The 103,425-nt window shown below is 39.8% G+C and carries 109 protein-coding genes, 1 tRNA gene, 3 pseudogenes and 1 other annotated feature; of the genes and pseudogenes, 25 read left to right on the top strand and 88 right to left on the bottom strand.

Annotated features, from left to right (window positions below; translation table 11 throughout):
- The first annotated feature begins 599 nt into the window (after positions 1-599).
- Entirely contained in the window at positions 600-1,103 is a 504-nt protein-coding gene (locus tag JCM10596_RS08070) for a hypothetical protein (protein ID WP_025026684.1), read from the top strand.
- 157 nt (positions 1,104-1,260) lie between these two features.
- Here JCM10596_RS08070 and JCM10596_RS08065 read toward each other — a convergent pair whose 3' ends face one another.
- The 13 genes and pseudogenes from JCM10596_RS08065 to JCM10596_RS08000 all read right to left on the bottom strand — a co-directional run bounded on the left by JCM10596_RS08065 (position 1,261) and on the right by JCM10596_RS08000 (position 11,797).
- Positions 1,261-2,457, bottom strand: coding sequence for a hypothetical protein (locus JCM10596_RS08065; protein ID WP_148302539.1), 1,197 nt, complete (start codon positions 2,455-2,457; stop codon positions 1,261-1,263).
- A 32-nt stretch (positions 2,458-2,489) separates the two neighbouring features.
- Positions 2,490-2,690, bottom strand: a complete 201-nt coding sequence (locus tag JCM10596_RS29120) for a hypothetical protein (protein WP_148302538.1) — start codon at positions 2,688-2,690, stop codon at positions 2,490-2,492.
- Between the two features lie 63 nt (positions 2,691-2,753).
- Positions 2,754-4,457: a phage tail tape measure protein gene (locus tag JCM10596_RS24520; protein WP_025026682.1), complete on the bottom strand. Its 1,704-nt coding sequence runs from the start codon at positions 4,455-4,457 to the stop codon at positions 2,754-2,756.
- A complete protein-coding gene (locus JCM10596_RS08055; RefSeq protein ID WP_025026681.1) occupies positions 4,454-4,657 on the bottom strand; it encodes a hypothetical protein in 204 nt (67 codons plus the stop codon). Before JCM10596_RS08055 ends, JCM10596_RS24520 begins: the two co-directional genes overlap by 4 nt.
- 571 nt (positions 4,658-5,228) lie before the next feature.
- Positions 5,229-5,837 carry a hypothetical protein gene (locus JCM10596_RS08045; RefSeq protein WP_025026679.1) on the bottom strand — a complete coding sequence of 203 codons (609 nt, stop codon included), beginning with the start codon at positions 5,835-5,837 and terminating at the stop codon, positions 5,229-5,231.
- Complete coding sequence (locus JCM10596_RS08040) at positions 5,837-6,442, bottom strand: hypothetical protein (protein WP_148302537.1); 606 nt, start codon at positions 6,440-6,442, stop codon at positions 5,837-5,839. The genes JCM10596_RS08045 and JCM10596_RS08040 overlap by 1 nt, the downstream gene beginning before the upstream one ends.
- Before the next feature lie 477 nt (positions 6,443-6,919).
- Entirely contained in the window at positions 6,920-7,162 is a 243-nt protein-coding gene (locus JCM10596_RS08030) for a hypothetical protein (protein ID WP_148302536.1), read from the bottom strand.
- A gap of 223 nt (positions 7,163-7,385) precedes the next feature.
- Positions 7,386-7,883, bottom strand: a complete 498-nt coding sequence (locus JCM10596_RS08025; RefSeq protein ID WP_025026675.1) for a cysteine-rich VLP protein — start codon at positions 7,881-7,883, stop codon at positions 7,386-7,388.
- Between the two features lie 80 nt (positions 7,884-7,963).
- The gene (locus tag JCM10596_RS08020) at positions 7,964-9,166 is read right to left on the bottom strand and encodes a YonV family putative phage-derived protein (protein ID WP_025026674.1); all 1,203 of its coding nucleotides are present in this window, start codon (positions 9,164-9,166) and stop codon (positions 7,964-7,966) included.
- 973 nt (positions 9,167-10,139) lie between these two features.
- Positions 10,140-10,511, bottom strand: a pseudogene (locus JCM10596_RS08015) (DUF3102 domain-containing protein); the annotation flags it as partial.
- A 464-nt stretch (positions 10,512-10,975) separates the two neighbouring features.
- The gene (locus JCM10596_RS08010; protein ID WP_025026672.1) at positions 10,976-11,284 is read right to left on the bottom strand and encodes a hypothetical protein; all 309 of its coding nucleotides are present in this window, start codon (positions 11,282-11,284) and stop codon (positions 10,976-10,978) included.
- Entirely contained in the window at positions 11,277-11,513 is a 237-nt protein-coding gene (locus JCM10596_RS08005) for a hypothetical protein (RefSeq protein WP_025026671.1), read from the bottom strand. The genes JCM10596_RS08010 and JCM10596_RS08005 overlap by 8 nt, the downstream gene beginning before the upstream one ends.
- Positions 11,510-11,797 carry a hypothetical protein gene (locus tag JCM10596_RS08000; protein WP_025026670.1) on the bottom strand — a complete coding sequence of 96 codons (288 nt, stop codon included), beginning with the start codon at positions 11,795-11,797 and terminating at the stop codon, positions 11,510-11,512. Before JCM10596_RS08000 ends, JCM10596_RS08005 begins: the two co-directional genes overlap by 4 nt.
- Positions 11,798-11,945: 148 nt before the next feature.
- Here JCM10596_RS08000 and JCM10596_RS07995 point away from each other — a divergent pair, with 148 nt between their 5' ends.
- Both JCM10596_RS07995 and JCM10596_RS07990 read left to right on the top strand, forming a co-directional pair.
- Positions 11,946-12,167 (top strand): helix-turn-helix domain-containing protein, encoded by a 222-nt coding sequence (locus tag JCM10596_RS07995; protein WP_025026669.1) that lies wholly within the window; start codon positions 11,946-11,948, stop codon positions 12,165-12,167.
- Between the two features lie 250 nt (positions 12,168-12,417).
- Positions 12,418-12,948, top strand: coding sequence for a hypothetical protein (locus JCM10596_RS07990; protein WP_025026668.1), 531 nt, complete (start codon positions 12,418-12,420; stop codon positions 12,946-12,948).
- A 756-nt stretch (positions 12,949-13,704) separates the two neighbouring features.
- On the opposite strand, the gene JCM10596_RS07985 is transcribed toward JCM10596_RS07990, so the two are convergent.
- The 3 genes from JCM10596_RS07985 to JCM10596_RS07975 form a co-directional block, all read right to left on the bottom strand.
- Positions 13,705-14,676: a tyrosine-type recombinase/integrase gene (locus JCM10596_RS07985; protein WP_025026667.1), complete on the bottom strand. Its 972-nt coding sequence runs from the start codon at positions 14,674-14,676 to the stop codon at positions 13,705-13,707.
- A gap of 15 nt (positions 14,677-14,691) precedes the next feature.
- Positions 14,692-15,744 carry a tyrosine-type recombinase/integrase gene (locus JCM10596_RS07980; protein ID WP_025026666.1) on the bottom strand — a complete coding sequence of 351 codons (1,053 nt, stop codon included), beginning with the start codon at positions 15,742-15,744 and terminating at the stop codon, positions 14,692-14,694.
- Positions 15,745-15,904: 160 nt separating this feature from the next.
- Positions 15,905-15,980 (bottom strand) — tRNA-Val (locus JCM10596_RS07975).
- A 101-nt stretch (positions 15,981-16,081) separates the two neighbouring features.
- Between JCM10596_RS07975 and JCM10596_RS07970 the strand changes: the two genes are divergently transcribed.
- Positions 16,082-16,537: an AAA family ATPase gene (locus JCM10596_RS07970; RefSeq protein WP_025026665.1), complete on the top strand. Its 456-nt coding sequence runs from the start codon at positions 16,082-16,084 to the stop codon at positions 16,535-16,537.
- Between the two features lie 39 nt (positions 16,538-16,576).
- On the opposite strand, the gene JCM10596_RS29730 is transcribed toward JCM10596_RS07970, so the two are convergent.
- Positions 16,577-16,747, bottom strand: coding sequence for a hypothetical protein (locus tag JCM10596_RS29730; protein WP_199900123.1), 171 nt, complete (start codon positions 16,745-16,747; stop codon positions 16,577-16,579).
- A gap of 85 nt (positions 16,748-16,832) precedes the next feature.
- Positions 16,833-17,372 (bottom strand): phosphatidylglycerophosphatase A family protein, encoded by a 540-nt coding sequence (locus tag JCM10596_RS07960; protein ID WP_025026664.1) that lies wholly within the window; start codon positions 17,370-17,372, stop codon positions 16,833-16,835.
- Between the two features lie 141 nt (positions 17,373-17,513).
- On the opposite strand from JCM10596_RS07960, the gene JCM10596_RS07955 reads away from it, so the two are divergent.
- Genes JCM10596_RS07955 through JCM10596_RS07945 form a run of 3 tightly spaced genes read left to right on the top strand, consistent with a single transcriptional unit; the run spans position 17,514 to position 19,257 of the window.
- Complete coding sequence (locus tag JCM10596_RS07955) at positions 17,514-18,245, top strand: alpha/beta hydrolase (RefSeq protein ID WP_081791956.1); 732 nt, start codon at positions 17,514-17,516, stop codon at positions 18,243-18,245.
- Positions 18,246-18,287: 42 nt separating this feature from the next.
- Positions 18,288-18,800: a 2'-5' RNA ligase family protein gene (locus tag JCM10596_RS07950; RefSeq protein WP_025026662.1), complete on the top strand. Its 513-nt coding sequence runs from the start codon at positions 18,288-18,290 to the stop codon at positions 18,798-18,800.
- Between the two features lie 7 nt (positions 18,801-18,807).
- A complete protein-coding gene (locus tag JCM10596_RS07945; protein WP_034680864.1) occupies positions 18,808-19,257 on the top strand; it encodes a GNAT family N-acetyltransferase in 450 nt (149 codons plus the stop codon).
- Here JCM10596_RS07945 and JCM10596_RS07940 read toward each other — a convergent pair whose 3' ends face one another.
- The 4 genes from JCM10596_RS07940 to fabI form a co-directional block, all read right to left on the bottom strand.
- On the bottom strand, positions 19,258-20,091 hold the full coding sequence (locus JCM10596_RS07940) for a PHP domain-containing protein (RefSeq protein ID WP_025026660.1): 834 nt from the start codon (positions 20,089-20,091) through the stop codon (positions 19,258-19,260).
- The gene (locus tag JCM10596_RS07935; RefSeq protein WP_025026659.1) at positions 20,078-21,049 is read right to left on the bottom strand and encodes a glycerophosphodiester phosphodiesterase family protein; all 972 of its coding nucleotides are present in this window, start codon (positions 21,047-21,049) and stop codon (positions 20,078-20,080) included. The genes JCM10596_RS07940 and JCM10596_RS07935 overlap by 14 nt, the downstream gene beginning before the upstream one ends.
- A gap of 85 nt (positions 21,050-21,134) precedes the next feature.
- Positions 21,135-21,347: a hypothetical protein gene (locus JCM10596_RS07930; protein ID WP_025026658.1), complete on the bottom strand. Its 213-nt coding sequence runs from the start codon at positions 21,345-21,347 to the stop codon at positions 21,135-21,137.
- A gap of 59 nt (positions 21,348-21,406) precedes the next feature.
- Positions 21,407-22,183 carry an enoyl-ACP reductase FabI gene (gene fabI, locus JCM10596_RS07925; protein WP_025026657.1) on the bottom strand — a complete coding sequence of 259 codons (777 nt, stop codon included), beginning with the start codon at positions 22,181-22,183 and terminating at the stop codon, positions 21,407-21,409.
- Between the two features lie 197 nt (positions 22,184-22,380).
- On the opposite strand from fabI, the gene rodA reads away from it, so the two are divergent.
- Positions 22,381-23,532, top strand: coding sequence for a rod shape-determining protein RodA (gene rodA / locus JCM10596_RS07920; RefSeq protein WP_025026656.1), 1,152 nt, complete (start codon positions 22,381-22,383; stop codon positions 23,530-23,532).
- 92 nt (positions 23,533-23,624) lie between these two features.
- Positions 23,625-24,374, top strand: a complete 750-nt coding sequence (prpE, locus tag JCM10596_RS07915; RefSeq protein WP_025026655.1) for a bis(5'-nucleosyl)-tetraphosphatase PrpE — start codon at positions 23,625-23,627, stop codon at positions 24,372-24,374.
- 47 nt (positions 24,375-24,421) lie between these two features.
- On the opposite strand, the gene JCM10596_RS07910 is transcribed toward prpE, so the two are convergent.
- The 4 genes from JCM10596_RS07910 to JCM10596_RS27635 form a co-directional block, all read right to left on the bottom strand.
- The gene (locus JCM10596_RS07910; protein WP_267879681.1) at positions 24,422-25,258 is read right to left on the bottom strand and encodes an RluA family pseudouridine synthase; all 837 of its coding nucleotides are present in this window, start codon (positions 25,256-25,258) and stop codon (positions 24,422-24,424) included.
- Positions 25,259-25,356: 98 nt separating this feature from the next.
- Positions 25,357-26,148, bottom strand: coding sequence for an NAD kinase (locus JCM10596_RS07905; protein ID WP_025026653.1), 792 nt, complete (start codon positions 26,146-26,148; stop codon positions 25,357-25,359).
- An 18-nt stretch (positions 26,149-26,166) separates the two neighbouring features.
- On the bottom strand, positions 26,167-26,799 hold the full coding sequence (gene yjbM, locus JCM10596_RS07900) for a GTP diphosphokinase (RefSeq protein WP_025026652.1): 633 nt from the start codon (positions 26,797-26,799) through the stop codon (positions 26,167-26,169).
- Positions 26,800-26,821: 22 nt separating this feature from the next.
- Complete coding sequence (locus JCM10596_RS27635; RefSeq protein ID WP_025026651.1) at positions 26,822-27,241, bottom strand: UPF0738 family protein; 420 nt, start codon at positions 27,239-27,241, stop codon at positions 26,822-26,824.
- A 132-nt stretch (positions 27,242-27,373) separates the two neighbouring features.
- Between JCM10596_RS27635 and JCM10596_RS07890 the strand changes: the two genes are divergently transcribed.
- A complete protein-coding gene (locus tag JCM10596_RS07890) occupies positions 27,374-27,763 on the top strand; it encodes a globin domain-containing protein (RefSeq protein WP_025026650.1) in 390 nt (129 codons plus the stop codon).
- Between the two features lie 122 nt (positions 27,764-27,885).
- Here JCM10596_RS07890 and JCM10596_RS07885 read toward each other — a convergent pair whose 3' ends face one another.
- Both JCM10596_RS07885 and JCM10596_RS07880 read right to left on the bottom strand, forming a co-directional pair.
- Positions 27,886-29,211: a S1 family peptidase gene (locus JCM10596_RS07885; protein ID WP_025026649.1), complete on the bottom strand. Its 1,326-nt coding sequence runs from the start codon at positions 29,209-29,211 to the stop codon at positions 27,886-27,888.
- 48 nt (positions 29,212-29,259) lie between these two features.
- The gene (locus tag JCM10596_RS07880; protein WP_025026648.1) at positions 29,260-29,691 is read right to left on the bottom strand and encodes a DUF3221 domain-containing protein; all 432 of its coding nucleotides are present in this window, start codon (positions 29,689-29,691) and stop codon (positions 29,260-29,262) included.
- Positions 29,692-29,951: 260 nt separating this feature from the next.
- On the opposite strand from JCM10596_RS07880, the gene JCM10596_RS07875 reads away from it, so the two are divergent.
- From JCM10596_RS07875 to JCM10596_RS30095, 3 genes are all read left to right on the top strand, one after another.
- A complete protein-coding gene (locus JCM10596_RS07875; RefSeq protein ID WP_025026647.1) occupies positions 29,952-30,260 on the top strand; it encodes an ArsR/SmtB family transcription factor in 309 nt (102 codons plus the stop codon).
- A gap of 170 nt (positions 30,261-30,430) precedes the next feature.
- Positions 30,431-30,844 (top strand): SDR family oxidoreductase, encoded by a 414-nt coding sequence (locus JCM10596_RS30100; RefSeq protein ID WP_234410438.1) that lies wholly within the window; start codon positions 30,431-30,433, stop codon positions 30,842-30,844.
- A gap of 10 nt (positions 30,845-30,854) precedes the next feature.
- On the top strand, positions 30,855-31,520 hold the full coding sequence (locus JCM10596_RS30095; protein ID WP_234410437.1) for a saccharopine dehydrogenase family protein: 666 nt from the start codon (positions 30,855-30,857) through the stop codon (positions 31,518-31,520).
- Positions 31,521-31,650: 130 nt separating this feature from the next.
- Here the strand turns inward: JCM10596_RS30095 and pepF are convergent, their stop codons facing one another.
- The 4 genes from pepF to JCM10596_RS07845 form a co-directional block, all read right to left on the bottom strand.
- Positions 31,651-33,477, bottom strand: coding sequence for an oligoendopeptidase F (pepF, locus tag JCM10596_RS07865; protein WP_025026646.1), 1,827 nt, complete (start codon positions 33,475-33,477; stop codon positions 31,651-31,653).
- Positions 33,478-33,743: 266 nt separating this feature from the next.
- Positions 33,744-34,283: an iron-containing alcohol dehydrogenase gene (locus JCM10596_RS07855; RefSeq protein WP_025026645.1), complete on the bottom strand. Its 540-nt coding sequence runs from the start codon at positions 34,281-34,283 to the stop codon at positions 33,744-33,746.
- A 204-nt stretch (positions 34,284-34,487) separates the two neighbouring features.
- Positions 34,488-37,166 (bottom strand): dynamin family protein, encoded by a 2,679-nt coding sequence (locus JCM10596_RS07850; RefSeq protein ID WP_025026644.1) that lies wholly within the window; start codon positions 37,164-37,166, stop codon positions 34,488-34,490.
- Between the two features lies 1 nt (position 37,167).
- Positions 37,168-38,094 carry a dynamin family protein gene (locus JCM10596_RS07845; RefSeq protein ID WP_025026643.1) on the bottom strand — a complete coding sequence of 309 codons (927 nt, stop codon included), beginning with the start codon at positions 38,092-38,094 and terminating at the stop codon, positions 37,168-37,170.
- Between the two features lie 166 nt (positions 38,095-38,260).
- Here JCM10596_RS07845 and JCM10596_RS07840 point away from each other — a divergent pair, with 166 nt between their 5' ends.
- Together JCM10596_RS07840 and JCM10596_RS07835 are read left to right on the top strand one after the other, a co-directional pair.
- Positions 38,261-40,318, top strand: a complete 2,058-nt coding sequence (locus JCM10596_RS07840; RefSeq protein WP_025026642.1) for a methyl-accepting chemotaxis protein — start codon at positions 38,261-38,263, stop codon at positions 40,316-40,318.
- A 151-nt stretch (positions 40,319-40,469) separates the two neighbouring features.
- Entirely contained in the window at positions 40,470-40,682 is a 213-nt protein-coding gene (locus tag JCM10596_RS07835; RefSeq protein WP_025026641.1) for a hypothetical protein, read from the top strand.
- A gap of 15 nt (positions 40,683-40,697) precedes the next feature.
- Here the strand turns inward: JCM10596_RS07835 and JCM10596_RS07830 are convergent, their stop codons facing one another.
- The 20 genes and pseudogenes from JCM10596_RS07830 to JCM10596_RS07740 form a co-directional block, all read right to left on the bottom strand.
- Complete coding sequence (locus JCM10596_RS07830; protein WP_025026640.1) at positions 40,698-41,396, bottom strand: adaptor protein MecA; 699 nt, start codon at positions 41,394-41,396, stop codon at positions 40,698-40,700.
- Positions 41,397-41,491: 95 nt separating this feature from the next.
- Entirely contained in the window at positions 41,492-42,775 is a 1,284-nt protein-coding gene (locus JCM10596_RS07825; RefSeq protein WP_025026639.1) for a hypothetical protein, read from the bottom strand.
- Positions 42,776-42,894: 119 nt separating this feature from the next.
- Complete coding sequence (locus JCM10596_RS07820; RefSeq protein ID WP_025026638.1) at positions 42,895-44,244, bottom strand: putative glycoside hydrolase; 1,350 nt, start codon at positions 44,242-44,244, stop codon at positions 42,895-42,897.
- 118 nt (positions 44,245-44,362) lie between these two features.
- Positions 44,363-44,874: pseudogene (locus tag JCM10596_RS24505) on the bottom strand (MogA/MoaB family molybdenum cofactor biosynthesis protein).
- Complete coding sequence (locus tag JCM10596_RS07810; RefSeq protein ID WP_304502747.1) at positions 44,855-45,313, bottom strand: EcsC family protein; 459 nt, start codon at positions 45,311-45,313, stop codon at positions 44,855-44,857. Before JCM10596_RS07810 ends, JCM10596_RS24505 begins: the two are co-directional and overlap by 20 nt.
- A gap of 14 nt (positions 45,314-45,327) precedes the next feature.
- Positions 45,328-45,645, bottom strand: a complete 318-nt coding sequence (locus JCM10596_RS07805; protein WP_025026636.1) for a hypothetical protein — start codon at positions 45,643-45,645, stop codon at positions 45,328-45,330.
- A gap of 2 nt (positions 45,646-45,647) precedes the next feature.
- On the bottom strand, positions 45,648-46,229 hold the full coding sequence (pduL, locus tag JCM10596_RS07800; RefSeq protein ID WP_034680856.1) for a phosphate propanoyltransferase: 582 nt from the start codon (positions 46,227-46,229) through the stop codon (positions 45,648-45,650).
- 39 nt (positions 46,230-46,268) lie between these two features.
- Complete coding sequence (locus tag JCM10596_RS07795) at positions 46,269-47,495, bottom strand: acetate kinase (protein ID WP_025026634.1); 1,227 nt, start codon at positions 47,493-47,495, stop codon at positions 46,269-46,271.
- The gene (locus JCM10596_RS07790) at positions 47,492-48,412 is read right to left on the bottom strand and encodes a class I SAM-dependent methyltransferase (RefSeq protein ID WP_025026633.1); all 921 of its coding nucleotides are present in this window, start codon (positions 48,410-48,412) and stop codon (positions 47,492-47,494) included. Before JCM10596_RS07790 ends, JCM10596_RS07795 begins: the two co-directional genes overlap by 4 nt.
- A 198-nt stretch (positions 48,413-48,610) precedes the next feature.
- The gene (gene ytfJ / locus JCM10596_RS07785; RefSeq protein WP_025026632.1) at positions 48,611-49,063 is read right to left on the bottom strand and encodes a GerW family sporulation protein; all 453 of its coding nucleotides are present in this window, start codon (positions 49,061-49,063) and stop codon (positions 48,611-48,613) included.
- Positions 49,036-49,398: a DUF2953 domain-containing protein gene (locus JCM10596_RS28630; protein ID WP_159102330.1), complete on the bottom strand. Its 363-nt coding sequence runs from the start codon at positions 49,396-49,398 to the stop codon at positions 49,036-49,038. Before JCM10596_RS28630 ends, ytfJ begins: the two co-directional genes overlap by 28 nt.
- Complete coding sequence (locus JCM10596_RS07780) at positions 49,361-49,705, bottom strand: hypothetical protein (RefSeq protein ID WP_025026631.1); 345 nt, start codon at positions 49,703-49,705, stop codon at positions 49,361-49,363. Before JCM10596_RS07780 ends, JCM10596_RS28630 begins: the two co-directional genes overlap by 38 nt.
- 56 nt (positions 49,706-49,761) lie before the next feature.
- A complete protein-coding gene (locus JCM10596_RS07775; protein WP_025026630.1) occupies positions 49,762-50,301 on the bottom strand; it encodes an RDD family protein in 540 nt (179 codons plus the stop codon).
- Positions 50,302-50,315: 14 nt separating this feature from the next.
- A complete protein-coding gene (sppA, locus tag JCM10596_RS07770) occupies positions 50,316-51,287 on the bottom strand; it encodes a signal peptide peptidase SppA (RefSeq protein WP_025026629.1) in 972 nt (323 codons plus the stop codon).
- A 108-nt stretch (positions 51,288-51,395) separates the two neighbouring features.
- Positions 51,396-52,154, bottom strand: a complete 759-nt coding sequence (locus tag JCM10596_RS27630; RefSeq protein WP_267879680.1) for a 3D domain-containing protein — start codon at positions 52,152-52,154, stop codon at positions 51,396-51,398.
- A gap of 11 nt (positions 52,155-52,165) precedes the next feature.
- Positions 52,166-52,426: a hypothetical protein gene (locus JCM10596_RS07760; RefSeq protein WP_025026627.1), complete on the bottom strand. Its 261-nt coding sequence runs from the start codon at positions 52,424-52,426 to the stop codon at positions 52,166-52,168.
- 234 nt (positions 52,427-52,660) lie between these two features.
- Positions 52,661-56,119 (bottom strand): collagen binding domain-containing protein, encoded by a 3,459-nt coding sequence (locus JCM10596_RS07755; protein ID WP_025026626.1) that lies wholly within the window; start codon positions 56,117-56,119, stop codon positions 52,661-52,663.
- Positions 56,116-56,805, bottom strand: a complete 690-nt coding sequence (locus tag JCM10596_RS07750) for a class D sortase (protein WP_025026625.1) — start codon at positions 56,803-56,805, stop codon at positions 56,116-56,118. The genes JCM10596_RS07755 and JCM10596_RS07750 overlap by 4 nt, the downstream gene beginning before the upstream one ends.
- A 269-nt stretch (positions 56,806-57,074) precedes the next feature.
- Positions 57,075-57,284, bottom strand: coding sequence for an alpha/beta-type small acid-soluble spore protein (locus tag JCM10596_RS07745; protein WP_025026624.1), 210 nt, complete (start codon positions 57,282-57,284; stop codon positions 57,075-57,077).
- A 103-nt stretch (positions 57,285-57,387) separates the two neighbouring features.
- The gene (locus tag JCM10596_RS07740; RefSeq protein WP_051541233.1) at positions 57,388-58,491 is read right to left on the bottom strand and encodes a M24 family metallopeptidase; all 1,104 of its coding nucleotides are present in this window, start codon (positions 58,489-58,491) and stop codon (positions 57,388-57,390) included.
- Positions 58,492-58,649: 158 nt separating this feature from the next.
- Here JCM10596_RS07740 and JCM10596_RS29485 point away from each other — a divergent pair, with 158 nt between their 5' ends.
- Together JCM10596_RS29485 and JCM10596_RS07730 are read left to right on the top strand one after the other, a co-directional pair.
- Positions 58,650-58,820, top strand: coding sequence for a hypothetical protein (locus JCM10596_RS29485; RefSeq protein ID WP_159102329.1), 171 nt, complete (start codon positions 58,650-58,652; stop codon positions 58,818-58,820).
- Positions 58,813-59,040, top strand: coding sequence for a hypothetical protein (locus JCM10596_RS07730; RefSeq protein ID WP_025026622.1), 228 nt, complete (start codon positions 58,813-58,815; stop codon positions 59,038-59,040). Before JCM10596_RS29485 ends, JCM10596_RS07730 begins: the two co-directional genes overlap by 8 nt.
- A gap of 64 nt (positions 59,041-59,104) precedes the next feature.
- On the opposite strand, the gene JCM10596_RS07725 is transcribed toward JCM10596_RS07730, so the two are convergent.
- The 5 genes and pseudogenes from JCM10596_RS07725 to JCM10596_RS30090 all read right to left on the bottom strand — a co-directional run bounded on the left by JCM10596_RS07725 (position 59,105) and on the right by JCM10596_RS30090 (position 64,040).
- Positions 59,105-60,181, bottom strand: coding sequence for an MGDG synthase family glycosyltransferase (locus tag JCM10596_RS07725; RefSeq protein WP_025026621.1), 1,077 nt, complete (start codon positions 60,179-60,181; stop codon positions 59,105-59,107).
- Between the two features lie 3 nt (positions 60,182-60,184).
- Positions 60,185-60,751, bottom strand: a complete 567-nt coding sequence (locus JCM10596_RS24495) for a YkoP family protein (RefSeq protein ID WP_025026620.1) — start codon at positions 60,749-60,751, stop codon at positions 60,185-60,187.
- Between the two features lie 115 nt (positions 60,752-60,866).
- Positions 60,867-62,110, bottom strand: a pseudogene (thiI, locus tag JCM10596_RS24490) (tRNA uracil 4-sulfurtransferase ThiI).
- 9 nt (positions 62,111-62,119) lie between these two features.
- Complete coding sequence (locus JCM10596_RS07710; protein WP_025026619.1) at positions 62,120-63,280, bottom strand: cysteine desulfurase family protein; 1,161 nt, start codon at positions 63,278-63,280, stop codon at positions 62,120-62,122.
- Between the two features lie 145 nt (positions 63,281-63,425).
- Positions 63,426-64,040, bottom strand: coding sequence for a DUF308 domain-containing protein (locus JCM10596_RS30090; protein WP_025026618.1), 615 nt, complete (start codon positions 64,038-64,040; stop codon positions 63,426-63,428).
- 137 nt (positions 64,041-64,177) lie between these two features.
- Between JCM10596_RS30090 and JCM10596_RS07700 the strand changes: the two genes are divergently transcribed.
- Positions 64,178-64,771, top strand: coding sequence for a 5' nucleotidase, NT5C type (locus tag JCM10596_RS07700; RefSeq protein ID WP_148302535.1), 594 nt, complete (start codon positions 64,178-64,180; stop codon positions 64,769-64,771).
- Between the two features lie 12 nt (positions 64,772-64,783).
- On the opposite strand, the gene JCM10596_RS07695 is transcribed toward JCM10596_RS07700, so the two are convergent.
- The 10 genes from JCM10596_RS07695 to JCM10596_RS07650 form a co-directional block, all read right to left on the bottom strand.
- Entirely contained in the window at positions 64,784-65,002 is a 219-nt protein-coding gene (locus JCM10596_RS07695) for a DUF1540 domain-containing protein (protein WP_025026616.1), read from the bottom strand.
- Between the two features lie 55 nt (positions 65,003-65,057).
- Positions 65,058-65,786 carry a class I SAM-dependent methyltransferase gene (locus JCM10596_RS07690; RefSeq protein WP_025026615.1) on the bottom strand — a complete coding sequence of 243 codons (729 nt, stop codon included), beginning with the start codon at positions 65,784-65,786 and terminating at the stop codon, positions 65,058-65,060.
- Positions 65,787-65,908: 122 nt separating this feature from the next.
- Entirely contained in the window at positions 65,909-66,757 is an 849-nt protein-coding gene (gene ablB, locus JCM10596_RS07685) for a putative beta-lysine N-acetyltransferase (protein ID WP_025026614.1), read from the bottom strand.
- A gap of 193 nt (positions 66,758-66,950) precedes the next feature.
- Positions 66,951-67,898, bottom strand: coding sequence for a TIGR03943 family putative permease subunit (locus JCM10596_RS07680; RefSeq protein ID WP_025026613.1), 948 nt, complete (start codon positions 67,896-67,898; stop codon positions 66,951-66,953).
- Between the two features lie 19 nt (positions 67,899-67,917).
- Complete coding sequence (locus JCM10596_RS07675) at positions 67,918-68,970, bottom strand: permease (RefSeq protein WP_081791949.1); 1,053 nt, start codon at positions 68,968-68,970, stop codon at positions 67,918-67,920.
- Positions 68,967-69,386 carry a Fur family transcriptional regulator gene (locus JCM10596_RS07670; RefSeq protein ID WP_025026611.1) on the bottom strand — a complete coding sequence of 140 codons (420 nt, stop codon included), beginning with the start codon at positions 69,384-69,386 and terminating at the stop codon, positions 68,967-68,969. Before JCM10596_RS07670 ends, JCM10596_RS07675 begins: the two co-directional genes overlap by 4 nt.
- Entirely contained in the window at positions 69,383-70,237 is an 855-nt protein-coding gene (locus JCM10596_RS07665) for a metal ABC transporter permease (RefSeq protein WP_025026610.1), read from the bottom strand. Before JCM10596_RS07665 ends, JCM10596_RS07670 begins: the two co-directional genes overlap by 4 nt.
- Before the next feature lie 121 nt (positions 70,238-70,358).
- The gene (locus JCM10596_RS07660; RefSeq protein ID WP_025026609.1) at positions 70,359-71,210 is read right to left on the bottom strand and encodes a metal ABC transporter permease; all 852 of its coding nucleotides are present in this window, start codon (positions 71,208-71,210) and stop codon (positions 70,359-70,361) included.
- Between the two features lie 10 nt (positions 71,211-71,220).
- Positions 71,221-71,991 carry a metal ABC transporter ATP-binding protein gene (locus JCM10596_RS07655; RefSeq protein ID WP_025026608.1) on the bottom strand — a complete coding sequence of 257 codons (771 nt, stop codon included), beginning with the start codon at positions 71,989-71,991 and terminating at the stop codon, positions 71,221-71,223.
- Positions 71,991-73,124, bottom strand: coding sequence for a metal ABC transporter solute-binding protein, Zn/Mn family (locus JCM10596_RS07650; RefSeq protein WP_025026607.1), 1,134 nt, complete (start codon positions 73,122-73,124; stop codon positions 71,991-71,993). Before JCM10596_RS07650 ends, JCM10596_RS07655 begins: the two co-directional genes overlap by 1 nt.
- A gap of 226 nt (positions 73,125-73,350) precedes the next feature.
- Here JCM10596_RS07650 and JCM10596_RS07645 point away from each other — a divergent pair, with 226 nt between their 5' ends.
- Both JCM10596_RS07645 and JCM10596_RS07640 read left to right on the top strand, forming a co-directional pair.
- On the top strand, positions 73,351-74,376 hold the full coding sequence (locus JCM10596_RS07645; RefSeq protein WP_025026606.1) for a CobW family GTP-binding protein: 1,026 nt from the start codon (positions 73,351-73,353) through the stop codon (positions 74,374-74,376).
- A gap of 22 nt (positions 74,377-74,398) precedes the next feature.
- Positions 74,399-75,190: an SDR family NAD(P)-dependent oxidoreductase gene (locus tag JCM10596_RS07640; protein WP_025026605.1), complete on the top strand. Its 792-nt coding sequence runs from the start codon at positions 74,399-74,401 to the stop codon at positions 75,188-75,190.
- Positions 75,191-75,240: 50 nt separating this feature from the next.
- Here the strand turns inward: JCM10596_RS07640 and JCM10596_RS07635 are convergent, their stop codons facing one another.
- Genes JCM10596_RS07635 through JCM10596_RS07605 form a run of 9 tightly spaced genes read right to left on the bottom strand, consistent with a single transcriptional unit; the run spans position 75,241 to position 82,726 of the window.
- Positions 75,241-76,707, bottom strand: coding sequence for a CDP-glycerol glycerophosphotransferase family protein (locus JCM10596_RS07635; protein ID WP_025026604.1), 1,467 nt, complete (start codon positions 76,705-76,707; stop codon positions 75,241-75,243).
- Positions 76,686-77,507 carry a Gfo/Idh/MocA family oxidoreductase gene (locus JCM10596_RS24480; RefSeq protein WP_051541232.1) on the bottom strand — a complete coding sequence of 274 codons (822 nt, stop codon included), beginning with the start codon at positions 77,505-77,507 and terminating at the stop codon, positions 76,686-76,688. The genes JCM10596_RS07635 and JCM10596_RS24480 overlap by 22 nt, the downstream gene beginning before the upstream one ends.
- Positions 77,444-77,686 (bottom strand): Rossmann-fold NAD(P)-binding domain-containing protein, encoded by a 243-nt coding sequence (locus JCM10596_RS29115; protein ID WP_148302534.1) that lies wholly within the window; start codon positions 77,684-77,686, stop codon positions 77,444-77,446. Before JCM10596_RS29115 ends, JCM10596_RS24480 begins: the two co-directional genes overlap by 64 nt.
- Positions 77,671-78,675: a Gfo/Idh/MocA family oxidoreductase gene (locus tag JCM10596_RS07625; RefSeq protein WP_025026603.1), complete on the bottom strand. Its 1,005-nt coding sequence runs from the start codon at positions 78,673-78,675 to the stop codon at positions 77,671-77,673. Before JCM10596_RS07625 ends, JCM10596_RS29115 begins: the two co-directional genes overlap by 16 nt.
- Positions 78,662-78,880, bottom strand: a complete 219-nt coding sequence (locus tag JCM10596_RS29725) for a glycosyltransferase family protein (RefSeq protein WP_199900122.1) — start codon at positions 78,878-78,880, stop codon at positions 78,662-78,664. Before JCM10596_RS29725 ends, JCM10596_RS07625 begins: the two co-directional genes overlap by 14 nt.
- The gene (locus tag JCM10596_RS24475) at positions 78,841-79,380 is read right to left on the bottom strand and encodes an acylneuraminate cytidylyltransferase family protein (RefSeq protein WP_199900121.1); all 540 of its coding nucleotides are present in this window, start codon (positions 79,378-79,380) and stop codon (positions 78,841-78,843) included. The genes JCM10596_RS29725 and JCM10596_RS24475 overlap by 40 nt, the downstream gene beginning before the upstream one ends.
- A complete protein-coding gene (locus JCM10596_RS07615; RefSeq protein WP_025026602.1) occupies positions 79,340-80,464 on the bottom strand; it encodes a YheC/YheD family protein in 1,125 nt (374 codons plus the stop codon). Before JCM10596_RS07615 ends, JCM10596_RS24475 begins: the two co-directional genes overlap by 41 nt.
- Before the next feature lie 38 nt (positions 80,465-80,502).
- Positions 80,503-81,693 (bottom strand): UDP-N-acetylglucosamine 2-epimerase, encoded by a 1,191-nt coding sequence (gene neuC / locus JCM10596_RS07610; RefSeq protein WP_025026601.1) that lies wholly within the window; start codon positions 81,691-81,693, stop codon positions 80,503-80,505.
- Positions 81,680-82,726, bottom strand: coding sequence for an N-acetylneuraminate synthase family protein (locus JCM10596_RS07605; protein ID WP_025026600.1), 1,047 nt, complete (start codon positions 82,724-82,726; stop codon positions 81,680-81,682). Before JCM10596_RS07605 ends, neuC begins: the two co-directional genes overlap by 14 nt.
- 197 nt (positions 82,727-82,923) lie before the next feature.
- On the opposite strand from JCM10596_RS07605, the gene JCM10596_RS07600 reads away from it, so the two are divergent.
- The 3 genes from JCM10596_RS07600 (at position 82,924) to JCM10596_RS07590 (ending at position 85,962) form a co-directional block, all read left to right on the top strand.
- The gene (locus JCM10596_RS07600; RefSeq protein ID WP_034680853.1) at positions 82,924-83,952 is read left to right on the top strand and encodes an SDR family NAD(P)-dependent oxidoreductase; all 1,029 of its coding nucleotides are present in this window, start codon (positions 82,924-82,926) and stop codon (positions 83,950-83,952) included.
- A 112-nt stretch (positions 83,953-84,064) separates the two neighbouring features.
- Positions 84,065-85,318, top strand: coding sequence for a CDP-glycerol glycerophosphotransferase family protein (locus JCM10596_RS07595; RefSeq protein ID WP_025026598.1), 1,254 nt, complete (start codon positions 84,065-84,067; stop codon positions 85,316-85,318).
- The gene (locus JCM10596_RS07590) at positions 85,315-85,962 is read left to right on the top strand and encodes an acetyltransferase (RefSeq protein ID WP_025026597.1); all 648 of its coding nucleotides are present in this window, start codon (positions 85,315-85,317) and stop codon (positions 85,960-85,962) included. Before JCM10596_RS07595 ends, JCM10596_RS07590 begins: the two co-directional genes overlap by 4 nt.
- Before the next feature lie 5 nt (positions 85,963-85,967).
- On the opposite strand, the gene JCM10596_RS07585 is transcribed toward JCM10596_RS07590, so the two are convergent.
- The 4 genes from JCM10596_RS07585 to JCM10596_RS07570 all read right to left on the bottom strand — a co-directional run bounded on the left by JCM10596_RS07585 (position 85,968) and on the right by JCM10596_RS07570 (position 92,395).
- A complete protein-coding gene (locus JCM10596_RS07585) occupies positions 85,968-87,617 on the bottom strand; it encodes a M20/M25/M40 family metallo-hydrolase (RefSeq protein WP_025026596.1) in 1,650 nt (549 codons plus the stop codon).
- A gap of 89 nt (positions 87,618-87,706) precedes the next feature.
- Entirely contained in the window at positions 87,707-88,399 is a 693-nt protein-coding gene (locus tag JCM10596_RS07580; protein WP_025026595.1) for an OmpA/MotB family protein, read from the bottom strand.
- A gap of 19 nt (positions 88,400-88,418) precedes the next feature.
- Complete coding sequence (locus tag JCM10596_RS07575) at positions 88,419-90,014, bottom strand: hypothetical protein (RefSeq protein WP_148302533.1); 1,596 nt, start codon at positions 90,012-90,014, stop codon at positions 88,419-88,421.
- Positions 90,015-90,142: 128 nt separating this feature from the next.
- The gene (locus JCM10596_RS07570; RefSeq protein ID WP_025026593.1) at positions 90,143-92,395 is read right to left on the bottom strand and encodes a septation ring formation regulator EzrA; all 2,253 of its coding nucleotides are present in this window, start codon (positions 92,393-92,395) and stop codon (positions 90,143-90,145) included.
- Between the two features lie 179 nt (positions 92,396-92,574).
- On the opposite strand from JCM10596_RS07570, the gene hisJ reads away from it, so the two are divergent.
- Entirely contained in the window at positions 92,575-93,384 is an 810-nt protein-coding gene (gene hisJ, locus JCM10596_RS07565) for a histidinol-phosphatase HisJ (protein ID WP_025026592.1), read from the top strand.
- On the opposite strand, the gene refZ is transcribed toward hisJ, so the two are convergent.
- The 6 genes from refZ to JCM10596_RS24460 all read right to left on the bottom strand — a co-directional run bounded on the left by refZ (position 93,368) and on the right by JCM10596_RS24460 (position 99,919).
- Complete coding sequence (gene refZ / locus JCM10596_RS07560) at positions 93,368-93,979, bottom strand: forespore capture DNA-binding protein RefZ (protein ID WP_025026591.1); 612 nt, start codon at positions 93,977-93,979, stop codon at positions 93,368-93,370. The genes hisJ and refZ overlap by 17 nt on opposite strands.
- Before the next feature lie 103 nt (positions 93,980-94,082).
- On the bottom strand, positions 94,083-94,952 hold the full coding sequence (locus tag JCM10596_RS27620; RefSeq protein ID WP_025026590.1) for a stalk domain-containing protein: 870 nt from the start codon (positions 94,950-94,952) through the stop codon (positions 94,083-94,085).
- Between the two features lie 98 nt (positions 94,953-95,050).
- On the bottom strand, positions 95,051-96,181 hold the full coding sequence (gene megL, locus JCM10596_RS24465; RefSeq protein WP_234410436.1) for a methionine gamma-lyase: 1,131 nt from the start codon (positions 96,179-96,181) through the stop codon (positions 95,051-95,053).
- 81 nt (positions 96,182-96,262) lie between these two features.
- Positions 96,263-96,622 (bottom strand): AtuA-related protein, encoded by a 360-nt coding sequence (locus JCM10596_RS07545; protein ID WP_025026589.1) that lies wholly within the window; start codon positions 96,620-96,622, stop codon positions 96,263-96,265.
- Between the two features lies 1 nt (position 96,623).
- A complete protein-coding gene (locus tag JCM10596_RS07540; protein WP_025026588.1) occupies positions 96,624-97,994 on the bottom strand; it encodes an acyclic terpene utilization AtuA family protein in 1,371 nt (456 codons plus the stop codon).
- A gap of 158 nt (positions 97,995-98,152) precedes the next feature.
- On the bottom strand, positions 98,153-99,919 hold the full coding sequence (locus tag JCM10596_RS24460) for a sensor domain-containing diguanylate cyclase (RefSeq protein WP_025026587.1): 1,767 nt from the start codon (positions 99,917-99,919) through the stop codon (positions 98,153-98,155).
- A gap of 388 nt (positions 99,920-100,307) precedes the next feature.
- Between JCM10596_RS24460 and rpsD the strand changes: the two genes are divergently transcribed.
- Complete coding sequence (gene rpsD, locus JCM10596_RS07530; RefSeq protein WP_025026586.1) at positions 100,308-100,910, top strand: 30S ribosomal protein S4; 603 nt, start codon at positions 100,308-100,310, stop codon at positions 100,908-100,910.
- A gap of 108 nt (positions 100,911-101,018) precedes the next feature.
- On the opposite strand, the gene JCM10596_RS07525 is transcribed toward rpsD, so the two are convergent.
- Positions 101,019-101,519, bottom strand: coding sequence for a metallophosphoesterase family protein (locus tag JCM10596_RS07525; protein ID WP_025026585.1), 501 nt, complete (start codon positions 101,517-101,519; stop codon positions 101,019-101,021).
- A gap of 156 nt (positions 101,520-101,675) precedes the next feature.
- Positions 101,676-102,914 (bottom strand): tyrosine--tRNA ligase, encoded by a 1,239-nt coding sequence (gene tyrS / locus JCM10596_RS07520; protein WP_025026584.1) that lies wholly within the window; start codon positions 102,912-102,914, stop codon positions 101,676-101,678.
- 75 nt (positions 102,915-102,989) lie between these two features.
- Positions 102,990-103,206: a binding site (T-box leader), on the bottom strand.
- Between the last annotated feature and the right edge of the window lie 219 nt (positions 103,207-103,425).

Here is a 103,425-nt window from a genome sequence, read left to right as displayed (position 1 = left end):
TTATTTTTTAATCTGTCTACCTAAAGGGGAGCATATCACACACCTTAGGACATTCCAGAAAACCAACCTCAGGAAATAATTTATTTCCAATTCACCTAACTAAAAAGTTAAGATACTACGACACAGGTACACAGTACATCACCATATTAAGTCGAGTTAAATAATTCCGTCCCCAATTCGTCCCCAAACACGACTTTGGCAGGTTTTCCTACGATGATCCAAATATGAACAAAAAATAAAAACCCTTATATCACAAGGGTTTCGATGAATTATGTATGGTGACTCGGACTAGGTTCGAACCAGCGACCCCCACCCTGTCAATTGTCGGTAAGAGAACCTTGTTAATACGATAGTCCATAAACGCTAGTCTATCGCTATTTTTAGACGTTCATTCCATTCTGAATATCGCTATTATAACTTATAGCACCTTCACCTTGCAACTCTGATACGCAGACTACTGTGACTTCTTTTTTGCTACGATTAACGGTAATTACAGTTAAAGCATCGCACTACAAAGAATATAATTTTAATATTCTTTTAAATTTACAAGTTCCAAATTAAGGGTTATAATGGAAATTGTTGAGAGGATGTGAAAATATATGAAAATGAAAGTTGCTATTTTTGCTCTAGTTTTAAGTCTACTAATTGGATCAGTGGTTATGGCGAACTCATCTGCGGTAAATGATCCTTCTGTAGAAGGTCCTTTAAAATTTGAACCATCTACTGACATTAAACCCGGTGATTCTATTGAAGTACCTTCATCTAGCGATCCAGAAATCACGCCTTTTAACGTTACTCTAATTGATAATGTTAAACATTCAGGTAAAACTGCCTATGAAAAAACATTTGAACTTTCTCCGGGTAACGGTAAAGAACTGAATATTTATGTAAAAAACAACCACAGTTCAAAGAAAGTTAAGTTCAAAGTAGAGCGCACTGACAATGGACAAGATTTTGGTTATGTTACAATTGAGCCGGGCGGTTCTAAAACAAGAAACTTTACGATGGACAGTGGTAAAGGAATGAGTGGTAAATGGAAGGTTTATGTAACCAGCGACGACGGTCACGTAATGGATCTTCTAATCAATGCTAGACAATTCTAATTCAATAAAACAAAACATCCCCTTCTATATTAGAAAGGGGTTTTTGTTATTAAACAAAAAATAGCCCCCGCAAGTCCAAAATGGACCTACGAGGCGTGTCGTCATTACTCGTTACTATTTCGGTTAAGATTGCGTTAGTGAGCGCTGAGCGCCCCCCCTATCCCTTCGAAATTTGCTTAAAGCGTTGAATCGAGCCGATAATCGCATCTGCGCTATTCGCCGTAACGTTAACGCTCCCTATCGACATGGAATTGTCGTTATGAGTTACGCTTCCGCCAAGTCCTCCGCTTAGTTGAGCGCCTAACGCGATCATGTCGCTAATCCTAGATTGATACGCCGACATAACGCTATCTAAGTGCTTCTCTACGCTAGACAATGCGGTATCTAGTCCTTGTTGTAATACGGTATTCCGCATATCCTGTGCGATCTTATCACGGTCTAATACGTCTGCCCAGTACACGTCCAGCGCTTCGATCTTCTTGCGGTTGCCGTCCTGCATAGCCGCGAGCCCGTCTTGTAGCGACTTAATCTCCGCTTCCTTCGCCATATTAATAACGTCAATTTGTTCGTTAAGCTGGCGTTTCCTCGCGTCTAACTCCGCTTCTCTTCGTTCTCTCGCAGCTTGACGGTCCATATCGGCTAGTTGTTTATCGATACTGGCTACGGCTTCCGCGTCGTGCGTTAACTCTGTCGTTAGCGTGCCGTCCTTGTTACGTACCACTTTCTCGAAACGCTTATCCGCAATAATGGCGTTCTTCTTAGCGATCAATTCCGCACGTTGGAGCCTACGGTCTTCCACCTTTTCGAGTTCGCGTTCGGCTTTAATCTGTGCGTCAATCGCTTCGACTTGTCTACGTATCGCCTTGACGGATTCGTCATATCGTTGTTTCGTCGTTTCGATACGATTCTTATACGCTTCCTCTTCGTTTTTGAGCGATTCCCTTAGTGACTCTTTCTGCATATCGCGCTCTTTACTAAGCGCCTCCATACGTTTAGCCGTAGCCATTTCGATTAAGCGCTTCTTATTCTCCGCGACTTCTCGATCCGCACGCTTATAGTAATCGGAGTCCGCTTCGTGTCGATTTCTTACGCGAAGCCACGCGTCTAGACGCATCTGCGTAATCTCCTCTTCCGCCGCCCCCTTTTCGCGCATACGACGCTCCTCCCGTTCGATCCATTCCGAGGAGTTCGTGTAGGATTCACGCGCAGATTTCTCCGCCTCTCTTACGCTATCTTCCGCCATTTGCGACTTGAGTCGATGCACTTTAACTTCGAGGTCCTTACGTATCTCTGCGTTATTTTTATAACGCTCGAGAAGGCGATTTAATGCCGCAAGCTCCTCTTCTTCCGACATCTTGTCGAGTTCCTTCTTGTACTGTATCCACTTTAACGACTCGCGGTACTGTTCCGCCTGGACGTCCTCGAAGGACTTTTTACTACTAGACGACTTACTGCTTCCGCCACCCTTCGAACTACTACTCGCACTCTTACTGCCACTTCCTCCGCCGCCTGATGACGAAGATTTAACGTTAGTCTGAACGTTAGATGAACCGCCCCCTCCGTTTCCTCCGCTCCATTTGCGATCATCGTCCGTTAAATAAAACGGTAGATTCGAAGATTTTGGGTTGCCCATACCACGCAATTCACGTTCTAGCTTCTCGATTTCCGCGATAGCTTTCGCGATACCAAGCTTTTTCCGAGTCCAATCGAGCCTCCGTCGCCTTGCGCATCCTGTGCTTTTAGTAGCGCTAGTGTCGCCTTTAAATCGTCAATCTTCGCCTTCGTAGCTTCTCTCGTTGCGCCCGTCATAGATCGAATAGCCGATGTCTGCGAGTTGTAGGCGGACACTACGTCAGGATTAATTTCCTTGATGCGCTCGAATACCTCAGCCATACGCTTTTTAGCGTCGATAGCTTCTTGAGAGTCGTCCGCTAAATCGCTAGTTTTACGAGCAAGGTCGTCGTACTCTTTCGATAGTCGGTTCGTTTCTTCACGCGTCTTGCGTTCTTGTTCTTCTACTTCGCGTTGTTTACTCGAAAGATACGATAATCCTGCGGCTAATCCGCCTACTGCTAGACTGATGGCAGCAAATACGGGTATCGTCAATTTTAGCGCCATGAGTGCGGTACTTAACGCACGTATCCCGAACACTAAACTCCCGACTAACGGTACAAGCATGGAAAACGTAATGATCGCATTTTGCGCCGGAGTGTTTAAGTCTGCGAAACCTTTCGCCAACGACGTCAAGATGGACGTAACTTCGCGAATGGCTGGCGCAAACTTATCGCCTACCGCTATGCCCGCCGCTTCGAGTGCGGACTTGAATGCTGCGATCGAGCCATTTAGCGTATTGTTCTGGATATCCGCCATCTCTTGCGCTGCGCCCGCCGAGTCTTGTAGCTGACTCGTAAATTCCGCTAGTGTCGATTCTTCCGTAGATAATAACGTTAAGAATCCGCTTGCCGCTTCCGTCCCTGCGATTGTCGCCGCGTACTCTAATCGCTGAGTTTCGGTCAATCCGCTAAAGGCGCGCTCGGCGTTCGAAATAATCTGCGGTAACTCTAGCATTTTACCGTTAGCGTCCGTTATGCTGAAACCTAATTCGTTCATCAACTTCGCCGCTTCTGCAGACGGAGAGATTAGGCGTAAGAGAATCGCTCTTAACGTCGTACCCGCCATTTCGCCTTGTATACCGGCGTCCGATAACTTACCGACAGCCGCCGCCGTTTCTTCTAACGAAAGTCCTGCGTTAGAAGCGATAGGCGCTACGTATTTCATTGCGTATCCTAATTGCTCAATATTCGTATTAGATGACGTCATCGTTTTCGCTAATACGTCAACAACTCGCGAAGTTTCGCCCGCTTCGATCTTAAATCCCGTTAGAATATTCGATGCGATATCCGCCGTCCTAGCGAGTTCCATCTGACCCGCCGCCGCTAAGTTAAGGACTCCGGGCATCGCTGAGATTATTTCTTGTACGTTAAAGCCCGCCATTGCGAGATACGACATTCCTTCCGCCGTTTGTGACGCAGAGAATACCGTTGATGCGCCTAGTTCTTCCGCCTTCTTACGCAATGCGTCGAACTCCATTACGTTCGCCTGCGTTATCGCCTTGACGCGCGCCATCGAGGACTCGAATTGAGCTGCCGTCTTGACCGATGCTGTAATAACTCCGCCCATTGCGAGCGTGAGTCCGGCGAAGGCGACGCCTAGCTTCTTAATCGACGATTCCGTATCCTTGGCGCTTGATTCGAGTTCCTTCGTCTTACCCTTCGCCTTCTCGATCGATTGCGAATAATTCTTCGCATCAAGTTCGAGTTTGGCGCGTATCGATCCTACGTCTATCGAGTTCATTCGTCACCGCCGCCGAGTAAATGACTTTGTATTTGTTTTAGTTCTTTCTCCGCAAGATCAAGGATTTTTAGTAGTTTTTCAGTGTCCGATAGACTATCATCGTCCGTTACACTCCGCAAAAATCCAGCAATCTCCGCCGTGACGTCAAATAACGTATTTTCTTCGTGTTCTTTTTTTGTACTATCAAGTATCTCCTTCATTTGGTTCCCCCTTAAAATTAGTAAAAAGCAAAAAGAAAAAGCGCCGATACGTTGGCGCTCATGCTTACTATTTGTTAAATTGTTTGACGATGGAATTTTTAAGTTTTAGGTAAATTGCCGCCGACTCGGGCGCACTCTGACTAGCCGCGCTATTATACACTCGACTGAGTGTATCTAGATCAGGTCTGTACCGCGAGATGTCAACGGTATCTAGGTTGATTCCCGCCGCTCTATTTACGACTTTTTCGTCGCCTTCGAAATGATAGAACCCTCTGTCATCAATTATTATCCTAAATCCGTGGACTGGCGTAGTACGTCGCTCTAGCTTGTATCATTGCGCCTCCGCCTAACATAACCCATATAACTCCCTTCTCCGGAGATTTTAATTTTGTGGAATGGATCTAGCACCTCATCAAAAACCATGTAAGGCGCTATTGAAAACTCTATGCTTCGCGTTGCAAACGTGATCCTCGTCGATCCGAGATTACAAAGGACCAAAGAGGTCATCAGCTCATGAAACTCGATCTCCTGATCACCCGTTCCCTCGAACGTGGCTTGTACTTCAAAAACATTATTCATGCTCCTTCACATCCTGTTCAACGAACTCTTTTTTCATTTTTACGTAAGCTACTCTATCATCGACTTTTGACGTTTCTTTCGCTTTTTCATACGCTCGGTCAACTTCTTCCTGCGTGATTTTAGTCGATTTTGCCCTATCGTCATCTTTAGTTTCGCTTGTACTAGGCGATTCAAGGGCTTTTTTGATCGTGGCATATAGTACCCGGCTCTCGGCGTTTGAGTAGGTCCGCGCAACTTCCTCGGCTAGTCTAAGGTCTCTATTTGAGAGCGGCTCTTTGTTTTGTAACTTATCCATTAGTCCTTGGCGTATAATCCCCATGTTTTTAGATTGATTATTTTTAGCGTTATTGTACTCAACTCTATCTCTGATCAGCTCATACCGCATAATAGCCTGCGCATCACCCGTACTCGCCTCTTCCTCCAATTTTTTAAGATACAGTTCTGATGGCGATAGGGTATACGGGTACTCATCATCAAAATAGGTAGTAATTAATTCCATAAATTTTTGGTTAGCACTTGTGTATTCTGCAATTTTTTGCGGATTGCCCCTAGCAAATAGTTTCATTTTTTCTAGTTTCGAAACAGTTATGGGTAGTTTCATTATTTATCATCTCCTTCAGTTTGTTTTCTTTTTGTTCCCGCTGGAAACTCTCCATATTGCTGCACTCGATACAATCCCTCTTCCGTTATTAGTGGCAGCTCCCGATGATCTACCATTTCGCTCGGATAAATCAAATGATTATCTTCATTTCTTACCTCACTAAATTGGCTGACAAAATTCCGCCTGCGTTGATCGTATTTTGACCGCTCCTCCGCTAAATCTAGTAGGGCGTTGTAATAGGCTTCTCTCGCTAAATTCATCCGCTCCAAGATCGGCGTGAAAATTTGCTCTCGCACGAGCGGTCTATAATTAGTATTCCAGTCCGCCACTAGATCGCGGGGAGTTATATTTCCTTCACGCGCCTCTGTGCGTATATACATTTCCGCTCCGCTTTGCTCGCTCGATGCCACTTCGTATTCTTTCTCGGCTTCTTCGATTTGTTTTCTTTTCTTGGTTTTTTCAGACGATAGATCTTTGCCCTCGCGGAACTCCCGTTTCAAAATAGCCTCTAATTCGGCGTTTAAGTCTTTGACTCGCTGCCCTGCCTCTTTTGTTTTAGTAGCGTATTTTTCTCGCATTTCAGTGAATTTAGTATCCTGCCCCAAGAAATCCTCGTACTTTTTCCATTTAATCATTGTTTTTCCTCCCTATTACTAGTTTTTTAGCCCAAAATAAAAAGCGTTGCCATGCCGTAAGCTCCGCCTTTAACGGTTTCTCTTCAATTATCTGCGTTAAATACAAGTCCTGAATTATCGGAAACTCCTCTGACTCAGGCGACAATAGGCGATACATCTCCGTAAAGTTCGCCGACGATACTAACGATACGTTGACGCCAACGATAGGGAGAAATGTCTTAAATATCTCCTCGTTGTCAGTTTCTAAATCTACCGTCTGTATCTGATGTATCCGCATCACATCAAGTACGATATTTATAACCGACAGACTATCCGTTATCGGGATAATGATGTTATCCGCATGGTTGCCGTGAGAGTTGAATAAGTCTAGCGCCGCCAATTCGATTCCCTCTAGGTCCGACGTCACGATTCGTAATAGGTTCCGCATCCTTAGATCACCCTTTCACGTTAAGTTTTTTTGCGAGCTAACCTTTTCGCTAGCCTTTCCGCTTTTTGAATCTCTTTTAGCTCTTCTTGCTCTGTTATCTGTATCGTTTCATTAATTTTTTCAAGCAAATCCGCGTCAACTAACGTGATAGCTCCCGCTTGTATCGACGCTATCTCTTTGGCGTTGGAATAGACGGCAAACGTTGCGTCCGTATCGATTACTTTATCGAGCCAACGTAAACACTCGTTATATGCCTTTTGCATCGCCACCTCTTGCGTTCCTCTCGTTTCTACTTCGTGCCGCCAATTATTGACGATAAATACGCTGTAGTAGCGATCATCACCGATTTTTATAGCGTGGTGATGTAAGACATAACTTAGATCATTTATCATTAATCCGCATCCCCTTTAATTTTGATTTCGTAACATGAATGTATTACTACCTGTTCGCTATTTTAGGCATTAAAAAAGCCCGTCATAGCGGGGTTTATTTATCCGTTTTCGTAACGCGGAGGGTCGACTTTGAGCGGTAATCTCGCATACGTTTAGCAGCGCTTGCTCTGTTCGATTCACCTCGGCATTTAGCGGAGCAGAATTTTACAGCGTTAGATTTACGTACAAACAGATCGCCACACTGCTTACATGCGGTGATATCGTCAAGCTGGCTACGGCTCTTGTTAATCCGTTTAGGATGTTTGGGTTTAATTACCGTACCCGCATCCGACAAGGCGTTGTATTCGCTCACCTCGTACCATGTCGGTTCATCGCATTCATCAAAGGCGGCTTCTCCGCACAAGCGCGCCATATACTGGCGATGTAGGGCGGGTTTACCGGGTAGGACGGCGTGTTCATAGTAATTGCATCGGTTATAATTCCAATCGACAGAAAAGTACGGGCAGGGCTTATCCTTTAGACACTGACTGTTTCCTGCGTAGTTAGCGCATAGCGTAGATACGTGATTGATTACAGATTTTAGTTGATTCATGCTTCGATTGCTCCTTTTTGTGCAAAATAAAAAACCGTAGAGTATATAACTCTCGGTTTAGGTTCGAATACAATATCCATTTATATCTCGTAGCTACCCCATGCTTTTAATAACGATCTCATACGGCTGGACGGTAGGTATAGGCTTATTGATTCTCCATTACGTATTCTTGAACGCCATATCCATTGTAATAAATCCGATACAGCTAATAAGTCTTGATTAACAGTTATCCCGTTATCCTCAAAGAACGCTCTCTCTATCGGATGCAAGTAGCGATTAAATACGTATGCTAACGCCTTCCTGTCGCTATACTCGTTAGTAGCTCGGAGGTTAACCGGCGTAAATGATTTAGCGTAACCTTTCCCACGTAAGTCTATTTCATTTTTCTTAACGGTCGTCCATATTAATTCGTTACCTTTCACCTTACAATGATTACGAAAATATGAGTATATATTTTTCTGCACTCGTTCCAATACGGTATCCGATGCATTTCTAAACCATGATACGCTAAAAGCGTTTCTAGCTTCGCCTACTTCATTATATGGACCATTGTAAATATCGATTAACTTCATTACTTCGGCTCTCTCTTCTCTTTGTGGGTCGTATTCCCCGATATTATAACGTCCGTTACTGTCTTGACTAACGGACTTAATCTCGTAATTTATATCGTGTAACTTATAATAGTAACTTTGTAACTGAACATTGAATAAATACGTTAGGACAAACACATTATCAAAAGCAGAAAATACTTTCGGCGGGAACGCCCATATCAAAAACTTATCACGATGATAGAACAAGTTGCCTGCTTTAGCTAATAACTTAATATCATAAAAACGCCCTTCAACGTAATCCTCGTACACCCACCTAACTCTATTATTTACTATATCAATATATCCTAAATCTCGAAGCGCCTTAATATCCTGCGATGTGATATTAGCCGTTTCAATAACGTCCATTACCTCATCTAGTATTAACGTATAACCTGCCTCGGTCAGTAATTCGATTAACTCCTCGTCCGCAGACTTAAATAGACTATGTGTAGCGCAAATATTCTTTCCGGATACAATTAGCTCTTTCAGGCTACGGAGTTTACGTCCTTCGTTATTGGCATTGTTTGGCTGAAAAAACTCTCTACCCGGTGTCGATTTAATTACTCGCTCGACTTCGTCGAGAAACGGCGTTATATAGATGAACTTTTTATATGCGGGGCTTTCGTTAATATATTGTAACGCCCATGAAGTTTTCCCTTTTCCCATTATCGAATCGACAATCGTTACTCTCACTCAATCACCCCATTTATTTATTGCGCTAAAGTACGCAGTTGCTACTCGAACGCGGTTATTACGTTAGCACTTTCTATACCCTTCCTTTTAAGGAAATACGTTAAAAACGGCTTAACCACGCGGTTTAACGGGCATACTTAGCACTTTTTTGTGCTAACGTTATTATTTAAACCATCGAAAGACCTAAAACATTACGTCCGTTTTTTCGGGAAAAGCACCCTCAAAAACGTCCGTCACTATCCTTTTTAAAACCAGCGTTAAACATATACTAAGATAATATGATGTCGGAGCGAAGCGACGACAGGCGAGGCGGAGCCGAAGCCTATGTCACTTTAAACTCGGAGTTTATCGCTAATATCCACTCTAATTTATCGTGTGTTAGTCCGTTTCGATACCGATCCGCTTAATCTGTTCGATATACTCGGCGCCGAACTCGTCGAGCAGCCTCCGGTTGATGTCGTCAGAAATACCGATGTACCCCGCCTCGATAAATCGACGGTCGACCGACTTACGGATAATCTCTCCGCAAACTGAAATTGGTTCATATTGCTCGCTTGTCGTAGTAATCTAAAAGTTCCACGTTTCATACGGATATCCTCCTTAAATAATTTATTGTTTAATTCACGCAAATAAAAGATGACGCCCATATCGGCGCCTAAACTTCCCTCACTCCTATAGCCAACTAAACGGGTAAAATGCAGGGTTAAAATTAAATTTTATCTCTCGTACCTATAGCCAACTGAGGGGCTAAAATATACCCTACTTTATTAAAATTTTTTCCTCATACCTATAGCCAGCTGAGCGAGTAAAATGCAACCTTCTATTGGGCGCTGCTCCGGTAGGTAGCGTTGCTATTTCGTATAGGACACGCATACTAAGTCGGTGCCACGTGTCACCGTCCTTACCGAACTCTTCGTAAACTTTGATGAAACGTTTAGCAGTTGTTACGTCAAAATCGACTTTTTGAAGGAAATCACGCCTGCTCCTTCTCGCGCAACGCCGTCTTAACTTCGCGTAACTCGCGGACCGTCATTTCGTCGACCGTTTTGGACTCGCCAGTTGACGGGATAGTGTGCGATTGTTCGCGTTGCTCCGGTGGGAGCGTTGCTATTTCGTATAGAGCTTTAATTCCTAAATTCCGGTGTCCCGAGGCACCGAGTTCATCTGCGACCTTAATAAATTTGTTTGCGTGGTTGCGCGATATTTCGATTTCTTCTTCACACCAACGTTCCCAATCGCGATAACCTTTAAACCCGTACTTATTGGGGTTATCACGCACCTCTTTCAGCCTATAGCCGATCTCGAATATCGCCTGACCCGCTACTTGCTTATACGAGTTGATTTCTGCGGTATAAACCGTGTCGGCTTAAACGGTGTTGGCTCGGCGATACACGATAAGTAAGTATTTTCAAAAATACTGTTGACATATGAGAACGTATGTTCTATTATAGTTTTAGGGCATGGCTAATAGCCCGTTGAAACCTGCAAATTTCAAACGGACTACTATGCTGTATTATCTTTACTCAGCGCCCTGCCTATTGGCGCCTAAGATCCGCTAACGTCCGCCAAAACGTTAGCGAGATATCGACGGATCACACACGCCAATGTGTGACGCCTATCCTCACGTCATCCATCGTCCTGCCAAAAACGATAGAGGTCCTCGGATAATAAATAAAGCTAGGTTGAACGCTGACCACACGCTACTAGTCGATCTAAAATCAATCGGACAAAAATTACATGCAATACGATAGAATCCGAGTAATAGAGTCCGGGCAACGTTCAACCTTTATAATTAAATTAGATTGCGCCTCATCGAATTAGATCGAATTTGGTATTGTATCTTTTATCAAGCGTGGTCAGCATCTCTATAGCGCTAGCCGAGTGGAGTCGATCGATTACCTCCTCTAGACTATAGAGGCTCGACCCGATATTGCCGATACGCACACCCGGACTTTCGTTTAAATAGACGTTTCTTCGGACCGGATGCGGCTTCACTTCAAATACGATAACGTCCTCATTTTGATCGACAGTCAGCGCCAAATTATCACTAATTAGCGTGGCTAGATCATATCCGTAGCCGCCATCAAAAGGGAATGCTACAAGTACCGCCTTATACATTGTGTCCACCTCCGATAATATTAAGTTGACCGCCTACTCCTTTCGCCTTGATACCCGCCATTTCAGTCATGGCAGATTCGAAAGACGTAGCACGGACAGTTAGTCCGTTAGGCGCCGTAACAGTAATATAGCCGTTAGGATATGCAGATGAATACGGAACATGACGCAACTTGAAGCCGTGACGTTTTGCGTAAGCACGGACCTGACGTTCAATAACGGATTTACTCATACGGCTACCGCCTCCGATCCGACAACATTAAAACCGATACTCAGCGCACAGTTAACCTTAATATCGCAAGCCCCGACGCTAGCTTTGCGGTCTACATCGAAATAATAGCGAAATACTATCGGATTCATATTAATAACTTCGCCAGTTTCGATATTCATTACGTTGAACCATCCGATTAGAGTGCGTGCCCAGCTAACGCGTATCGTATCTTCCGACTTCGGACCGTATGCGAAATACGCAGGGTCTCCGTGACACCATTCGATATTTGATAATAAATTTTCCATAACCATATTCCTCCCAGTGTTAAAAATGCACATCGTGATGAATAATTTGTTAATTCAAGAATACACACTGGAATGGACATTGTCAATACCCTAATTGAAATTTTCTCTATTAGAATTTATAATTAGGCTAATGATGGGAGGTAGACGGATGATAAAGGTTCATTTATCGAGGATTATGGGCGAGAAGAGATTGAAGATATCGGAAGTATCTGAAATGACGCAATTACATAGAAACGGAATAACTAAACTTTATAACGAAGAGACCGACGGCATTAAATTCGAAACACTAGAGAGATTATGTGTGGCTCTTAACGTTACCGTTGGTGAACTAATTGAACATATTCCTAACAAAAAGAAGAACGCTGAATAATGTCCGAATGGAATCGTCCATATCAACGGTATTAGACGTATCTCTATTCACGACATTAACGAAATAATAACGAATATAACGCAAAAAAAGACGCAGAGTAACGAATACTCTAGCGTCTTTTTTGTATTACTGAGAATGCGACACATGTTTTAAGTATACACATGAAATAGACAAATCACTTTTCGTATATACAAATATTAACTATGATAATATAATGTTAGTACATAAACTATTAGGGGGGGCGTGTATTATGGTTTCGCCAGAGCATGAAAAGGAAATAGTACGGAAGTATCTAAACCACTCTGATTTAAAAAGCATTTCTAGGAAAGTAAAATTAGACACTCGCTCAGTATTAGGCGTTCTCTTCAATAACTCTGCTACAAGAGATAGTATAGAAAAAGAATACGAACGGTATAAAAGTGGTGAGTTTTCTTCATTCTTTCATGAGAGTAAGTTAGGTCGTCCGAAGCTATCCGAAGAAAAAACACGTAAGATTAGACAGGTACGAATTTCCGATGAGGAAATGGAGATTCTCGGAAATCCCTCTTCTACACAAATTCGCAATAGATTGTTTACACTAGAAAAAATAGTTGAGTTTTGTAAAGTATTAGACCAAAAAGGAATCAAAATTATTCCTGACGAGTGGTTATCGGCTGACTATAATAAAAACGATCCTTTTTGGAATAAAGCAGTATACCAATCTAATTTTTCGAGATTGACATCGGTTTCAAAAATAAGAAATATAAACGAGAAAATACCTAATAAAGAAAACGCCCGTTAATACGGGCGTTTTTTCTTATAAAAAGTTACGTGTTGACTAACGCAAACTCACATGTCTATTAACGTAATACCACGTTCTTCCCGTCCCAATGCACGTACTTACCGCTACTTTCGGCTACCTTACGTACTGGCGCATAGGTTACGCCAGACCCGACGTTTTAAAATTTGCGAGAAAGGTTTCGGAGTCAAACCCCCGCCCCCTGCGCACCCGCCTTGGGGGGGTCAGCGCGTCCATTTCTCGCGCACTCTCGTCCGTACTTTTGACCGTATATTGGCGTATTGAATATGCAGCGCTAGGTTACATAATACATCTTAACGGACACTAGGCGTATGAATAATCGCTCTATACCAACGTTTCTAAACGGACGAAAATTATCGCTTATTCATCGTTTTATACATCCGCTTAGTGACGCCATTTATAGCGATTAACACTCCGTTAATGATGAATATCGTTCGTAACGCTAAAGACGCTAGTGTTTACGTAGGATGAACGCTAGAGTCGATGTTTTCGGGGCGTGCGCGTCGTGAGCGGGTTTGTTGATGGGAAGCAATCGGATACTTCGAACATTTGCGATTTTAACGCTTCTTATCGCTTCAAAGCGATTTTTAATAGATACGCAATCCATTTCCGATAACGTCCAGTAAGGTCAAAACGATACCTATTCGAATGGCTATCGGTAATTCCGTGCCGATCCCGTATCGCACATAATAAAAAACCGCCAGACACGGTTAGTGCCTAACGGTTCGATTACGGGGGTTATAATTGCTTAAGGGGCGAGAACTTACGGTGCTGCTCTTTTACATCATCGCTAAACAAATTAACGTATCGCCTGACCATTTCCATGGACGTATGTCCGAGTATTTGCTGTAGCTGAAAGATTCCAGCCCCGCCTTTGACGGATAGCTTCGCGAAAGTGTGGCGTAGAGTGTGCGGGCTACAACGGACGCCTTTTATATTCGCTTGTTTTCCATACTCGGCGATTCTACTTTGGATTTGTCGCTTAGATAGAGGTCCATAATCAAGAGTAATAAATAGTGCGTCTTCATCGGTTGCGCTGCCACGTACTTTTAAATAAGATTGTAATTGCTTTTTCATTTTCGCTTGGATCGGTACTAGGCGCTCTTTATATCCTTTACCGTCACGGATGAGTATCATTGAATCTTCCCATTTAATATCACTGACAGCAAGCCCTTCTAGTTCTTTCACGCGCATACCCGTTTCAACAAACAATAAGATCATTGTATAATCTCTGACTCCGGTAAACGTTGATAAATCCGGTTGGCGTAGTAATGCCTGTAACTGCTCAATGGTAAAGGTAGGGACTACAGACCTTTTCTGCTTAATCAACTTTATATTATCGAAAGGATTCGTATATATGTAGGATTCTTTATATAAAAAGTTGAAGAAGGCTCTTAATGCCCTCAGGCGTGTATTGACTGACACATCTTTTAGTTTTTTCGCATCTAGCATATAAAGTATAATATTTTCCTTTACCATTTGAGTTGTTATGCGAATCGGAGCGGGATCAATTTCTTGCTCCTCAAGCATTTTTTTAGCGGTGATCAATTCTCTTTGATAATATTGTAATGTATACGAGCTTAGATTACGTATCTTACAGTCGTGAAGATACACATCTAACGCCTCATCAAAATCGGCTCCTACTCCTGTTTCCACTTTCTTGTATTCTAGCGCTTCCACTCGTCTAATTTTGTTAATTCGCCTGACCATAGCACTTCCCCCTCCTTAACGTAAGATTTTCCGATCCTTATTGAGTTTGTTAAAAACCTGATTCAGCGGGGAATACTTGTTATGTTGATCAGTTAGTGATTTTAGTGACAGATGAGTATAACGCATCACCATACGTAAGTCTTTATGTCCAAGTAACATTTGCAAATGGCGAATATCTCCCCCAGCTTCCAAAAACATAGTCGCTGACGTATGGCGAAATAGATGCGGATGGACCCTACAATTCAGCCCTGCGCTTTTCGCATAATCTCGGAGCCGGTGTCGGAATTGATTGGCTGTTAGCACCTCTCCATAATTCGCCAAAAAAATGTAGTCCGTTTCAAATTCTTTATTCTCTCTAGTCAATTCGAATAGTAGTTTCAGTGTCTGCTTTTGTATCGGAATTTGTTTACTACGCTTACTTTTAGAGTTTTCTGCTCGGACTTTTATTGAGCATGTTTCTCCGTCGATATCCTGCTCTTTTAGCATAAGGACTTCGTTAATCCTACAAAACGAATCTAGAAGCAAGTTCATCAACACGTAATCTCGAAAGCCCGCATAACTTCTTTTATTTGGCGCCTCTAATAAAGATTGAAGTTGCCTAACGGTTAGTATTTCGATAATACTATCTTCTTCCTCGACCTTCTTTATCATCTCAAAAGGATTTTCTGTATATAACCCCTCTCTTACTAAGAACTTAAACAAGGTCCTTAATGGTTTTAACCGTAAATTCACGGTTATTGGCGATAACCCAATTTTTTCTACGCTTTTGGGTTTGAAAGGGTGACCCTCGAACTGCACTTTTTCTTGTAGCATAAAAGAAATATAGTCGCGAATAAGATCCACCGTTACATTTTCTACGTTACGAGCTACTCCACAATCGTCCATATAGCTAACGAAAAAATTATAATTTTCTCGATAGCTCGTTAACGTCCTTTTCGATCTGCCTTCCGTTATCTTTGCGTGATAAAATTTTTCGAACAGATCGTCCAATAAATGCGGATTAGCTACGCTACTACGCACCCTTTTCGTACTTCGTCCCACTCGTTTATCCGATGCTTTTTTCGCCATAAATAAAAAACGCTCCCTTCTAAATAATTTCAGAATGGAACGTTTATCGGGAGCGCCACCTTGTTTAATTCATAGGCGACACCCTGCGTCTATTTTTCCGGTAGTCCAACGTCTAGTCTAACGTATGTAAAACATTGATATACCGCTTTTTTTTAGCGTATGGTGACTCGGACTGGGTTCGAACCAGCGACCCCCACCCTGTCAAGATGGTGCTCTCCCAACTGAGCTACCGAGTCATAATATTAATTTTTCTGAGCGATAATAGTAATGTATCATATTCGTGTTCTAAATGTCAATGGCAAAGTAGTGAATTTTGAAAATAAAAGGAGCTTCTAACATGCATAAGCTATATATTATGGTTGCACTTCCTCGCTCGGGAAAATCGACCTATGTAAAAGAAAACTTTCCAGAGGTGACCAAGGTTTCAGCAGATCAGTTAAGGCTCCTGATTCACGGAAAACGTCACTTGCCTGAAAAAGAAGGGGAGGTCTGGGCATTTAGAAAGATCATGCTGGAAGCCTTATTTCAACAAGGAGTAGATATTGTGATCGACGAAACCAATACGACCAGAAAGCGCCGAAAAGTGTTGCTTCAGCTTGCTCAACAATACCAATATGAGACTATCGCCATTGTCGTCAAAACAGATAAAGAAGTTTGCAAGCAGCGCGCCATCCTAACAAACCAAAAGGACCTTCTTTCCGTGATCGAAGAAATGGCTCAGCATTATCAAGAGGTGACGAAGGAAGAAGGCTTTTCCAAAATCATTGAGGTGAGGACTGAAGTAACCGTTTGAGGATGGTGCACTAGAGCGAAGACTGAAAATAGCTGAGACTTATGCGTCCCAGCTAAAACGAACTCCATATTTACCACTTCTGACTCGAAAAACCTCAACTTCCTCAGGCGATTCATATCCGCGAATCCACCAATCTTGCTCCATTCTTACTCGTAAGCAGTTGGCTTGGAATTTCGTATCGTATAACTTAGCCCAGTATATCCAATTCATGATCCACAAACTCTCCTCCATTAGTAATCAATGAGCTATATACTGATATAAGTTTTACCATTTTCGCTGAGGATCATTCACTCCTTTATCCTGCCTGTTCATCCTCACGATCCATCTCAGCTTCTTCAGCATCACGAAGACGATGAGCCAAACGGCTTGAGGCACTCGCAGCGATACTACAAACGATATCATCTAGAAAAGTATGAACTTGTTCTCCTACTTTGGTATCAAGCTTCTTCACTATTCCTATTTTTTGTTTATCTAAATGCCCAAAGGTGGTTACAGCAATACTTCCGTAGCCAAACACAGATCCAAGGGCAAGCGTTTCATCACAGCCAAACAATCCTTCATCGGACTCTACAATGCTCTGAAGCGGCTCTGAGAGCATTCTTTTTTCTGCCAAAACATCTAACTCAACACCAACTAATATCGCATGCTGAATCTCTCTTTTTTCTAGCACAGCTTCTACAGACTGGACACAAGTAATCATTTGTAAATCAGGAGAATAAGGGGCCTGCATTAAATGGACAATCTCTGCAATATCTGATATTTGTACACCACGTTCAATCAATTTTTGAATAGCAGCTTTTTTTACGTCTCGGCTATGAACTTGTTTTTTCTTCATCTCTCTTCTCCCCTTCAGCTTATGCATCTAATGTTTCTAGTGCTTCCATTTTAACACACTTACATGAAAAACAGGAGTTGAAATCCTGATTCTATGGTAAAATAGGGTTGGTAAATCTTAACTATAGATGGAGGCAGTTGAATGTTATTAATGGAGAAAAAGGGCACAATAATAGATGATATTGTTTTAAGTCGACAGCTTGCTCAACATATTCCTATCATGGTTTACCTACCCTATAACTATTCGAAATTGTATACATATCCCGTTCTTTATGTTCAAGATGGTCAGGACTACTTCACTCTAGGAAAATTAGCTACCACTCTAGATCGCCTTATTGAACAACAACAAATCGATAAATGCGTTGTTGTCGCTGTACCTGTATCGAGCACACGCGAAAGACTCGTTCGTTATCATCCTAGAGGTTCTAGACACGAAGAGTACAAGCGTTTCTTCGCCGAAGAGCTGGTTTCGCATATGGATCAGAACTATGCCACTAATCCGATAAGTGGAGCCAGAGCCATCATGGGTGAAAGCTTAGGAGGAACCATCTCTATGGAAATTGCTCTGCAATACCCTCACACCTTCCGTCATGTCATCTCACAGTCAGGTGCTTTTTACGGTGGAACCATAGAACGGATCCAACAATTTTCTGCATCCCCTGATTTATTGCAACTCTATCTGAGTATTGGGACCCTTGAAACAAGTGTCAAGACCTCGGCAGGGAATCTAGATTTGGTTGCGCTAAACCGCCAATGCAAAGAAGCCATTCAGAAAAAAGGAATTCCGCTTCATTATAAAGAATATACAGGAGATCATACTTGGGCACTCTGGCAGGAGGATCTCCCTCACGCATTGAATGTGTTATGGAGATAGTTGCATCATCTAATTTCTATATTGAATTTAGGAGGAATTTTTATGAAATTAGGAATCGTTATTTTCCCCACCAAAGAAATTCAAGATTTAGCAAATGATTACCGGAAGAGATATGATCCTCATTATGCTTTGCTCTCACCTCATATTACTCTTAAAGAGTCCTTCGAAGCCTCCAAAGAAGATCTTCCTGCCATTGTGAAGGATCTTCAGGAAATTGCGAGCTCATCGTCTCCTTTTGAGGTCGAGGTTCATAAGATTAGTCATTTCCATCCAACAAATAACGTGATTTATATGGCATTACAGGATCATCCCAGTCTAACTCAACTTCATGTGGATCTCCATAAACCACCTATGCTTCAGCATGAAAGAAAGTATGCCTTCGTCCCTCACATTACAATTGGACAACAAATGCCTGATGATGAGTTGCATGATATTTACAACCGCCTTAAAATGAATCCGTTTCATTTTACTTTCTTGGTAGATCGCTTTCATCTGCTGTATCAATTAGAAAACCAAACATGGACCATCCATCAATCCTTTAACCTTGGAGGCTGAAAGGATCATGACAATATCACCCTATACAATAAAAAAGGCAACAAATGATCAAGAAATTCAGGATGCCTTTACGATTCGAAAAAAAGTGTTCGTTCAAGAGCAGGAAGTTCCCGAGGAGATGGAAATCGATGAATTTGAAGACCAATCAGAGCATGTGATTGTCTACAATAGAGAACATCATCCAGTAGGCGCGGGACGATTACGAATCATTAATGATATAGAAGCTAAAGTGGAACGAATCTGTGTCGATTCTCAATTGCGCGGTCAACATCTTGGAGAATTGATCATGGAACATATCGAAAAGATAGCGAAGAGTAAAGGAATACAGACCCTCCTGCTTCACGCTCAGGATCATGCAGAAGGTTTCTATTCTAGGCTTGGTTATTCCACCATATCCGATCCCTTTGATGAAGCGGGAATAATGCATATAAAAATGAAAAAAGAGTTGAACTCCTAATCAACTCTTTTTTACTGCTCTTAAATTCTCAATCACTTCATACTCTATTGGTTGAGAACCTAGATCCCCATGAAAAACAACTCCATTACGTTTCCCATGATAATCTGATCCTCCCGTTGCAATCAATTGAAACTCCTTTGCCATCTCTGAGTATTTCTTCACTTCTTCAGGAGAATGATCAGGGTGATGAACTTCAATTCCTTTTAATCCAATCTCAACTAGCTCCTTAATGAGCTCATCATAATCATATAATCCTGGATGGGCTAAGACAGGAACACCACCATATTTTTGGATGAGAGCAACCCCTTCAAAAGGTGAGATCCTTGGAGGGTTCACATAGGCTTTTCCTTCTTTCCCTAGATAAACATCAAATGCTTCAGCTAGATCATGCACTATACCTTTTTCCATTAATACTTCGGCAATGTGAGGGCGCCCTACATTCCCCCCTTTTTTCTTTTGCTTTGCTTTGACTTCCTCAATCGTAATCTCAATTCCTAACTCTTGAAGCTTCTCCACCATCATCTCATTTCTGAGATTTCTTGTTTTTCGAAGTTTAGCTAGCTCGGAATTAAATGCTTCATTTTCAAAATCAATAAAATAGCCTAGAACATGGATTTCAGTGCCTTCAATTAAAGTACTAACCTCAATCCCTGGAATGACTTCGACGGAAAGATGTTCTGCTGCCTGTAGGGCTTCTTGAATGCCTCCAACTGTGTCATGATCCGTAATCGCGATCGCCTGTAGCCCCCGCTCTTCTGCTAACATTACATTTTCTTTTGGAGAACATTTTCCATCAGAAGCCGTCGTATGAGTGTGCAAATCAATTCGTTTCATGTCGATCCTCCATCTCTTTTATTACCCGGATTAATAAGTCTGGTCGATCTGTGATAATCCCGCTTGCGCCTCGCTCTAACAGCTTGCGCATTTCCTCTTCTTCATTAATCGTCCAGTAGATAATCGCCATATTTAAACGCTTTGCACCATTTATTAATCTTTTGTCATCCAGACTAAAGATCCCATGTGTGCTTGGGAGTTGAAAAGCATCTGTATTGGGACGATACAAGCGATTTAAGAAAAGCTTATGATAAAACACAAAAGACTGCAATTCCTGTTTCGAAGCAGACATCGCTACCTTGCCGCCTGAATGCTCCAAGAAGCGAGCTAATATTTGATCAGAAAAGGAGCTAATGACCACCTTATCCTGCATTTGATACTGCTCAATTAGACTCCAAAGCTTTTGTTCAATATCTGGATCCTCTTTGTCTTTTAGCGGTTCTTTGATCTCTATACTCATACGAGTATCTCCAAACTTCTGAAACACTTCCTCTACCGTTGGAACCTTTACTCCTTGGCCTCGATAAATATATCTTTTCCTAACATCACTAAACCGATAAGCTGCATCATACTCTTTGATCTCTGCTAAGGTTAGTTCACTCACTTCCCCTTTTCCATTAGTCGTTCTATCTAGGGTATCATCATGAATCACAATCAAATGACCATCCTTCGTCATCCGAACATCAAATTCAATCATATCCACACCCAGCGATCTTGCTTTGTCGAAAGCAACTAGAGTATTTTCCGGAGCAAGAGCTGCCCCTCCACGATGAGCGATGACCAATGGAGCATCCCCTTGGAAAACGGGGACGGCAGGTCTAGCTGGAGTAACCAACAAGAATAAAGCAAGATAGCATAAGACTAAGACACCTAAAACGATCCACAGCCACTTCCATTTTACATTCTTTTTTTTCTTCACTCTATAAATAGGTGGTGCCTGATTAATTCGCGATTCCACTCTACTCCTCCCCTTCAAGAAAAAAGACCTCTAGCAAGAGGCCTTCACATGAATCATTGTACCATTCAATCTATCTATTCGCATATCATACATATTGATCAAACAAGTTTCCTTTTCCATCATGAGTCTTATACGGTTTAGGATAAAAAGGTTTATTTTGGTGATGGACATCAATGTTTTTACTTGAAACCTCTTCTACCTTCTTAATCGCATGACTATCATTAGAAATCTGCCTAATATGAAGAAGATACGTATCTGGAATATACGGTGGGATATAGCCCATCTCACTCACCTCCATAATAGAACCCTTCTTACTATATATTATATCGCGTCTTGCTAATAAAAGGAAAGGTTTTTTTAGCTAAGTCCAAGAATATTATACCCTGCATCAACATGAAGAATTTCCCCAGTAATCCCTCTAGAAAGGTGACTGAATAAGAAAAGAGCCGTATCTCCAACTTCCTCAACTGAAACCGTTCTGCGTAGAGGAGCATTTTCTTCAATCGTACGTAATATAAGGTTAAAATCTTTAATTCCTTTTGCTGCCAAAGTACGAATCGGTCCCGCCGAAATCGCATTCACTCGAATATCGTATTTTCCTAAATCATTCGCTAAATATTTTACAGAAGCATCTAGTGCTGCCTTAGCGACTCCCATCACATTATAGTTCGTCACCACTCTCTCTCCACCGAGATAGGTCAGAGTAACAATACTTCCACCTTCAACCATAAGGTCTTTTGCTGCTTTGGTGACGGCGACAAGAGAGTACGCACTGATATCATGAGCCAGTTGGAAACCATCACGTGAAGTGTTGACAAATTCTCCTTCAAGCTCCTCTGTTTTAGCAAAAGCAATACAGTGCGCGATGCCGTGAATGACGCCCACTTGTTCCTTGATCTTGGCAAAGGTATTTGCGATATCCTCATCACTTGATACATCACAGGATAAGAACAACGAATCGTCTCTTTCCAGTGTTGCCGCTAATTCTTTCACATTATCCTCTACTCGTCCTTGATATGTAAAAATCAGTCTTGCTCCAGATGCATGTAGAGCTTTAGAAATAGCCCACGCAATGCTTCTCTTATTGGCAACACCCATAATAACATATGTTTTTCCAGCTAATAATTGATTCATGAAATAACCTCCTAGTTTAGATCAAGCGTTCATAGGTATTAGTATCTGGTCCTAATTCTGATATTATATCATCTTTTATAAACAAGTTGCTAGCCTATCTTTTTATTTTATTATATGATTCATGTATAGGTCTTTTCTTAGATGTTTACTTTAACATGAGGAAGGGCTATGTAAAATAAAGTATTTGAGGAATGAATATGGAAAAAGAAAAAAGCTACTTACAACAAATCGATTATGGATTAGTCTTCATTATTTTCATTCTTGCCATCATTAGTTTAGTTTCTGTTTATAGTGCCACTGGTGCCACAGACTCTCTCTCGTTTGTCAAAAAGCAACTAATGTTCTATGTCTTGGGATTCATATTAATCGGGGTCATTCTTTTGATTGATTACCGTCGTTTAAAAGAGCTATCTCTGCCCTTATATGGTATAGGTATTGCCTTGCTAATATTTGTTGAGTTTTTTGGAAATATCACAAACGGGGCACAACGCTGGATATTGATCGGAAGCTTTAAGCTACAGCCTTCAGAGTTTATGAAAATTTTCTTGGTGATTCTTATTGCTCATTTTCTAACAAAGTTCCAAGAAACAATGGAAGAAAAATCATTCCAGCAAGATCTTGTCTTAACAGGAAAAATCGCTGCATTTTCTATTTTGCCGTTTTTCCTCATCTTAAAACAACCTGACTTAGGAACAGCTCTTGTTCTAATCTGTATTGTCGCTACAATGCTTCTTGTGGGAGGCATCTCCTGGAGACTTTTGTTTTTGCTAACCATTATGGGTATTTTGCTTCTCGCTGGGTTGGTCGTCTTATACTTTGTCAACTTTGACCTTTTCAGCAAATTTGTTGAAAATCACCAAATGGCAAGGATCTACGGCTGGCTGGACCCAGAAGCACACTCTGATCTATTTGGGTATCAGCTATTACAAGCCTTGCTAGCTATTGGGTCAGGACAATTAACTGGAAAAGGCTTAACACAAGGCTCCCAGGCACAAGGTGGATGGATTCCTGAGGTACACACCGATTTTATCTTTGCCATTATCGGAGAGGAATTTGGGTTTATTGGAGCAAGTATCTTAATTTCAGTCTATTTTATTCTGATCTATCGTCTTGTCCAGATTGCTCTAACGTGTAATGATGTCTTTGGTTCGTATATCGTCGCAGGAATCATCGGAATGCTTGTCTTTCAAATCTTTCAGAATATCGCGATGACCATAGGTCTAATGCCGATTACTGGATTAGCTCTCCCGTTTATAAGCTATGGAGGAAGTGCTCTACTAACCAACATGATTGCCATAGGAATCGTATTGAATATATCAATGAGAACCAAAACCTATATGTTTGATTAAGAATATTTACGGTTATGCTATTCATATCCATAAATATGTGCTATTTTGTAAGTATGTCCCAAACTCCATTTTCAAACATAAGGAGGGTACGAATGTACGATATTGTTGGTGATATCCATGGCTGTTATGAAGAATTATTGAAGCTCTTGGATCAACTAGGGTTTGTTGAGGAAAGCGAAGGATACACTCATCCGCAAGGCAGAAAGCTTGTTTTTGTTGGAGATTTAACAGATCGAGGTCCTAAATCGATCCCTGTATTACAGCTAGTAACCAAGTTGGTTCAAAAGAATCAAGCCTTATATGTCCCGGGAAATCATTGTGATAAGCTATATCGTTTGTTCTTGGGACGGAATGTTCAAGTGACTCATGGTCTTGAAACCACGGTTGCTGAATTATCGAGGGTTTCAGCTAAGACGAAGCAACAAATCAAGAAAGATTTTATTCATCTTGTTGAAACCTCTCCGCTCTATTTAGTATTAGATGAGGGGAATTTAATTGTTAGTCATGCAGGGATTCGGCAAGACCTCATTGGAAAGAACAATAGTAGAGTGAAAACCTTCTGTCTATATGGAGATATTACAGGGGAAACAGATGAAACAGGCTTCCCTATCCGTAAGGACTGGGCACAAAACTATTCAGGAGAAAGCCTAATTGTCTATGGACATTCTCCTGTCAAGCAGCCAAGATTTGTGAACAAAACCGTCAACATTGATACGGGGTGTGTATTCGGAGGCTATTTAACTGGATTACGATATCCAGAGCTTAGCTTTGAAAGGGTTCCATCAAGCATGCCTTATGTCGAAGAAAAATTCCGACTGGAACCAAAATCAACATTTGCTTAAATCCTCGTCCTTCCTATTCATTTGAGTGGTCGTGGATGAGCGTGCTTTTATCCATCAAGCAAGCTCTTCATATCCGCAGGTATTTCAGCTTCATAGCATAGGGATTGCCCAGATGTAGGATGAAAAAAACGAGTATAATACGAATGAAGAGCCTGCCTCTTCATTTTTTCTTTTGTACCACCATACAGATCATCACCTAGCAAAGGATGACCTAAGTAGCTTAAGTGAACCCTAATTTGATGAGTCCGACCTGTTTCTAGCTTTAATTCTATCCAGGTATATTGATCAAACCGTTTCTTAACCCAATATCTTGTTGTAGCAGATTGACCATCTTCTCGTACTTCTCTCGCCACAATGGAATGGGGATTCCGACCAATCGGTGCCTCAATCACGCCTTCATTACACTCCATTATGCCATGCACCAAAGCATAGTATCTTCTTTCAATCTGACCCTGTTTTTGCTGAATGGAAAGCTGTTGATGGCTAAAACGATGCTGTGCCAACAGCACGATCCCTGTTGTATCTCGATCCAAACGATTCACCGCATGGAAGGTTCGGGTCAACCCCTTTTGCTGCCAGTAATACATGATTCCATTGGCAAGAGTCCCATTTTTTTGTGAAAAAGTTGGATGAACACAGAGATCAGCTTGTTTATTGACAATAAGAATATCCTGATCCTCATGTAAAATATCTAGAGGAACGGGTTCAGGCATTAAGTAATGACTACCCTCTTCTACAGGAAACCAAACCTCCACCTGATCCCCTTCTACCACTATTTTTCGTACTGTAGCATGAAATCCATTGACTAGAATATGTCCTGCATGTTTGATACTGCTTAAGCTTTTCCTCGATATTTTCTTATGCTGAATTAAGAAATCTCGCAGTAAGCCTTCTTCATCTTTCGTAACGCTGAAATATAGCTTATGTTGCTGATCCTCGGCTTGAATAGAAACTCCCTCCTTCTATAGCACAGCTTCCAACATTAGTTTCCAATAAAGGAATCTCTCACTCGATTCCAAAATGGAAAGGCACGATAACGAGCAAAACGCACCTTTTCCTTGGCAACATGCAAAGTAATCTTCTCCACATTTTTTTCGATTAGGGTAAGATGATCAACCGTAATCTGATAATCAACATCATTGATAGGCTTTAACATGCATTGATGATGCTGTGGAAAAATTAAGGGAGAGCCAATCGTCCGAAAAACCCGATTATTAATCGATGCCATCTCCGTAAGTTGAATGGCTGCTAGCGAAGGATGGATAATCGCTCCCCCTAAGCTTTTATTATAGGCTGTGCTTCCTGAAGGAGTGGAAATGCACAAGCCATCCCCTCGAAACGTTTCAAAATGCTCCTGATTTATCTCGATATTCATGACCAAAGAGCCTTCCGTCGTCTTCACTGTACATTCATTCAAGGCTAAAAAACGCTCTTTCTTCTGATCATGATGGTCAATCAAAATTTCCAGCAAGGGGTAGTCCACTGTTTCAATAGGAGTTTTGGCAATCGAAATCACCAGTTTCTCTAGCTCATCTGGTCGCCAATCTGCATAAAACCCAAGATGGCCTGTGTGTAAACCAACAAAAGCCGTTTGATCCAATCGATGCTGATAACGATGGAACGCTTCGAGTAACGTCCCATCTCCTCCTACACTAATAACAATAGCAGGATCTTCTTGATTAAGAGTAAAGCCAAAATCAGCAAGATAGCTTAATATTTTTTGTTGGATGAGATTAGAGGTATCATCCCCTCGAGATAAAATAAAGAATTTCATTCGCTTCACCTTTTCGTATTATTGGTTATTTCTCTGTTTTCTAGCAAAGGCTTTTTGCGCTTCTTGGATCTCTTCCTTGATTTTGGACATTTCTTCATCTAATAAGAAGGCAGCTTCAGCGGCTCTTTGTAATCTTTTTTGAACCAAAAGAGGAATCTCTCCCCCATACTTATAGTTTAGAGAGTGTTCGATAGTCGCCCAAAAATTCATGCTCAAGGTTCTAATTTGTATTTCTACCAAGATGTTTCTTGTGCCTGAAACAGACTGAATCGGATATTCAATGACTAAATGATAACTGCGATAACCACTTACTTTCTGCTGATGAACATAATCTTTTTCACCCAACACCCGTAAGTCTGAACGGTGTTTAATTAATTTCACAACAGCATAAATATCGTCTACAAATTGACACATGATCCGAACACCGGCGATATCTTTCATTTTATACATGATCTCTTCTGTCGGTATTTCCTTTCGTGCTGCTTTTTGAACGATACTTGGTACAGGTTTTACTCTCCCCATTACAAATTCGATCGGAGAATGGACTCCCATACTCACAAATTCATCTCTTACTCCTCTAAATTTAATCTTTAATTCCTCTACCGCTTGATGGAAAGGAATGAGCTTCTTTTGCCAGCTTTTATCTGTCATGCTGATCAGCTCCTTATGCAGATTACTTTATCGTCTCGGAAAATTCCTCTTCAATAATAGAAGACATTCCTTCTCCATAGTTCATATTGTTCAGCATGTTTCGAATCAGCTCTCGCCCTTCCTGACTAAAATCCTTTAGAGGAATGGACTTATGTACTTCTCCCTCTTCCGTTAGGCTTAACACGAGAAAAAGATCCTGCTCTTTGGCAATCACTTCATCAAGGCTTTTCCACACTGAGAGAGGAAAACGGATATATTTCCATTCTTGCCCTACTTCGACAATGTATATAAGTTGTTTTTCATCCGAGTCTACTAACAATCGACTCATCGGAATCCACTCTTCTTCTTGTTTCTCAAGGTAAAAAGATTTTTCTAGATAACACAGTTTGATGAAAGCATTTTTATCTTCTATTCGTTCTATGATAAAATGAGTATTATTCATCATGATCCCTCCTATCGTTTTTATTTTACCAAAAACATTGTTAAATTCACCGTCGGTTATCTCCCTTCTATAGAGAAGAGAGTCTTACCGACGGTTAGAACGGGATAAATGTTCTTGAAAGGATGAGAAGACATGAATCAATCCCCCCATACTCATAGCCTATACACACGTTTTGGCGGTGAACAGACGTTAAAAAAACTGGTCCCTTCCTTCTATGATAAGGTCGCTAAGCACCCTGAATTGGCAAAGATCTTTCCCGAGGATTTGACCGAAACAAAAATAAAACAATTTAAATTTCTTTCTCAGTTTTTTGGAGGACCTGACCTATATTCCCGAGATTACGGACATCCTATGCTTCGAGCAAGGCATATGCCTTTTCCTATTACCCCTTCCTTAGCAGAAGCATGGCTAGGATGTATGAAGGACACTCTTCGCGAACTGGATATTGATGAAGAAATCAAAAATGAAATGCTTTCTCGCTTTACTTTCACTGCACATCATATGGCGAATACACCAGATTGAACAAGATCTTTCTGTAACAAAAAAAATACACCCCAAAAATTAGATTTCACTCTAACTTTGGGGTGTTGTATAGTAGACAATTCATACACTGTGATTATTTGTTAATATACCTATACCTGTTTTTATTTTAAATAGGGTGTAAGACCCAGCACATGATTCACTTCACCAATTTGAGAATATAATTTATATCCTCCTCCAGTTCCTTTGTGTACCCCTAAATATTTTGCATTAGCATATACCGTCCCTCCACTATCCCCTGAATCACTGGTATAAGAACTGCCTCTTAGCTTAGTAAACCATGCTCCAGACATGGATAAACTCACATTCTTACTTTGTAGGGTGGAGCAAGTAGAGCCCGTTTTGTATCCTGTTTTACACACAACTTGACCAACAACATCCGTATTCCTAGCTTCAAATGAAGTCATCTTTCGAGATGCCCCATTAATATTGATATAGCTATTTGCGGTACTACTATTCACTGTAACCGTTAAAGCATCTACACTGCCACCGTATTCAATTTGCGATACTTGACCTAATCGTTCGCCATTTTTGCTGTAGACATCACTATAGTGAAAGGTTGCTTTCTTCGTACTGTTATTCCATGTTCTACTACAATGACCTGCTGTTACAAGATAATAAGCACTCCCTTTTGTAGCGTAATATCCAGTCGAGCAGTGAGAACCACGACTATTTGATATGATTTCCCCCCCATAAGGAGCTCGGTTATCACTAGGTGGCTCCACCTGAATCACTTTGATGGGTACTCCAGATAAATAGGTAGTAAGCTCTTTCTCTCTATCAACTGAATAATCTACTAGACCAATGATGATATTTTCCTCTATGACATCTACAGAAATAGAATCTATAGTCATCTCTTGGCTTTTTCCGATCTCTAGAATTTTTTCAGATATATTATCTAAGTCTTGTTCAGTATAGATAGCTTCTTGGAAAATGACTTCTTGATCTAGGTTTACCGCAGATAGTGTTGATTGTAATAGTCCTAATTTGGCTTTACTGAGCAAGTCTTGCTTTAATTTAAGAACAATCTTCCCCCCATTCTTTTGATCAATATATAGGGTGTAGTCAGAGTCTTGAAGCTGCCCTTTTTGTTCTAATACTTGTATTATTTGAGGAACAATCGTTTCTTGTAATTCAATCCTTCTACCTATTTCTTTTTCTTCATCAGGAGTGAGAGGCACACCATATTCATAGTATTCCTGCTCGGTCTGAGAATTTATAACATTTAAAACATGCTGCTTCTCTAGACTTAAACCAAATTCCTCTCTAAAACTGAGGCTTTTTTGGAACAGCTCGATATCGAGGTTTTCTCGTTCGTATTGTGGCAAAACATCACGATCCATTGACTGAGCAGAGGAAGAGAAGCCAAAGCTACTTAGAATTAATAGAATACTTAACAACATTAAAAATGATTTTGATACTCTTAGCAAATGAAGCACCTCTTTTTCTTTTTTATTCGTAATTTTAATTTGTTATTCTCATTCGTTTTTCATCTTTTTTATTCGTATCGCTTCGCCTTGTGCAGGTAAGGATTGATCCATGGAGGAATACCAAACTTCTATTTTGTCCCCCATTTTTATTTGGGACAATACTGTATGATTGGCGTTGAACCAAATGGATTGCTCACTTTTTTCAATGATTCCCTCTATTGATTTCCCTTTTATTTCTTCCAGATCTAAATCTTGCACGAAAAGAAATCTTCCTTCTTCTTTATAAGCCACTAGCCCAATGATGTTGTATTCATGCTTGAAAACATCGTCTTGGCTACTCGAACCTCTTAGATGATCATCGTTGCTCGATTCTCTGAGCTGATCATGGTTTCTCGAATCTCCCAAGTCATTAATGATAAGACCACCTCCAAGGAACACAGAAAGAATAACAATGATTGTTACCTTCTGTTTTTTTTTCATTACTGCAACTCCTTTCATTTTTTTCCGTCAATAATGAAGAGAAAAGAGAAACCACTCCTAATCCTGCATGTTACTCCATAACTATATATTACTATAGAAGGTATATTATGTCACTTCATTTCTTGCGTTCTAACTTGATTTATTTAGCTCCTACTTGACGAAAAGAATGATAATTAATATAATACGTTTAAACAATTAAACCTTTAACCAATAGAAGGGAGTTTATGATGAAGGAGGAGCTTAAAAATAATAGCGAGTATATAAATCATGACGAAAATCCTTTAGATGTTTTTGAGAAGCTCAGTCCCTATTTCCATGCACTTGGAGACCCTGTAAGGCAACAAATTATTGTTTTGCTTTCGGAATGCGAGAGTTTAAATGTTACGCAAATCTCTGATCAAATTCCGATGTCACGTCCAACGATTTCCCATCACCTCAAGATTTTACGACAGGCAAGAATTGTTCAGGTACAAAAAAAGGGAACAGAAATGTACTATCGTTTAGAGATTAAGGAAGTCATAGAAATGTTTAAGGTCTTTATCCATGTTGTAGAAAAAAATTGTTTGTAATTTCACTGGACTTTTACAGTCCATTTTTATTAATCATTACGTTTAAATATTTAAACGTTTGAACTTTTCGATATTATAGATCTGATTTTTACATATTTGATCGTTTGGATTGTTTGGATTGTTTTCAATGAATAGATTCGTAACGTTCTAAAAATGAGGAGGAGTTATACATGAAAAAAGAAAAGGTATTGATTGTCGGTGGTTATGGAGTTGTAGGAGAGCAAATTGCTGAGATATTGCGCAATCGAAATCCTGATTTAATCCTTATTCTTGGAGGGCGTCATCCTGAAAAAGCAGATCAGTTGATCCAAAAGCTAGGGAATGCCTATTCTGTTCGAGTCGACAACACGAGGTCTCACCCGCTCCGCGATATAGATCCAGATCTCTCACTTGTAATTAATGCCGTTAATGATCCTGAAGATTATCTACTACAATCTGCTGTACAGCTTTCGATCCCATTCATCGATATTACTCGTTGGTCTGAGAGATTCTTGCGCGCGCAGGAAAAAATAAATCAATTCCATTTGCAGGCACCCGTTATTCTATCATCAGTGGATGGCTGGTGTTGCAGCTCTATTCGCTAAAATAGGAGCCATGTCATTTGAAAAAGTGGATCAAATCGATATCAATGTTCTATTTTCTCTTTCTGATAAAGCAGGACCTAATTCAACTGAATATATTGATCGGCTGACGATCCCTTTTGATATCATTGAAAACTATCGCCCTCGGTCGGTGTCCCCACTGACCGATCCTCTACCTGTTCGATTTCCCAATGGGTACAAAATAAAATGCTATCGCTTAGATACTCCTGATCATATAACGGTCCCTGTATCGACTGAAGCTGCTTCGGTCAATTTTAGAATCGCCTTTGATCACAAATTTGTGACTTACTCCCTTCGTCTTCTCGTTATGCTCGGTATATGGAAGCTGATCAGTGGGGAGCGGTTCACCAAGCTACGTCAAAGACTTTTATATAGTCCTGGTAATGGAGGGGATCATCAAATCGTCATCCATTATCATGGAACGGACAAAAATCAAAGAAAGAAGCAGGTACAAAAAACAATCACTGATCCACTAGGACAGACCCATCTTACTGCCTTAGGAGCGGTATTTCAAGCAGAACATGTGTTAGAACAGACTAAGAGCAATGGCTTGTCACCTCGTATCTATTATCCAGAGGATGTATTCCAGTTTATCCCGCACCCTTCAACAGTTCTTCAGTTTTTCCAAGAACATGGAGTCGTGATTAGTGAAAAGTGATATATGGTACGAAGAGTTGAACTTTTTTCTCATTTTTAGGTTAGACTAAAAAAACCTTTGTCCATTTCTATTCTTAGATTTGGAACAAAGGCTTTTTTCGCTTTATGCTGTACAATTATTACACATTCAATTACTGCACTTCGCTCATCAGTTTTTCCAATTGAGTCAGTGTTTCTTCAAATACTTCCAAAGCTAATTTGATTGGTTCTGGAGTCGCCATATCTACTCCTGCTTTTTTCAGTACTTCAATCGGATAATCCGAGCTTCCACTCTTTAAGAATGAAAGATATCTCTCAATAGCAGGAGCTCCTTCTTCCATAATTTGCTTACTTAAAGCAGCAGCAGCAGCAAAACCAGTGGCGTATTTATAAACATAGAAATTATAATAAAAATGAGGAATTCTAGCCCATTCAAGCTCAATATCCTGATCCACACTCATCTCAGAACCGAAGTATGTCACATTTAATTTATAGTATTCCTCAGATAACAAATCGGCTGTTAATGCCTCACCCGCTTCAACCTTCTCATGAATCAATCGTTCAAACTCAGCAAACATGGTTTGACGGAATACAGTCCCGCGGAATCCATCTAGATAATGGTTTAAGATATACATTTTCTTTTTAGGATCATCCGTTACTTTTAATAAATAGTGAGTCAAGAGCGCTTCATTTAGTGTTGATGCCACTTCAGCAACAAAGATTGAATAGCCTGAATAGACATACGGCTGTTCTCTTCGTGAGTAGAAGCTATGCATTGAATGCCCCAGCTCGTGAGCTAATGTATAAACATTATCCAAGTTATTATTGTAGTTTAATAAGATATAAGGAGGTGTTCCATACGTACCACTGGAATAAGCCCCACTTCTTTTCCCTTCATTCTCATAGACATCGATCCAGCGGTTTTCGAAGCCTTTCTTCATTTCAGCAATGTATTCTTCTCCTAATGGCTTTAATGCTTCTAGCATCAGTTCTTTAGCCTCTTCATAAGAATACTTCATGTCCACTTCCTTCACTAGAGGAACATAGACATCATACATATGTAATTCGTCAACGCCTAACACTTTTTTCCGCAAATTGATATAACAGTGATTAAGCGGTAAGTACTCGTGGATCGTATCAATTAAATTATGGTATACACTTACAGGAACATTGTCTTCATCTAAAGCCGCCTCTAATGCAGAAGCATATTCCCTAACCTTAGAATAGAAAATATCCTTCTTCACACTGGCATTGAGCGTGGCAGCTAGCGTATTCTTTTGTTTACGGAAGGTGGAGTACATCGCTTGAAAGGCATCATGTCTGACACGGCGATCTTCACTTTCTAGAAACTGAACATAACGACCATGAGTAAGTTCCTTCTCTTCCCCATGTTCATCGATAATGGTAGGGAACTTCATATCCGCATTATTAATCATGGTAAAGATATCTCCAGAAGCACTGGCTAGTTCTCCTGCTTGAGCGATGATCGCTTCTTCTGATGCCGAAAGCACATGTTCTTTTTGCCTTGTTATCTCATTTAAAGAATGTCGATATATTTCTAGATCCTTATTTTCAGCAAGGAAAGCTTGTAATCTGTCTTCTTCAATCGACAAAATTTCAGGCACTATGAAAGACAGAGCACTTCCTACTTCAATATATAAGCTTTGCGCACGATCTTGATAAGCAACATACTTGGAATTTGTATTATCCTCATCCTTCTTTAAGTGCGAGTAGACATACACTTTCCCGATCTTAGAACGAATTTGATCCTGGAATTGCAGGGCTTTTACTAAATCTTCTGCTGATTGACCTAACGTTCCTTGAAACTCCTTTAGGTTAGGAATTTCCGCTTTGATTTCTTTAAAGGCTTTCTCCCATTCATCGTCTGATTGAAAGATTGGGCTTAAATCCCAAGTATAAGCGGAATCGATTTCAGACCGTTTAGGTAATTGGCTTTTGGGTGTAGCGGACATGATCATTTCTCCTCTCTTTTGACCTGCATATTTCGCCTAACTAATGAATTCTAAATTACCTACTTCTCTATTCTTTCCTATTTTCCTGCAAAAAAAATGAGATTATCCCCTTAATTCTTTTTGGAGACAATCCATATAACAGCAATTCCTAAAGCAATAGCTAAAACAACAATTAATATGGTTACAAATTCCATATTCCCTTCCCTTCTAAAAGCAAGCTGTTCAACCTTTCATCTTTCTATATTTATTCTACCCTATTTTAAATATCACTTCTATTTTTTTAGGCTTTTTAGTACAACTTTAGGGATCAATTCACGATGAGAGCATTCAATCCAGTCATCCGTTCTTTCTTCCTTAATCCTCATTTTCGCAGAAATATCCTGTTCCAGATGGGCTTCAGACATCGGGATCATCAGATGAGGGAGGGCTGTTTTAATCTGTGCGTTCCCCTTAACCAAATCTTGAATAGCTCCTCTATACGGAGCCAAAAGCGAAATGGCTTTAGCAAAATGAATGACGTTGGAATCTCCCACAGAAATCACCACATTCGGCTCATGTGTAAATTCCATCTCACTCCATAAGGTTTTTACTCCCTCTAAGGTTGGCCACTCCTCTCCAATAATGATCGACTCATAGGTCACACCCATTTCTAGAAAAAGCGAAGCTAGTTGACGATTTACTCCCTGCCGATCTGTTTCGATATCTGAAAGAAGCAAGATAACATCCCCGTAATGAATCGTAAAATCCGCAAGCTCTGCTACAGCCGAGGCTCCTTCAAGAATATAATCGGGTTGTTTTGTCATACCTAACATAAGATCCACTCCCTTTATATTATATAACAGATTAGTTATAATACACTTTTGTTATATAATATTATCTGTTATATAATAGTATTGCAACAGATTTTTTGTGAATCCTCTTTTACAATCAAAAAAAAAGAGCGGTGCACTCCGCTCTTCATTCATAAAAACAATTCTATTCAATCACTTTTAACCCTCGCCAGTATGAAAATGACTTTATCTCTCCACGTCGCCCACGATGCTGTCCTGATAGGCCTTCATCATTTGATCTAGCTGCGCCACACTGATTTCACCACGCAAAGCGAATCGCTTGGATTCCACAGCCATCTTAATCTCTTCGGACAATCCCTGTTTCATAGCGGCTTCCACCTGTTGCCATGCTTTAAGATAGAAAGCAATAAACAGCTCTTGCACGGCCTCTAAATACGAATCGACGGTTACTTGTAGCCGTTTTTCCAGTTCTGTTCGAAGCAGAGCTTTCCCACCTTGCTCAAAGAAATACTTTGGATTCTTAAAGTGAGCAAAGCTTCCTTCTAATTCTTTGGTTGGAATTGACATAAAGTTTTCAGGAAGGAGAGGAACCTCAAAACTTGGGCGGTGTATATGAGCACCCTTCAGGACCATTTTTTCGTTTTCAGTTTTTCGTTGCCATTCCACAATCATTCGATCTAAAATCCGATCAAGCATTTTTTCTAATCGTAAACTTGTTGCTTTACACTCATCTTTAATTTGATGAAGAAGAGAAAAGAGGAGTTCTTCTAAGCATTGCTGTAATTCCTTCTTGCCTGTACGTTCCTGACTTAGGACAGAAGGATGAAAAGAATCATTCAAATGCCTCTGAAAATTGAAAAACACTCTTTGTTTTACATAGTATAGAAGCTCTTGAACTTCCTTCTCCAATTCGTTTGCGACACTCGGATACTTCTCATTCTGAATTTGCTCCTGCCACTCCTGCTCTTTCCGATTTAAATCATCAATCTTAGCTTCTCTAACTTCTGTAGAAGTAAGCAATTCTTTTCTCATTTCATCCAGTAGGACATAGGCTTTCTCAATATCCCTTTCTGCTGACTCAACAAGAATTTGAGCAAGATCATCCTGTAGAAACGAAAAGAAAGCGGCTTCGAATTCCTCCATACCAGAATGTGCTTCTCCTTCCAAGGCTCTAATACTAGATACCGGATAAATACGAGGAAAGCGAATACCAGATTGCAATAAATTTTGTTCTACATGTTGAACAACATCATGAAGTTCTTCTTCTGATGCTGCCAAATCAGAGGCATTGACCATAAAGAACATTTTATCTAAAGCAAATTGATCCTTTACTCTCCCCAGTTGATCCAAGAAGTCTCGATCGGCTTTGCTAAACGCATGGTTATAATAGGTGACATACAGAATCACATCCGCATTTTTTATATAATTAAACGTGACATTGGTATGTCTGGAGTAAATCGAATCCGCACCAGGAGTATCAATAAGCTCTACCCCATTTTGAGCTAAATAGGAATCATGGAATAGCTGAATGCTTTCTACAAAACAAGCCTTTTGTTCAACAGCAACAAATTGGGCAAACTCTGCTTTATCCACCTTGAACTGTGTTCCAATAATGGCTTGCGCTTCCTCCCAGCCCTTGTGACAAGCCAACAAAAATGAATAGTAGGGCTTAAGTGATGGTCTAAGCTCGTGAGGTTTCAGCTTTTCAATTTGTTGTAAGCTCTCTTGCTCAGAATGTTGAATTGGTAGCAGTAAGCGTTGTAAGGAAATCCGTATTTCTTCCTCAACCTGATGCCTGCTTTTCATTTTAATCATCGCTGTTCCGGCTGGATTCTCTGCTGTAGCCGGCAGAACTTGATTAATGGCTGCTGTCGTTGGGTTAGGCGAAACAGGGAGAACCCCTTGCCCCATTAAAGCGTTAGCAAAGGATGATTTCCCTGCACTAAAAGCACCAAACAAGCACACCGTGAAACGATTGTTCTTTAAGCGCTCTGCTTTTTCACGAAAATCTTGCACTAGCGGATGAAAGGAAGGGATGTCAGCCAAGAGTGTCGCTGCATGTTCAAGCTGACGGGCCACTCGTAGCAATCCTTCACTATTCAATTTCAAGTGCTGATCTCGATTCGATTGAGTCTGCTCTTGAGTTTTTTTACTTTCTTCATCTTTTTGGCTTTCGTTCATTCGTAGTTCAGTTATCTCAAAGTGAAGCTGCTTTGAGCCATGTGGCAGATGCGACACCAGCTCATCACGATAAACAGCAATCTGTTGTTCTACTTTTTCTTCAATCCCTTTCTCCTTCTGCTCTAGCTGTTCGAGCTGACCCCATTTTGCTAAAGATTCTTGGGCCGAAGAATACATGATTTGATGGCGCTCCTGCAATAATGCCGATCCTTCTTCAATAAGCGACTCTATTTTATTTCTGTAGAGCTGATGAACCTTCTTCGCCACTTCATTTGTATAATGATAAACATATTCTCTAGAAACAATATCTGTTTTTATCTCTTGAACAAGCCACTCTCTTGGTATTTGAAGGCTCCACTCCATAATCGAGGTTAAATACTCTTGAGCATCGAGCTGAAACACCTCACTTTTCTTCCTGACTAGTTCTTTCAGATGCCATTCAATTTGGGAGGTTACCTTTTCACTGAGATCCTGATACAGTTCTTGGAGCCTCTTCTGTCTTTCTTCCTCTGTCTTTTTACTTGAAAACAACCAGCCGATCTTAAAATCCTTTTGATAGCTCTCAATGAGTTGCTGAGCTAATTGTGTCGTGGTATAAGGCATAATAATGGCATTACTCAAGGTCTTTTCCATTTCATTCTTGATTTCATCTCTGAAGCGTTTAGGAGCTTGTTCCGATTGATGGTATTTCTCCAGCCAAGTAGGATCAGCTTCCCAATCCACCTCAGCCTTCAGTTTTTGAATATTGGCTCTGGATCTCTTCTCGTTCTTGAGCACTCAACTGAAGTAAAAAACGAGCATGTTCGTCTAAGAGAACATGGACAGCATGAATCAATTGCTGTTGCAAAATTTGTTCCTTTTGCTCCTCAATCTGTTGAAACACTCCCACAAGTTGATTGAACTGATTATAGGGGTGCTCAGGGTCCTTCATTGAAGCAAACAGGAGTCCATCAAGTGAAATTCCCCATTCTTCCAAGCCTTCCTTCACCCTTTGGTGGAAGACTTGGAGAGATACCTCCTGTTGGCGATGCTTATCGATTTGATTAATGACGAGAATGACTCGTTTCCCTTGTTCCTTTAACTGCTTAATGAAGTTAAAATTGTTTTCCGATTGAACGTGATTATAATCTGTAACAAAAATAATAATATCTGCGAGATGAAGGGCTGCTTCTGTTGCCGCTTGATGAGCCACATCTGTAGAATCTACCCCTGGAGTATCCAGAAGCTGTACAGCTTTCTGCAATAGAGGATGATCATCAAAAATCTCTACCTTCTCAACCACCTGACCATTTTTGCAATAATCTTTCCATTGATCTATTTGTTCTACTTCGATTGATATTTTACTTCCATCTGTCATTTGGATCTCGGCATGAGGGGCCCCTGAACGAATCAGAACAAGATTCGCACTCGTTGGGATTGGACTTGAAGGTAAGATTTCTTTTCCCAGCAGCTGATTGATCATTGTCGATTTCCCCGCAGAAAAATGACCACAGAAACCAACATTTACGACGTTAGATGTAAACTTTTTAAGGACTTCCTCTAGTTTTTTGGCTGTTTGATGATTCTTTGATTCTCTGATATAGTGAAGCAATTTTTCCATCATCTCGGTATACTCTTGCTCCACCTCATGTTGCCATTCAGTTGTATTCATAATTCATCACCTTTTATCAATATCTGTTTTCATTATACTCTACTCCTTTTTTTTTAAAAGAGCTTCCCTTGAAAAAAGAAGAAAAAAATTGCCAAATCCTGAGCCTCCCTAAATATAATATCGAATTTTGTCGATATAAATCATATAAAGAGTAAGGAGGATTTCTATGGACAATATGAAGCGAAGGAAGAGTTCACTCCAACGAAAATGGCTTATGGCTATTATTCCAGTGTTCATCCTTTCCATCGTGACGATGACTATTTTTGGTTATCAATACTCAAAAAGTCTAATCACGAAAGAACTAACAGAGAAAATGCAACTTCAAGAACAGGACATCATTGGTTCTATGGAAAAAGAATTTGTCGAGCACAGCCGGATTGCAGAAGCATTAGCGAAACAAATCGGTATGCAAGCAACTTCTATTGATAAAGTCACCATTCAAAAAATCCTTTCTGAACTAATTGCATTGAATGAAGAAACGTTAGGGGCAGGAGTATGGTATGAACCCTACGCCTATGACCCAGAAAGTAAGTATGTGGGACCTTATGTCTATAAGGATGGTAGTTCAACTGTCTACACAGAGGTTTATGAAGACCCTAGCTATGATTATCCCAGCCATGAATGGTATCAGCTAGCGTTTCAGCAAGAACAAACCATCTTCACCGATCCGTATTATGATGAGGACTCCGATTTTACCATGGTCTCAACTACCGTTCCTTTCTACAATGACCGCAAAGAATTAGTAGGGGTTGTATCTGCAGATATCGATCTCTCCACCATTCAACAAATCGTAGCTGATATTCAAATCGAAGAAACAGGCTGGGCATTTATGATTGATAATCAAGGAACCTTCATCGCCCATCCTAAACAAGAAAAAATCATGACCAGTAATATTCGAGATGAAGAGGGACAATTTGGGGAATTAGCAGAGAAAGTAGTCGCTCAATCAAGTGGCTCTGCCCATATTGTCAGTGAAGGAAAACCCTATATTGTTTTTTATTCCACATTACCTACAACAGGATGGAAGTTAGGTCTAATGGTTCCAGAACAAGAGCTATTTTCTCAACTTACTACCTTGTTAACCAACTATGTCATGATTGGGCTTGCCATCTTAGTGATTGTTTGCCTTGTAGTATTCTACATTGCCAAGAGAATGACCAAATCCCTTCGCCTTCTTAGTGAACAAGTCAATCTTGTTGCGGATGGAGACCTTACTGTAACGGTAGATATTCATTCCAATGACGAAATTGGTCAGCTCTCTGAGAACTTTAATACAATGGTCCAGAACATGAACGCATTAATTACTTCTGTACATGTCGCAAGTGAACAGCTCCAACAATCTTCTGAGGATTTAAGTGCGGTGTCCGAAGAAACCAGTGCAACAAGTGAACAAATGTCTCAGGCAATCAAGGAAATTGCCATAGAAACCACAAGAATTGCTTCTGTCACTGATGGCACAAATAAGAACTCCAATTCTCTAGCTCAAAAACTCGACAGTATCGGGGAATATATGAAAACAATGGGTGTCTTAATCCAAGATCAAGAGGAACAAAATAAAAATGGAATGAAGCAAATTCATCAATTGCAAGAGAAATCCTTAGATACTATGAATGTGATCAAAGCAGTCGAGCGTGAAATTATCGATTTATCACAAAGTGTCAAATCAATTGAAAATGTGATTCAGTATATTAATGATATCTCCGATCAAACCAATCTCCTCGCCTTAAATGCAGGGATTGAAGCGGCAAGAGCAGGAGAGAATGGAAAAGGCTTTGCTGTTGTAGCAACAGAGGTTCGCAAGCTTGCAGAGCAATCCTCCAATGCAACAGACAAGGTAAGGGAAACAATAAAGGCGATTGAACTCAAAACAGATTTAGCCGTTTCTCAAATGAATACAACTCGCTCCTTTGTAGAAGAGCAAAATCATGTGGTCGCTGACACAGGAGTTGCTTTTACTAAATTAGCTGAAGCAGTCGAAAAAATGTCTGAATCTATCTCGAACCTGTCCAATGAAATCACAGAAGTAAACCATTTTAAAGACCATGTGCTTTCATCGATTCATAACATTACAGATGCATCAGAACAAACAGCTGCCTCAACAGAACAAATCAGTGCCTCTACTGATGAGCAACTTACTGCCATTCTTTCCATTGCACATTCTGCTGAAGAGCTACAAAATTCAAGTGAAAACCTGCAACAAGAAATCAAAAAATTTAAAATCTAACCTTATTTTAAATAAGAATGTCTACACTTTATGGGTAAAAGATACTTCGAATAGAACTGAAGTATCTTTTTCTCTACTTTCTTTTCCTTTCTTGTTAGGGTACAATAAGGAGGAAAAGTTTGATCATTCTCGTATCTAGGAGTGAATCTTCATGGATTTTTTTATTGACCTAGCTCTATTTGCTTTACTTATTATATTGATCATGGCTTTTATGGGAGTCATCACGACGAAGATTGCAGAATTATTTAGCGGAAAAAAAGGTGAAGTCGTACAACAACAGAATCTTCAATCCACCCAAGCTGGAAAGCCGTTGAAGGTAAAAAAACCCTCAGATAAGGTGATAGCCATCATTAGGCTTCACTGAAATGAGGGTTTTTCTTTACATATCATTTGTAAAGTACTTTTTCATGGTTACAATCGCGTTTTCGGATATGATGATTTTACCATACTCTTCAAGACGATAAACTGAAACATGAGCTCTTTCACCGTATTCTAGAATCAGGCTTTCGACCATATCCTTACTTCGAATCCACTTTGATTCAGGATATTGAACAACGAGATAATAATGCCCATTATAGCTTATAAGCTTACTGTCAAAAAACGGAAGTGGAAGTCGCTGGGCCAACTGAATGATATACTCTACATCATAAAATTTGTAAACAGATGAATAGTATACCGTATTCTGAATGTGTGTCCTACTGTCTGTACTTGGCGATTTGCTTTGTAATTTTGACGAGAACATTTCATGGTTCATAATATTATGATCCCCTCCCTTGTCACGAGATTCTAGGGCAGCTATATCCTTATAACCAGTCCCCTTTAGATTCAAAGAATTTCTTTTCTCACCTTTAGTGACAAAAATCTCAACTCCATAATCGTACATATGTGCTTCTATCCAAAGTGGTCCATCTGCTGCAAAACGCTCTTTTTCATATGCCTCTTCCATCATATCAATGAAGAGCATTTCTCCTTTGTCTTTGTTTTGCCAGATCTCTTTTTTTTCGATTCCTCGTTCCAGAAGCTCAGCTTCAGTGAGAATAATCCTAATCGTTGATTCATCGATGCGCCTAATATCCAATGTTATTCTCTCCCCTCAGGTCGTAAAGCTTAACGATACTGAAACACTGGAAAAACATACGATATTACTACCTTTATACCCTAAAATAACCTATTTCAATCATTATTCTTGGAAAAAAATTGATTGATTCTTTCCTCTCTATGTCCTAACAATCGAGAATAGGTTCTAACCAAGTGCCTCTCTCTTTCACCTTCAGTCCACTCTTTTTTTAGATATAATTCTTCACATGTTTCACTATCTTCAAGGATGTCAGAAGATTGATAAGGTCGATCTGCTCTTTTATTTTCCTTGAATATCCCTGATGTAAGATCAGATAATAAAAGAACACTAGTACCGTTTACTATAATATATCCAATCATGACTGTGAATGTGACCCAACGATCACCTATTTCCAAGGAACGAAGGGCAATGATTGGACTCAGTCCACCTAAAAACAGAAGAGAAGAAACAAAATAAACACGTCCCTTTAAATAAGCAGAATAATTCCACATAAAAAGAGGAAACATTCCATATGCCCAGAAAAGCAATATCCCCACCCATACCTCATGGCTCATAACAAGAGGATATGAGAAAGGAAGGTTAGAAAAATAGGTCATCATCATCTGACTCGTGATTGCCACAAGGAAGAGAGAAGGTAGGAATAGATGGACTAGGACAACCCGAGTTATGGAACCAAATAATCCAATAGACAAGAAAAAGGAATACAGATAGATGACACCTAAGGGAACGGCAAAACCATCTGGATGTAAGAGAGCGATAGCACCGAGCACTCCTATAACATAAAAAAGAATACGAGGTCTATAGCGCTGTTGCTTTTCCTGCTTCACCCTAGATCTTTTTTTCGTATGTTCCTGCCATTCCTTTTCAGAAGAAAGGAAAAGAATCGAGGAAAAGTAAGAAACGATTTGTCCCACAAAGAGAAAATAAAATATAGGGGGAAGATGGATCAAGATTGGCGTAATATGTAGTAAGATGACTAACAAAGTAGAGTAAAGAATTGTTTTTCCTCCTACCATGATAAGCAGTGGATTGCGCTCTGTTACCCATACATGTATAATTCCTGTCATTGTGATTAGAAATACGACAGCACTGACAGCCTCTTGTAACGCGCTCATTGTCACGAACAATTCCACGATAGCCAATGTGATAGGTATTGTGCTTAGAATTGTAAAGAGAAAATAATAAAACCTTTTTTTCGACAGTAAGATAATGATTCCAACCACAATGAGTGAGAGAACCACTGGTATGATCATCTCAAGCTGGACTAGGATACCTTGAAGATATTTCCAGCCAATGGTCACACAGCTCCAAATGAATAAGATGACATATAGTGAAAACAGTAAGCTTTTATTCCTATTTATGCTTTCATACCACCACATAGGTTAATCTCCTTATGTCTGACATATTGATCCCGTTCGAATCGTCGGTAAGACTTCCTCGTCTGTTAGAAAAAAGCTTCGTATATAGCTACGAAGCTTTTTTCTAGGAGTCTTATTGCTTATTCAGGTTTTGGTCCTATAGGAAGATAATTTACCCCAGTGGAATAATTATTATTTGCATTCCAAATTAGAAATTCCCAAATTCCTGCTTCATTTAGAGCCTTGATCTGTGCCTCTACTTCTTTTGCCCCATACTTGATGTAATTCCCTTTCCCCAGCCACGAGGCGGTGAAATCTTGAATCCACGGTCTTGATATAGGACGATTGGTAAGCTGACTTAATTTCTCATTTTCTACCTTAGCATATTCTTGAATCAAACGATAAGGTTCCGTATCTGGCTTGGCGATTCCAAAGTACGAAGTCCAATGACTAGGATAAATCATGGAGGAAATCACATCCACCTCTTCACTAATCTTAGTGAAATTCTGCCCAATTCCAGGTGCCTCAGGAAGAGTCGCAGTATATCCAAATATATCAACAGATACATCAACTCCGTATGGTTGTAATTCCTGTTTAGCATACTTGACAAAATCTGTGACAGCAGTAACTCTAGGCTGTACCATGTCTTTTCCAATGACGTTTCCTGACTCATCTTTCACTTCAAGGGCAGCATACTCCCCCATACTATATTGCAGTGAGGTATCTCTCTTCTCAAATCCCTCTGGAAACCGAACATAATCAAATTGAATTTCTCTAAAACCCAATTCCGCCGCTAATTTGGCGATTCCAACATTGTACTCCCAAACCTCGGGTAAAAAAGGGTTGACAAAGGATTCCCCTCGTCTATTTTTCCATACTTGCCCTTTTTCTACAAAAGACCACTCGGGCTTATCCTTAACAATCGTAGAATCTTTGAAAACAACAATTCTAGCAATAGGGTAGATCTTGTGCTCCTCTAGTATTTTTAATAAAGAATGGATATCTCTAATATATGGCTGGCTATAGCCATAATAGGGTGAATCTTCTGAAGGACGGAAGGTCAAGTATCCGTGATCATCTTTTATATCAATCACTATTGCATTTAAGGAGGTATGATTGATTAAATCTAGTAGTTTTTCCAATCTTGCTCCTCCAGCAGAATGCCCAGTCACATAGATGCCCCGTACTGCATCGGGATACTCATAAGCATATGGAGGCACAAAAGAATTTTCAACTTCTTCTATTTCTACATTTGTTTCTTCTTTATTCGTACCCTCTGTTGTTTGCTGGTTCTCTTCTCCAGGTAATTCTTGAAGAGCTTGTCGCTCCTCATCTGTTGCCTCAAGCTGATTCTCTTGACTTTCTTCTTTCGTTTTTTGTTGCGCTACTGATTCCTCGCCGGAGGTTTCTACCGAAGAATCTGGTGTACAGCCAGTGACAATAATGAAACAAATACTAAGTAACAAGATCCATTTTCCCCGTTTTTTCATTCTGTTGCTCCCCTCGAAGTTAAATAAACTATTACTTTATTATAGAGGGTAGCATGATTGAATAGAAGTGCCTATCTGTTAGGAAAATAAGAATATGTATTTTGATTTAGAAAAATCTTTACAAATCTTTTTTTAATTCTCGAACCACATGCCCTAATTCAGGAATAATAATCTTTGTCATAGCTAATTTTACCGCTCCTGATGATCCAGGAGTAGAAAATATTGCTTTTCCACCTGCCGTTCCAGCAACAGCTCTACTAAGAATGGCTGCCGAGCCAATATCCTCTACATAGCTAAGGTATCGAAATATCTCTCCAAATCCCGGCATTTCTTTCTCCAGTAGTGCGGCAACGGTTTCATATGTCGTATCTCTTTTGGCGATCCCAGTTCCCCCATTAAGAAGAATCACTTCCACTTCTCTCGCCTCTAAGCCTCGAGTAATCGCTTCTCGAATCAGGTTGGTTCGTCTGGAACGATTTCGTATTGTGTCGTACGATGTCCACTTTCTCTTAACAGGTCTTGCATAAGTTGTCCACTTTTATCTGTTTCTTTGTTTCTTGTGTCTGATACCGTAATGACCATACAGTTCACACTGTTAGGCGCTTCTGCTTTATGCTCTTTCGTACTCACCGAATTCATCCCTTCCATTAGATTTAAGATACCTCTGGCGATAGAATTGCGAACTGAATTGGGCTACATTCTTGGTGAATTGATAGTTAAGATTAGCTCCTAAAGCAATACCCAAAATGGAAAAAGAGTGTTTGGTTGTCTTCTTCATTCCATATAAAACCAATGATTTGATCCACTGTTTAGCTAACGTTTCTAACCATTCAGGTTGAATAATGGTTCCTTGGCGATGCGAAAGGAAGGCTTCTGCTTCATCAAGATGGTTTTCTTCTAACCAATGCATAACATCCGCATGAAGCTTTTTAGATAGAGAAGCAGCGTTCAGAACTTGCAGGGAAAGAATTTGCTCTGTCGGAGATGTTAATGAGTAGCCGTAAGAGCCAGCAATCGATTGAATCATCTTCATATTGATCGCTAATAACGCTGGGAGATCAGCAAGCAGAAATAGGGGGTGCCCTATTCCTGCAATCCCCCCTCAATCATTGAATACATCGTATATTTAGTTTTCCATTTTTCTTCCAAATACTCTAGTTGATGTAGAGAAAGCTTTTCCATATCTTCAAGTTGATCGATCGTTGAGTCAAAAAGACGTGCTTCTAAAATAATCTTTCTCTCTAATTCTAGTGTTCGTTCCCTCTGTTGAAAAAAATTTGATAAATAGAACATCACATTATCTAATAGATCAATAACCTGACTTTTCTGCTCCTGTGGAATTCGACTAACCCAAGTTGAGAACCATTCATTTACTTCTTCCACTTTTTCAGTGTAGAACATGATTAAGCCTCCTTTACAATTTCCACCATATCACCAGTTTTTAAACCAGCAGCATTCCCTTCATCAACATCTAAGTGACAATCTAGCGCATACTTAGGATTAACTCTGACCATAACTTGATCAAAAATAAGGGCTCTTTCCCCTGTTGTTTTTATACGAATATGTTCTCCATCCTTCAATCCGAATCGCTCTGCATCATCTGGATGGAAGTGTACATGTCTTTTCGCAATAATAACTCCTTTCTCTAACTCTACTTTTCCCTTTGGTCCAATAACTGTAACGCCCGGTGATCCTTCAATATCTCCAGAGTCCCGAATTGGCGGTTTCACTCCGAGAACGAATGAATCTGTTTTAGAAATCTCGATTTGTGTTTTACTTCTTGTAGGACCGAGAATTCTAACTTTCCCGATTTCTCCTTTAGGTCCGACGAGCGTAACCATTTCTTCCGCAGCAAATTGACCAGGCTGAGAAAGGGGCTTAAACTCTGTTAGTTCATACCCTTCACCAAATAGTTGGTCAAGATGTTGTCGAGAAAGATGGATATGTCTATTGGATATACCAACAGGGATTTGATAATTATTCATTGTTTGTTTCACTTTCCTTTCAAATATAGATCGATCAATTTATGCTAGTGAAATAAGGTCTAGTTGACGGCAGACACGCAAGGTGTCACGCGCAATCATCACCTCTTCATTTGTTGGAATAACTAGAGTCTTTACAGGAGAATGTGGATAGCTTAGATTCGCTTCCTGTCCCCTTACTTTATTTAAGGTCGGATCCCAATATACTCCCATGAATTCAAGACCTTTCATTACTTTTTCGCGAACAACAGAGCTGTTCTCACCTATTCCAGCGGTAAATATGATCGCATCTACTCCGTACATTCTAGCAGCATAGCTCCCAATATACTTGTGAATACGGCTGGCAAAAACCTCTAAAGCTAATTCAGCTCTGGCGTTTCCCTTCTCTGCTTCTAATTCAATATCTCTCAAGTCGCTAGAAATCCCTGTTAATCCAAGCATTCCACTTTGTTTATTTAATACTTCAAAAACGACTTCATCTGCGGTCTTTCCTGTCTTCTCCATGATAAAAGGAATCAGGGCAGGGTCAATGTTTCCTGATCGTGTTCCCATGGCAACACCAGCAAGTGGCGTGAATCCCATAGAGGTATCAATTGATTTCCCACCTTGAACAGCTGCCACACTAGCTCCGTTCCCTAAATGACAACTAATTAAACGTAGATCCTTTAATGGTTTTTGTAAAATGACTGCCGCACGATCTGTAACATACTTATGGGAAATTCCATGAAAACCATATTTACGTATGCCATACTTTTCATAGTACTCATAAGGTAGGCTATATAAATAAGATTGTTCTGGCATGGTTTGGTGGAAAGCAGTATCAAATACAGCGACAGTTGGAACATGCGGTAAGGCTTGACGGAAAGCTTCAATTCCTAAGAGATTCGCAGGATTATGTAATGGGGCTAAATCATTACAACTCTCAATTCCCTTAATTACTTCATCGGTTATTAACTCAGAATCATGAAACTTCTCTCCACCATGTACAACACGATGACCTACTCCGCTGATATCTTCTAATTTTTCGATTACTTTGCTGTTCGTAAGCTCATGAATAAGCAGCTCCACAGCTGTTTTATGAGAAGGAATAGAAACCTGTTTTTCAATCTTTTCCTTCTCATTATTTCTAATCACAGTAATGGAGAACATAGAATCTGACAAACCTATTTTCTCAAAAATCCCCTTTGCAATAACAATTTCATCAGGCATCTGAATTAATTGAAATTTAAGAGAAGAGCTTCCGCTATTGATGGCCATTAATTTTATCATTTTTTCTTCACCTCGGTTAGTATCCATTGATGTATTTGATCTAAGGAACGTGCGAATGATTCCTTATTTGTAAAGCTAGGTAAACTAGCCATTAGTACTTGCTTTGGTTTTATACTATCTTTCCCTTTTTTTTGCAAAATAAAAATGCTTTTCTGTATACTTCCTTCTTGAAATAAACTCACAGGCAATTGTAATATCCCCTGTATATGTGTCTGTTCTGTCACTAAAGAACGCAGCTTCTCCGCTCCTTGTTCCACAAATAATGAATTGGGGATTAAAAGAATCATATATCCATTCTCTTCTGTAAAGTTAATGCATTGTTCAATCAGCAAGTGATGTGTATACATTTCAGCTATTTCATTAAACAGAGTATATTTTTTGGCAATCTCAAGGTTGGGGTAAATTCCAACAGGCAAATCCGAAATGACTAATTGTGCCTTTGGAATATACAAGGGCTTTAAACTGTCCTGATGAAAAAGCTCTACCCCATGCTTTTGCAAGTTTGAATTGACATAAGCTAGACGAACTAATGTCGAATCTACCTCAACTCCATAACTGCTTATGGGTGACTTGTATTGATTCAACACGCATGTTAATAAGTTGGCAGAACCAACAGCAGGATCGAAAATTACTTGGGGCTGTTCTATGAATTTTTGAGCCAAATGAGCCATGAACATAGCCACACTGTCTGGAGTAATCCCAGTACCAACAATGCTATGCTCTTTCATTCCTTTTAGGATGGCAAGCTGCATCGCTCTTCTCACGTCCTCATTCGAGTATTCACCAGTTTCAATTTCTTGATCATCGGCGACCTCAATCAGGGCATCCAAGTAACTACAATGTTGTTCTTGTGATCTCTTTATTGTAGATTGATCCAGTAGGTTAAAACATCTCTCCATTTTTTGATGAGTGGTCATCTTCCTCTCTCCTTTTTTTATTCCAGTGATCAAATTCTCTCTCTATACTTTGTATCACCCTATCTATTATAAACATAAAAAAGTTATTTCTTAAACAATCATTCTTTACAAATTTGAAAATAATACTCTTAACGTAAACGAAATTGTCAATTCTTTTCAATATCAAGAAAAAAAGTGCTGGTTTTCAACCAACACTTTCTAAAGTCCTAATTCTTCTGCTGATGGTGCTGAAGGATCATGTCCATTTATTTTTGATTTCTTATTATTGTTTCCCATCATATTTTGTACCTTATCAAATACTTGTGGAGCAGCATCAAGGATTTTTTCATACAAATGAGTCTGCCCATCAATATGAACCATTTTAATTCCGCCTGAATTTACCACAAGAAAGGCTACAGGTGTGATTGAAACACCGCCACCACTTCCTCCACCAAAGGGAAGACTAGCTGCATCCTGATTACTTGCTTCTGGGTCTTCTAAATCAAATTCACTTCCCCCTGCTGCGAAACCGAATCCTACCTTAGAAACAGGTAGAATCACACTGCCGTCTGGTGTTTCAACAGGATCTCCTACAATGGTATTCACATCTACCATCTCTTTAAGATTTTCCATCGCTGTCTTCATCAAGCCCTGAATTGGGTGCTCTGCCATTTTTCATCACGCCTTTTTCTAAGATTTAGGAGTATGCGTATTCCTGCTACTATAGCATTACCAATTCGAAACCGAATCATACACTGGATATTTGATTCTATTTTTTTTTCATTAAAGGACGGGGTAACAGAAATTCTAGGTACACAGCGTAGGGTGAGATAGGAGCTAAACATGCCGATGATATTAGACTTGACTCCCCAGCCTACTCCAGTTAATAATCCCGTTTCGGCAGCATGTCCTGTGCCAATCTTACTTCGCCATATCAGTTCCTCTAGTCGAATATTCTTGAGAAATTTCTTAGCAATGACATGGAGCTGATGTACCCTTTTTATCAATCTCTGCACTCTCTGTAGTAATTGAAAATATTCGTGAGGTGAAAGCTTGAATTTTTTTCTTTTCTAAGGGCTCATTAGGGCTTTCTAGCTCAAATTGATATTCTGTTCCCGAGAGATCTTTTTTGAGATTGATCAGCGGGACTTTTGTTCGAATACTAATTAATCCAAACCAAGCTCTAATATGCGATTCAACATGGTCATCTCGACCTGTTTTACTTATTCGTAGCGTTACCTGGATAGTAGTAAAAAAAAGAATGGTTAACAAAAGCAGTTGAGAGCATAATATGGAGAGTATGGTTTCCATCATTTCCCGTCACCTCTTCCACAGTATCAACCACTTTTGTCAATCTCATTCTTCTTTTGTTAATTCGAAGCTCTTGGAACCTGAATCAGCCGTTTCTCTGGATTTCTTTCTTCGTAGACAACAAATGTATCAAAAAATAGATCGTGCCAGCCTTGCTTCTTCGGATGAAAGGCAATCCAAATATATCCTATATAAGTGAAAATAAGTTGGGATATAAAACGCCCGACAATCTCTCTAAAGAGGACTGTCACCCAATCCAATGGCGAACCATCCTCTTTCACCACCTTCAACCCACAAATCATTTTACCAAGGGTTTGGCTGAAATACTTCGTCATCAGCGAAAAATAGAGAATACCAACTAGCCCAACACCTGTGATATGAACTTTCAATAACGATAGAAGATCCGTGTCCAGTCCTACAAGTCCAAAAACAGGAATAATAAATAGGCTTCCTATTGAGGTCACAATACTTACATCGATTAGATAAGCAAGGAAACGAATCCAAAAACCTGCCGCAAGATAGCTTTTTCCTTTGACTTGAGCCTCTTCACTTTCAACCTCTTGCTGATCTATGCCTACTCTACTTTCATCATTCATCATGTATTCAATCCCCCTTACCACGTATATAAGTACATCATGGAGGGAGTTTCTTGCTGATACAGTAACTCACGTAAGCTTAAGAAATCTGAAGGTCCCTTAGCTAAACTCTGATATAACGGTCCAAAAAAGGAGAGTCCTGCTTTTTTATATTCAACCACGGTTGGATCTTCGATTTGCGCTAATTCAGCCGTCTTTTCAAAGGCGTTCTCCAAAAAGCCGATACTATCTACAAGACCTAATTCTTGAGCTTGTTGCCCAGAATAAATTCGACCATCTGCTAATTCGAGTACCTTCGTCTTATCCATTCCTCGACCATCAACGATGACCTGAACAAAATTCTGATACATTTCATCTGTTAGTGTCTGCAAGATCTGTGCTTCTTCTTCCGTCATATTCTTAAAAGGAGACATAATGTCTTTATGCGGACCACTTTTAAAGGTCTGTGCCTTGATCCCCCACTCATCAGCAAGTTCTTTTATATTGAAATTTTGCATAATAACCCCAATAGAACCTGTAATAGTCGAGCGATTCGCCATGATATGATCGGCTGGGGCTGAAATATAATACCCTCCTGATGCAGCCGTGTTCGCCATGTAAGCAACGATCGGCTTATCATGCTCCTTTTTTAACTTCGTGATCGTATGAAAAATCTCATCACTCTCCACTACTCCCCCTCCTGGAGAGTTAACTCGTAAGACAATCCCTTTGATTGATTCATCTTCAAAAGCATGTTGTAGCTGTTTCAAAAAAAGACGATGATCGTATCCTACTGAAGAAAATACATTATTCGTGGTTAGATCCATAATGATTCCTTCAACCTCCAATAAAGCGATTTGATCAAAGCCTCCTTTTTTATACACAGTCGTTCTAAGCTCTTGATCCATTGAAAGCCCACCTAATCGGCTTGTTTGTTGAACATTGCTAACAGAACTAGCAATAAGTAAAACCACAAAAATAACAATGGCAATCCATCTCTTCGTATTCATGATGACTCCCCTCACTAAATATATTCTCTGTCTATCTTATATGAGGTTGGAGAAAAAATCCAGTTTTAACTTTTTTATTGAATAAACTTTTTTCGAAAAACTTTGGATCTAAAACGCCTCTCGATTATCCAATATATATACCTTCACATTTGATTTGCGTCCATATTGTAGCGCTTCCTTCACTGTTGGGAAAGCAAGGTCAATCTTATTTCCATTCATCGCTCCTCCTGTGTCACCAGCAACACCGTACCCATAACCCTCTATGTATAAATGGGTACCGTAGGGAATCACATTGGGGTCCACCGCGACAATTCCATGTCTAACTAACAAACCAAGGGAAGTATAATTACTCAAGTTTGATTGTTCACTGGAATAGGCAGAAGCATCGACCGATATCACTTTATGATATTTTACAGTTACTTGATCTACTGTAGCCGTTTCTAAGCCTTCTACTTCAGGTAGAATAAATCGAGAGATCATAGAAACAGACTGAGCACGAGTCGTATAACTCTTGGGGTCTATAAATATTTTTCCATTCTTTACCGTTCCTTGAACCATATTCTGATCAACCGCATAAGCAACAATGCGTTTAAAATCATTTGAAATTTGATTTGCATCTACAAATTCAGCTAATGTGGCATTCATTCGATTGAAATTTTTCGCTTCATCCTCTAAACCCATAGCACGAATAATCATGGCTATTGATTCCTCTCTAGTTGCTGGACCTAATGGCTTAAACGTTTTTTTCCCGACTCCATTGGTGATTGCCATACTATATGCCGCTTCAATATAATGGTATGTATCAAGATCTCTAGGTACATCCGTAAATCGAGGACCTGTGTGAGGTAAAAGCTCGGGTGCATCGATCCCTTTTGCCCTCAGTATATAACGAACAAGATCTCCTCGCCGTATCGCCCGATGCGGTTCGAAGTATTGATCGAAGTTCGAACAACCACTCCCGCATCAATAAAGCTTAGTAAGTCCTCATAAACCCAATGATTTACGGATACATCAGGATAAATCTCATTGGCATCCACACTCTCTTCCGCTTCAGTAGATTCTGCTGCAAAAACACTCCCCGTTGATCCCCAAACGACTAAACTGATAAAAACAATACAATACAAAGTAACCCTTTTCATTTTTCCCCTCCAAAATAAGTTGTTGTCAGACTAAGACGTTACACCATACAATCTTGAGCATGGAAAAAAAATCACTTTCTATTATATCAAATTTTAAGGAGGAATGGTCAGATCATTTGTTTTAAATAAAAAATTTCAAATTTTCTATCGATTTCAATCATCATAGACGTCCTAATAAGTTAAAAAAAGGGAAAAGCGACTGTCTTATTTAACAGTCGCTTTCAATTTAATGATCTAATTAGCACCGATAGATTGATTTTTCACTTTGTTTACTAATCTATTTAATATCACAAAGATACATAATAAAAATCCAATCCATTGAGCAAACGGGGCTGATTCTCCAGTCTGTGGTAAAGTCCCCTGAGAAGGCGTAGAAGGAGCATCCCCACCTACCTTAGAAACAGGATTCTCAGTCTTCTTTTGGTTCCCCGCTTCATGTTCATCCTCCTCTGTAGAGGGTTCAGAATCTAAGGTATCCAGAGGAAGTCCAGTATCTATTTCAATCTGCTCCTCTTCTTCATTCGTTGTAGGTTTCTCTGTTTCTGTTGGCTTCTCTGTTGGTTTCTTTTCTGACTCTTTTGGTTCACCACTCTGATCAGATCCAGGATCTACTGTATGAGTTGGTGGATTTGGACTTGAACCTCCACCGCCACCTCCCGTATTTTTCCGAACATTTTTAATCGTAATTTCTGTTGGTTCACTAGGTGTAATCTTCACTTCTTGAGCGTTATTAATGTTAAGTGCATATCCTTCCGGAGCTGAATCTTCCTTTAGTATATAATCTGTATACAATAGATTTTCGAAAGTAACCTGACCATCGGCTCCCGTTGTTAACGTTCTGATAAGCTTTCCGCTCGATTTGAAATACAAAGAGAAAGTCGCTCCCTCTAGCTTTTTAGACCCATCGTTGGCATCCACTTTAGTTACGATCAAACTCCCAAATTCACCGCTCCCTGTTCCAGAACCCCCAGATAGTCGAACTTGGAAGGAATCCTTCGATTCCATCTTTTCTGTTGCAATTCCTTGTCCTTCAAACGTAACTGTATTGTCAACACTATCACCATGTTTGGCATTAATAAATGTTTGATACTCCAAAACATAAGCAGAATCGAACGAATCTACGAAAACAATTTCAAAGACTGACTGCTCATCTGCATTCTTTTTAAATTGCAAGGAATAGTCTTCGTTGAGCACTAATTCATTGCTGCTATCTTTCATTACATTTCCATCTTCATCTACTGTTGTCCCGTAGATACGGATCGTTTCTTCTAACACAATTTGATTTTGGCTTGGTGTATCAAGAATTTTTCCTCCAGCTGGAACGAGGGATTGTCCGCGGTTAATCCAAATTGTCCAATCGATCTTAAGACCATTTTGATTTCCTTTTTTATATGTGTACTCTGTTCCATGCTGAATAGAGACACTAGCAATCAAGCGTGTGATAACTTGTTCTCCATTATATAACGTCGCTGTGTTCGAATAGTGTTCATCAATAAGTGTAGCATCAAGCGTTGTTTTATAAGTAACCCAATAAGCTGTATTAATAGTTCCTAATTCAATCTTAAACCCTGGATTTCCCTGACTGTCTACTATGCTTTCATCAATTGAGTACGTATTTTCTAAAACCTCGTCACCTACATTAATGCCATTAGCTTCTCCTGTCAGCTCCAGATGATGAATTTTCAATGAACCGGGAACAAGTTGCTGACCTTGTTCGAGATAATCTTCAATTGTTGCCTGATTTATCTCATTTAGATTGTAGTTCACACTTATGCTCCAAGTGATTTCCTTTGTCTTGGCATTGTATGAACCATATTTAAAACCATTTTGCCAAGTGTAGGAATCTGGATTAAAGGTATTTGTTACTGATTTAGAATGTTCTAGATCCTCAGTATCCACCCATTCTAATGTTGCCCTATTCACAAATCCAAGATCAGCATCTGCTTTAGCAGCATGATCAAATGTGGTCTTGTAAGAAACGGTATACGTATCCTTGATTTCCTCATTAAAAGTAAGAACAAAACCATTCCCCGAAGAAATATCTACTGAATAATCGACATTACCCGTAACTGTAAGAGTATCTGGAAGAAGAGTAAGCCCTTCATTAGCAAAAATATCTCTTATTACAACTTGCTTCATAGGAAACTGGTCCCCGTTTAATGTAATATGCCAAACAATCGTTTTATCAGCATAATTCACGTTGGAATGCCTTTTATTCAAGATTTGCTGAGCAATCCATTGTTGGGCTCTTTTCTCAACATGATCTGCTTCTACAGAGTTTGTTACCGTTGTTCCCTCGAAAACTCGGCCTTTTGCTTTGGTTTGATACACAATTTTATACGGTTGATCAATATCGTTAGTGAATTTGAATGAAAATCCAACGTCATTCCCTTCAGAATCGACCTCAGGTAATACAGTATAATTCGATGGGTCGACAGGTACTTCAGCACTTTCCTCGCCGTTAGCATCCAGTGTCACTTTTGTGACAACAAATGAATCAAGGTCTAGAACCAGATCCAACTCACTGGCTGTACTGAAGAAATCCTTAAAAACAGCTTCATTCTGAGAAAGCTTCTTCCCGCTGTAATTATATTGAATCTCCCAAGTAACGGTTTGTGTCGTGGAATTGTAATCAAGATTCCTTTTGTTTAACATTTCGCCACGACTTACTGAAATACTGGCTTTAGCCGTCTGCTCAACACCTTCACCAGTGATCATTGCTTGGTTATTGAATACTTTATTTCCTTCCCATTCAGTAGTAATCTGGGTTGTATACTTTAGACGATAAGCGGAATCTATGTCTCCAAGAGTCACCAATAGCTTTCCATCAGATTCTGTAAACTCTCCAGTCACTAAATTTCCCTCAGTCACATTCCCATCTAAATCGACATCAAGCTGATAAAGCTCTATTGAATCAAGAACTAGTGACTGACCCTCTTGAATCTCATCAGTGACCACGGCGTTTTTTATTACGTCCAGCTTAGTATTCAAATCAACCGTCCAGTACAGCTCTGTACCATTATAATGAGCATTAGGAGTACCACTTTTGCTAATGGTTGATCCACCTCGTGGTACCAGGCTAATCGGGATGATTTTTCCTGAACCGACTAAAGGGAAGTTAATTTCTCTATCTGTAACTATCCCCGTAAGTTCTTCTCTAATCACACTCCACACCATAATACTCCCACCAATGTTGGACAGTTCTTCTATTGTCTGATTAAATGTCATTGTCACTTTATTATCGTCTTTAGTAACAATAAAAGTCCCTACAGCCCCTCCATTACTTACTAATGGTTCAGGCCCAATATCATTAAATACTGTAAAGTCAGCGGGTAGATAAAATTCAAATGTATCTCCTTCTATAGCACCATGCCCATTCGGAAGATCCCATTCATACGAAAACTTCACATTCTCTCCAAGACTTAGGCGTTTTTTTGCATCCGAACTCTCAACATCCACTTCCGTCTGTCCGTCCTGATCCAAATAATACATCGTCACATTTGTCAATTTGACTGGAGCTATATTACTTGATCCTTGTATTACATTATCCTCATTCGTTGAAAGTTCTTCATCCGCTTGTTGATTTTGAATTGTTTCTTCTTCGTTTGCAAACACTCCACCTACTGGAGCTAATGCCTGAGCAATAAGTAAAAAAATCATCCCACATATTGCTAGCTTATTATACCTCTTCACAATGGCTTCACCTTTCTTATTTCATCTGCTATAGATGTTTGTAGTAAACTTGCTTTAACAATCAGTCTGTGAGTAGGATTTCTAACAGGCTCACAGGTAATGAGCGTTAGCTCCTGTCCACTCACATTTTGATCGAGCACAAACACTCCATCTGGTTCAACAATAAACTTGGAAACAACTTCGTACACAAAATGATGATCAAGTGTTTCAAGAATAATCAGATCGCCGGTTTCCATTTCATCTAAACGATTGAATTGTTTACCGTAAGTACGACTGCGATGCCCCGCTAAAACAAAATTGCCTATATGTCCGGGGAAAACGTCTGTAACAACAGAACCCACTCCCAGCTTCAGCGTTTTATCTGTTGTCCTAGCTAACATTGGTTCACGCAAATTAATTTTTTCTATTGTAATCGTACCCATGACCTCTTCTCCCTCAATCATCAGAAGCTTTTCTTGGGGATCTGCTTGTTCTTCACGTGGCGTAACAGACTTATTCTCTAAATTGGTTTGAAGTTTGTAAGGATGAAAGTTGAAGTTTATAGATTCATCTGAGAGACCGTTAACATTACGTTTTGTTTCCCATTGTGTAAGTAAATCAGACTGTTTTTGCTCTTGAACAATACGATCTAACGGAGGATAGATAATAAGTGCAACACCTATCGTAAACAATAGTAACTCAAACATCCTCCACCTGATCTTAGACGTTCGCCTCTTCTGGGAATGTAATGGGGCGACCTGACAACTCATACGATTCGGTATCCCTCCTTCCTTATCGGGTTCTTAGCGGCGGTTATCTCCCTCCTATAGAGGAGGGAGTCTTACCGACGGTTAGAACGAGATAATATTGATCCTTCCTATTATAGAAAGCAGAACTGTACATAAACTATACAAACAGAGATCTAAATACAAAAAGGGTCAGCATCATCTGCTGACCCTTCTATCCAAATATTTAATTATTGTTGAGGAAATTGTCCACCTAACTGTTGTTCAGCTAATTGAACTAAACGCTTTGTAATTTCTCCTCCAACAGAACCGTTAGCTCGAGAAGTTGTGTCTGGTCCAAGATTCACACCAAACTCAGAAGCGATTTCATACTTCATTTGATCAAGTGCTTGTTGAACCCCAGGTACTAATAGTTGGTTGCTGTTATTGTTTCTAGCCATGTTTTTTCACCTCCTCTACCTGATGTACTATTATAGTGTGATAAAAGAGGTGAATCCATTCATCTATTTGATCAGAAATTGATGGAAAAGGAAGAGTGTAACTTTAGCCAATCACCATCTCATCCACAGAAGTTGGAAACTGAGTAAGGGAGATCGCCTTAGACGCCTCTATGAAAACAGCATCCTCAATACGTACCCCACCTAATCCTGGAACATAGATTCCAGGCTCTATGGTAAATACCATTCCTTCACTGATCCGCTCATTATTTAAGCCATGAATGGAAGGAGATTCATGAATTTCTAGCCCTAGCCCATGACCTAAACGATGAATAAAATACTCTCCATAGCCTTCATCCGCAATAATTTGTCTAGCAATCGAATCGAGCTCTCCAAAAGAAACACCTTCTGCTGCTGATTTAATAGCCGTTTGTTCTGCTCTAAGAACCGTTTCATAAATCTTTTTCATCTTCGGCTCCCAAGGTCCAATATGAAATGTGCGAGTCATATCAGAGCAATAGCCATCTAAAGTAATGCCAAAATCAATGAGCAAAGTCCCTTTTTCAAGCTTTTTCGAGGCAGAATGACCGTGTGGCAAAGCAGATTTTTCTTGACCTAAAACAGTCGTTCCAAAAGACATTCCATCTGCCCCCATTTTTTTCGCTTGGTACTCAATCTCGGCAACTAAATCCAACTCCGTCATGGACGTACTAAACAGAGAAAGGGCTGCTTTTAAAATTTGGTCTGTTTTCTCACCAGCACGCTTTAATATGGCAAACTCATCTTTTGTCTTGCTCATTCTCAACTGATCCAAGGTAGGGGTCATATCTTCAATATGTATCTGTTTAAAAGCTTCGATTAGCCACTGAACTCGCTCATAGGATATGAAGCTCTTTTCTACTGCAATCTTAGTTAAATCCTTAGAAGCAAAAAATGAAGGAATCTTCTCTTGAATAGGTTCCTGGTCTGTATAGCTAATAATACGAATGGATTTATCTACAGCTTGCTGCGCAGCGCTTTGATCTAAGCGCGGTACACAAAGAGTCCACTCCTGGTTGTTCCAAATAAGCCCTAGAAAGCGTTCATGAGGATCACTATAGAATCCAGTTAAATAATAAATATTCTTAGGATTTGTAATCAACATTGCCTCATTTTGTTCGTTTCCCCTTAGATCTAGACAGGCACTTCTTCTTTTTTGATACATCGACATTCTTCTAGTCCTCCCCTTATTTTTTACCTAGTTCAACATCTTGTGACATGATCCTTATTTTGGCTACAAATTCGAACATAAATTCCCTTTTCAATTTAAACCATCCATGATAATATTAACATGCTTCTTAAAAAAGAACCAAAGGGGAATTCATAAAAATGGCAATTTCATCTCATGCAATACCTCGTTTTATTGAAGAATTTCGAATTCTAAAACTTGAGTCCTTAAAAAAGGATTTACATAAACTTACACCTGAAGAGCTTAAACTCATTAAAATGGAAGTAGAGTCCTTAATTCAATCACCCAACGCTGGTGATTCCAATGAATAACTCCTCACCTGAGAAAAAGCTGATTGAAGCCTTCAAACAGCTTGATGAAGTGAAAGAGCTTCTGGAACAGGTTATTAATGAACTAGGAGTGCAAAAGCAGGCACAATTAGGGGAACTTCCTGAGGAAGTACAACGCTTAGTTGACGTAGCTGTTGATTTAACTCCAGAGCAACGCAAACACTTAATGCTTTTCTTAAACTCCTTAAAGAATTCCATGTGAAATAGAATCATAAAACAAAAAAGCTCCCCTACGCCCTGGTAGGTAGGAACTTTTTTTTATCTCTTTAAAAAGGTTGAGTCAGTGTGTACGCAATTTTTCGTGCAGCCCCTTGTTTCTGCTCAGCAAGGATCCGTTTTTTCCACTCTCTCCAATCCTGTGAATGGTAGAAAAGATTCTCTACAATGTTCGGTAGATGTTCTACATCCTGAGCAATGACTCCAAGTCCTTGTTCCTCTAAATATCTCATGTTCGCTTCTTCATGCCCTGGAATGGGGTCAATCATGATAAAAGGGGTACCACAAGCAATCGTTTCAGAAATCGTCAATCCCCCTGGCTTTGTGATGACAATATCAGCATAGCAAATCCATTTCTTCATATCATCTACATACCCCAAAACTTGTGCATTCTCAGCTTTCATCGCTTGCAATTTTGTATATAATTCCTTGTTCCTACCTGTAATCACTGTTAAAAAATAATGATCCTTAAAGGGAGAAAAGGCCTGAATGATCTTCTCCATAGGTCCATAGCCCGTAGATCCTCCTAGAACAAGAATTTGAATCACTCTACTAGGGATCTTCTCAGCCATTTTATTCATCTCCACATCAAATTCAGGATGTAATGGAATACCAAAATCATATACTTTTTTTTCAGCTATATGATAGCTGTGAATCAACCTCTCTTTACACTTCGCATGGGGAACAAAAAAATAATCAACAAATGTAGAAATAATGGTGGGATGAAAATCAAAGTCGGTAACTACCACGCCCAACTTAAATTGAAACATCCCTCTTTTTTTTAACACTGCTAAGGCAGGAATACAGGTAGGATGAGTACATAAGACGATATCGGGGTTCTCCTGTTTGACTACGTTCATCAGACGAAAGGCAAATAAGTGAGATTGAATAAAGCTACTTTTTTTGGTTTTAGTGTAGATCCATTTCCAGAGAAATGGCGCATATTGCAACATCCAAAAATAAGACTTCACAACTCCCCATTCTACAACTGGTGAAATACATTTTAAGCCAGACAATATTTTCACATTCACGTGTGGGTAGGATTCATTAAAAGTTGTTTTGATGGCTGTGGCTGCTTGATAATGCCCTTCTCCTACCTTCGTCTCAGTAAAGATGATGATCTTCATTTTTTATCGGCTCCGATCCAAATATAGATCAAATAATTCATCTATCGACATGATCATATGTTTTGATTGAAGTCTTTTACCATGTTGTTTTAAATAGGCATAGCCAAAAGGATGTACCAATAAATAAATGATTTTAAAAAGAAAGGATTTATATCTGAAATACCAAGAAGGACTTACCTCTTGTAAAGCAAATCCAAGTCTTTCAGCTCCCCTGTTTAGCATTGACGTACCTACGATCGCTTTGACCTTCTTAATATCTGGCTGACTTGCTAAAAATTCACTTAGACCAATCATTGATTTTTCGATTTCTCTTTTCATATATAAGCCCATAGAAACCTCTGTCCCATGCTTATTAATTTCCTTTGCCAGTCTATAATTATAGATATGAAGCTTGATGATTTCATCTCCCTTATGAATCCACTGACCTGATTTCGTCTGCAAGGGAACCCCTCTATACTTTTTACGAACGATTCGAAATAAATTGTCTTCCTTTGAGACGAATTGCAAACGGCTAAAGGTATAATAAATCCGATCCCAGAGTCCCCAAAGCATCAGTGCTATTTCCTTCACCCTTACCTCTCCTCTCAAATAAGGCTACAATTATTATGCAACATTTAATAAAAAAAATTCCCTATCCTCCTGAATGGAAAAAGAATAGGGAATATACAAACTAAGTTACTATTGTTTAAAAAAGGGAGTCAAATTCTCCACCTTCTTGTTGCTCCTGTGCATGACGTTGATTATTCTCCTTATAGGAAAACCACAAGCTTTCCGTATTTTCAATGGCTTGCTCGATCAATGCTTCTAAGTCAAGACGCTGTTCAAATTTATGAGACATCTTTTTACTGGGTTTTGTCTTAGGTGATTTAGGCTGAAAAATGGTGCAACAATCCTCGTATGGAAGAATCGATAGATCAAATGTATCAATTTTTTGAGCAATATCAATAATTTCTAATTTGTCCATGGTCACTAATGGACGGATGATGGGCATATTTGTCACTTCATTAATCGTGTTCATACTTTGCAAAGTCTGGCTTGCCACTTGCCCTAGGTTTTCTCCTGATGCAATTCCAAGAGCTTTGTGCTTTTCGGCTAATCTTTCTGTAATCCGCAGCATGATACGACGCATAATTGTAATACTGTAATCATCTGGGACATGCTCACGGATCTGTGTTTGGATTTCTGTGAATGGAACGACATGCAGCTTTAGGTTTCCTGCATATTTCGTTAATTTCTTCGTTAAATCAACCACCTTTTGTTTTGCTCTTTCGCTCGTAAAAGGATAACTGTGAAAATGAACTCCCTCGAAGCGCAATCCTCTTTTGAGAGAAAGATATCCCGCTACAGGCTGTCAATTCCACCCGAGAGCATTAACATCACTTTTCCACTTGTACCCACAGGAAGTCCACCTGCACCTGGAATCCTCTGACACATAATATAAGCGCCTTCTTCTCTAATTTCCACTGCCACCTCAATATCTGGATTATGCACATCAACAGTCAAATGCTCTGTATTGACTAAGATATGAGCTCCTAATTCTCCATTCATTTCACTAGATTTAATAGGGAAAGATTTGTTAGGGCGCTTGACTCGTACTTTAAATGTTTTCGGCTGCGGATGTACAGCTAGGACAGCCTTCAAGGCTGCTTGTTTAATATGATCAAGCTCTAAGTCAGATTTAATAGCTGGACTGAAAGAGGTAATTCCAAAGACATGCTTTAAACGCTCTGCCACCTCATCAAATGCAGCTCCATTAAGATGAATATACATTCTCCCAAACGTTCTTGATATCCGTACATCTAGATCCTTTAGATGCATTTTTAAATTCTCTTGGAGTTGAACCTCAAAATGTTTTCGATTCTTTCCCTTTAAGGCGATTTCTCCAAGTCTAATGAGAATAAATTCATATTGCTGTTTTAACTGATCCATAATGTTACCCTACACCTTCATGATATTTTGATAATATGGGAGGATTTCCTCCATTACACTAAGACAATAGTCGATTTCTTCTATTGTGTTATGCTTTGAGAAACTAAATCGTAAGGAAGATAAAGAATATTCTTCCCTTAGCCCCATTGCGGTTAGTACTCTACTCGGTTTATTTTTTTTTGAGGAACAAGCTGATTTGGTCGATACATAAATTCCTTTTTCCTCTAAGGCATGGACAATGACTTCCGCCTTTAAACCAGGAAGGGAAATGTTTACAATATGAGGAGCTCCCCCTTTCTCCTTTTCATTCGAATTTATGATAAAGGAAATGGAGCTTTCTTTTAACCCTATGATAAATCTCTCCTTTAGCTGTTGTAAATACATATTATCCTGTTTTCCATTTTCTGCATTAATCCGAATGGCTTTTGCTAAACCGACGATTCCAGGTACGTTTTCTGTTCCTGGTCGCAAACCTTGCTGCTGTTCTCCCCCGTGAAATAAAGGAGAGAGAATCAACCCTTCACGGACATATAAGATGCCCGTTCCTTTTGGAGCGTGAAATTTATGACCAGAGATACTTAAAAGATCAATTCCAGCTCCTTTGATATCTAGAGGAATCTTTCCAATACTCTGGACTGCATCCACATGAAATAAGATCTTGGGATATTTCTTCAAGAGAGGTCCCACTTCTTCAATAGGCTGAATAGTCCCGGTTTCATTATTCACGTGCATGATGGAAACCAGAATGGTATCTGGACAAATAGCTTCTTCCAGATCAGCAACCGAAACTTTCCCTTCGGCATTAACAGGTAAAAACGTCACCCTAAATCCAAATTGCTTCTGTAGCACTTGAAACACTTCATAAACAGAAGGGTGTTCAATTTCACTGGTGATTAGATGCTTTCCTCTATTTTGGAATTGAAAAGCGGCTCCTTTGATAGCTAAATTGTTACTTTCCGTTCCACCTGATGTAAAACAGATTTCATTCATCCCAATTCCTAGTGATTTGGAGATGACTTCTTTTGATTTTTTTATTAAATGTTCAACCTCAACACCCAAATGATGTAAAGAGGAAGGATTTCCATAGTAACGCTCTGACACTTCTACCATTGATTTTATTACTTCTGGTAAAGGCTGAGTCGTTGCACTGTTATCAAAATAAACGTTCATGTTCTAACTCCCTTGAAGTCAATTCTAATCATCGACAATGTTATCATATAATAATCAAGGAAAAAAGAGGGTAGACTTAACAATATGCTAAAAAGACTCCTAATCCTGACGGATAGGAGCCAACTTACTCATTCTTGAGGTACTCTTACCGAACGAATGGGGTAAAAAATAATCCGAGTACAATGGAAAATAACCCAATGGCTATAGCCCACATTCCTAAGGTTCTAGCGCCGTTACGAAAAGCAAAGAATCCGGTAATTACCCCGATTGAAGCCGTTAAAAGCGGGAGGAAAAAGAGAGAAATGATGGATAGAACAAGAGCTGTCCATCCTAAACCTGTTCCTCCTGCTTCTTGTTCCTCCATTGTTTCAATGTTTTGCATTTGTTCACGTCTGTCACCTTCAAATTCTGTATCAGGTGATTCCTGTTGACGATCCCTTGGTAGATAGGAACCTTGTGTCATTGGAGAAACCTCTGCCGCTGTTTCCTCGTCAGGATTCTCATCATACATCCTTTTTTCATTGAAACCAGTTCCTATATTATTCTCTGCATAAAGCTCATCTGGAGCATTCTGACGAGTGAATTCACCAGTATCTACACCTGGAAGTTCCTCATCTACTCCCATGGGTTGTGACATCCCAGTTGCACGCTCATCATACCCAATTGTAGGGATATCCACACTTTGCCCTTCTTTTGTCATTTGACCATCATTGTCTTGGGCAACCTGGTCATGAGGTAGGTCTGTACGATCTTCTCTCACTCACAATCCCTCATTTCCTTGTGGTATAATCAACGGTAGCCATCCTATAAGGCAGGTTCCGTTGTATTACATAGTATAAGCAGTTCCAACTGAAACATTGGCTGAAAGATATGGTATTGCAAATTGGAGGAGAAATTATGAACAATCAATTAACCCTTGGACTAGATATCGATGGAACCATTACAGATCCAGCCACATTTATTCCCCACATTAATAAAGCCTTTAACAAACATTTATCTTTTGAAGACATTACACAATTCCATCTTTCTCCGTTATATGGGATCACCGACAAAGAGTTTTTCACCTGGTTTTCCAAGAACGCTGGCCCCATTTATGCTCAAGCTGATTTGGCTGAATCAGCCAAAGAAATATTAACAGAATGGAAAGAAAAGCATCACCTCATCTACATAAGCGCAAGGCATAAAAAACATCATGAATTAACACTAAACTGGTTTGCCGAACATTCCATCCCCTTTGATGAAATCCTGTTAACAGGATCACATAACAAAATCCAAATAACAAAAGAAAAGGGCATAGAGTTATTTTTTGAAGACAAGCTTGATAACGCCAATGAAATTGCGGAAACTGTTGCCATTCCCGTGCTTTTATTCAATACGCCTTATAATCAAGGAAACGAGCATTCTTTAGTCCATCGAGTCACCAATTGGCTAGAAGCTAAAAGCTATGTGGATCAGTATGCAAGAAGAAAAGCTCCTAACAGTCATCGTTAGGAGCCTTTGGCATTATTGTTTTTTGGGTTTAAAGGTGTGACAACAGGTTGCCGCTACAGAGCTAGCCGAATCTTCATGGCGATCTTCACCAATCATCGTACCAGCTTCAATTTGATAATCTTGATTCGCGTGTGCATCAACCTCAATCAGAATGCTGTCTGCAGAACATTTATTTCCCTCTGCCCAAAAGGTACAATTGGCTACACTACAATTTACACTTGGTTTTGGCATTTGTATATCCCCCCTTGTACCTTTATCATCTCTAATTAAGGAGGATTTAGACCACTTATTTCTTACCAATCAATATCATTCTTGGAGAGTCAGCTTCATCATAAGGCTGTAAATCAAAAGCTCCATAAACTCGCTCAGTGGTTAGTCCACTCGCTTGGAGCATCTGCACCATCTCTTCGTACTCAAATAAGTTTACCTTTTCTTGATACTGCCTTTCTGCCCCTTCCTGTTCTATATGTATATCCTTGATCACCTGATTTTTTTCAATTCGCCTTTTCTCTCTGATCTTCAGCTCACCAGATTCTCGATAGCTCTCAGGTACCAGATTCTTACGGATATAGCCGGGATTTAGAAAATCAATGAGAAAGACTCCTCCTCCTTTTAATGCTCTGTAGATGGCTTGAAACACCTTTTGATTCTCTTCCACTTGCTCAAAGTAGCCAAAGCTAGTGAAAAGATTAAGCACATAGTCAAACTCTTCCTCAAAAGAAAGCTCACGAACATCAGATTGAAGGTAGGTAATTTTATCTGCAAAATTGGCTTTACGAGCTTCATCGAGTAATACATGGGATAAATCAATCCCCGTCACTTGATAATCTAGCTTAGCGAGCTGTCTACTATGCCTTCCGTTTCCACAACACAAGTCAAGCACACGACTTCCTTTCGGCATGTCTAGAAGCTGGACAATTTGCTTCATTTCTTGCTCTGCCGCTTCATCTGTTCTATGAGCATAAATTTTTAAATAATCTTCCTGAAAACTCTTCACATACCAAGGTTCCTTCATACTCCATACCCTCATTTCCTCAATTCATCCTTATATCATCATACCAAAAAAAAGAAGCATTCGTCGACTTTGTCGTGACGAATGCAGATCTACATTTGTTCATATTTAGTTTTATTTAAGTTCTAAAGATTTTTGACCCATATATTCATATCCTCTAGTCGACCGGAAATATTGCTATTTTGAATCATTTTCCCGCCGTATTTATAACCATGCCTAGCATTTATCAAATTCATTCCAACGGATACCGCTCTGGAATAGGAAAAAAGTGTCTGTACTCCTAAATTCTCCATTTTTCTCTCCAAATGAATAAACTGTTGAGATAACAATCCTCTTCCCCTATACTGAGGGAGCGTTGCACAATCCGTCATTTCTGCTGCATTAAAAGCGGGAAAAACATCGGCTGAGCAGGCACTAACCAATTCTCCATCATGTTCTACAATGGTAAAGTAGACATGATCATTCATCATTTCCTCTATAAATTCAGCCTCATTGATCGGAGTAGGGTAGGTTTCAAAAACATCATCATATAGCTTCGCCATACGCGGGGCATCGTCTATTTTGGCACTCCGTAATGTAAATTCATCTGGCAGTTCCAGCTCTAATGCTTCCTTTTGATTCTGTTTAATAATTTCCATAACCTTCTTTTCTTGTTCCCAAGCGACCGGCTGATTGCGCTCTTCATTTAAAAATAGAGAGTAGATATGAGCATCCTCCCCTTGGAAAAAACCATGAATAAGTCCTTCTTTCTCACAGTCTGCTTGATTCAAGCAATCCACTTCATCTTCTTTGGAATAAAAAATAATTTTGTCACATTGTTTTTCTATCGCCATCTTTTCTAAGGATTCCTTGACCTCTAGAAAAACCTCTTCTTGAGGCATCTGATAGACCTTGATGCGACGATTATGTGGATCTAAATCAATCACTTTTCCTAAGGTTGATAACTCTTGATACTCCTCTATAGCAATACTCATCTTTGTTCACATTCCTCCTAGACAATTTATTTTTCACTCTTGTTTTCTCGCTTCCTCATTATACAAGGTTGCATATTTTTCCTCAAACTTCCTATCAGGAGCTAAGGAGGGGTGAAACACGATAAAAAAGGATATAGAGGAGTAATCTAAGCTATTCTTAGAACTCCTTTATATCCCTGCCAAATCCTATCCTTTAGAAAAAACTGGGGTAGACGTACTGATTCTCAGGTGGCTCGATCTCGACGATTTGTTCAAGCTGGAGCAAGGGGATAACCCACCCTCCAAATTCGGATCTTCCTATACTTCCTTGAACTCGTACCCATGTATCGTTCTCATATGTTTTTGTTTCTTCTCCTTTAGATAACAATCCATATACAGACGAATCTGCTGTACAGCAGGTCATTGAAAATCTGGCAACAACCATTTCGTTCGTTTTCACACCTGGCTCACGGTAAACAAAGCCCTCTAATTCCACTTTTTTTCCTTGGAATTCATCAAGATACATATCAAGCACCGTCATCACATCTAGAAAATTATCATCCTCAATGTAAATGATTTCTTCCTCAAATAGCTCTTGAGCTAGCTTAGAATAGTAATCATCAAATCCATCTCTCCCAGCTAAATCCTCGACTGAATAATGCTCGACTGGTTCTCCCTCTTCCAGCTTAGCCAAATATTCATCTGCTCTTGTTGTTGTACCTGAAGAAACAGAATCAGACTCTTCAGCAGGGCGATCAGCAAGAAGATTAGATTGAACTCCTGACCCCAAGTTTACCCCTCGTTTCATCGCAACGGAGCTGTCTAATGTTTTATCAGGTAAAACAAAGCCCATTAAGAGAGGAAGGATAAACAAGGAATAGATCAACACCTTAATCCCTCTATTCCCCGGCATCTGATGTGCGGTCCCACAATCACATTCTAATTCCTCCTCCTGAGCCTTAGGAGTACTTCGGAGGATCTGGACAACACTTAATATCAGGAAAACGATCATGGCAAAATAGATAAAAGGAAGCATTTTAGGAGCAATATAATATTGAATACTCCCTGACATCACCATACTTAACATCAGCATCGAAAAGCCAAACAAAATAATGCCACGGATAAACGCATGAAATCCCCATTCTTGATCTCTTTCTTCCATGGTTTCATCCCCTTTATTTTCATAGAATATAAAGCTGTAATAATAGGACCGAAACGAATACAACAGTCGTGACAACAGCGATAAAAGCCAGAACAAATCTTAGCTTAAAGTAGGCTACCATCATGATCACATTTTTTAGGTCTAACATCGGTCCATAGACTAAGAACGCAATAAGAGAACCTGTCGTAAATGTACTTCCAAAGGAAGCCGCTACAAAGGCATCCGCTTCCGAACAGAGAGATAAGACAAAAGCAAAAGCCATCATCACTAAAGTGGAGGACCATGCCTCATTCCCAATGCTCAGCAACAACTGCCTGTCCAGAAAAGTTTGGAAGAGGGCGGCTACAAAAGCCCCAGCAATAAGATATTTTCCCATATCAAAAAATTCATCGGTCGTGTGATACAAGGTTTGCTTCCATTTATTTAGTGTTTTTGGAGAAGAAGACTGGGGATCTCCCCCTTGTTGTCCACCCTGTCCAATAAGCTCCTCCTTGCTCCACTTCAATTGGTTACTGTTCTTAAATAGGACGTAAAGAGCCGCTCCTATCGCCATCGCTAAAACAAAGGCAAGTCCCATTCTCCAGTACAATACACTTAAGTCTGTACGAAAGGCAAAAAAAGTGGAGGCTGCAACAACTGGATTCAAAATCGGAGCCGCTACAAGAAAAACAACCCCTATATGAAGAGGCATCCCTTTCTTAATTAAACGCCTAACAACAGGGATAATCGCACACTCACAAATGGGGAAGATGGCTCCGAGGATGGTCGCAGGAAGGAGAGCGGCATAAGCGTTTTTAGGAATATAGCGTTGAAGCATATCCTCCTTCACATAGATTTGAATCAGGGCAGAGGCAAAAACGCCCAATAAAATGAATGGAAGTGCTTCAATCACAATACTTAGAAAAATAGTATTCACATCTAACCAACTGGAGGGGACTTGAATCAAAGCATCCGAGCCTTTGAAATAGTCAACATTAAAGAACAAGAGGAGAAATAGACCAAGAAGAGCAATACCTATTAAATCTGCACCTATGGATTTGATCGACCCTCTCATTTCTTGGTTTTGTTTCATTGGGTCAACCCACATTCATCACAGCAACCATAAATCTCAAATTTATGACCTGTTATTCTAAATCCCTTTGGCTCCCCTAATATGGCATCCATTGGACAAACATCAATTTTATGAGTCTTACCACACTCTGTACAAATAATGTGATGGTGGTGATGCCCTTGAGCACACGAAAAACGATAAATACGTTCATCGTTTAATTGTGTGGTTTCTACAATTCCCAACTCTTCAAATAAATTCAGATTCCGGTAAACGGTATCAAAGCTTAAATTGGGATAATCTTGTTGCATGTATTCAAGCATTTCTTTAGCCGATAAATATCGCTTTTCTCTAGAAAAAATACGCACCATCTCCTCTCTCTTTCCAGTATATTTATACCCTTTAGATTTTAGAATCGATAATGCTTCTTCAATGTTCATGATCTAACCTCCCTTGAAGATGACTGCTTTAGCTTTTGATATAATAGAACGCTACCGAGATGGAGAATCGCCGACACAACAACCATGCCTCCTGTAGCAATTTCTAGATAATAACCGACTATCATCCCACTTATCATAGAGCTTTCCGCAATCAAGACAGCATAAAGAATGACTTGCTTAAAGCTCTTGGCTATCTTCAGACTAGCCGCAACTGGAATGGTCATCATCGAAGAAACCAGTAAGATCCCTACCACCTTCATGGCAATCGATATCGTCAAGGCAACTAACAAAGAAAACAACAAATGAATCCATTTTTTAGGGATCCCAGAGATCTTAGCAAATTCTTCGTCAAAAGCGATAGACAAGAATTCTTTATAGAATAAAAGGAATAGACTAAATACAATAACACTCGCGATCAGGACAAATAGTAGGTCCTCAGCAGTAACAGAAACAATACTTCCAAATAAAAAATGGAGCAAGCCAGCATTAAACCCATTAGCCATGCTCATTAAAACCACACCTAACCCAATTCCTACTGATAAAAGAATGGGGATAGACAGCTCCTGATAATGCTTAAAGATCCTTCGTACTCGTTCAATAAAAAAAGCACCCAAAAAGGCAAAGAGCAACCCAAAATAGAGAGGGTCTACCCCTTGAAACACAATCCAGGTTTGAGCGAATAACATCCCAAAAGCGACACCCGTTAACGTGATATGTGATAAGGCTTCAGAAATCAATGAAAGTCTCCTTACCACAAGAAAAGAACCTATGATAGGGCAAATAAAGCCCACAATAAGACCTGCTATGATTCCTCTGCGGATAAATTCTAAATCAAATAATAGTTCAATCATTCTCGTACGTTCCACTTTTCATTTATATAATAACTGTCTATAGCATATTTTATCGTTTCTTTCATCTTAATTCAATGGAAATAAGAATGATTCAGAAAATGGTAAGGTGAAATTTACTACATTAGTCTTCTCTAATGATATATTTTTTCCAACTAATTACTACACATAGAATAAGAAAGGAGATAATAACAATCGTGCCACCCGGTGCCCAATTCCACTCAAAAGACAAATAGAGCCCTAACAGTACAGCGATCTGTCCAAATAGAACAGAATACAGCATAGACTGCTTAAAGCTTTTAGCGATTTTAATACTGGCTGCAACAGGTAAAACCATGAGGGCCGATACTAACAAAATCCCTACAATTCTCATGGAGGAGGCGATCACTAGAGCCACCACGATAATAAATAGAAAATGAACACTTTTCCTTGGAATTCCTGTTATCTTAGCATGCTCTTCATCAAATGAAAGAGAAAGCAATTCCTTGTAAAACAAGAGAACAAAAAGAATAACACTGATACCCACCAAGAGAATCGTAATCATATCTGATCTCCGAATGGCAATAATACTCCCAAACAAATAGTTAAAAAGATCCACATTAAAGCCATTAGCCATAGAAATAAAAACAACTCCAAAACCAATGCCAGCCGCCATAATAATGGGAATTGCGATTTCCTCATAATGCTTATAGGTTCTGCGCAGCTTCTCTATACTTAGAGCACCCATTACAGAGAAAAGCATCCCCATATAAATTGGGTTTAGACTAGCAAGCCACCCCAGATACATGCCAAACATCTTACTTAGTAACATGCTAAATGCAATACCTGAAAGAGTGATATGAGACAACGCATCTGCAATCATGGACAAGCGGCGAACAACAAGAAAAACGCCTAGAATGGGAGCAATAAACCCAATGACAATTCCAGCAATTACAGCATTTTGAATAAATTCAAAGTGAAAAAAAGCTTCTATCATACTCTGCTCCTTAATGAGAATGCTCGATAAGCCGAACGTCATGTCCATAGGCTGTGGCTAAAATCGCTTCTTGATTTTGTGAAAAATCTTGTGGATTTCCATGAAAATGAATACGTTTATTCAAACAGGCTACTTGACTTACCTTACTTGTAATCACGCTAATATCATGACTGACCAAAATCATCGAAATTCCAACATGATGATGCAAATGCTCTATTAATTCAAAAAACCGATCAACAGATTCTGAGTCTACTCCAACTGTGGGTTCATCCAGAATTAATAAATCCGGTTGGCTCACCAAGGCCCTAGCAATAAACGTTCTTTGCTGTTGCCCTCCAGATAGCTTGCCGATATTTTGGTAGCTAAACTCACTCAAGCCTACCATATCAATGGCGCGATGGATTCTAGCTTTCTCTTTTTTTCCTAACCATCGAAACAGTCCTAATTTACCAAAAAGCCCTGTTGAAACCACTTCAAATACAGTAGCAGGGAAGCCAGAATTAAAGCTGTTTGCCTTCTGCGACACATAGCCTACACGGCTCCAGTCCTTAAATTTCTCCATCGGCTCACCAAAAAGCCTGACTTCACCTTTCTGCGGCTGAAGTATCCCTAATATGATTTTAATAAGTGTCGATTTCCCTGAGCCATTAGGCCCCAAAAGGCCTAGGAATTCTCCTTGGCCTAATGTGAAATGGATATCATCCAATACTTTAGCTTTGCTATCATACTGAAAGCTAACATGATTTAATTCAATAGCAGGAACGGACCTGTCTTTTTTCATTATTTGTTATATCCCAAGGCAAGCTTAAGACTTTCTAGATTTTCCTCCATGATAGAGAAATAATCCTTTCCTTGAGATTGCTCCTCCTTCGTCAACCCCTCAAGATTATGGAGAATTAAGGCTTCTGCTCCTACCTCTGTCCTTACAACTTCTGCCACCTTAGGAGTTACTAAATTTTCAAACATAACATATTGTAACTGATGTTTCTTCATATATTCAACTATTTCTTTTAATTGTTTCGCACTTGGCTCATTGGTAGGATCTAAACCTGCAATAGCGATTTGATTAATTCCATAGCGCTGAGCTAAATAACCAAACGCGGCATGAGATACAACCATGTCCTTGATCGAGATATTCTGGCTTACATCTTCGTACTTAGAATGTAGCAAATCAAATTGCAGCGCCAGCTCTGAAAAGTTATTCTCATAATATTCCTTATTCTCAGGGTTTAATTCCACAATGGCATTCTTTATTGCTTCTGCCTGCTCCTTGGCAAGAAGAGGGTCTAACCATACATGCGGATCGAACTCTCCATGATCATGTCCATGTTCTTCATTCGCATGCTCTTCTTCAGCGTGCTCCTCCTCTTTCTCATGAGCATGATCATCATGGGAGTGACTCTCATGAGCATGATCATGGTGGTCCTCGTTAGCATGGTGATCGTGATCATGTCCATCTTCATGCTCATGCGCATGATCACTAAGCCCTGTTTCTTCAGAGGATAACAACTGAATGTTAGCTGTTGTATCTACTAAGACTAAGTTTGGATTGCTGCTTTTCGTAGCTTCTACTATTTTCTCAATCCAGCTTTCGAAGCCCCCGCCATTATAAATAAATAAATCCGCTTTACTTAGATCCATCACATCTTTCGGAGTTGGATCATAGTCATGGGGCTCAGATCCAGCAGGTACTAAATTCACAACGACAGCACGATCTCCGGCAATCTTTGAAGCAAAATCATATAAAGGATACATGGACGTATAAATAAGAAGAGCTGGTTCCTTGTTTTCCGTACTTCCTTCTTCGCTTCCTGTTTCTACTATTTCATCTTGGGATGTATTGGCACAACCAACCAAGAATGGAGACAAAATAACCATTAAACCTACGATAATAATAAAAGCTTTCTTTTTCATGATGACCTCCTAAGCGTTAACGAAAAGTATATAAATCATAATCATACCGATTAACTCAGGTGCAATTATATACGCTTTTTTTTCATTTGTAAACCACTTTCACAAATTAAATAATAATGATTCCAATTTATAACAAGTCATTATACTTGATTCTGCTTTGCTATCACTAATATTATGTTAGAATAGAGAAAGCCAACACCGATATTCAGATTGGAGGAATCGAAACATGAAGAAAAGAAGAATTCCGGTTTATATTATTACAGGGTTTTTAGGAAGTGGAAAAACAACACTTCTCCTTCATCTCCTTGAATCCTGTCATTCTAGAAAGCTAACTCCTGCTATCATCCTAAATGAATTAGGTGAAATAAATGTAGAGAAGCCACTATTTACAAATCATCGGCTGATCGAATTACTAAACGGATGTATCTGTTGTAGCATTCAGCAGGATCTTTCACGAGAACTGAAGGGATTTCTTCAATCTCTTCACCCAGATTCAGAACAACCTGACTTGATTATTATTGAAGGAACAGGAATTGCTAATCCCCTTGAACTAATCGAAACACTGTCCCAGCCCGAGTTTATAGACGAGCTAGAAATCCACAATCTGATTGGAATGATTGATGCCAGCAAGTTTCTGGAGTACCAAAGCTTTTTTTCTAGCTCCAAAGAAGTGCGCACGATATTAAAAGATCAAGTACGTCATAGTTCTATTCTTGTGCTTAACAAAATAGACCTTGCGACCGAAAAACAATTAAACAAAGCAAGACAAGCTGTCCAATCATTAATTCCAGCCAATACGCTGCTTCTTGAAACCAAAAATGCTGAAATTGATTTGGAGGCCGTCTGGAACTCTAAGTTTAGTACAATCTATCACTCTCCATCAGAAGAGAAAGCTTCTGCAAAAAAACACCTTCATTCACATAGTCATGGTCATGAACACCATCATGGACACCATCACCATTCCGTTTTTCAAACTCTTAAAATTGATGATGTTCCTATGCTTTCAAAAAGTGAACTGGAAAAATGGCTTTCTTCCCTGCCTAAGGAAGTTTTGCGTGCCAAAGGAGTGCTTCAAATTCAAGACCATCCTACCAAATGGGTCCAATTTCAATATGCCTCCAATCAAGTTCAATTCTCTCCTGTAATGGATGAAGGTAAACATGCTTCTTGTCTTATCCTGATCGGGACGAACTTAGATAATCAAGCTCTATTCGACTCTTACGAACGCGCTAAAAACAATTGGTTATCCTAAGAACGGATGAAAGGAGAATGACATGAAGCAGCTATCAGGAAAAACGGTGATCGTAACCGGTGCCTCCAGCGGATTAGGGAGAATGCTTGTCCAAAAAGTAGCACAATATCAAGGACATCCCATTCTCATCGCTCGATCTGAAGAAAAATTACAGAAGGTGGCTCGTGAGATTCAATCCTTGACCCAAAAGGAAATTCACTATTTTACAGCAGACGTTTCTAAGATCGAACAGGTGCGAGATACCTTTCGTCAGATTGCTGAAATCTATCCACAGATTGATGTGTTAATCAATAATGCGGGATATGGGGTTTTTGAGCTTTTTCAAGAAGCTCCTGAAGAAAGCTTTGAAAAGATGATGCAAGTAAATTATTTTGGCGCTGTCTATTGTATCAAGCAAGTGGTAAACTCAATGATTTCTGCTAGAAAGGGACATATCATTAACATAGCGTCGCAGGCTGGAAAGGTAGGCACACCCAAATCTAGTGCCTATAATGCGAGTAAACATGCTTTGCTAGGATTTACGAATAGTCTACGCCACGAGTTAAAAGAAAATAACATCTATGTCACTTCGATTAATCCGGGACCCATTCGTACCCCTTTTTTTGAAATCGCTGATCAGAGCGGCAAGTATACCAAAAATATTGACAAATATATGTTAGATCCTGATTATGTCGCCGAAAGGATCATTGATGTCATCATTAAACCAAAAAGAGAAGTGAATCTTCCTTTCTGGATGGAATTAGGCAGTCGGCTATTTCACCTTTTTCCAACTGGGATGGACCATTTCGCCTCTAAATTCCTTCACAAAAAATAAAGTAGACTTCCATCAGTTAGAACATGAAAAAGTGCCAATCTGAAGATGGACTATAAAGATTCAATCCATCTTCGGATTTGCTTGGAAGTACTTTCTGAACTCAGCAAGGTATTTCTGAGAAACATTCTGCCCTGCTGAATCAACTTTTGCTTGTATTCACTATCTCTGCTTAATTTTCCTAGTTCCTCCTCTAATTCCACACCTGAATAGATGGGAATGCCTGCCTGAGCATGAACCAAATGCTGATTAAAAGAATTATTATTTGATTCATAATGATACGCTAACGGGGGCTGTAAAACCAGTATGCCAAGTCTAAATAACGCTGCCTCAATCGCTGTATTGGATGAAATGGTCAACAAAATATCAGAAGAATTTAAGACATCGTACAAAGTTAGCTCCTCTGGGATTTTTCTAATGAGGGGATTGGTCTGGTAGGGCGAATAAGAGAAACGATCATTAGGATGAGGCTTAATAAGAAAGGTAATGGGGAGAGAGCTGGTAGCTTGCTTAATCCAATTCATAACAGTGCTATTGACAGAATTTTCATATGGCTGCGTCGTAAACGTCACAACAAGATGATCTGGTGGAATCGATAGATACTGACACAGCTTCTTCTTATCCCAAGTAGGAATTTGATTCTTGATTTCATACTCAAAATTAAGATTCCCAAGAATTTTAATTTTAGAGGCGGGAATCCCTCGCTCCATGAACCAGTGATAATAGTTTCTTCCCCATGCTATATAATGATGGGCTCGTGTTGGGAGCAAAGACCGATCAGTGATGAGCATAAGGGGAGCATTGACAAAGGTAAGATTGTACTTATGGGCAAGTAAGGCAAGCGTTGTTCCTGGATTCACAATTTCTACATGATCTATCATGGTTCGAATAGGCTTCTTTTGAAGAAGGTCATCTAATAGAGTTATCACCTTCAAACCATGAACTAACTGTCTCATAAACCAGACTTTGAACGTAGAACTGCCGAAGACTCTATGCTTTCTTACTTTATACAAACGTCTTTCAGCCCTTTTTTTATAACGAGCAAGGGTATCTGGAGGAACCTCCACCTTTTTCACCTCATTAGGATAATCAAAAACCTCGATATGGGCAGGCAGCACCATATTTTGCAAGTCCTGTCTTTCTTTTTCTGTGGTAATGATTAATAAAATTGGCGTATCCGAAAATTGATCAATGGCAAATGAGACAAGTCTAGCTGGCATTGTAATCATTTTTCGGCTAGAGTCCTGTGCAAAATTGCTCTTCACTTTAGGATATCTAACCAACTTTGTTTGGATATCAGTCATCGTATATAGACCATGCCTCGCTTGTAGGTCGGATACCCTTTCTTCATTCTCCATATTAGCATTGACAAGGGGTCTAATATATAAATGGAAGGAGCGAATCATCGTTAGCGGGATCTCTATCCCCCTAAATTTAAGCTTTCTAAATATCTCAAATAATTCCTTCGTTAATCCATACCTTAACATATAATGAGCATTTATTTCTTTTTCCCCATACATGATGTCCCCTCTTTTCTATTCAAACAAAGAATTTTCGAGTAGATGGTTCTGAACTTCTCGATTTGTTCATCGAGAGTGACTAGCTTATGATCATTCGTTTCTTCAATAAAAGCCTTGGTCTGCCTATAGATACCGGGCTTAAATTGACGATCAAAAGCATCCTCTATTTCCACCTGTTCAACTTGACGTTCAGCGATTCTCTGTACTTGCAATGTTTCTAACGGCTTCCAGATCAAGCGATGATGTGCAGTGATACACTCTAAACCCCACCCACCAGGTCCTTGCCAATTGGCAAAATAAGAAAACAAGGCTCCCGACTCTACCTTTCCTGCCCCGCTAAAGACTCCGGCTGCCTGATGCCAATCGACCCAGCCAGCTGTTAGGGCATGTAATTCTTTTGGAGATCCTGCTAAATGAAAAGCCAGATCAATTACATGTGAAGAATTGGCAACTAACCAATTTCGCTTCACTCTCTCATCGATTGTTGATCTTGCAATAAGGTCGGACCATTCGCTAAATTCAAAATGAAAAGAACTAAGCCCTCCATCCGAGAGTATGATTTCTTCTGCTTTAAGGGTAGCTGCATAGTACCTGCGATTGTACCCGATGAGCACCTGTGCTCCCATCTCCTTCATGACTTGTAAAACTTCTCTTAATTCTGCTTCATTCAATCCACCTGGTTTTTCTACCAAGATTCGTTTTACTCCTTTTTTTAGTAGACGAATGGTGACCAGAGCTAGCTGTTCTGCCCCGATGCTACAATCGCCATTCGAGGAGTGTCCCTGCTCTCCTCTGTCCATTTTTCAATTCCTCCTGTATAGGCGGGGACTCCTGTCTTTTCTAAAAAGGTTTGTGCAGATTGAAGGCTCCTGCCAACAACTTGAAAAGGACAGGACAAGGCTTGTAAAACCCTCGCATACTCGATGGCCATTCGACCTGCCCCCACAAGTAAGATTGATTTATCTATGTTATTGGACATACACTCACCTCACGATCAGGAGATTGTTTTTGCAAAAAAGAGAGAAGTACCCGAATGAATTCCATATGCAACATCATCGATTTGTCATAAGTAGCTAAGTCACATGTCTTTCTATCAAGTAAGTCTTGAATGTACCGGTGGGTCCACTCACTCTGCAAGGGCATACTGTACGGAACCTGTTTCCATCTCCAGTTATTTGCTGCTTCTGCCACCAGCGCACTGCTTCCCATTAAAGGGATCAGGTAGATGGCTTTGGTACTGATGATTTGCAAAAGAGGTGGAACGCCTTCATGCTTGTAGGATGTAATCGTACACCTACTTCCCTGATTGGTATACCCATATAAAGTTCCAGTAAATTCAATGAACCCATTTCGTTTACTTGTAATGACCTCAGCATCTAACTGTGCTGAATTTAATCTGATGTTCTTCTCCCCTGTTAGAAAGCTGATTAAATCAAGATGATGTATGGAGTTACAACCTATCCCAATGAAAGAACCACTATATTTATAATCAAGGATTGTATCCTTCAGGTTTTCTTTGACTTTTTGAAAAAAAGAATACGTTCGATACGGACAATTGACAAAAGCGGAAATTCCGTGACGCGCCAACAACTCTGCTACTTCCTGATAATCCCCTGCTCTTTGAAAAAGAACCTTTTCCAGAATCAAAAACTTCACCTTTTTGTGGCTTACAAGCTCAAAAATAACAGATTTTCGTATGGCTGCATTTGTGGAAACTATGGCAACGTCACTTGTCTTCGTCAGTGTCGTTACAGAGGATGAAAAGATTGTTTTTTGAATCAAGCCTCGACAAGACATACTTTGAAGAGAGTTTTTTGCCTGTTGCAGAGCCGTGGAGGATGGGTCTACTACTTCGACGATGGATGGACGATCTAATTTGGCTATCGCCTGTAAATGACGAATTCCCATCTGCCCTGCCCCGATGATTGTAATTCTTACGACTGAAGGAGAGGGATCAAAGTCCCGCATTGGTGATCCTCCTCTCCATGATTTTTTCAGCAATTACAAAATCCAATTCATCATCGATATCAATTCCATTCTCTCTGGGTATAATCACAGCTCCTCGTTCTTCGGGTAATAAGTGGGGGGAAAGATCATGGATTTGATCCATTTGAAAGGCGTAGACAGCACCATTTAATTGGAGCGCTTTTGGCTGCTTTTGCTTGGTAACCAAGGGTTAGCTTCTGGGATAAAGGGAATGGGGCTATTATTGACTATTTTCCATGCGCGGTGTGGATTAAGCTCAGCTTCGGAGAATGTGGCTACAGAGTGGTACTTTCTTTTGGGGTGGGTTAGTAGAATGAGGGATTGGGCAATATCCTGTTCTGTTCGTAAGGGACAGGTTGGCTCTAGATAAAGCATATACTCAGCAGGATCTTTTTCTTCCTTTAGTTTCTTGATATGATAGCGAATCACATCGATCGGCAAAGAATCATCTTCCGCTAGAGTAGCGGGTCTTATACTCACCTCAGCACCATACTTTCGGGCTACTTCAGCGATTCGCTGATCATCTGTCGATACAATCACTCGATCGATTTCTTGCATCTTCTTAGCGAGTATGATGGTATAAGCGATTAGTGGCTTTCCTGCTAGAGGTTTAATGTTTTTCAAAGGAATGGACTTACTCCCCCCTCTAGCTGGGATTAATGCCACGACTCTTTTCCCCTTGATCATCTAGATCCGCTCCTCCTTTCTCCAAACTTTTTTGATAAAGATTCAGGGCATACTCAAAAGGATAACGATATGAGTTGCACCACATTTTTAAGTCACCTGACTCTCTATAAGCGTATCTTTCATCACAAAAGTTGACTTCAATAAGCCAAATTCTATCCTTTTTATCAATCGCCAGATCAACTCCTAGGTCCGCTGCCATTGGTTGATCCTGCTCTATTTCCCGAGCAATACTTAAACTTAATTCCTTTATCCCTTCCATGATTTCCGGTTGAATGAGCCCTTTCACTTCAAAATAAGATACAGCCGCTCCTCCTTGTGCCACATTCGTTACAATCCCATTTTCCCTAGCAACTCTTGCAACGATTCCGGTAATCTCCCACCTACCTGCTCTTCCCTTTTGAACGGATACTCTAAGATCATATTTTGACCCATTATATTCTTGCAAAGAAAGATAGGGTTGTATGAGGTAAGAGCGTGTCGTACCCATTCGGTGTAATAGAAAGGGATACAGATCTTTGTCCAACATGTTTACTGTCCTGACTTTTTTTCGTTCTGTATATTTCACCTGTTTCTTTCTTTTCCTTCCCTTTACAACAAGGATCCTACTTCCAAATGCTCCATTCACTGGCTTGATTACAACCTCACTATAGGTCGTAAGAAATCTCTCTAAAGCAGCCTGACTAAATTCCATCGTTTGAGGAAGAAAGGGAAGAAGATATTTTTTTCTACGCAAAATAGAGTAGATATGCCATTTATTCCTTTCACCTATTAAATTAATAAACGTACAGTTCGCTCTAGACTCTATTTGTTTCAGACGAAAGTGAGTCTTTTTTTTATAAAATACGGCACGAAAAAGGTTTATCGGCGGAATCCTATCTTCCTTGAGTTCTAAGCTCTTTTGGTCAGAAGAATAAAAATACCCCTTTACCTTGTCCGTAGAACGCAATAGCCCTTGAAGGTCGTACATAAATAAGTCAACCTGATAGAATTCTGCAAGCCGGTAATAAAATTCCATGTTTTCCTGAGTTTCTTTACCGTTCACAATTTTTTTTAATTTCTTGGCAGAAAAAACAATACCGAGCATCTCACCAAATCCTTATTTGCTTTACTCAACCCCTCATGTTATCCATTATTCAGGACCATTCTTTTGTTCATCATTTCGGGATTTTTGAGTAAAGCCTCTATTCTTTGAATGATCTCAGTTGCTGGCATAAAACCTAAATCATAGGGATTACCAGAGGGATTCTGCGATGAATCTTTTGCCCCTTTGCCTGTCAGCACTCCTTGGATCGCTTGAGTTATTTTCTGACGATCATAGTCGACATTGATTACATTTCTCCCTTGTTCTCTATTCCTCTGACGCTGTCCAATATTAATGACAGGAAGAGAAAAGAAGGGAGCTTCAATCATTCCACTACTGCTATTACCCATAAGTAAATCAACTTTTGATAAGAAAAATAAGTAGTCCGTAGCTGGGATGCTATGAAAATAGCTTGCCTGATGTTCCTGAGCAAATTGCTGTATTCTTCTAGCAAAAACTTCTCCACCAGCATCGCTGTTCGAACCCAAAATAAAGATTTGCACATCGTGTAGGTTTTCCAAACTAGAAAGAGCCTCATCAATTTGTTCAGCAAATGAATGTTTAGCTTTGGAATCTGGGTGCATGACAAAAAGAATCTTCTTTTTGTTCGGATGAAGCTGATATTTTTCACTCATTAACTCCTTGGTCTGCTGATCCCATTGTCGAAGCTGCTCAATATCATGCTTGCGTAGAGATCCTACGGGTATGATTCTCCACTCTTCCTCCCCCATCGCTATCAAGTGTTGTTTTGAACGAATCGAAGATACAAAATGAATATGACTAAACTTAGAAATGGCATGTCGAACTAGATCATCTGCGGACCCACTTACCTCTCCACCATGCAAATGAAAGATGGGGATGTTTTGATAGTGGGCCGTAATGGCTGCTGCTAGCATTTCTCCTCTATCACCTAGTAAAAGAATTGATTTAGGTTTGATTTGTTCAAAAATTTGTGAGAAGTAGAGGAGCGCTAAGCCAAGAGATTGGGACATGGAAGAAGGAGAATCTCCCTTGACTAAAATGGAAGGAGTGCCCATAATCTCTAAAGAATCCTCACGTACCTCGTCAATCGTGTTCCCGTACTCATGAAGTAAGTGCATCCCCGTCACGATAAGAGAAAGCCGTATTGTTTTGCTTTGATTAAGCTCCAATAGTAATGGTCGATAAATCCCATAATCTGCCCGAGTTCCTGTAATACACAAGACATCGGCTTGTTGATTACCTGATATCATTCCAATGAAGAGCCTCTCCTTTCTGCTTTCTTGTCATTAATTTCTTCCCAATCACGTTGAAAAATTGCGCTGCTTCCATGTGGTGAGCAGGGCGCAAACATATCAAATCAGCTTCGGTAAGAATATGCCCTTGCTCCAAGGCTTTCGCCAAATAGATGCCTCGCCGAACTTTGGGTTTGGTTTCAGCCTCCGATGAAGTCACCTGCTTTACTGTACCTCCCAATGATTTTTCAATTTGTCTGATTCCCTCTACCATCTCTTTAAATTCTGTGGGAGTAAGAGAAGCTTCATGATCGGGTCCCTCAAGCGAGTGATCTAAGGTCAAGTGCTTTTCGATCAGCTTATAACCTAATGCAGCGGCGGCAATGGGGACATAAATCCCTTGTGAATGATCGGAATAGCCTATCTTTTTCACTTGGGAACCCTGAAAGGCCTTCCGATAGGTTTCAATCACCTTCAAGTGCAATTCCTCGAATGGAGCCGGGTAAGCAGAGGTACAATGGAACAAGGCAACCTCTTGATTTTCAGTTAACCAAGATAAAGCCTGTTCGATCTCACTCAAGGTAGACATTCCTGTTGAGAGAAGGAGAGGCTTACGGAAGGACGCGACTAGTCCTAACAAGGGCGCATTCGTAAGGTCCCCGCTGCCAATCTTAAAGGCAACCATGCCAAGCTTATGCAAGAAATGTGCACTTTGTAGATCAAAAGGGGTTGCTAGAAAAGTAATTCCAACCTGATCACAATAGTGCTTGAGCTCTCTAAAATCTTCCTTCTTCAACTCCAAGGCAGATAACATTTCCTTCTGATTACTCGCTTTAACCTTCTCTTGATAACCAGCTAATTCTGCTTGATCCGAAGCTAACTGTTCAGCAGAAAACATTTGGAACTTGACTGCATTCGCACCAGCTCTTTTTGCCTCTTCGATCAATTGTTTGGCTAGAATGATAGAACCATTATGATTCACTCCTATTTCAGCAATAACATACATTCCTGCTGTATCCAAAATTTCTTGAGCTCCTAGCCTCATTTTCATAACCTACCTTCCTTTCCATTCTCTAGTCCATATCTACTGCATTCTATTAGATTCCGTTCAGAACGGTCATAGTCACTTGAATTAAGTTTTTGATGTGCTTCAAAAATGCTCGTTTCACCTATATCAGGGAAGAATCTTGTACATATGCTAGTTGTATGTTAGCCAGAAATTAATGAACAGAAAGGTTGGGGAGAGCAATGATTCCAACTTTAAAGGAACTAGCCGCTTTTTACTGCAATAAAAAGATTGTTGTTACAGGAGGAACTGGCTCGATTGGCGAGAATATTGTTCGATCCCTGATACAATATCATCCAAGACAAATTATTGTTTTTAATAGAGATGATAGTAAGCAATATTTAATGCAAAAAAAATATTTACTAGAAAAAAAAATAAGCTATTATCTTGGAGATATAAGAGATTACCAAAGTGTGGAGAACGTGACCAAGGGAGCCGATATCGTTTTTCATGCTGCCGCCCTAAAACAAGTCCCTATCTGTGAAGAAAATCCCTATGAAGCCATTCGAACTAATATTGTAGGCTGTCAACATATTATTCAGGCAGCCATCAAAAACAATGTAGATACAGTCATTAATGTCAGCACAGATAAAGCAGTCAACCCTACAAATACAATGGGGGCAACCAAATTGATTGCTGAAAAACTGTTTAAGAATGCCAATAACCTATTAGAAAATAACAAGACCAGGTTTGCTTCCGTTCGATTTGGAAATGTTCTTGGATCGAGGGGCTCTGTGATTCCACTATTTCTGGATCAAGCAAGAACAGGACAGCCCATTACCTTAACTAGCCCAGAGATGACTCGTTTCTTTATGACCATCCCTCAAGCTGTGGAACTGATGCTTAAAGCGGGCTTTCTGTGTCAAGGAGGAGAAGTATTTATTTTTAAAATGAGCGCGATACGACTTGAAGAATTGATTCAAGCGATGAAGCTCTACTGTCAGAAAAAAGGCTGGCCTATTCCCACGGTGAAAGAAGTAGGTGTAAGAGAAGGGGAGAAAATCTACGAAGAATTACTATCCCTTCATGAACAGGGATTTCTAGCAGAAAATAAAGAAATGTACTTAATTCCACCTTCATCAGATTTAAGTTCTTATCCCGGCTTTCAACCTAGTACAACAACTAGCTTTCGTTCAGATACAACGAAGTTACATTCTGTTGAAGAAATTCTCTCAATCGTCGAAAAGCTGGATACGGATAAAGTGCGATGAGAGAACAGAGTTTTTTTATTTGGAGCTATTCTCTTCTTTTCTTAGAGTACTTTCATGGAGTAAGTTATCAAAATGTCCCACTTTCCCTTCTGCTCCTCAGGGATTTTCAAAAATGGTTAGAAAAACACAAAAAAACTCTTGGACTACCACAAGTCAAGAGCATAAACCGAAAAGCAAAAAAGAAATGGACTGCTCAGCTTCAACAGGCTTGCCAGCCTTATTTGCTTTCGAACCCAGCCAAAAAAATCCCTGCTCAAGGATGAATTTAGTTCGTGCCGAATTATTTTTTCTTACTCAAGATATGCCTCAAGCATGCCTTTACTTATCTCACAGCAAAAAAGAATACTTGAAAATGCTTCAAATCAAAAACTGTCGCCCCCTGATTCTCTTAAACGATATACAAGAGAAGGAAGTCAGCGATACTGAAGAACAAGAGATATGGAAACAAATGGAGCAAATCTGTTCATCTTCTAAGACTGCTAGCCTTTTTAAAAGCAAGGCTTTTAAGCAATGGTTGCTGAAAAAAGTACCACGTACTCTCAAAAGAATTCGTCAGATGCAGACACTCTTTTCTACGTACCCCATTACCAAAACGATTTACGGTTCAACGCTCAATCGGCATGGGGCACTCGTTACCTCCGTGGCTCAAAGCAAACAGCTATTTACCGTGAACATCCAACATGGTTTGGTCGGAGAGCTGGGGCACCTACCGCTTAATGCAGATTTACATCTAGTGTGGGGAGAGGCTGATGCTCGTTATCTAGAATCTTTCGGAGCTAATCGGCAGCAGCTCCACGTGTGTGGACCTGTTTTTATTCGTAATTATGAGGCAAAACATGTTCCTACAGAGCAAAATGAATCCTCTCCAAAGAAAATGAGAGTGTTAGTCGCCTTACAACCACTTGGAAGAGTATTCAATAGAAGAATGATTCAAATGATCGAAAAAGCTGCCAGTGGTGTTTCAGAGCCATTGATCATCGACTATAAGCTCCACCCTGATCAAGGAAAAGGAAAGAGATATCAAAGTCTTCTCTGTTCTCCTTTCTCGAAACTAATCCCCCATCATAAAGGAAATCTGCAAAGCTTACTGTCACAAGCAGATATCATCATCACTCACAGCTCCGCCGTCGCTTACGAAGGACTTTTACAAAATAAAGCCATTCTATTCTATGGCCCTCCGATTCCCTTTTACTATCTAAGAGGAACTCCTTTCTTTTTTCAAGACTCTCTCTGCTTACAGGAAGTGTTCGCTAAAGCACTTCAACGTCCTCAGTTTCTTGAGGAGCTTAGGTCAAGGTGTACTCTTATCGACCAGGGTGATCCGAACCGAGCCAAAGAAAACATAAAGGAAGTGTTGTTCAAATGATTGAAAAGCTTGGAGTGATAGGAACGGGGGGGCATGCAAAAGTGATCGTTGATATAGGGATCAGAAAGAATCCTGAGCAGTGGTTCTCTTTTTTTACTTCTAATATAGCCAAAGCAAGAATAACACATCCTTTTTTAGCTTATTCCATCTATCCCGATTCCCCTTCGGAGATTTCACAAAGAATGAAGGGGATATCGTTCTGGCATGTAGCTATTGGAGATCCTTTTATTCGTCAGGAAAAAGTAGATAGCATAGAAAAGCTTGGAGGTCTTTTGCACTCCATGATTCATGATCAATGTACCATCGCTACACAGACACGAATAGGGTCTGGAACTTCAGTGATGGCAGGGGTGGTCCTTAATCCATATGTCCGCATTGGAAAAGGTTGTATTATCAATACAGCCTCCAGTATTGATCATGATTGTCAGATCGATGATTTTGTTAATATTGGACCCGGTGTCAGAGTCGCAGGAGGTGTCCAGATTGGAAAACTGACGGAACTAGGAACGGGAGCGATCGTTATTCCCAATATTTCCATCGGAGCCTCCTGTATCATTGGTGCAGGTGCTGTTGTCACACAAAATATCCCCGACTATTGTGTAGCTGTAGGAGTTCCTGCCAAAGTGATTCGTCAGAATAAATAGCGAGCTTATTTGCATAAACGGCGTATCACACTGTATGTTAGAAATGGGACAATTTCTAAGGAATAGGACAACTCCACCCTTTCGTACTTTTTATGCGCATCAAAGCCATAAGGTCCAATATTACACACAGGCACATTAAGCGCTTTGATATCTTCTACATTTAAGCGATACTCCTCGCCCCAGGTTGGCATATTTCTGTCTAAGTATGCTAAGCTTTCATCATCATCACTGACTGCCATAAAGCTCATATCAGAAATATAGGGAAAGAATTGCCTAGAAAGAATTTGCTTCGGGTGATAGGGTTGTACATGATCAACCGCTGAATCTATAGCTTGTAGCAAACGGTTTCCTAGTACAGAATCCTCTGTAAATGCGACTCTAGGATAATAAATATTAGAGTAGAATAAGATGATAACAGGTTCCTTAGTCTGGTCCCATCTCCATATTTCATCAACAACACGACAAGAGAATTTGCGAATATCCATGTCAGGCTCCTTCATGATCTTTTCGCAAAGTTTGCCAATCTCTTTTTCAAAAGCTTCACCATGCTCTTCTTTCAGCCAAGTATAATACTTTTCGAAACTATATACTCTTGGCTTTATTTGAACCGGTTTATAAGGCTCACCACTTAGTTTACAATACAATTCATAACGCTCTGAATAGGTTCTGATAGCTTGTTCAAACGCTCTATTTGCATGGATCTCCAATCTATCAAGCACTTCTTTGGGTGACCATGAATGCACAAAAAAATTATAGTACACAAAAGCAGAAAGAGGTGTCTGAACATCATAAAAAGGCTTTAAATCCGTCTGTTTCAGAGAAACAGGCGGTAACGTCCATTCTCCATGCATCTCATCACTAAGCAAAGGATTATAATCAATTTCCTTCGTCAGCTCAGAAATAATAAGATTAGGATCAAAGCCCTCAAAAACTTGCCCTACATGTGTTTCTTTTCCCGCAATGAAAAAAGTAGGGAGAAGCTTCCCAACGGTTCCTGTATAAATATAGCGATTTTCATCCCCCTGAAATCTCGGTGAGGTATAATCTGAATTGATCGCTGCAATATATTCAAAATCCTCTCGATCCTTGATTCGCCGTAGATCCTTTAATGCTGAACGTATCCCATTGGAACTATCCTCTTCATCACACTCAATCAGAACAAGGAGATTTCCTTTTAGTTCCTTGGGATGCTCTGCAAAGTGCTTCAATAGATACAAATGGCTTGCCACACCGCTTTTCATATCAAGGCTTCCTCGCCCAAACATCCAATCTGAAGAAAGGGCATGCTCTCTTATTTCATTGGGCACTCCTTCTTTTTGGTATATTTCTTTTAAACGGTCAGGATCATTTGCTATCTCCTGCCACTTTCCAAAATCACTTGTTCCTACTGTATCCATATGTCCCATTAGGATAACGGTTTCATTCGATACAGTTGCCTCCCCTTTTACATAGGCGAGGACATTATAGCGATGTCTTGAATCATTATATGTTGTGCTTAATTCCACTTGATCTGGTCTTTCTTGAAAATAAGGTAGGGCGCTAATATACCGGTAGATATTTTCGGCAATTTTTCTTTCTCCATCTGTATTCACAATACTTGATTGGTGAATCAAATCCTTCAATAATTGTTCGATTTCCTGACGGTTTACTTGCATACACAACACCCCTTTTTTCTCTACTCAGATGAATCTACCCCTATACTACTCTTCTGATAATGGTGTGTAAATGCACAAATATTATGCAGCTATTGAGCGCTCATCAGCTGCGACAATTGATGCTGCCATTTTTCATCATCAAGAATGATTTGAAATGAAATTCTTCGATTTTTTCTTAATGATTCTTGATCTGTCCCTTCTGTCACTGGCTTATACTCAGAATAGCCCGTGGCAGCAAAGTACCTAGCATACTCATCCTGTGCTAGAATTGGATTCACCTGATGTAAGTATTTAACTACGGCAACGGCACGTTCCGTAGATAACGTCCAATTATCATAAGGAACCCGGTCCGTATGACCTTCGATCAGAATAATATATAAATACTCATTGACATCAGGATTCATCAATATTTTCTCTAAGGCATGAGCAAGTGGAAACAAGACTTCTTTGCCACGATCACTCACTTCAGCACTTCCCGTTTCAAACAAAATATCTCCTTCAATTGAGATTGTATTATTGGGTCCCCTAACCACTTGATCCTTTCCCACCTTCTCCTCCAGCTCCTGTTGAATCAGATCCGATAGATGTTTTTTGACCGAAGCTACTTTCGCCATTTCTCGTTTGATTTCACGTTGTTCATAGGCATCAAAGATACTTTGAACAAACGCAATAAGGGCGACAAAAAGCATGACAAGAACAATGGTTGACATCATATCTGTAAAAGACGGCCAGAATGAAGATGTTTCTCCTTCCTCTCGAAAATAACTTTTCCTTCCCTTCATCTTGCTTCACACCCCTCTTCTAATATCTACGTTCTCGTGCTATGGGTGAACGTGTAGCTTCAGGAGGATCATATCGTTGACTATGGTTTTGACTCATTTGGGAACGTCCCCATTCATACATACTGATCAAAACTTGATAGGTTTCATTGGTAAAGCGATTCAATTGCTGAAATTCTCGCTCTAGTACATGCTGAAGCGTGCCTAATTCCCGGACAATTTCACGTAATTCCTTATCTTGTCCTTGAGTGTTTTGACGCCCTAAATGCTTTTCTAGCAATTGTCCCCATTGGCTAGTCACCTCTCTCTTGAATCGCTCTAATCCATCTGCCCATTGTCGTTCTAGATTTTGTACTGCTTGACCAAAGGATTCCGCCGCTCTAGAAAACTGATCGTTCTTCTCTTGATACTTATAGGTCCATTCCTCTTGATTTAATTTCATATTTCTTTCATGTTCCGCATACCTTTCATGAAATCTGCGCTGAGATTCCTCCATCTGCTTCTGGAAAAACTGATACATTTCTTCTCCCTTACGTGCCGATTGCTGCATCATTTGATCCGATCGTTCAACGATACGTTGAAGCTGCTGATGTCCCTCCAAGCTTTTTGTTGTCAGTTGTTTTAATTCATGCTGTAAGGCTTGAATCTGTTTGGCTAATTGCTCTATCCTCTGAGCCACCTGAGCTTCATGCTGGTGAAAAGAAGAAATAGATTTTTCTAACACCTGACCAAATTGAGTTAGTTCAGAAGTTCCTTGATTAAATTGTTCTGTGAAATGAAGCGATTGCTCTACTACTTTTCCTAACCCTTCAACACTTCCTTCTAATTGATGAGTCATCTTAATAATCTCTGTCCCAAAGCGATCGACACTCTGGTCAAAGCTCTCCTTCACCTTATCTACTAAGCGATCCAATATTTTTTCCATTGAATCCTTCGGCTTTTGTTTTTGAACCAGCTGCTGTACCTGATGATCTAGCAGACTTTCACACTTTGTCAGGAATAGCTGCTTTAATTGAGCATAGCTAGGGCCTACACCTAGTTTAGAGAAGAGTCCTGACTGAAGGACATGAATCATAAATGCCACACCGATTCCAGCGATACTAGTAATAAAAGCAAAGCTCATCCCTTTGAAAGGCTCAGCAATAGCAGTCACAATTGTTGATACGGAGATCACCTCAGCTCCACTCTCTGTTCCTAATTGCAGGAGAGTACCTTGCATGGCAAATAAGGCGAGAGTAAGCCCAGAGAAGGTTCCAAGCAAACCAATAATAATCGCCCATGAGGGAAGCTGTGTCAGAACTCTTTCTACAACTCCTACAGGCAAGCGAAACATTCCAAATAAATAGATTTGTTTCTGGTAGACAATCCCCTCAATAATCGCCTGCGTATTCACTTGTTCAATTCCCTCTGTTCGATGTGTACTGTATTCGGAAATCATTTCTTCAAGCATATCGTCTGTTGCTCCTTGAGGGAGCTGAATTGGTTTTCTTTCCAGCCCTTTTACTTTCTCTAACCACTGCCGATAAAAATTGGCTAATTGCAGATTTCCCACCATGCCAATTAAACCGATCCATAGAATTAAACCTACCATGAGATAAAATGTATAGCTAAACTCCATTCTGTCCAACTCCTTTTTAGTGAAGAGAGTTTCATTGCTATCATTATATTCAGCTATTGTCCAAACATGAGGAAAAGCATAGAAAGAAAACAAACAAAAAAAGCTGATGGATAGTCCATCAGCTAACATTACGAAACAGATTCTTCTTCAACATCATATTTATCTTTCCATTTTTTATCTGCCATTTCTAAGGCATCTTCTGCTAGTTCTAAGGCATCTTTATATTGATACGTTCGAAAAGCAGATTCTGCTGCATCAATCGTTTCTGCAATGGTTGGGTTCATTCTGCGATAACGATTGGCATATTGAATATATAATTCAGCTCTCTCTGCTTGATGAATAATGGTTTTGGTCACTTGAGAAATCGATTCTACTTGAGCTTTTAATTCACGAAGCTGATACTGGACTCGAGTCATATCAATGGGAACCTTTCGCAGCTCCGTATATAGTTCCTGTAGCGCTTCCTCCGAAATTTCTAACCCTGTCTGCAAATGCTCAGGAACTCCAGGTAAATTGCTTTTTCTCAGATTGACTTTTACCTTCACAATCGTCTGTTTTATCTGTCCGGCTGTTTCTCCTGCCTTCACTTCATCCTCTTTTAGTGTGCTCAATATCTCAGCAATCTCAATAGCTGAACCATCGAACTTCTCCACTTTTTCTTGAAACGCCGTTAGTATGGGTTTTACTTGAGGATACGTTTGTTGTAGGTTCTCTTGATGGACTTGAAGCTCATCGTAAGCCGTTTTCAATTCCTCGTACACTGCTTTAATCTGTGTGAATTTCTCTTCCCATTCAGATTCCCAAGTGTAGGAATGTTTGGTATTCTCAATGTCTAGTGTTAATTGCTCAATTCTAGTAGTTATTTCATTTAGCAGGGGTTCTAAGGATTGGAAATATTGTAAAACAAATGCCTTCGATTCAACTTCCTCTTCCAATAAATGAAATAGATCCTCTATTTCTTGGAGTGTCTGAGCGATCCAATCTTGAGTTTCCTTAATTTGACCATTTTCTAAATACTGTACAACTTCTCTTTTTTTCTGGAGAGCTGTGATTCTCTCATGTACGGTAGTATGCTCTAAGACATAGCCCTTTTCTTTCATTTCAGCAACTGCATATTCTACTTCCTTGATTTGCTGCGGAATTCTGTTTTCTACTTCTTTTACCAGCTCAGGTATAACCTCAATGGCTTCTTTTATTTGTTGAAAAACCTCTTCAATCGCTTGCAGGATATCATTGGCACTAAGATAATCCCCACCTTCTTGCGCCTCATTGAAACTATCAAACCAGCCTGTTGCTTTTTTGAATTTTTCATACCAGAGTGGGTAGGAAACTCCTAGCAACAATGAATTTTTTTGTAGTAAGGATTTTATTTTTTGTAATTCTTCATGCAATTCCTCTACTTTAAAGCGATTGTTTTTTTCACTGGATGTCAGTTCGTCAATTTCTTGAATGATTCGATCTAATGAGTGCTCAATCCCCTCTAGACGAGTCTTTGTTTCCTTGATCAAGCCCTTGGCTTTGAAGAAACGATAGCTATCTGCATATTCATCAATATCAACAAGGGTTTCTTCGATATCAGGTAGGGTCACCGTAACAATTTCTTCCCATTCCCCACGCCATTTTTCAAATCTAGCTTCTGTTTCTCCAGCCATCTTAAGCCCTTTTACCCTTGACAATTCTGCTGTAAAGGGGCGATTCTCTAATTGAATTTTACTAGCTTCTAATTCATCAACCTTCTTTTTTAGATTTCGTCTAACAAGGAAGCTACCAGCAAAGGCGAGCAGAAGAAGAACGATACTATACATCGTGACTTTTCCCCATGTTGAGGAGCTTTCTTCCTCTTTCTCTTCATTCCCTTCCCCTTCTTGTCCACCAACGACGATGCCCGACTCTCGTTCTCTCTTAGCAGCAATGTTTTCTAGCTCTAATTCCACTGTGCGGATAAAATTGGTCACTGCGATCAAGGTTTCCCCTTTTTTGGCATACGACGAGAAAATGCTATTTTTCTTTGCGTCAATAATTTCATCGGTTAAACCTTTTCTAGTCATTTCGTTCCCATAAGCATAGTAAAGTTCTGCTTCAGTAACATCGATGACCAAAAGGGTGTCAGCCGTTCCTAAAGAATAATGTGCAAATAATTCCGTTGTGTATTCCGTTCCATCCTTCTCCAGCTTGTCCAGGAACACAACCGTATATGAATTCGATAAAGAATCAATATATTCGTGTAGTCTTTTTACTTCCGCTTTCTCCAGCTTTCCTGTGGAATCAATAACTAGCTGATCCCCTTTCTCTGGAAATTGAGCATAGACTGTATGTAAACTAGTAAATAATAGGCATAATAGAAGGATCGTTATCTTAAAAGTCAGCTTGTTCTTGGTCATACATCAAAAGTTCCTTTCTGGTTTTAACATTAATCTATACTATTCTAGTTTACGACATGAAATCCCTGCTATCGACAATAATTTTCTACAATTAAATTACTTTTTTCTTCTCTAATGTTAAAATAGTTTCAAGTTCTATTATACGAGCGAATATTTTTTGCGCAAGAGGAGGATTTACTTTGAAATGGGATGGACACACACATACCCCTTACTGCCCCCATGGTAGCATAGACCCACTAAAGAAATATATTGAACAAGCGATTTCGCAAGGCTTCGATTGCTATAGTATTACGGAACATGCTCCTCTTCCCAAAACATTTCATGATCCTGTTCCTCTTCAAGACAGTGCCATGAAATGGGAAGATCTAGAGAGTTATTTGAATGATTGCCAAAAGCTGAAAAAAGAATATGAAAAAGACATCCTGATCTATACAGGCTTTGAAGTTGACTTCCTGGAAGGGTATGAAAAGGAAACAACTGACTTTTTAAATGAGGTTGGTCCTTATGTAGACGATGCGATTCTCTCTGTTCATTTCCTACCAGTAAAAGGAACTTGGACTTGTGTTGATTATAGTCCTGAGCATTTTGAACAGGATATTCTAGCACCTCTAGGAAGCGTAGATCAAGTCTATCTCCATTACTACCAGACCTATTATAAAGCAGTCACAGCGGAGCTAGGGAAGTACAAACCACGTCGAATGGGACATCTTACTGTCATAGAAAAATTCAAAAAAAAATACCCTTCCATACAAAAGGATATCTGGTGGTCTCACATTCTATTTATTTTACAGGAGATAGAGCGCAGAGGCTATCAGTTAGATTACAACACGGCGGGTTTAAGTAAACCCTTATGCCAAGAGGTATATCCTTCTGCTGATATTCTAGTCGAGGCAAAAAAATTAAGAATCCCTTTTGTTTATGGCTCGGATTCACATCAGGCTAAAACAGTAGGTCTTCATTATGACCAATTTATCAAAGATTGTTTATAATCCAGTTTTCTATCTGTGTTAAATATCTCTGCTTGAACTCTTCACCATGAGGTTCTATATAATAAACCTCTCTAATGACCTGAGGCTGTAAAAAGGGCATATAGAGCATATTCAACAATTGCAAGACCACAATTTCTAAATCAGTGATCTGGTTTTTGGTACGATCGATGGCATGTTCGAGTAAGGACATGTAATAGTATTTTTCTTGACTCAAATACAAGGTCATTACTTCCCTTACTAGCATTGAATCCATCGTTAGCTCACGGTAAATAAACCGTGTCATTTGATAATCTTCGAATAAATAGCTGAAAGCGGATCTTACTGCCTGAATCAGATCCTCATGTGCTGACAGGGCAGAATCTTCTCTTTCAGCTTCTCTATGAATAGACTGAAAGTAACCCTCATAAAAGCGGACCATCAGCTGCTCTAACAGACCTCTTTTTCCTCCAAAATGATAGGAAATAAGAGCAAGGTTCACATTCGCCTTTTCTGCAATTTGTCTGACCGATGTCCCCTTGAAACCTTGGAAATAAAAGAGGTCAATAGCTGCATCTATTATTTTTTCCTTTGCCTTTTTATCTTCCACCTTTGGCATCCTGATCCCACCTTCACTTGCATTCCTTCTACCATTTTTATATTCGACACAAAGTGAATACTTCCTTTTTTAGGTCAAATGTTTCGAGATTAAAAAATGGAAGCTAATACAAAAAGTCATGTTTCCCTATGCGAACCGCAACGGGTTTGGATGCCATAAATGGACTCTTGCTGATTGTTGGATTATGAAAGAACAAGGCACCTTTGGTTGGATCTTCACCACCAATAGCTCTTTTCGCTGCTGTAATAGCATTGGTATCTGGCTCTAAGCGAAAGAAACTGCCATTTTGGACCGCTTCAAATTGATAATAAGGTCCTGTTTTTTCTACAATCACTTCGTAAATCGTATTCGGAAAATCTCTACTTTTTACTCGGTTAAGTACAACAGCTCCAACTGCTACTTGTCCAAGTAAGCTTTCTCCTCTTGCTTCGGCATGAATAATCTTCGCTAAAAAATAGACATCATTGGAGATACGATCTGCCGAACGACTTGCTAGACTTTGCTGAGCGACTCCCGATGAATTTAGTGAAACAACCTTCCTTGCCGGGTCCCAATGCACTTGAAGTCCTAAAGCTTCAGAAACAAAGCGTAAAGGAACCAATGCTCGATTCTGATGAATAAAAGGGGTCACATCAACCGTTCTTTTTACCTCATTCAGTCGGTATAAATGCGAACCAATCCATAATGTAATTTTGTTCTGATTCTGATCAATGGTTACTTTTTGTTGAGCCGAATCCCAATGAACATGCGCATGTAATTCCTCTGCAATAAAACGTATAGGCACAAAAACTCTGCCATCTTTAATGATACCTAAGTTCTCTGGTATCTCTAAGCGTTTTCCATCCATTTGAATTGTAAATTGGTTATTGGCTTCAACACTATCGATAGGAAGAAAGTTTGCTAGAGCAGAAAGAATACAAACAATGATCACTGCCCAGATAACTTTATTTCCATATCTCGTGTTCTCTACCATCTAATCCCTCCCATCTCTTTTTCACTGTCCCATCTTACCATGGTTATGTGAAAAAAAGGGGAGGGAGTGACTGGAAATCAAAAAGGAAGCTCGAAACCCTATCCCTCGAGCGCCTGTTTCAGATCATTGATAATTTCTTCCACTTCTTCTAATCCTACGGAAAGGCGTATCAAGGAGTCAATGATCCCCATTCGCTCTCTTTCCTCTTTTGGAATACAAGCATGAGTCATCGAAGCTGGATGCTGGATAAGAGATTCAGCGTCGCCTAAGCTAACGGCAATTTGAATCATGTTTAAACGATTGATAAACTCCTGAGCCTCTTTCTTTCCTCCTGCCAATTCAAAGCTAATGACACCTCCAGAGCCATTCATCTGCTCTTTTGCTAATTCATACTGCGCAAAGCTTGGTAGACCAGGATAATATACGGCTGTAACCTTTTCATGCATTTCTAAAAACTCAGCTACTTTTAGCGCTGAAGCTGAATGCTGCTCCATTCGAATCGGAAGGGTTTTCAGTCCTCTGATTAATAACCAAGCATCAAAAGGACTTAAAACAGCCCCAATATCCTTTAGCGACGTTCTTTTTAAATCAGTAATATATTCTTTCGAACCACAGACCACGCCCGCGATGACATCTCCATGCCCTCCAATATATTTAGTGGCACTGTGTAAAACAACATCGCAACCTAGCTCGATAGGACGTTGTAAATAGGGACTTAAAAATGTATTATCAACCACTGTTGTCATGTTATGTTCCTTCGCTAAGGATGAAATTGCTTTTAAATCTACCACTCTGATTGTTGGATTTATGGGTGTTTCTATATAAAGAAGCTTGGTTTCCGGCCTAATAGCTTCTTTCACCTTTTCAAGATTTGTCATATCAACCAAAGTAAACTCCACATTAAATTTCTCTTTCAGCATACTAATCAAACCAAAAGTACAACCGTACATCCCTTCGGAGCAAACGAGGTGATCACCGCTTTTCACCAAGCCTATAATAACAGCAGAAACTGCACCCATTCCTGAACCAAATGCAAGCCCTGCTTCTGCTCCTTCTAAAGCCGCCATTTGCTCCTCAAAGATCGCTAATGTCGGGTTGCCTAATCGTGTATAAATATATCCGCTCTCCTCACCAGCAAAGCGAGCTTCTCCTGCTTCTGCATTTGGAAAGACAAATGTAGAGGTTTGGTAGATTGGGGGAGTTAAAGAACCATGTTGTTCCTTCATCATATTTTCCATCCTTTTGTTTAAAGTATCATGATTTTTTTATTCCATTTTTCTTGATCAAATATCTGTATAAAAGTATATGTCTTATGAGGGCAGCTTGACGCAATGCTCCTGGGTAATTAATTCATTGGGTACTTCTATTTTCATTCTTAGTAAATTAGAGCCGAATGACTTTCCTAAATTATCTGTTCTAAGAGATGAAGGCGCTCCTCCACCTAAGGCATCCTCTAAAACAAATTTAAGACCATAGATTGAATCCACCTCATAACGCTCGACATTTCCTTCCACGAGAGTAGAGAAATGTTCTTTCACCCGCTCTGCTGTTACCTCCCGTTTGAACACTTCGTACATTTGAGCTGTTTTGGCAAACAAGCCAAGATCACACGTATTCCCTTTGTCTCCTGAACGAGCTTGAGCCACATATCTCAATTGAATCAATGGCATCCTAGACAACCTCCTTAACATTCGTCGTTATTTTCGATTCCACTTCTTCTCTCGGAATAAGAACCGACCACAAACCCAAGAGCTGTCTGACTGAAAACATATTAGCTAATCCACCGACGAAAGGAGGTCCATTCAGAGCTAATGGAGGGAATAATCTACCAAATTGAGCGGCTTCTTCTTTCGTTTCTGTATGCACAGCCACCCTTAAATAAATCTCATTAAGCTGTTCTTCATCGACAGGCGTGGCTAGCGGACCATGAATGGAGTTATAGCCAATATACTCCGTATGAATATCCTTCACTTGGATCTCGTATAACTCCATTTGTTTACGAACAATCTCATCTGCCTTGCGTGCCTTAGAAAGAGCATCTGGCCAAGAATAGCCTATCATTCCCTGCCCCATATACCCATTAGAATACCCCATTATGGCTTTTAAAGTCGGCGGTTTTGGTTTTCCTTTTACTCCCGATACCTTTACCTTATTTTCTCCCACCTGTTCAAATTTCGTTCCAGAAAAGTCGGCAATCACATCAGGGGTAATATAGTGACTTGGATCATGAATCTCATATAAGAATTGTTCCTTCAGGGTATCAATGGACACTCTCCCTCCTGTCTGTTCTGGCTTGGTGATATAGGCGGTTCCATCTTCATACACTTCGGCTATAGGATAACCAACCTTCTCTAGTTCAGGTACATTCCACCAATCTCCACTGAAGTTCCCTCCAGTTGCCTGACCTGAGCATTCCATCAGATGTCCTAACAAAATTCCTTGAGCAAGTAGATCCCACTCGTCTTCTTTCCACCCCAGTTCATAGATAAGGGGAGCTAAAAACTGAGCTGTATCCGTTGTTCTTCCTGTGATCACAATATCCGCGCCTTGCTTTAAGCATTCTACAATCGGCCAAACACCTAAATAGGCACTAGCGAACAAGATCTCATCTTTTGATTTGGTAAAAGCGTCACCCGTATCATAATCAGCCAAAGAAATTCCTTTTTCTTGAAACTCATCTAAATAGGGATAGATATTATCTCCAGTAGCTATTCCTACTTTAATTCCATCGATGCCCATTTCCTTGCAAATCCTGATGACTTCATCTCGTGCTCCTTCGGGGTTAATTCCACCTGCATTGGTGATGAGCTTGATTCCTTTTTCTTTGACATAAGGTAATAGGTTTTTAGCGGTAACAGTTATATCTTTGGTATACCCTTTTGAAGAATCTTTTTGCTTATCTTTTTGCAGAATAGCCATCGTCAGCTCTGCCAAGCAGTCAAAGCTTATATATTGAACATCTCCATATTTCGCCATATTTAATGCTCCATAAATGGTATCACCATAGAAGCCTTGCCCCGCTCCAATTCTTACTTTCTTCATCCTCGAACCTCCCATCAAAATATGTAAACGCTTTCTAAAAACTTCGACTGAACGCTCGCTCATGATAGGCGCTTAACATAATACATCTTTATTATATAGAATAATCTAGAAAAAAAGAAGAGCCTTTTCACTCTTCTTTTTATATTTATAGGAAATATTTACTCAGGCACCATAATCACCTTGTTTTTTCCTTCTCTTTTTGCTTTATATAAGGATTGATCTGCATATTGGAAAAGAATTTCCGTTGATTTCTCCGCTTCTTGCTTTTTCCACTGTGATAAACCACAGGAAATCGTCACACCTGGACTCGTTTCCAGATTAACCCTTTCCCTAATTCGATCCGCGATTTCAAAGGCATGATAGATATCTATATTGGGTAGGTAGATAGCTAACTCCTCTCCTCCCCAGCGTGAAGCAATGTCAACTTCACGAATGCTTGATTTCATCACATTGGCAACCTGAATAAGAATGTCATCCCCTACTTGATGACCAAAAGAATCATTGACCTTTTTAAAATTATCGATATCAATCAGGATAAAGGAACCATAAAGATCTTTTTGCTGAGAAAGCATGATTTTTTGGTCTAAATAATGTCGTGTAAATAATCTTGTCAGCGTATCTGTGATAACAAAACGATTGAGATCTTCATGCAAAAACGAATTGACAAAAGAGAATGAGGCATGATGAACAAAGGTTTTAAGCAAGCGAAATTCATTATAGGAAAAATAATTCGCCTGTGAATGAGTAAGAATGATCTGACCGATCACTGTATTATTATTTAGCATTGGGACGATCACTAAAGAAGAATAAGAAAGGGGTTCCTGCTCTCCAAATAGCTTCTTTTCAGGCTGCTCTGGACAAAAAGCAATGTAAGGCTCTTCTGTTTCATGCACCTCTTGGATCAGCGTATTCTCCTTTAGCTCCAGAACTTCTTCCTTCGTTTGAGGATTAGTGCTGGCAAGTACCCTATATTTATTCTTATTGTTTTGATAGCTTAAGAAATAAATACATTCTGGTCGAAGCATTTCATTGATCTTGGAGATAACAAAGTCTACATTATCATCCACATTTAAAGAACGGCTCAGTTGTTCTGAGGTTTCCGTAATTAACCTAAGTTCATTAATTAATTGCTTGGATTGCTGGAAAAGCTGCGCATTCTCTAGAGCCACCCCAACGGTATCTGCGATAAGAGAAAGAACCTCTTTATCGGGATCTGTTGCCTGTTCCACCAAAGAGAGAAGCTGGAGGACTCCATAGCTCCCTTGCTTACCTCTTAACGGAACAGATAAGGCTCTCTTTCCTTCCAAGTGATAAAACAGAATCTCACCATGAATATAGGCTTCCGTATTATAATCGCGTGCCTCCTGCTTAAAATTTAAGTATTTCACAGGAAAATGCTGATTATAATCATGAGATAACCAAATAAAGGTGTCATAGTCTGAAAAAAGTTCTTTGGCACTAGAATCGACCACACACAGCACTTGATCCACATCAATTGATGAGAGGATTTTTTTACTCAAGTCAAACAAAATCTCATGTTTTATTCTTTTATTTTCACATTGTAATATAGTTAAAAGCGCACGTTTTATACTTTCTAAATAGGCTCTAATGATCTGTTGCTCTCTATGACTTACTTCCTGTGGAGAACATAATACCCCAATGGTAACATGTTCTTTGCTCCCTTCATTCATCTCCATCTCGAACTGAATCTTAAATCCATCCTCCCTCATATGGCTAATCTGCTGATGTAATTCAAGCAATGATGACTTATGTATCCCCATGTGAGCTGAAGATGAGTTCGAAGGAGTAAAAACTTGTTCATTGATGATCAAAAAAAGAAGAGATTCAGAAAAAGTAAAAGTTCTAGTATGCAATTGCTCTTGGTCTATAAATTGTTGTATAAACTGTTCCATCTGAGCATTCATAGCTATACTCCTTCTTGAAATTAATAGACCCTTCATTTAATTAACTAGGTAAAGTATCTACTCATATTATAATTCATATCGGTAATGATTGTAACATTTTTGTTTCTATTTAATATAGAAAAAACTCTTTTTGTATAAGAATCGACTTGACTTTATATTCTAATTAAAGATAAAATATAATTTGTGAATAAATTGAAAGATAGCTTGGGTAGTCAATGTGTGAGCCCTCATCATTTTGTTCCTCTATAGATGCGGCTGTCCTAGAGGTGCATCTCGTAGCTCTTGCTATCAGGGTGAAGATGTGTGAAAACAAAATGAACACAGCGTTGAATGACCACTTGTTATTTTTCCATTTCATCTTTTTAAAAATGGAAGGAGTTTTTTTATTATGGCACGTTATACAGGCCCAACTTGGAAATTAAGCCGTCGTCTAGGGGTTTCTCTTAGCGGCACAGGAAAAGAATTAGCAAAGCGTCCTTACGCACCAGGACAACATGGTCCTACTCAACGCAAAAAGTTAAGTGAGTATGGAATTCAATTACAAGAAAAGCAAAAGCTTCGTCATATGTATGGAGTAAACGAGCGTCAATTCCGTCGCATCTTCGATGATGCTGGAAAACGTACAGGAATCCTAGGTGAGAACTTCATGATCTTACTTGAATCTCGTTTAGATAACCTTGTGTATCGTTTAGGCTTAGGACGTACTCGTCGTGCAGCACGTCAATTAGTAAACCATGGTCATGTTACAGTAAACGGACAAAAGGTTGATATTCCTTCTTTCCGTTGTAAAGTGGGCGATGTCATCTCTGTTCGCGAAAAAAGCCGTGGTCTAGATGTTATTAAAGAAGCATTAGATAATCGTGCTTTCTTACCAGACTACGTAACATTTGATGAGAAGAATTTAGAAGGTACATTTACTCGTCTCCCAGAGCGCAGTGAGCTACCTGCTGAAATTACAGAATCTCTTATCGTTGAGTTCTACTCTCGTTAATAACAAACGCTTCTCAGAAGCTTTAACCCAGCAAAACCTTCCTATAGGTCTTTGCTGGGTTTTTACTTTTTTACTTGATTAGCTCCTCACGTTCCCTTGATTGAAGCATTAATTCCCTTTGAAAAATATATGTTTAGCTGCTATTTTTGGACCAAGCTCTATCATCCCAAATGAGTAATTCTTCTGTCCTTTTTTCTTGTTTGTCGGGGAGCCAGGATTAAAAAGAAGTGTATGAGCATGACGAGCATAGTAAGGAAGATGCGTATGACCAAAGATAATCATATCTACTCTTTCTGTAGCAAATGACTGAATACATCTTTCGATAGTATCCTTGCGCTTCCCACCATCTCCATGAATCACTCCTATGTTATAATCCCCTAGAGAAAGAATGATTTTTTTATCAAAATGTTTCCGAATGCTTTCATCATCATTACTACCATAAACTCCTTTAACGGGAGCCAGTTGTTTTAGTTGATCATAGACCTGAATATGATCCCAGTCTCCAGCATGAATGATCAAGTCTACTCCTCTCAATCCTTTAACTAATTTGGACGGGAGATGAATTGCCCGTGTAGGAATATGGGTGTCAGAGGTCACTCCAATGAGCATGATGAATTGATCCCTCCTTTTTCTTACTTCAGAAAGGTAGAGTGTATATCTTATACTATATTCACATGATAAAAAATCGGCTTGTATGATTACCGCACGTAAACAAAATAAGGGACTTCCACAGAAAATACTCTTTCTGTAGAAGCCCCTTCTCTCTTATATGATCTTCACAAACTTTCTCTTTCCTACTTGAATGATCATCTCAGGAACCACTGTAATCTCCTGATTGATATCCCCTATCTTTTCTTCATCTATCTTAACGGCTCCCTGTTGAACCATACGTCGTCCTTCGCCTTTCGAAGGGACAAGACCTAGTTCTGTAATGAGATCAATGATCTTAACGCTCGATTCTCCTTCCCATTTCACTTCAGGAAGATCGGTGGGAAGTGCTCTCTGTTGGAAAACCGTTTTAAAGTGCACTTCTGCCTGTTCAGCCGCCTCTTCACCATGAAACTGCTGTACTAATGTTCTAGCTAATTTCATTTTGGCATCGCGAGGATGAATGCGTCCTTCTTGGATACCTTCCTCTAGATCCTTTAACTCTTCTATAGAGATCGGAGTCGCTAATTCAAAATATTTCACCATCAATTCATCAGGAATCGACATGGCTTTGCCGTAGATTTGATTAGGCTCCTCATCAATTCCAATGTAATTGCCTAAGCTCTTACTCATCTTTTGAACCCCATCTAACCCTTCAAGGATGGGAGTCATCATAGCAATTTGCAGTTCTTGTCCATATTCTTTTTGCAAATGTCTGCCCATCAGCAAGTTGAACTTCTGATCCGTTCCTCCAAGCTCTACATCACACTCTAAAGCAACTGAATCATACCCTTGCATTAAAGGATAGAAGAACTCATGAATACTAATCGGCTGATTGCTTGCATAACGCTTGGAGAAATCATCTCTCTCCAGCATACGCGCTACCGTCATCGTTGCTGATAACTGCACGACCTCTGCAAAATTTAACTTACTTAGCCATTCACTGTTATAGCGCAGCTCTGTTTTGGACATGTCTAGGATTTTACCATATTGTTTGACATAGGTTTTGGCATTCTCTTGAACATCTTCCTCTGAGAGCTGTTTTCTGGTTTCTGACTTTCCTGTAGGGTCCCCCACTCTCGCTGTAAAATCACCTAGTAGAAGCTGAACCTGATGACCTAAATCCTGAAATTGTCGCAACTTATTAATCACTACTGTATGACCAATATGAATATCTGGAGCCGTGGGATCTAATCCAAGCTTCACCTTAAGAGGCTTTCCTGTGGCAACAGATCGTTCCAGCTTCTTTCTAAATTCATCTTCAGGAACAATTTCGACAACTCCTCTTCTTAAAATTTCTAGCTGTCTTTCTACTTCTTGTTTCTGTTCCAGAGTTAATGCTTGTTCTTCACTCATGTTAATCACCTTTCCCTTTTCTTCAGCTCTGACTCCCAAATAGGAACACAGAACAAAATAAAAAACCCGCCCCAAAAAAGGGACGAGTTGAATCGCGGTACCACCCTTGTTAGAAAAGAATCTTTTCTCACTCAAGGAAAATAACGGTTCTCACCGATTGTAGCTACTTATGATGGATTCACTACAATAACTCCTGATGGTAATTCGTCTAGAACCCCAGTATCGATTCTCACCTACCATCGACTCTCTAAAAGCTAAGGCACTAGCTACTTTCATCATTCATTGTTTTTGTCATTATATTAAAATTTAATTAATAATCTAACACGATTGAACTTAGATGTCAATGCACAATTTAGTTATCCATGTCGAATGATAGTGGTATAATATGTCTAAAAAAATGTTTCTAATCACGAATTATGCTATAATTATAAAGTGATTTTAGGGGGGATACATACGATGGATAAAAAATCATCAGACCATAAACCAACCAACCCAGCAAAACCAAAGCGTC

It is taken from the genome of Caldalkalibacillus mannanilyticus JCM 10596 (genome assembly GCF_000615945.1).
Lineage (GTDB): Bacteria > Bacillota > Bacilli > Caldalkalibacillales > JCM-10596 > Bacillus_AT > Bacillus_AT mannanilyticus.
The sequence above is the reverse complement of the archived record's forward strand: the minus strand, read 5'-3'. Positions and strand labels throughout refer to the sequence as shown.

Bases quoted from the DNA above. Each gene is read 5' to 3' on its own strand.
- JCM10596_RS08030 (WP_148302536.1), bottom strand. From the start codon at position 7,162: ATGCAAAAGGCATATAACGAGTGTTTACGTTGGCTCGATAAAGTAATC.
- JCM10596_RS07690 (WP_025026615.1), bottom strand. From the start codon at position 65,786: ATGAAGGAACCTTGGTATGTGAAGAGTTTTCAGGAAGATTATTTAAAA.
- fabI (WP_025026657.1), bottom strand. From the start codon at position 22,183: ATGAATCAATTATTAGCTGGAAAAACATATGTTATTATGGGTGTTGCC.
- JCM10596_RS07570 (WP_025026593.1), bottom strand. From the start codon at position 92,395: ATGACCAAGAACAAGCTGACTTTTAAGATAACGATCCTTCTATTATGC.
- JCM10596_RS29120 (WP_148302538.1), bottom strand. From the start codon at position 2,690: ATGATCGCAAATGGAGCGGAGGAAACGGAGGGGGCGGTTCATCTAACG.
- JCM10596_RS07940 (WP_025026660.1), bottom strand. From the start codon at position 20,091: ATGAAACGAATTGATTTGCACACTCATACGACGGCTTCTGATGGAAAA.
- JCM10596_RS07985 (WP_025026667.1), bottom strand. From the start codon at position 14,676: ATGGTCAGGCGAATTAACAAAATTAGACGAGTGGAAGCGCTAGAATAC.
- refZ (WP_025026591.1), bottom strand. From the start codon at position 93,979: ATGCCAAAGGTGGAAGATAAAAAGGCAAAGGAAAAAATAATAGATGCA.
- JCM10596_RS07605 (WP_025026600.1), bottom strand. From the start codon at position 82,726: ATGAAAATGAGGCTAGGAGCTCAAGAAATTTTGGATACAGCAGGAATG.
- JCM10596_RS27635 (WP_025026651.1), bottom strand. From the start codon at position 27,241: ATGAATAATACTCATTTTATCATAGAACGAATAGAAGATAAAAATGCT.
- JCM10596_RS07525 (WP_025026585.1), bottom strand. From the start codon at position 101,519: ATGCTCATTGGAGTGACCTCTGACACCCATATTCCTACACGGGCAATT.
- JCM10596_RS07990 (WP_025026668.1), top strand. From the start codon at position 12,418: ATGGTTTCGCCAGAGCATGAAAAGGAAATAGTACGGAAGTATCTAAAC.
- JCM10596_RS29115 (WP_148302534.1), bottom strand. From the start codon at position 77,686: ATGTCCAATAACATAGATAAATCAATCTTACTTGTGGGGGCAGGTCGA.
- rodA (WP_025026656.1), top strand. From the start codon at position 22,381: ATGGAAAAAGAAAAAAGCTACTTACAACAAATCGATTATGGATTAGTC.
- JCM10596_RS07655 (WP_025026608.1), bottom strand. From the start codon at position 71,991: ATGAAAAAAGACAGGTCCGTTCCTGCTATTGAATTAAATCATGTTAGC.
- JCM10596_RS07745 (WP_025026624.1), bottom strand. From the start codon at position 57,284: ATGGCTAGAAACAATAACAGCAACCAACTATTAGTACCTGGGGTTCAA.
- JCM10596_RS07625 (WP_025026603.1), bottom strand. From the start codon at position 78,675: ATGCGGGACTTTGATCCCTCTCCTTCAGTCGTAAGAATTACAATCATC.
- JCM10596_RS24520 (WP_025026682.1), bottom strand. From the start codon at position 4,457: ATGAACTCGATAGACGTAGGATCGATACGCGCCAAACTCGAACTTGAT.
- JCM10596_RS07835 (WP_025026641.1), top strand. From the start codon at position 40,470: ATGGATTTTTTTATTGACCTAGCTCTATTTGCTTTACTTATTATATTG.
- JCM10596_RS07645 (WP_025026606.1), top strand. From the start codon at position 73,351: ATGAAGAAAAGAAGAATTCCGGTTTATATTATTACAGGGTTTTTAGGA.
- JCM10596_RS07880 (WP_025026648.1), bottom strand. From the start codon at position 29,691: ATGAAAAAAAAACAGAAGGTAACAATCATTGTTATTCTTTCTGTGTTC.
- JCM10596_RS08005 (WP_025026671.1), bottom strand. From the start codon at position 11,513: ATGAGTAAATCCGTTATTGAACGTCAGGTCCGTGCTTACGCAAAACGT.
- JCM10596_RS07855 (WP_025026645.1), bottom strand. From the start codon at position 34,283: ATGTTAGGTATGACAAAACAACCCGATTATATTCTTGAAGGAGCCTCG.
- JCM10596_RS07980 (WP_025026666.1), bottom strand. From the start codon at position 15,744: ATGGCGAAAAAAGCATCGGATAAACGAGTGGGACGAAGTACGAAAAGG.
- JCM10596_RS30100 (WP_234410438.1), top strand. From the start codon at position 30,431: ATGAAAAAAGAAAAGGTATTGATTGTCGGTGGTTATGGAGTTGTAGGA.
- JCM10596_RS08025 (WP_025026675.1), bottom strand. From the start codon at position 7,883: ATGAATCAACTAAAATCTGTAATCAATCACGTATCTACGCTATGCGCT.
- JCM10596_RS07725 (WP_025026621.1), bottom strand. From the start codon at position 60,181: ATGAAGATCATCATCTTTACTGAGACGAAGGTAGGAGAAGGGCATTAT.
- JCM10596_RS24480 (WP_051541232.1), bottom strand. From the start codon at position 77,507: ATGGACAGAGGAGAGCAGGGACACTCCTCGAATGGCGATTGTAGCATC.
- JCM10596_RS07675 (WP_081791949.1), bottom strand. From the start codon at position 68,970: ATGAAACAAAACCAAGAAATGAGAGGGTCGATCAAATCCATAGGTGCA.
- JCM10596_RS07775 (WP_025026630.1), bottom strand. From the start codon at position 50,301: ATGATGAATGATGAAAGTAGAGTAGGCATAGATCAGCAAGAGGTTGAA.
- JCM10596_RS08045 (WP_025026679.1), bottom strand. From the start codon at position 5,837: ATGAAACTACCCATAACTGTTTCGAAACTAGAAAAAATGAAACTATTT.
- JCM10596_RS30095 (WP_234410437.1), top strand. From the start codon at position 30,855: ATGTCATTTGAAAAAGTGGATCAAATCGATATCAATGTTCTATTTTCT.
- JCM10596_RS07805 (WP_025026636.1), bottom strand. From the start codon at position 45,645: ATGTTCTACACTGAAAAAGTGGAAGAAGTAAATGAATGGTTCTCAACT.
- JCM10596_RS07710 (WP_025026619.1), bottom strand. From the start codon at position 63,280: ATGAACGTTTATTTTGATAACAGTGCAACGACTCAGCCTTTACCAGAA.
- JCM10596_RS07790 (WP_025026633.1), bottom strand. From the start codon at position 48,412: ATGACCACTCATCAAAAAATGGAGAGATGTTTTAACCTACTGGATCAA.
- JCM10596_RS07970 (WP_025026665.1), top strand. From the start codon at position 16,082: ATGCATAAGCTATATATTATGGTTGCACTTCCTCGCTCGGGAAAATCG.
- prpE (WP_025026655.1), top strand. From the start codon at position 23,625: ATGTACGATATTGTTGGTGATATCCATGGCTGTTATGAAGAATTATTG.
- JCM10596_RS07820 (WP_025026638.1), bottom strand. From the start codon at position 44,244: ATGAAAAAACGGGGAAAATGGATCTTGTTACTTAGTATTTGTTTCATT.
- JCM10596_RS07700 (WP_148302535.1), top strand. From the start codon at position 64,178: ATGAACAATCAATTAACCCTTGGACTAGATATCGATGGAACCATTACA.
- JCM10596_RS07670 (WP_025026611.1), bottom strand. From the start codon at position 69,386: ATGAACATTGAAGAAGCATTATCGATTCTAAAATCTAAAGGGTATAAA.
- JCM10596_RS07945 (WP_034680864.1), top strand. From the start codon at position 18,808: ATGACAATATCACCCTATACAATAAAAAAGGCAACAAATGATCAAGAA.
- JCM10596_RS08070 (WP_025026684.1), top strand. From the start codon at position 600: ATGAAAATGAAAGTTGCTATTTTTGCTCTAGTTTTAAGTCTACTAATT.
- JCM10596_RS07825 (WP_025026639.1), bottom strand. From the start codon at position 42,775: ATGTGGTGGTATGAAAGCATAAATAGGAATAAAAGCTTACTGTTTTCA.
- rpsD (WP_025026586.1), top strand. From the start codon at position 100,308: ATGGCACGTTATACAGGCCCAACTTGGAAATTAAGCCGTCGTCTAGGG.
- JCM10596_RS07540 (WP_025026588.1), bottom strand. From the start codon at position 97,994: ATGAAGAAAGTAAGAATTGGAGCGGGGCAAGGCTTCTATGGTGATACC.
- JCM10596_RS07960 (WP_025026664.1), bottom strand. From the start codon at position 17,372: ATGAAGAAAAAACAAGTTCATAGCCGAGACGTAAAAAAAGCTGCTATT.
- JCM10596_RS07640 (WP_025026605.1), top strand. From the start codon at position 74,399: ATGAAGCAGCTATCAGGAAAAACGGTGATCGTAACCGGTGCCTCCAGC.
- megL (WP_234410436.1), bottom strand. From the start codon at position 96,181: ATGATGAAGGAACAACATGGTTCTTTAACTCCCCCAATCTACCAAACC.
- JCM10596_RS07650 (WP_025026607.1), bottom strand. From the start codon at position 73,124: ATGAAAAAGAAAGCTTTTATTATTATCGTAGGTTTAATGGTTATTTTG.
- JCM10596_RS07845 (WP_025026643.1), bottom strand. From the start codon at position 38,094: ATGAATACAACTGAATGGCAACATGAGGTGGAGCAAGAGTATACCGAG.
- neuC (WP_025026601.1), bottom strand. From the start codon at position 81,693: ATGATATCAGGTAATCAACAAGCCGATGTCTTGTGTATTACAGGAACT.
- JCM10596_RS07665 (WP_025026610.1), bottom strand. From the start codon at position 70,237: ATGATTGAACTATTATTTGATTTAGAATTTATCCGCAGAGGAATCATA.
- JCM10596_RS07890 (WP_025026650.1), top strand. From the start codon at position 27,374: ATGAATCAATCCCCCCATACTCATAGCCTATACACACGTTTTGGCGGT.
- JCM10596_RS29730 (WP_199900123.1), bottom strand. From the start codon at position 16,747: ATGAATTGGATATACTGGGCTAAGTTATACGATACGAAATTCCAAGCC.
- pepF (WP_025026646.1), bottom strand. From the start codon at position 33,477: ATGATCATGTCCGCTACACCCAAAAGCCAATTACCTAAACGGTCTGAA.
- JCM10596_RS07780 (WP_025026631.1), bottom strand. From the start codon at position 49,705: ATGATGGAAACCATACTCTCCATATTATGCTCTCAACTGCTTTTGTTA.
- ytfJ (WP_025026632.1), bottom strand. From the start codon at position 49,063: ATGGCAGAGCACCCAATTCAGGGCTTGATGAAGACAGCGATGGAAAAT.
- JCM10596_RS07930 (WP_025026658.1), bottom strand. From the start codon at position 21,347: ATGGAGGTGAGTGAGATGGGCTATATCCCACCGTATATTCCAGATACG.
- JCM10596_RS07740 (WP_051541233.1), bottom strand. From the start codon at position 58,491: ATGTCGATGTATCAAAAAAGAAGAAGTGCCTGTCTAGATCTAAGGGGA.
- JCM10596_RS07585 (WP_025026596.1), bottom strand. From the start codon at position 87,617: ATGCAAGTAAACCGTCAGGAAATCGAACAATTATTGAAGGATTTGATT.
- JCM10596_RS07680 (WP_025026613.1), bottom strand. From the start codon at position 67,898: ATGGAAGAAAGAGATCAAGAATGGGGATTTCATGCGTTTATCCGTGGC.
- JCM10596_RS07590 (WP_025026597.1), top strand. From the start codon at position 85,315: ATGATTGAAAAGCTTGGAGTGATAGGAACGGGGGGGCATGCAAAAGTG.
- JCM10596_RS07950 (WP_025026662.1), top strand. From the start codon at position 18,288: ATGAAATTAGGAATCGTTATTTTCCCCACCAAAGAAATTCAAGATTTA.
- JCM10596_RS08065 (WP_148302539.1), bottom strand. From the start codon at position 2,457: ATGTCGGAAGAAGAGGAGCTTGCGGCATTAAATCGCCTTCTCGAGCGT.
- JCM10596_RS07575 (WP_148302533.1), bottom strand. From the start codon at position 90,014: ATGGAGTTTAGCTATACATTTTATCTCATGGTAGGTTTAATTCTATGG.
- JCM10596_RS07750 (WP_025026625.1), bottom strand. From the start codon at position 56,805: ATGTTTGAGTTACTATTGTTTACGATAGGTGTTGCACTTATTATCTAT.
- JCM10596_RS08055 (WP_025026681.1), bottom strand. From the start codon at position 4,657: ATGAAGGAGATACTTGATAGTACAAAAAAAGAACACGAAGAAAATACG.
- JCM10596_RS07600 (WP_034680853.1), top strand. From the start codon at position 82,924: ATGATTCCAACTTTAAAGGAACTAGCCGCTTTTTACTGCAATAAAAAG.
- JCM10596_RS07955 (WP_081791956.1), top strand. From the start codon at position 17,514: ATGTTATTAATGGAGAAAAAGGGCACAATAATAGATGATATTGTTTTA.
- JCM10596_RS07635 (WP_025026604.1), bottom strand. From the start codon at position 76,707: ATGTATGGGGAAAAAGAAATAAATGCTCATTATATGTTAAGGTATGGA.
- JCM10596_RS07730 (WP_025026622.1), top strand. From the start codon at position 58,813: ATGAATAACTCCTCACCTGAGAAAAAGCTGATTGAAGCCTTCAAACAG.
- JCM10596_RS07695 (WP_025026616.1), bottom strand. From the start codon at position 65,002: ATGCCAAAACCAAGTGTAAATTGTAGTGTAGCCAATTGTACCTTTTGG.
- JCM10596_RS24460 (WP_025026587.1), bottom strand. From the start codon at position 99,919: ATGAATGCTCAGATGGAACAGTTTATACAACAATTTATAGACCAAGAG.
- JCM10596_RS07795 (WP_025026634.1), bottom strand. From the start codon at position 47,495: ATGATAAAATTAATGGCCATCAATAGCGGAAGCTCTTCTCTTAAATTT.
- JCM10596_RS07545 (WP_025026589.1), bottom strand. From the start codon at position 96,622: ATGCCATTGATTCAATTGAGATATGTGGCTCAAGCTCGTTCAGGAGAC.
- JCM10596_RS07580 (WP_025026595.1), bottom strand. From the start codon at position 88,399: ATGAAGGGAAGGAAAAGTTATTTTCGAGAGGAAGGAGAAACATCTTCA.
- ablB (WP_025026614.1), bottom strand. From the start codon at position 66,757: ATGAGTATTGCTATAGAGGAGTATCAAGAGTTATCAACCTTAGGAAAA.
- tyrS (WP_025026584.1), bottom strand. From the start codon at position 102,914: ATGAGTGAAGAACAAGCATTAACTCTGGAACAGAAACAAGAAGTAGAA.
- sppA (WP_025026629.1), bottom strand. From the start codon at position 51,287: ATGAATACGAAGAGATGGATTGCCATTGTTATTTTTGTGGTTTTACTT.
- JCM10596_RS07995 (WP_025026669.1), top strand. From the start codon at position 11,946: ATGATAAAGGTTCATTTATCGAGGATTATGGGCGAGAAGAGATTGAAG.
- JCM10596_RS07905 (WP_025026653.1), bottom strand. From the start codon at position 26,148: ATGAAATTCTTTATTTTATCTCGAGGGGATGATACCTCTAATCTCATC.
- JCM10596_RS07840 (WP_025026642.1), top strand. From the start codon at position 38,261: ATGGACAATATGAAGCGAAGGAAGAGTTCACTCCAACGAAAATGGCTT.
- JCM10596_RS08010 (WP_025026672.1), bottom strand. From the start codon at position 11,284: ATGTATAAGGCGGTACTTGTAGCATTCCCTTTTGATGGCGGCTACGGA.
- JCM10596_RS07595 (WP_025026598.1), top strand. From the start codon at position 84,065: ATGGTTAGAAAAACACAAAAAAACTCTTGGACTACCACAAGTCAAGAG.
- JCM10596_RS08000 (WP_025026670.1), bottom strand. From the start codon at position 11,797: ATGGAAAATTTATTATCAAATATCGAATGGTGTCACGGAGACCCTGCG.
- JCM10596_RS07615 (WP_025026602.1), bottom strand. From the start codon at position 80,464: ATGCTCGGTATTGTTTTTTCTGCCAAGAAATTAAAAAAAATTGTGAAC.
- JCM10596_RS27620 (WP_025026590.1), bottom strand. From the start codon at position 94,952: ATGGTAGAGAACACGAGATATGGAAATAAAGTTATCTGGGCAGTGATC.
- JCM10596_RS24475 (WP_199900121.1), bottom strand. From the start codon at position 79,380: ATGATCAAGGGGAAAAGAGTCGTGGCATTAATCCCAGCTAGAGGGGGG.
- JCM10596_RS07760 (WP_025026627.1), bottom strand. From the start codon at position 52,426: ATGAAAAGGGTTACTTTGTATTGTATTGTTTTTATCAGTTTAGTCGTT.
- pduL (WP_034680856.1), bottom strand. From the start codon at position 46,229: ATGAATAATTATCAAATCCCTGTTGGTATATCCAATAGACATATCCAT.
- JCM10596_RS29485 (WP_159102329.1), top strand. From the start codon at position 58,650: ATGGCAATTTCATCTCATGCAATACCTCGTTTTATTGAAGAATTTCGA.
- JCM10596_RS07660 (WP_025026609.1), bottom strand. From the start codon at position 71,210: ATGATAGAAGCTTTTTTTCACTTTGAATTTATTCAAAATGCTGTAATT.
- yjbM (WP_025026652.1), bottom strand. From the start codon at position 26,799: ATGACAGATAAAAGCTGGCAAAAGAAGCTCATTCCTTTCCATCAAGCG.